The sequence below is a fragment of the Mesorhizobium sp. M0923 genome (assembly GCF_040319365.1).
GTDB lineage: Bacteria > Pseudomonadota > Alphaproteobacteria > Rhizobiales > Rhizobiaceae > Mesorhizobium.
In genome coordinates this window covers 1-113,361 of sequence record NZ_JAMYNW010000015.1, presented here as the reverse complement: position 1 = coordinate 113,361, position 113,361 = coordinate 1, and the positions used below count along the sequence as shown (strand labels likewise).

Here is a 113,361-nt window from a genome sequence, read left to right as displayed (position 1 = left end):
CGCAAGCATGCCCGGTTGTCCGAAGATGGAGCGCAGCTGCTCGTTCGATGCGCTTGTGAGCACGTCCGCGAGCAACATTGGGCGACGTGCATCTGCCTTCTCAATCGCGTCGAGTATCCAGCGAACGTCCGCGACGCTCGACCTGAGGAGCTGGCGCAGCATCGCGTTCGAGGCCTGCGACTGGCGTGCCTTCGCGGCCACGTCCCGCAAGGCGGCGACTCCGCCTTCTCGCTGCGCAGCATCCACGAGCACGCCGTTCAAAGCGACGGCCGTAAGGTCGTTGGCGTTTCTCAGCCGCTCCGCCTCGATCAGGATCGTCGGTGCGCCGGCGTTCGCCAGCAGCGCGCCGAGAACCCCTGCGTGTCGGTCGTCAACGAGCTGCGGCAAGATGAGTTTGCGTGCCTCCGCAATCTCGTCCCCGTTGGCACTGGCGATGCTCGCTACCAGTGACGGCTCGACACCGTAGTCACCTTCCAATAGCCGGACGGTCAGTTCCGGCGCCGCCAGCACCGTCCCAAGCAGGGCATCTCCCGAGAGACCACTCAGGCTACTCGCTACGCGCTCGAACGCGTCTGCCTTCGCAATGCCCGCGGCGATTCCGTTGAGGAGGAATTCGCCGCCGTCCTTTAGCAGATGGGGAATGGCCTCCACTGCCTCGATCGGATGCCGCTGCGCGAGCGCCACCGTCGAGGATCTCACAGAGCGGATCAGGGATAGGCGCCAGCGCGTCTCGCCGAGTTTCTCGATCAGTACTTGGAGAAACCGCCAGGCCTCGGATGGCGCCATAGCGGACGCCGCCGTCGTCGCAGCCCTTGCAAGGACTGGCGCGAGCTCGGTAACGAGCTCGGGCCGACGCGACATCCTGGTATTCGCGATATCGAGCAGGCCGAGCGCCGCGTGCGGCTCCGATCCCACCTTGTCGGCAAGCTCACCCCATAATAGCGACAGACGAAGCGCCTCCTCGCTTCCCTTCTCGTCTTCCGCCATCTCGCCGAACGCATCGAGCGCCGAAAGCGAGGGGTGTGGTGCCCGGAAGACCTCATCCGCGATCCTCGAGGACCACCGATGGCGCGACGGGCTTGTCCGAGTGCCATCGACGCGTCGTCCCTTCCAGTCCGAGAAGCGCGACCGCGCTTCGACGGGGGCGAACACTAGGTCGAAGCTCTTCTTGGAGATCGTCCGGGGGGAATTGCAGAAGGTCGACACGGTGAAGCGGCGGCGCATCGAGGGCCAGATCGCGGTCAGGATCCGCAGCGCGATGAGCTCGGCCGATTTGGAGCCGAACACGGCTACCGACACCGAGTGCTCAAGAAACAGCGCTTCCAGGATTTCGGCTCCGGCTGTTTCCACGGGCGGCGACGGCTTGGCGAGGCCCGGTTCGAGCGAGAGCCTCTTCATTTTTTGGGTCGGCCCGGCGGCGGTGGCCAGCGCCACCAATGCAGACGGATCCGCAACAGAGGTCCATTCTGACATCGGGATCAGAAGCGAACGGGTGCGGACGCACCCGGCCCGTGGCGCCTCCCGATCGTGCCAGGTCCTGGCGACCACATAATGCGATCCACTCGGCAGCGGATAACACGTGATGTACGGCGGAATCTTCTCGCCGGGCGCGATTGGGCCCGCGATGTCTGACAGACGATCGACGAGATCCTGATCTCGCGGAGGCAGCGTGATGGATCCGGACAGCAGCTCGTGCCCGTGATTGTATCCATGCAGCTGCTGATCGACGATCATCCGCCCACCCTCAGTCCCCGAGTGCCCACGCGAGCGGCAGCGTTACGTCAGGGTCCTCCACCACGACACCATCACGCCTGACCGCCGTGTAGCCGACCTCCGAAAGATCACGCTTCTTCAGCGAATCGCGGAACTGCTTGTTGGCAGTGCCCCGCAGGTTGCCGCCCACGATGGACATTCCGAAAATCTCGACGTCGAGACGACCTGGAGTCTTCAGCCTACCAGCGAACATCGGGAATTGTTCCTCGAGATAGCGCATAGGGCCGGCCGCTTTAGCCTCGGCGTCGAGCATGTCCCACGCCGTCACCACGATTGCTAAGCGCGGCTTCGCGCCGCCCGGCCGGTCTGCCAACGTGAGCGTGAGATAGCGGACAAGTTCGCAGAATCCCACCTGCGCGGGGAGGCCGTCCTTCTTGATGACCACCTCCTCGGATTCCTGCTCTTCCGCATCAGTCTCAACATTGCCGGCGTCGCCACCGCCACCATGCAGATGCTCGACCTGGCCCTCGGCAGGCTGCCCTTCAGGCGGTTCGACGGCAACATCCGCGTCGGCCGCCGCCGCGGCGGGAGTCGGAATCGGATTGCCGTCCTCGTCCTCGTTGTCTCCGTAGCCCTCATCTTCCTCATCGTCGTCGTCCTCGTCGCTGTGCCCCATGAGGAGGTCACGCGCGGTCACCCAATCCATCGGCTGGAGGTTCAGCTTCGAGTGCGCGCGCACGAAGAGGATCGCGGACGACGAGGCCGCGAGCGCATCCAGCCATTCCTGCGGTAGCTCGTAGGACTTGATCGCGCGCCTCCAGAGCTCGCCGGTGATGTCGGGGACCGTGATGTCCCGCTCCGGACCCGCGCCGTCATTCCCACGCGCCTTCACGACGAAGTCGCGGCGCCCATTTTCCTCCATGTTGCGCTCGGACCTCGGCGCGAACTTGCGCGCGAGCAGGTGCTGGACCGCGTCGTTCACGTACTCGATGTTCTCGGGGAGCTTCTGCGCACGCAGCCGGCCTTTCCTTGCCATGAAGGCGAGCCAAAGCCGGGCGATATAGTTCGTCTTGCCGGACGCTGGACCACCGACGAGCATGATCGAGCCCTTGTTCATGGCTTCCTCCGAAACGCCGCCAACTGCCTACCACCGTGATCGCGATCGGTCTCCGGCCAGAACTCTGGCGGGCTGGGCCGCGCCGCCAGGGAATGCGCAAATAGCTTCGGAATGCCGTGGCCAGGGTCCATCTCCTCATTCCAGGAGAAGGACGCGATGGGCACTGTGTCCACATCGAAGCCGAACCCAGCCCCGCAAGCGGCCAGACGATCGGCCTCCTCCTGCGGAAACGGCTGCTTGTCCTGCCAGGTCGGGACGACGATGATCCGCGGACGACGGTTACCAAGCAGATCCGCCAGACGCTCTATCAAGAGGGTCGCACGGTAGCGCGCGTTGGCGACCCGCCCATCCTCCGCGAACTGCCGGCCATCGACCATCAGCCAGATCACGCTGGCCGCGCCGAGGAAGTTTAGGCGGCCCTCGTCCGTGCGGTCGATCAACGCACGGGACCACTCGCCCGGAAGGTCAGGGAGCAGGATGTCGAAGAGGCGATCGTCAGCGCTCCGACGTAGCCGGAGATGGAGGAAGCCTGCCTCACGGTCATTCGATAGGGTCGTGTGGCTTGTGATCTGCTCGGGGGGATTGCCCCTGTCCCACGTCCTGCTCGCCCTCGCTATCTCCTCGAATGCGCGAAGCGTATCGCTGTCCGCATAGGAGAATCCTTCGAGCTGCCCTTGGGCGAGCATCAGGTAGGCACTGACCAGCGCCGCCGTCTTGCCCGCGCCCGCAAGGCCGACAATGCCGACGAGGCAGGTTGGCCGGTCCTCCATCATCGCATTGGCCTGCGGAATCCCGAGCGTGCGGCTTGCCGGAAAAGTGGGCAGGTCGTCATCGGGCGCTGACAGGACGGCGCCGCCCAGGCCGGTCGCGATGCTACCGTCCGCCTCGTCATCGGCCTCTTCAACCTTGGCCTCGTCCAGCGTCTCGTCCTTCGGATCATCGTCCTCGCCGTTCCGGATGACAGGACGATGAGAGCAATCCTCCGGCGGGTTGCCAACGACGCACGATCCGGTCGCGTTGAACGTGCAGTTCGAGTTCTCACAAGGCCCGCGCATCAAGCGGCTCCAGCAAAGCGGTCTTCCATCGCCACGATTGAAGCCTCGAACAATGCACGCGCGCCCCAGCCGCGAGCGTCGAGCTCGACGGCTGTGGCAGGTTGGTGCTCGTCAGCGATGAGCGAGGAGATGAGGGGAAACACTAGCGGGAAGTCGGTTGCCCAGCCATTGACATGCGGTTCGCGCAGCTTCGTCCGCCATTCGGCCAGCGACACGATCAGGGCGGCGAGCGACATACTCTCGGAAGCGCCCACCTGACGGAGGACGGCGTGACGGAGGCCATCGCCAGGCAGGCGGCACAACATGGTCGCGCCTTCGAGGCCGCTAGCGATCGCCCGTGTGAAAGGCTCCCGATCGCCAAGCGCACAATCGAGAATCTCGCTGTAATCCGCGGTGGCCCACCATAGGAAGTCGATCTCCTCGTGATCAAGCTCCTGGTTGGTCTTCAACGCTGCGATCACGGGCGCGGTCGCCTTCCTGTAGGCAGTGTTCGCGCGGCTGCCCGCCGGATCGCTGTCGGGAATCGTGAGCGTGCCGACATCGGGCACGTCCACGCGCTTACGAGCGGCCTTGGCGACTCGCCCGACCCGTGTGCGACACGCCTCGATCAGGTCCTTCCTCAGATCCTCGAGCTTGGCATGCTCGGACTGGTCCTGCAGCGTCAGCGCCGACCAGAGCGATGCTGCTAAGGCATCCGCTGTCGTCCATCCAGAGCTTTCGGCGACCGGACCCTGCACGGTAGCGAACGCCGCGACCGCTAGGCAAACTTGCGCCTGCAGTTCCTTACCCTTGAGAACGAAGGCCGCGCTTTCGTCGCTGATGGCCGTCTCGATCTGCTGGGCAAGGCCCTTGGGAAGTTCCGCGCCACCAAATCCGCCGGCAATCGCCGCGGCGAGCTCGATCGCCTTGTGCGTCGCCATGCTCGAAATCTGCGCGCGGAGCGTCTCCACCGCCTTGTTCCGGTCTTGGACATCCTCGTTGGTCGGGTCCGCCCAGATTATCTGGGCATACTTGGCCATACTGCTCATGCTTCAGAGCCCCCCTTTCCTGACTTGGCCTGGTCGAACAGCTGCTCGATCTCCTTGGCCATTCCCTGACGGACAGCGCGCCGGAACAAGCGCCTCTCCATCGCATGATCGATCCTGCCCTTGATCTGGGCGACGACGCCGAAGTCGACGAACGCTGTCAGCCGGGCGCCTTGCGAAAGCTCCTGGAAGAAGCGGAGTTGCAGATCTCGGACGTCCTGCGAAGGCTCAGCCTCAACCACCTCGATGCCTGCCTCGCCTGCTTCTCCGGTCTGAGCCGGTGCGGCTGCAGGATGCTCGTCTCCCGGCGCCTCGCTCTCGGTTGCAGCCAACGGCTCCTCGACGAGCTCCCCAACGGCCGCGGCCAGTTCCTCGTGGTCTGATGGCTTCGGCGCCCTTCGGAAGTTGGGCGATCCGAGGACCTGGCGTTCGTCCTTGCGATCCATGAACTCGTCGTCCCGCCGGAACCGAGCGACGCTTCCATCCCAGGTCCGAGGGTTGAGGGAGACCGCGAGGGCGTCGTTCTCTTCGTCCCACTCGAATGCAAGAATGTTGTATTTGTACGTGTACCTGTCGTCGACCTGGTCGGGCGCGGTGGCACCGGCAGCGAGCATCATCAGCTGACAGCCGTTCTCGACATCCACGATCTCGAGCTTTGGGAAGTGCTCGTGTCCAGAGATGAAAACGCGGGCGCGTCCCTGCAGGAATCCGCGCGCTTTTTCGGAATCTTGGAACCAATGGAGCGGATGGTGGGATAGCACAACGATCTCCTCTCCTTCTTCCATGGGTAGCGTGCGTTGCCGCGCGCCGAGGATCAGCTTGCCCTCCTCCTTCTTGCTGGAACAGATAAGGGCAGAGTTCAGCCGTACGAACCGGACGGCGCGTCCCGGGGCGAACTCGAGCCTTGCGCTGGTGGAGATTCCGCCATTGAGATCAAGCTCGCAGCGATAATCAAGGGCAAAGCCCTTGTACGCGTCGAACCGCTCATAGAGGACCTTGCAGCTGTCCTGGTTGTCGAGGTTGCGGTCGAGCCATTCGTCTCCACCTTCGCGGATCGCGAAGAGGATTGTCTCGATCATGTCCGTGATTTTGCCCCGATCAATGTCGTGGTTTCCCGGGATCATCTGAACGTCGGACCGCTCGCAACCGATCGCATCGGTGAGGTTGGCGAGCCACTGCCCCGCAAGAGCGTATTCGTCTTCATTACCGGAGTAGGCGATGTCGCCGGTCACGATCACACCATGAACCTTGCCGCCGAGCTTGCCGACCTCAGCACGCGCGTCCTCAATTAGGCGTTTCTTCGCGTCCGCGTTCTCAGCGTTGGTGCCGCCGTCCCTTTCCTGGCCGAAATGGATATCGGACAGGTGAACGAATACTGCCTTCAAGTTGTCTTTCCCCCTGGCAGAGCCGATCTAGCTCTATTTTCCCCTACAAGCCGGAACATAGTGGGTCCAAGCGGCCGATGCCAGCGGGTATGACTAAATGAATGCCTCCTCTTTCGGCGAATCTGCAGAATTGCAAGCCTGACTCTACGGCAGCTTATGGGAAGCTATAGAAACGCCTAGGAAGGCGACAGAGAAGGCGCGTTGCTGACTGGCAGTTCTGGGGCCGTGAACGGACTGGCCGCTTCTCGAGAGCAAAGCCAAGAAAGCAGACATTCGTTAGCGTTGGAAACAGACGGTAGGTTCGAATCTCGTCCGGCGCGCCAAATTGGAATGTACATCACAATCGCTGCCGCTCAGTACGCGAGCTGCTGCCCAACTGAGCGCCCTCGTCAGAGGTGCGCGGTTGTACACCCTTATCACTAACGGTAGCGTAGAGCGTCGACCAGCAGTGCAAACGCCGGGGTCGGCTGCCGACGGCTCGGATAGTAAAGGTGGTAGCCTGAAGAAGGAGGAGACCAGTCGGCGAGCACCTGCACGAGGCGGCCCTTCTTCAGATAGTCGCTCACCTGATCCTCCGGCACGTAGGCCAGCCCCAGACCTGCCAGAGCCATGTCGATCATGAGGGTGATGGTGTGAAAACCAGAGGCCCTTCAACCCGCACCTTGAGCTCTCGACCATCCTTCGCAAACGGCCATGACCACAGACCGCCCGAAGTCGGCAGCCTGAGCGCAATGCAGGCGTGACCGGCCAGATCATGTGGCAAGAGCGGCTTGGGCCGCTGCTTGAAGTATGACGGCGCGCCGACGACGACCATTCCGAAGTCGGGTCCCACGCGGACGGCGATCATGTCCTGGGCAACCTGTTCGCCCAATCTCACCCCGGCGTCGTACCGCTCCGCGACAATATCGACCAGGTTATAGTCATTGTTGATCTCAACCTGAATGTCGGGGTAGCGGGGCAATAACTTGGCCAGCGCCGGAGCCAGGATCGTAGCCGATGCGTGCTCCACTGACGTGAGGCGAATGCGACCTGCAGGCTTGTCCCGCAGAGCGGTCAGAGCGGCAAGCCCGGCCTCGATCCCGTCGAAGTGAGGTCCCAGGGTTTCGAGCAGACGCTCGCCGGCCTCGGTGGGAGCGACGCTGCGTGTCGTCCGGGTGAGCAGCCGCAGCCCAAGCCGCGCTTCAAGAGTCGTGATGGTGTGGCTCAGGGCGGGCTGCGAAATGCCCAGCTTCGCGGCGGCGCGCGTAAAGCTGCCCTCGCGGGCAACCGCCAGAAAAGCCATGAGATCGTCCACGCTTTGCCGTGCCATTTATAGACCCAGTTTATAAGACCAATACCTTTATACCACCTTATCATATGAGTTCATATGCACTAGATTGGATAGGGAAATCGGCGGCAAAAGAACCGGTTTAACTGGCAAATCGAAGTGTTTGTCAGAATATCTGGAAATATATCTCGCCACTTATTGCTGCCGCGCGTTCGCTTCTACAACAACTTCAAAAGGATAGAGCTATGGAAAGCAATAGACACGGACCGCGAGCCCTGAGCCGCCGGGACTTTCTGACGACTTCGACCCTGATCGGAGCCGCTGTGACGGTAGGGGCGACGTCGTGGCTGCTTTCGCCCCGCTCAGGCTCAGGAAGCAAACCAAGGGAGCGCGACGTCCAAGGGGACAAAGATGAAAACACGGAAACTAGGGACCCTTGAGGTCTCGGAAATCGGCGCCGGTGCGATGAGCATCAGCGCCAACTACGGTCCGCCGGCTGACATTCAGCAGGGTATCGCGGTGCTTCGTGCAGCCCACGACCGCGGCGTCACATTTTTCGATACCGCTGAGGTTTACGGCCCCTATACCAGCGAAGAGCTGGTCGGTCAGGCGCTTGCGCCCATCCGTGACCAGGTGAAGATTGCCAGCAAGTTCGGTTTTGCTATCGACGGCACCATCGGTCTGGACAGCCGCCCCGAACGCATCAAGCGCGTTGCGGAGGCGTCCCTCAAGCGTCTTAAGACCGATCGCCTTGACCTCTTCTACCAGCACCGTGTCGACCCGAACGTGCCGATCGAGGATGTAGCCGGCGCGGTCCAGGATTTGATCAAGGAAGGCAAAGTTCTTCATTTCGGTCTCTCTGAGCCGAGCGCTCGCACGATCCGCCGGGCTCATGCCGTTCAGCCGGTTTCGGCCGTGCAGACAGAATATTCGCTGATGGAGCGCAGCCCCGAGCACAATGGTGTGCTCGCCGTCTGCGAAGAGCTGGGGATCGGCTTTGTCCCATGGGGGCCGGTAGGCATGGGTTACCTGACCGGAAAGATGGACGGGAACACGAAGCTGGACCCGAAGACCGATATCCGCACCACCTTTGAGCGTTTCAGTCCCGAGAATCTTGCCGCCAATATGCCGATCGTCGAGTTCCTGCGGCAGTTCTCGGCAAAGAAGGGGGCGGCGCCGTCCCAGGTCTCCCTCGCATGGCTGCTTGCGCAAAAGCCCTTCATCGTGCCGATCCCCGGCACCCGCAACCAAGACCACCTCAACGAGAATCTGGGCGCGCTTAACGTCCAGCTGACGCCTGCCGATCTGCAGGAAATCAATACGGCACTTTCCAGGATCACCATCCATGGCGGGCGCATGAACCCGTCACAGATGGAGCTGGTGGACACATCAGTCTGAGGCTGGCGCTGACCGTGTGGTTGGCAGGGTGGCAGCCACTCGGCTTTCAAAAAACCGGTCGCCAAGGGAAGCGAAGCAAATGAGTAAAGTCTGGTTCATAACGGGCGCCGGAAGCGGCATCGGCAGAGCTACCGCCAAGGCGGCCCTGAAGGCGGGTGATCGGGTGGTGGCTTCCGGTCGCGATCTTCAAAAGCTGTAGCGCACTTTTGAGGATGTCGTCGACGACAATCTCGCCTTCGTCCAGCTCGACGTTACGAGCGAGGAACAGGCCAAAAGCGCAGTCGATGAAGCCGTTCGGAAATTTGGCCGCATCGATATTCTCGTCAACAACGCTGGGTACAGCCTCCTTGGGAATTTCGAGGAGCTGACGACCCCGGAGTTCGAGCAGCAATTCGCCACCAATTTCTGGGGCGTTGCCTATGTCATGCGCGCCGTGCTCCCCGTAATGCGCCAGCAGCGATCAGGCCACATTATCAACATCAGCTCTGTCGCCGGTGTGGTGGGCCTGAAGCACTGCAGTGCCTATGGCGCGGCCAAGTTTGCTGTTGAAGGCCTTTCGCTTTCTGTGGCGCAGGAAGTCGGCCAGTTCGGCATCAAGATAACGGTCGTCGAACCGGGCTTCTTCGCCACGGACCTGCTGAACACGCGCAATGTGAAATACGCACAGAGCACCGTTGCCGACTACGCACCGGAAGGCACGGCGGAAGCGATGTGGTCGCCTTACGATGGGAAGCAGACCGGAGACCCTGCCAAGCTCGGGGCCGCGCTCGTGGCGGTGAGCCAGATGGATAACCCGCCGCAGGTCTTCGCTGGCGGCGGCGACGCGCTCGCTTCGATCAACGCTGCGGTCGAAGCCCGTCTGAACGACATGCGCTCTCATGACGGCCTGTCTCGCTCAACTGACTTGTCCTGAAACATCAATCCGAACGGACGGACGCCTCCATGATTGCCAGACCACGCATTTCGCTAACGGCCTTAGCCGTCTCTCTCCTTGGCGCCGTGTTCGCATTCACCGCCAGCGCCCAGACCAATCGCGCGACCTTCCCAGCGGACTTTGACAAGTATGCACGCCAGAAGGCCACGGCTGATAAACGGAGACGATCACGACAATGGTTGAAACCCGGCAAATCATAACCAGCCTCGTCATCACCAATGCCGGGACGAACGTCACCGAAATTGACGCTTTCGGTCGGCACATGACGAAGGCCGCCAAAAGCGCCAGCGACGGCTTCAAGGTCATCGACACGGCGTCCAGCCAGTCCGCCGCCAAAGTCAAAGCCAACTTCGACCGCATCGTCGTCGCGCTGCCGGGCCGCTGCAATTGACGAGAAAGCCCCGCGCGGCAAGGTCGTCGAAATCTTGGCGCTCGCGTCGCCCGGAAGGCGTGTCGCCCGCCGAGCTGAACGAGCTGACCCAGTGGAAGGGTGCCCCTTGGAAATGGTTGTTCTCCAACCCGAAGGGCAACGGCTATTGCGAGAAATATTTACGCCGCAGCCTCTATAGCTTATAGTGCGACTGCAAGCACTTACAAGAGGAGGAGATTATGACACTACACGCTCTCGGCTTTGGTCTGGTTGCCCTTGCTTTTGTCGCAGGCTCTAGCGCGGTCGCTTCAGAGCGAGGAACGTCGCATTTGGTCGGCATCAGCCTGTCCTCCAGCGACTCAACTATGAAGATGTCATCACCTGTTTTGGGCACTAAACTGGCGGCCGACTTACCACACGTTCTGACTTGCAATGGCCCGGGGGATGCGGGGAGTGTTTGCACCACGGGCGGTTGCTGCAAACCGGGGGCCACTGGGGGACAGATCATCCATCGCTGCAACGCAGCGGGCACCGCGTGCGGGGCCGCTACTTGCGAGGCCACTTCCACTTGCGGCGCGCCTTGAAGTTTCCGTCACGGGGGTCGCTGGGGCTACTCGTTCGAGGTCCTGCCCGGCGAGGGCCCGCGCGGGGTCCGCTACCCGTACCTATAGCAGCGAACATGGGACCCATTTTAGGGGGGTGCTGGGGTTCCGGGGCGCGCTGGCTCAAGTATACTGATGGACTGTAGTCGCGGAGGACGCGGTTCGAGTGATTTGATCTGTAGCCGGTACGACAACCCGCCTAATCACCATGTCTTCGCCATCAGGATTGGTACCATCGGCTTCCAGTAAGCGGTGAGCTTCCTTTTCGTCTCCCTTGGTTTGCAGTTATCTGAACGGCTTATTCGGCGCCGGCAGCTTCGTCTCCAGATTGTCCAACTGCGCCAGAACACGATTAGCCATCGGTCGCCACCATCTTCTTAGGGTAGACCCCACCAGGCGGATCAGGAAGAGATGTTGCGGCCCGTGAGGTTTCTCAAGTGCGACCATACTCGCAAAGACTTGGATATCTGCCACGATTTGGGCCTTGGGGTGCTGTGCATGAATCCCGCCCCCTCGCGGTAAGCAAGCGGCGCCGGTGATGTCATTTCCGCTTTTTCTCTGTGGACTTCTCGTCACACTCCTGGTGGTTGCGACTTCCTTTTACATTATCTCTGGCTCGATCTGGACTACATTAGTCAAACAGTGGTTTGCTTGGTTCTGGCGCAGGTTGGCTACTTCGCGTCAGTGCTGTTTCTAATCTGGCGGTTAGGCCGCACCCAGCGGAGAAGCGCCACCTCCAAGGCAAAGTCTCGCTAAACCTGTAGCGGGGACGCGCCATCCGTAGTCAGAGCGTGGAGCTTGTCGCCGCGAACTGGTTGGGTAGTCGACAATGATCGCGCTCCTTTGGACGCGGTCAACCTGCACCACAACGACGCAGACATGCCAGGTTCCGCAAAATTCCATGAGGCCGGCAGCTTAGGTCTAGCCTGCGAACTGACCGATGCCATATGCGGTGATGTCCATCTGCTCCCCTTCATGCGAGTAAGCCAATCGCATGCCCGCAAATATTATGTTGCCAAGCTAATCAATCGCAACGCCCTGACGAGCACTCGCCAGGAGGGATGAAGCGGGCATATCAGTAGTAGCCTTCGTCATATTCGAGATCGGTGGGTTGCGCCGGCCAGATCGCAGTCACGCTCATCCCCGTTCGGCTCGGTGTCGCCACCGTGCTAGTCATCGCAGTCGCCAAGCTCGCGGTCGCAACAAGGCTTATCGCCATTCGAAGGACGAAACGCGGCGTGAGTTTAAACTAATTGCCCGACTGGGTTCGGTGCGCATGCGGCTTCCAAAGGCTGGCCGTATACCCGCCGCGCCCGATCTCCAAAAGGCCCCAATACGCTTCGGATGGGACCCAAAAAAGGGGGGCTCCCCTCCCCAACCCATACGTCCGGCCCACGTGGCACGACGGGACTATTGGCAGCGAACACGGGACCCATTTTAGGGGGTGCCGGGGTATCTTGTCCGGAAGACCCAAAGAGCCGTTGGGCGCATAGTCCTTAGTTAGGGACAATGTATGGGGCAATCTCCCTATAAACGGCGAATATGAAATGATTACAAAGCCTTAGAACGGAACAATGGCGGAGTGACGATCCACAATTACTCGACCGCTGAAGTCAGGCCGCGTGAGAGCCCTGACGGCAGGGGCTGGGAGTTCGTCATCGAGGACAGAACGGCAGATAGAATTAATACCTTTGGAACGCCTTTGAACCGCTCGGTTCGCGCCGCCACGGCAAACAAGCTCAAGCGGCGCTAACCGATCAAAAGCACCAATGGCGCACATGAAGGAGATGACCCCTGCATCGTTCTTTGCGGCGACAGTCGGCTCGCCAATAACGGAAAATGCCCTCTGGGATGCAAGGGGTCTACGCAGCGGCCAGTCAAGGGCATGCGCCGACAACCTCTCATCGCCACGCGATGTTGACACTACAAGCGTAGTGGCATACTTGTGCAGGGTCATCTTTCGGCACGGAGACCCGATCCCATGTTCGTTCGCACGCGTGGCTACAGCCACCAACTGATCGAGACCTATCGCCAAGGCGACAAGGTGCGGCAGCGCATCATCGCAAACCTTGGCCCCTACCGCTCCGTGGAGAAGGCGCTGCGCGCCGATCCGGTCCGCTTCGCCCATCTGCGCGACATCGGCAAGCCTGCGTCTGTTGACACTACAGGCGTAGTGGCACCCGACGTCGAGACGCTGAAGGCCGAGGTGAAGGCGCTGAAGGCCGAACTCAAAGAGCAGCAGATCAAGACACGGTCGGCGGCAAGCACACGCGATGCCTTCCTCATCCAGATCAAAAACCTTGAGGCCGCGCTAAACACGGAGCGCGATAAAACCCTCGCTCTGGGAAGCGCGCTAGCGAACGCCGCAAAAAGAACGCGTCTGTTGACACTACCAGTGTAGTGGCACCGCAGCATTGACGAACTACTGGCGCGAAAGACGCGGATGGACGCGGAGTAACGGTAACATTGGCTTGCACGCGCCCAGCGTTTGTCTGCTGGATGCGCACATCTGGCATGATCCAGTAGAGGCCAAAATCGGAGCGCTGGCTAGCGCCCTTTGGGGAAATGGAGTCGGTCGGGCCACCTTCGCAGCGGAATGAACGGAAAGCCAATCCAAGCTGAGGGCATGAACGTCTGCTTTCCCCGATGACACGCCATCCTAGTGGATAGACGGGATGACCGCATCGGGTCAAACGCGGACATCATGCCGCTTGAAGCCGAATGCCTGCTTTCGGGAAACAACGAAGGGGACCTTAACGGCGGACATGCTGAAGGGTTTCGGGTGCCGTCAGGCGTACGAAAGTCTCTCATGCAGGAACCCGCGTGCCGCACGCGGTGAGCTATGGGGATTTGTGTTTCGGGGTGTGCCAGCGCCTGGGGCGAACTTCCGCATAGGATGCGGTGGGCATGTCGTGGAAGCGGCTTCTGGGCCAGGTCGCAGAGCGTGTATTGTTGATTCCGACGGGATTGGTGTGCGTGACGACCGGCGCCACGGCAACGTGCACATAACATCCCGTTGACCGGCGTCGGCGTGGCGCGGTCGTACGAGCAACTTGGCCATGCCGGGTCATGGGGCGTTCTCCCGGTTCGGCGCTCTTGAGGCAGGCGGTGCACGAGGCTGGCACCACCGTTCGAACCTCTCGATGACGACCATGCGTCCGCCGCAGCAGGGGCAAGGCGGGCGGACGTCAGCCGGTTCTTCCGGAGTGTCGTCTTGGGGCGGCGGAGCGACGTTCAGCAGTTCGCGCGCGAGTGCGAGGCTGGCTTTGCGGGCGGAGCTGGCGAGCAGCCCATAGTGACGGATGCGGTGGAACCCACACGGCAGGACATGGAGCAGGACGCGGCGGATGAACTCGTCGGCGGCAAGCGTCATGGCGCGCTGGCGCTCGGCACCGTCGCGGCGATAGTCCTTGTAGCGGAAGGTGACTCCAGCCTCGTCGAAGGCGATCAGGCGGCGGTTCGAGATGGCGACCCGGTGAGTGTAGCGCGACAGGTAGGCGAGCACCGCTTGGGGGCCGGCGAAGGGCGGCTTGGCATAGACCACCCAGCGCTTGCTGCGAACAGGCTTCAGATGACGCAGGAAGGCCCGACGGTCGGCCAGGTGCGCCGCCGATCCGAGGAAGGCGAGCCGACCGGCGTCGTGCAGCGCGACCAGCCGGGTCAGGAACAGACGGCGGAACAGCTTGCCCAGTACTTTGACTGGGAGAAGGAAGGCCGGCCGCGACGATATCCAGCGTGACCCGTCCGGCGCGATGCCGCCGCCCGGCACGATCATGTGGACATGGGGATGGTGGGTCATTGCCGAGCCCCATGTGTGGAGCACGGCGGTGATGCCGATGCGCGCGCCGAGGTGCCTGCGATCGGCCGCGATCGTCAGCATCGTCTCCGATGCCGCCTTGAACAGCAGATCATAGACCAGCGCCTTGTTGTGGAACGCGATGACGGCGACCTCGGCGGGCAGCGTGAACACGACGTGGAAGTAGCCGACTGGCAGCAGGTCGGCTTCGCGCTCGGCGAGCCATGTACGGGCGGCCGCGCCCTGGCACCTGGGACAGTGCCGGTTGCGGCAGCTGTTGTAGGCGATCCGCCATTGGCCGCAGTCCGCGCAGGCTTCGACATGACCACCCAAAGCAGCGGTGCGGCAGTGCTCGATCGCCGACATGACCTTGAGCTGCTGCAGGCTCAGATGCCCTGCGTGGGCGACCCGGTATCCGGGGCCGGCGGCACGGAAGATATCGGCGACCTCCAGGTCCGCGCGCACCGGTTCAGCCGGGCGGCGTCTTGCTTTCCATCAGCGCCATCAGCCGGTCGAGCGGCCCTGCGACCGCGTGGATCGTCCGGGTCGAGACCTTGGTGTAGAGCGCGGTGGTATCGAGCTTGCTGTGCCCGAGCAGCACCTGGATGACGCGGATGTCGACATCCTGCTCAAGCAGGTGAGTGGCGAAGCTGTGACGCAGCGTGTGCGGGCTGACGCGCTTGCGGATGCCGGCGACTTCGGCTGCTTCCTGGACCGCGCGATGAAGTTGACGCGACGAGATCGGCGCGATGCAACTGCGCCCCGGGAACAGCCAGCCATGCGGGAGCATCACCCCGCGCCGCTTGCCTTCGCGCCACCATAGCCGCAGCAACTCCAGCAGTTGCGGCGACAGCATGGCGTTGCGGTCCCTGCGTCCCTTGCCCTGCTCGACGCGGATCAGCATGCGTGTCGAGTCGATGTCGTCGACCTTCAGATGCGCGACCTCGGACACGCGCAGACCCGCGCCATAGGCGACACCGAGCGCGGCCTTGTACTTGATGCCTGGCGCCGCCTCGAGCAGTCGCGCCGCTTCCTCGACGCTCAGTACATCGGGCAGCTTGCGTGGATATCGCGTGACCACCAGCGCGCGCGCCAGATCGCGTCGCTTCAGAGTCACCGTGAACAGGAAGCGCAGCGCCGAAACCGCACCGTTGATCGTCGCAGGGCCCACGCCGTTCTCGTGCTGATACAGCTGGAAGCGCCGGATGTCCTCGGGCGCTGCGGTGTCGGGCGCGCGGCCAAGGAAAGCGGCAAAGCGCCGGAAATGACGGACGTAATCCTGCTGTGTATGCTGTCCCAGGCCCCGCATCAGCATGTCTTGCTGCATGCGCTGGCGAAGTGGCGTGATCGGAGCGTCGGTCGACAAGGTAGCCATGGCAAGTTCCTCTCGTTGAAGGGAACTCCATGGTCGGATCGCGGCCTCTACCAGCTCAAGGCCTATGAATACCGCGCCATCTCAGAACCAGGCGACTCTCCCGCGCAGCGGGTTCGTGCATGCGGCGCATAGCTGCCAATAAGACACGTAGAGTTAAACGCCTTCGTGCTGACGTGAATGACCTGCGAGGTCGCGAGCGTTAGAAATTCGAAGCCTCCTGAATCTATCTTAAATCCGAATCTAGTGACCTAATTTGTCCAACAAGCACACGCAATTCGGGTTGAGGCGTGATCCAGAAAGTTCGAAAAGCTTCCAGGAACCCCAGCGCGCGCCCTGCCGGAACCTGGCCGAGAATGATGGCGGAGCCGGCAGCAACGAAATTGATGGCCACGCCGGAGACAATCTGGCCGCCCCAATGGTGAGCGAGGCGAAACTGTGCACCAGCGCGAACAATGACGGCGGTGAACCGCGGCCGCCCAGGCGCCGCAACCGCCAGGCAGGCGAGCAGCAACGGCCCGGAGAACACCAGTTGCTCGGCGGCGATGGTGCGGGTCGCATCCTGCACCGCCATCATGACGGCGCCCGCCGAAGCGAGTATGGCGAGTAATCGGACAGCAGGCACAGCATTCAATCCCCGAAGGGGTCAGTCGACATTCGACAAGAGACATATGGCGCGGCGCGAGCGCTGCGGCTGTACGACAGACGAAAGCGGTTCTCAATCCGAGGCGATGCCGTTCTTAATCCGTGTGAGGCGGCTTTCGCCTTCCTCCGGGCCGAAGCAGCTTTCGACATCATTGCATTCCCGGCAACTGGGCGCGCTGCACAGCGAAAAACCTTCGGCCTCGCAGAGCTTGCGGTGAAAGTATTTCTTCCACTTCATCTTTTGGGTGTTGCCGGCCGCCAGCGTCGGAAAATGCGAGGCGAGCAGGCAGCCGAGGTCGCTTCGATTAAAAAGGCCAAGGTCCTGCCAGAGGTGGTCATTTCGCATGGCACGCCGGGCGATGATCCTGGCGAAGCGGGCGCTCGTCGGGTCGCCAGGTCGGGCATGCGCCAGCAGCAGTCCATGCAGAAGTTCTTCCTCCAGATCCGGCTCGGGCTCGCTCACCTCTTCCAAGGCAAACGCGTTGATAGGAATAGCAGGGAAACAGCGGGCCAGGACATCGCGCAGCTCGGCGCGCGAAAGTCCGGTTGCCTCCGTCGCCGTCGCCTCGCCGGCCTCGATCTCCTCGAGCGCACGTGAAAGCACACAGGCAAGCACATGCTGGTCGAACCTCCTCTCCAGCTCGATCTGCGGCCATTGGCCGGTGCTGAGCCGGGCATAATGTTGGGCAAATATGGTGCGTTCTCCCGGTTTGTCATATCAACTCATGCAGAGACCCGGCCTGCCGCAACATGGGTCGGGCAGTTCTTCGGGTATACGCAGTCGCGGATCGCCTCGCGGTCGAGTAGTTCGGCAATTTTCGTCTGGTCCATCGGCTCTGTCGCAAATTCTGTGATTGGAAGAGGTGTTTCGCGAACCCCCGCCCTGCCGTTTGCGCCTCAGGGGAACACTGGCGCTGGAAATGCCCCCGCGGAGTTGGACGTGGACCGTGCTGGGACAGAGGTCGCGTGCTGTTCTTTCCAGTGCGGCCACGTGGTCGACCCCATTCAAGCCCGCCTGACTCCCGACTTGAATGACGTCCTATTCAACCCGCGCAGCCGGTGTACGGTCGAGTTCCAGCGCACGTTCAGGACAGGATCGCGCGCCTCGCGATGCAGGCAGCTCCTCCCCTTCCGCAACTTCAATGTCACCAGGCAGGATGTAACCCTCCTCATCAAGCTTGAAGATGTCCGGCGCTTGCGCCGCGCATCGCGCGTGACCCTGGCATTTGGCATTTTGGACGATGATGCGCATGGAGCTGCCTCCATTGTCTGTGCCCCGGCTCGGGGCGGACCTAGGACCAGTCCAGGATCAAATTTTCGATCCCGAACACATGGCCACCAGAGGTGATGGGTGCCGTACCCTCCTTGATCCGGAAGGCCGGGATGCGCGCCAGCCACTCCTCCAGGGCAATGACAATCTCCCGCCGGGCAAGGTGTGAGCCAAGGCAACGGTGGGGACCATAGCCAAAGGCGGCGTGGCGGTTGTCCTCGCGCTCCAAATCGATCGTGTTAGGGCATTCGAATTCCGCCGGGTCACGATTGGCAATCATCGTGGCGCAGGAAACATAGTCCCCCTTCCGGATCGGCGCGCCTTCGAAGTCGATATCTTTCCTTGCCACGCGGATCAACTGAACGGTCGGATAGACGCGCAGCAATTCTTCGGCCGCGAGCACGATCCGGTCCGGTTCGCTCCGCAGCAATTGCTGATCTTTGAGGTTGCGCGCGAGATAGGCCAAGTCAAAGCCTATAGCTGCTGCGACTGTGTCGAGCCCAGCGACGAAGACAAGCACGCCGATGCCGCGGACTTGAGTGTCGGTCAGCCGGCGGCCCTCGACCTGTGCCTGCACGATAAAGGTCATGAAATCGTCAACCGCCTCCTCGCGGCGCACGGCTGCAAGTTCGTCGATGAATGCCACGATCGTCCGGGCCGCCGCCGGGCGTTTCACATCGTTACCGTGAAGCAGATCCTTCCCCCAGCCGACAAATGTGTCGAGTCGGTCATCCGGCAGCCCCAGAAAGCGAAGGAAGATGCTCACCGCGAAAGGAAATGCAAAATCCTGCATGACGTCGCAGCTTGTGCCCGACGCGGCGATCCTTTCGATCAGCTCGACCGCCCGTTCGCGGACAGCCGGATCCAAAGCCATCACCCGCTTTGGCGAAAGCAGCGGATTGAGTAGTGAGCGAAAAACGCCATGGGCAGGCGGATCCAGCTCAAGCGGGATCATCGGCCAGTTTTCGCCAAGCGCGGACGCGAAGATGCTGCGATGGCTCGAAAACGTTTCGGCGTCCTGCAGCACCCGGCGCTGGTCACTGGCGCGAGTGATGACCCAGGTACCCCGCCCATCGCGCGTGTTGCAGGGCGAATAGAAGATCGGCGGCCCGGCATGTACGCAAGCGGCGGCTGCTTGCGGATCCCCGTTGGGCGTCGGTGACATCCCTGGTGACGTAAACAGGCTGAAGTCCCTCACCATTTCGGGCGGGACATGATCTGGAACGGGGTTGGTCGCCATTTTGCTTTCTCTACATTGGCGTTCATGGCTCGATTGAGATTGCACCGCTGTTCATAAAGTCGATTTCCAGCATGGGTACGTCTCTTGTCGGGCGCCTTCTAGATTCTGTCGCCCGATACAGCCCACCTGCACCAGCGCGGATGAGATCGGTTGCGAAGTCAATCAGAAGGAGCATCTCCGCCGCGCTGCGGTCATGAAGCAAAGCCGCCGCTTATCCCCGTTAGGGTTGAGAGGCTGGTCAATCACCGCTGAGCTCGTGACGCACTGCCGACGCCCTGCTGATCAAATTGTCAAAGCAAGTCGCGTGCCGGATAGGCGTTACCCATGGCGCTGCACCAAGCGATGCGAGCCTGCACTGGGCCCACCGCCGCTAGGTTGATGATCACCTGTCCATCATTCTTAGGACAACGTCCGACAACCGGCATCCACGTCGGTTTTGTCGAGTCCGCGACATCGGGCTGTTCGGCCTGGCTGCTGCTGCATTGCCTTCCGGTCGACGAGCGAGGAGATCGCTCGCACGGCCCGGATTGAGCAACGACGCGATCCAGCGCAAGGATCGGGTGCGGTCCGACAAGACCCGGCGGCGCTTGCGCGCGATGATCGAGATTATCAACAAGGTCGAGCCGCGCTTCGGTTCGGCGCTGATGGCGTATGCGTTGTATCGCTCGCAGCCGCTGCAAGGATTTCCGGTTAGACGGCGATGCACTCGTGCGCAGCGGTCCGGCCGACGACGAGCTTGACTGTATCGATGCGGTCAATTCCGGCGTGCACACCTGACCGTCCGTATGCGCTACGACGGCAAGCTCTATCGCACATGGACCTATATTTCCTCGCGAGCCGCTGTCGAACGTGGAGCCGAGTCCTATGGCGGCCGGTTCAATCCGAGGGCCTGTCGGCTCTACACATCCCTGTCGGTCGGACCGGGAACGCGTGGCAGACTCTCGGCCAGAAACCGCCAGTCGCTGCGCTCGCGTTCGCCTTCCTTGCGCGTGCCGAAGAACTGGATGATCATCTTGCCGTCTGCGCCAAAGGCTTCAATGGACGTGACGTGACCGTCCCTCATCGGCTTGCGCACGGCCCAGACCTCGCGGATGTGATGGGTCCTAAGATGCAGATGGAAGGTCTCGTCGAGCACATTGATCCGCGGCCCGATCTGCTTGACCGACTTGATCGGGCCGGAATGGATCTGGATGCAACCACGATTGCCGACAAAGCACATGATCGGCATCTCGTCTTCGGCCGCCTGTTGGAACAGGGCGCCAACGGCATCATTGTCGAGCAGCCAGGCGTAATCCTCGTCGGCCATACGCATCGCCTGGCAGCGGCTGAGCTTCAGTGTCTTCAACATATGGTAGAACTGATGCACGTCGCTCAGCCGGCTCCAGTGCTCGCGTAGGTCGTCGACCGTGGCGGCTTGGTCTGGACTCACTGCGTTATCGCGCGCCCCGCTCGCCTCGACCGATATGATCGGCTCCTGGTCGGAGGATACGAGCTCTGCCGCCAGATTCTGATAGGCGTGCAGGTTCGAGGCGGGCCTGAGATGTATTTTGTGCATCGCCTCGCCGGTGGCATCAAAGAATTGCAGGCTGCGGCGGATCTCGGCTCCCTCGCGCTTCTCGACGGCGAAGCCATACGCCCACGCTTTCGGGAAGATGCGCAGGTCGATCTCGTCGCCGAGCACCATGGCATGCTGGTTGCCCGTGACCACATTGTCGTAGACGCCGATCTTTTGGTGCACGGCACTTTCGTTGCGGGTGACCGCCATCACCTCGCCGACCGCTTCGAGGCCGGTCAGCAGATCATCGACGCGCGGCTCGATGCGCACCGCGCCGTGACCACAATGCGCCGCCACCAATTCGGCTTCCGAAATGCCCAATCGAGCGGCGAGATCATGCTCCCGGATTTTCGGATTGTCTTCGCACGCCCGCCGGATTTCGTCCGGCGACGGTTTCTCGCGCTGGTCCATGTCTTACCCCTGCTTCCACTTACGTGTGAGGATCAGCTGCCCTGCCGGGGAATCTCCAGCCGATAGGGCGTGCCGTAATGCTCGACCCTGATCTGCTGCTGCCCCGTGAACAAAGTGTCGCTGGACAGCGTGCGCACGTCGTCGCACCCGCGCGAAAACCGGGGGTGCGGTCGGAGCGGCGAGACCCGAGTGACACCAGCAGGCACATGCCGATGGAATCCCATCGAGCCGGTCGGCGGCCACTGGGCGGTGGTGAGCGATTGTGGGTGTTGTCGCAATCGGCCAATCGGGCATTCGGATGCCACGGGCGGCGCTGCTTTGCCAAACAAAGCGTATCTGACCCAGTCCTGACATGCATGTTGCTCCCTTGCTTCGCCCCATCGATCGCGAGGGCACCCACGACATGATTGTGGATCGGCAGTCGCTTGCCGCCTCGCCAAATGGAGCTTCAAAAACCGTGCCAATTGCGCCGAAGCAAGCTCAGAAGAAGTCTTCTGTAATGGTCATTGGTTTAATGTGAGTTCAGCCAACAACTCAGGCTCAACATCCCCCGTGGCGGACCCGACAAACCCGACAGTACGTGTCGGTTGGCCGACACCTTCGCAGCAATGGACTCACAAGAACCACCGCAGTGTCAGAGATGCCGCGCTGTGTTGAAACATTTTTTCGCTTTGGCACGGTGCATGCAACGTGATGCGCAAGCAGGTCCCGGACTGAGGAGAATGGAGCCATGATTACGCTCACCGACAACGCTGTTGCCGCCATCAAGACTGCTCTTTCCCGCGCCAGCGAGCCGGCGGAAGGCTTTCGCATCATGGTCCAGGCCGGCGGCTGCGCCGGCTTCAAATACTTAATGGGCCTGGAGAGCGTGTCGCGCGAGGGCGACGCGATCACCGAGACAGATGGGATCAAGCTGTTCGTGGACGCGGGCTCCCAACCGCATGTCGCCGGCATGACCGTCGACTTCCTCACCGGGCTCGAATCTTCCGGCTTTGTCTTCGATAACCCCAACGCGCGCGAGAAGTGCGGCTGCGGCAAGTCCTTCAGTTGATCGCCCGAAGCGCCTGTGCGGGTCCATGAAGCGATTGCCGCCGACGGACTCATTTGCGGCAGAGGAGGCTTATATGGCCGGCACAACAGATGTCCCTGTCCTCAAGAACAAGGCGAGGTCGAAGCCGATCTTGGGACCGGCAATCGCTTCAGGTAGGATGCAAAGAACGTCGCCTCCCGAAACAGTTCGGTTCCTGGTGGCACCCAAGCTGCTGGCGGCCAAATCGCGCCGCTGCGCCAAATTCGGCTTATCGATAACGTTGTCGTGTTCGGGTGTCCTTGCCTGCGGGCTGACGGCGGCGACTGCGGACTTGTCCATGTCGAGACCGATCCGGTCTACGTCAAACTCTCGGGCGTCTGCGCCGGCTGCCAGTTCGGGCCCATCATCATCAACGGCATACGCCAGAGGCTCAATGAGGCGGTCGCGCGCTCGCGTCATTCCGGTCAACTGAGGATCGCACATGAAACCTGTCTACCTCGACAACAACGCAACCACACGGGTCGATCCTGAGGTCGTGCAAGCGATGTTGCCGTTCTTTAGGGATCAATTCGGCAACCCTTCGTCGGCGCACGCTCTTGGCGCCTCAGTCAGTGCGGCGGTGAGAAAGGCGCGGAGGCAGTTGCAAGCTCTGATCGGCGCGGAGTTCGACGATGAGATCACCTTCACCTCGGGTGGGACAGAAAGCGACAATGCAGCGCTTCTTTCGGCGCTCGAGGCGGCGCCCAACCGAACCGAGATCGTGACGTCCGCGGTCGAGCATCCCGCCGTGCTGACGCTCTGCGCGCATCTTGAGAAGACCCGCCGCGTCAAGGTGCACAGGATCCCGGTGGATTGCCGTGGCCGGCTCGACCTCGACGCCTATATGGCCGCCCTCACCCCACAGGTGGCAATCGTCTCGATAATGTGGGCGAACAATGAGACTGGTGTAATCTTCCCCGTGGTCAGGCTTGCCGAGTTGGCCAAGGAAGTGGGCGCCCTTTTCCATACCGATGCTGTGCAGGCGGTCGGCAAGCTTCCGATGGACCTGAAGTCGACCGCAATCGACATGGTGTCGCTCTCCGGCCACAAGCTGCACGGGCCGAAAGGGATCGGCGCGCTTTTCGTAAAACGTGGCGTCAATTTCCACTCGCTGATCAAGGGGGGCCACCAAGAACACAACCGGCGTGCTGGCACCGAGAATACGCCCGGCATAGTCGGGCTCGGCATGGCGGCCGAACTCGCCTTGAAATTCATGGACGACGAGACCACACGGGTAAAGTCGCTCCGCGACCGTTTAGAGGACGGGATTCTCCAGCGCATCCCAAGCACCTGTGTCACTGGTGATCCCCTGGAACGGTTGCCCAACACCGCAAACATCTCCTTCGAACATGTCGAAAGTGATGGAATTCCACTCCTCCTCAGCCGCGTGGGCATCGCGTGTTCCTCCGGCTCCGCCTGCACCTCCGGCTCTCTGGAACCGAGCCATGTCCTGAGCGCGATGAAAACGCCACACGCGGCAGTCCGCTTCTCCCTGGCGCGGGACAACGGCGAAGCGGACGTCGACCGGGTGCTCGAGGTCATGCCGGCAATCGTGGAGAAGCTGCGTGGCTTTCCCAGTTCTGGGCCGGGTAAGCGAAGCTCCGAAGACGTTCAATCCGGTCTATGCCTGAGCGGCAGCAGAACAGGCTGCCGTTCATGACCCGCCATGTCTTTCTCAACGATACGACCTTGCGCGATGGCGAGCAGGCGCCCGGCGTCGCCTTTACCATGACGGAAAAGCTGGAGATCGCCGAGTCTCTTGCGGCGGCCGGCGTCACAGAGATCGAGATCGGCACGCCGGTCATGGGCGCCGACGAGATCGAAACAATTCGCGCCGCGGTCGCGCGGCGTCTCCCGGTTCGGCTCATGGCCTGGTGCCGGATGACGTCGCTGGATTTCGATGCAGCGATCGAGAGCGGCGTCCACGCCGTCAATCTATCGCTGCCTGCGTCGGACATTCAACTTGCCGCCAAGCTCGGCCTCAATAAGGCGGGAGCGCTCCAGGTCATCGAGCATATGGTCAGGCGCGCAGCCGCCGCCGGCTTCTTCGTCGCGGTGGGCTGCGAGGATGCCTCGCGGGCCAATCGGGATCATCTCGCCCGCGTCATCGAGACGGCTGCACGCGCCGGCGCAAGCCGCCTCAGGCTAGCCGACACAGTCGGCGTTCTCGACCCGTTTTCGACCTTCGAACTTGTCGCCGAGCTCGTGGCCCAGTCTCCAATCGACCTTGAATTTCATGCGCACAACGATCTCGGACTTGCTGCCGCCAACACGCTTGCCGCGATCCGCGCAGGCGCGCGCCATGCCTCCGTCACCGTCCTGGGGCTCGGCGAGCGTGCGGGCAATGCCGCGCTGGAAGAGGTGGCCGCCGCGATGGCGGTCCTCGACGGCGCGGATACCGGCATCGAGCTGACCGCATTGCCCGACCTCGCCGCCCAGGTGGCTTGGGCCGCCCGCCGGCAAACCGCGGCCATTAAACCGGTCGTCGGCGCCGATGTTTTCACGCACGAATCCGGCATTCACGTCGCAGGGTTGCTGAAGGACTCGCGTACTTATCAGGGGCTCGATCCAGCTCTCGTGGGCCGCTGCCGGCGTATCGTCATCGGCAAGCATTCCGGCGCTACTGCGATTGCCCATGTGCTGAGCGAAAGCGGTCGCGATCTCGACCCGGATCTGGCAGCCGCGATGGTGGCCCGCGTCCGGCGCGAGGCGGCCGAGACCAAATCGACCGTCACTGCAACTCAACTGGTCGAGCTCTACGATGGAATGTGCAGCGAGGCATCCCTCGCGGAGCTGTGCGGATCCAGGTCAGCCGTTCGCGAGCGCACCGACGCCACAGTTTTGCGGCCAGGGAGAATGCAATGAATTGTTCCGCTGACAGCCGCCCCATCGATGTCACCGACATCCTCGCACGACTGAAGCGCCTGTCGGCTGCGGAGGAGTTCTTTGCAGTCCTTGGCGTCTCCTATGACCCGAAGGTGCTCAATGTCTCGCGGCTCCATATCATGAAGCGCGTGGGCCAATACCTTGCCGAAGAAGATTTCTCCGGTCTGCCCGACCAGGTGATTGCCGCGCGGGTGCGCGCGACGCTCGAACGCGCTTACGACGACTTCGCGATTTCCTCGCCGCTCACGCATCGGGTCTTCAAGGTGCTCAAAGACCACGATCCGAACAAACCTGCCACGCCGGGCCGCACCTTTGTCCCGTTCGACTCCGTACTGAAGCGGTTCGGACAGGAATGACCGCGACACGGGTTGCAACGCGACAATGTCGAGAAGCCGACAAATCCAGTCCTCACCACGGCGCCCTCAGAAGCAACCAACCGAAGTTCTAGGAATAGGGGCACGCAAAACAGTTGGCACGAATGATGCGCACCAAGGAGATAACCGCCAAGCCCGTATCCGGACAGGAGCCTAGAGAAACCGCCAATGCACATCGTAATCTGCATCAAGCAGGTGCCTGACTCGGCACAGATACGGGTCCATCCGGTGACGAACACGATCATGCGCCAGGGTGTTCCGACCATCATCAACCCTTACGACCTGTTCGCCCTCGAAGAAGCCCTCAGACTGCGCGACGCCCATGGTGGCGAAGTTACCGTGCTCACTATGGGTCCGCCCATGGCAGAGGACGCGCTGCGCAAGGCGCTCGGTTACGGCGCCGACCGAGCGGTGCTCTTGACCGACCGCTATTTTGCCGGCTCCGACACGCTGGCGACCTCGTTCGCCCTTTCCCAGGCAATCGCGAAGGTTGGCGAGACGTTCGGCACGCCAGACCTCGTCTTCACCGGCAAGCAGACGATCGATGGCGACACCGCCCAGGTCGGGCCCGGCATCGCCAAGCGCCTCGCACTCCTGCAACTGACCTATGTCGCGAAGATCGCCTCTATTGACCTTGCTGCACGCGAGATCAAGGTCGAGCGCCGCTCCGAAGGCGGCACACAGATGCTGAAGAGCAGGCTCCCTTGCCTCATCACCATGCTGGAAGGCACAAACGAGATCCGCCGGGGCTCGATCCAGGACGCGCTGTGCGCCGCGCGCAGCCAGGTCTTGAAATGGAGTGCGGCCGACGCCGGCATTGAGGATCTCACCAAATGCGGCCTGCGCGGTTCACCGACGGTCGTCAAGCGCGTTTTCGCACCTCCTGCGCGGGCGGAAAAGGCGGCAAAAATCGACACCGCCGAGATGGCCTTGCGCGATCTCGCTGACGAACTCATCACGGCAATCTTCACCCGCCAGCCGGCATTGGAACATGAGCTCGCCTTCAACGGCGGCGCGTGAGAGGGCAAGGAGCAGACGATGTCGACCGCGAACCGAGAAACCCCTCGCCCTGCCGCCGGCCGTGCCGGCATAAAGAAGGAGCTGCCCGCGCATTTCAAGGACTACCGGCACATCTGGGTTTTCATCGAGCTCGAACGCGGCCAGGTCCATCCCGTATCATTCGAACTGCTCGGCGAAGGCCGCAAGTTAGCAGACAAGCTTCAGGTCCAGCTTGCAGGCGTCGTGCTTGGACCGCCGGGAGAGGCCATCGGGAACGCCGTTGCCGAAGCGTTCGCTTATGGCGCCGACCTTGTCTACATCGTCGAGGCGCCGCTGCTCGCCGACTATCGGAACGAGCCATTCACCAAGGCGATGACGGATCTGGTCGATACCCACAAACCCGAGATCCTTCTTCTCGGTGCCACCACACTCGGCAGGGATCTTGCCGGCTCCGTGGCGACGACCTTGCAGACAGGGCTCACGGCCGACTGCACCGAACTTGATGTGGATACCGACGGTTCGCTCGCCGCCACCCGTCCGACTTTCGGCGGTTCCTTGCTGTGCACGATCTATACGCTCAATTTCCGCCCCCAGATGGCGACAGTGCGACCGAGGGTCATGCCCATGCCACCGCGGGCGGATAAACCGGTCGGGCGTGTCATCCGGCACAAGCTCTCGGTAGCCGAGGACGAGATCGTTACCAAAGTCCTGGGCTTCCTGCCGGATAGTCAGTCGGCAAAGGCAAATCTTGCCTATGCCGACGTCGTGGTTGCGGGAGGCCTGGGTCTAGGCGCGGCGGAGAACCTGCAGCTGGTGAAGAACCTCGCGCGGGCAATTGGTGCCGAGCATGGCTGTTCGCGCCCGTTGGTCCAGAAGAGCTGGATGCCGGCTGATCGGCAGATCGGCCAAACTGGCAAGACCATCCGGCCGAAGCTTTACATAGCGGCTGGGATTTCCGGCGCCGTCCAGCACCGGGTTGGCGTCGAGGGGGCGGATCTCATCGTCGCCATCAACACCGACCCGAACGCGCCGATTTTCGATTTCGCTCACCTCGGGATCGTCACCGACGCGATCCGCTTCCTGCCCGCACTGACGGAAGCCTTCACCCGGCGGCTGTCGCCCCACAGTCGCGATAAGCTTGCGAGCTAAGGGATGGACATGATTGAGGAAAAATTCGACGCCATTGTTATTGGGGCCGGCATGTCCGGAAACGCAGCTGCTTACACCATGGCCAGTCACGGCCTGAAGGTGCTGCAGTTGGAGCGGGGTGAATATCCGGGCTCCAAGAATGTCCAGGGTGCCATCATGTACGCGAACATGCTGGAGAAGATCATTCCGGATTTCCGGGACGATGCGCCTCTCGAGCGGCATTTGGTTGAACAGCGGCTTTGGGTGATGGACGACACATCCCATACCGGGATTCACTATCGGTCGGACGACTTCAATGAGGCGAAGCCCAACCGCTACACGATCATCCGTGCCCAGTTCGATAAATGGTTTTCGCGTAAGGTGCGCGAGGCCGGCGCGACGGTTCTGTGCGAGACGACCGTGACGGAACTCATCCGTGACGCCAAGGACAGGGTGATCGGCGTCCGCACAGACCGGGCCGGCGGAGCCATCTACGCGGACGTGGTCGTCCTCGCAGAAGGTGTATGCGGACTGCTTGGCACGCGGGCCGGCCTGCGCGAGATGCCGAAGCCGCAAACCGTGGCGCTCGCCGTCAAGGAAATGCATTTCCTGCCCGAAGAGGTCATTGAGCAGCGGTTCGGCCTCAAAGGCGATGAAGGCTGCGTGATCGAGGCGGTGGGCACGACCTCCCGCAGCATGGCCGGGCTCGGCTTCCTCTACACCAACAAGGAGTCGATCTCACTGGGCATTGGCTGCCTCGTCTCCGATTTCGCCGCGATGGTCGAGAGCCCTTACGTCCTCCTCGACGCCTTAAAAACCCATCCTTCGATCCGGCCGCTGATCGCCGGCTCGGAAGTGAAAGAATATTCCGCGCATCTCATTCCCGAAGGCGGCTACAAGGCTATTCCGCAGCTCTTTGGCGACGGTTGGGTCGTGGTCGGCGATGCCGCGCAACTGAACAACGCCATTCACCGCGAGGGTTCGAACCTCGCCATGACCTCCGGCCGCATCGCGGCTGAGGCAATCATCGAGGTCAAGAGCCGCAACGGTCCTATGACCAAACGGAATCTCGCCATTTACAAAGCCATGCTGGACAAGTCCTTCGTGGTCAAGGACCTAAGGAAATACAAAGACATGCCGGCCTTGCTCCACACCAATTCCTGCAATTACTTCACGGCTTATCCGCGGTTGATGTCGCAAGCCGCGCAGAACTTCATGCGTGTCGACGGCACGCCGAAGATCGAGAAGGAAAAGGCGACCACGGCGGCCTTCATCAAGGCGCGCTCGCGCTGGGGGCTGGTCAGCGACGCGGTCCGCCTTGCATTGGCGTGGCGCTGAGGGGAGACGAAATGACGATCGCAGTGACGAACTCACGTGTCGAGGACAAGCTTTACCAGAACCGCTACTTGGTGGATTCCGGCCGTCCGCATATCAAAGTGCGACCGCACGAGAGGCCAAGCGCGAACTTGCTCGCGCTGACCCACGTCTGCCCCGCGAAATGTTATGAGTTGAACGACAAAGGTCAAGTGGAGATCACTGCCGACGGCTGCATGGAGTGCGGCACCTGCCGGATTTTGTGCGAGACCAGTGGCGAGATCGAGTGGAACTATCCACGCGGCGGCTTCGGAGTCCTCTTCAAATTCGGATGAGGACGCACGCACCGTATCAAGAGGGTCAATCTTGGTACACCTGAGGTCGCGACCAACGCCAAGTCTATCTTTGCTTGAATTGCCGCGCCACGAAGAGAAGCTCGTGAATACTGTGCTTTCACAATTCAGACTCAGACACAAAAGGAGGAGCACTCTGGACGACAACCGCTGAGGTGTTTCCATGGCTCACGTACCGCAAGATCGGGTCGACGAGGTAGCACCTCGGGATACCCGCCCTGAACCGCCCATCAAAAGCATGCCCCAAGCAGATATCGCGCTCAGGGGACTCTACGAGATATCGAAGGTGCTGACCGCCCCCAGCGAGCTGGAGATTACGCTCGCCAATGTCGTGAACATCCTGCCTTCGTTTCTGCAGATGCGTCACGGAGCAATCGTCGTCGTGGACGCTGAAGGAGAGCCGGAGATTGCCGCAACTGCCGGCAATACCCACGCACCTCAATCAGGCACTCGCCGCGTCATACCACAGGCCATAACAGATCAAATCGTCGCTACGGGGACGCCGCTGTTCATACCGGACGTGCGCAAGTCCCAACTATTTCAGGCTGACCTTCAAACGTCTTCGATCAGGGGAACGATCCCAATTGCCTTTATCGGTATCCCGCTAAAGGCTGATCATAAGATCCTTGGGACATTGTCGATCGACCGCGCCGGAGACGGCGCCACCGACTTTCGCGACGACGAGGACACATACTTCCTGACGATGGTCGCCAACCTTGTCGGCCGGACCATCCGTCTCCATCGCATCCTGAGTACAGATCGTCAGCGGTCTGTCCATGAGCAATGGAGACCGGAGAAATCGCCCAACGAGGGGAGGACCTACGACCCTGCCCGGCATGCGAATGTCAAAATCGACGGGATCATCGGGGAAAGCCCCGCACTCAAGCAGGTGCTCGAAACCGTCTCGGTCGTAGCAGGGACCAATTCCACCGTGCTTCTGCGGGGTGAAAGCGGCACCGGCAAGGAATTCTTTGCGCAAGCCATCCATAAGCTCTCACGTCGGAGGAAGAAGTCTTTCGTCAAATTGAACTGCGCCGCACTGTCTGAAAGCGTTCTGGAGTCAGAACTGTTTGGGCATGAAAAGGGCGCTTTCACGGGTGCTATCTCCCAGCGCGCCGGTCGTTTTGAATTGGCAAATGAGGGAACGCTGCTACTTGATGAAATCGGCGAGATTTCGCCGGCCTTTCAAGCCAAGCTGTTGCGTGTCTTGCAGGAAGGCGAGTTGGAGCGAGTCGGCGGCACCAAAACGCTACAGGTCGACGTGCGCCTCATATGCGCCACCAACAAGGACCTCGAGACGGCCGTCATAAAAGGGGAGTTCAGGGCCGACCTTTATTACCGCATCAATGTGGTGCCAATTATCCTGCCTCCGCTCAGAGAGCGACCCGGCGATATTCCACGCCTTGCGAACGCCTTCCTCAATCGATTCAACAAGGAGAACGATCGCGCACTCGCCTTCGCGCCGTCGGCGCTTGACCTGATCTCGCAATGCTACTTCCCTGGTAACGTCCGCGAGCTGGAGAACTGCGTCCAAAGGACGGCGACACTTGCGCGTTCAAGGACGATCACGCCATCCGATTTCGCCTGTAAGAAGAGCCAGTGCCTTTCCTGGCTCCTCTGGAAGCGAGCCGACCGCTCGAATGGCGGCAATACCATCGACGATCTCGCACGGGTCAACGCAGTGCCGGTCGGATTGCGGCTGCCGGCCAGTCGCATCGGTGCCTCCGCAGGCAACGTATCTCCCCTTGCGGCCGGCGATCCGAACGATCCCGCTTGTCCCCCGCGTCTGACGGAACGCGACCGGCTGATCGACGCGATGGACAAGGCCGGTTGGGTTCAGGCCAGGGCGGCTCGTATCCTCGGCCTCACGCCGCGGCAAATCGGCTACGCGCTGCGCCGGCATGGTATCGACGTGAAGAAATTCTAGACGTCGTGATGACGTCAAACGTAAGCCCGGAGTAGTCTCCCTCACACTCTGCGCGCCCAAGGCTGGTAACCTTCGCGACCCGATTTGCTTGTCCATTGTCGGAAGCCCGACAAAGGTGTGTCGGAGCAATCCGACGGAATCCGACACGAAAGCACAATTCGTGAACCAAAACCGCTCTTTGACATGGCATAGCTCTTGCGGTTCGAACTGCGACATTACCCAGCAACGGAGCCGTTCGATGTCCGCACCGGCAATTTCGCTTGAGAGCCTCAGCACGACATTCGATCACCAGTTGCTTGCCACCGTGAAAGCCGGTGGCTGCGCGTCTTCGTCCTGCGGCTCGTCGATAAAGCCGGACGACACGGATCCGGCTGTCTGGGAGAAGATCAAGGATCACCCCTGCTTTTCAGAAGAGGCGCATCACTATTTCGCGCGCATGCACGTCGCGGTCGCGCCCGGCTGCAATATCCAGTGCAACTACTGCAATCGCAAATATAACTGCGCCAACGAAAGCCGGCCTGGGGTGGTCTCCGAAAAGCTGACGCCCGACCAGGCGCTACGCAAGGTGGTCGCGGTCGCCAACGAGGTGCCGCAGCTTTCCGTGCTCGGCATCGCCGGACCTGGCGATGCCTGTTACGACTGGAAGAAGTCGAAGGCAACGTTCGAACGAGTCGGCAGGGAAATCCCAGACATCAAGTTTTGCATCTCCACGAATGGGCTCGCGCTGCCGGACCATGTCGATGAGCTTGCCGACATGAATGTCGATCACGTGACGATCACCATCAACATGGTCGACCCTGAGGTCGGTGCAAAGATCTATCCTTGGATCTTTTACGACCATCGCCGCTACTTCGGCATCGAAGCCGCCCGGATCCTGCACGAGCGGCAGATGTTGGGTCTGGAGATGCTGACCGCGCGCGGCATCCTCACCAAAATCAATTCGGTGATGATCCCCGGCGTGAACGATGAGCATCTGATCGAGGTGAATAGATGGGTCAAGGAGCGAGGCGCGTTCCTGCACAACCTCATGCCGCTGATTTCGGACCCGGCGCACGGCACGCACTACGGACTGAGCGGGCAACGCGGCCCAAACGCAATGGAGATGAAGGCTCTTCAGGACCGTGTCGAAGGCGGCGCCCAGTTGATGCGCCACTGCCGGCAGTGCCGGGCAGATGCCGTCGGCCTGCTCGGTGAGGATCGTGGCCAGGAATTCACACTCGACCGGATACCCGGCGAGGTCACCTACGATGCCAGCAATCGCAAGGCCTATCGGGAGCTGGTCGCGGAGGAGCGCCGTGATCACGTGGCGGCTAGGAGAGAAGCGATCGGATTGGTCAAGGCAGCGAGCCCCGGCAAGTCCCTTCTCTTCGCGGTGGCAACCAAGGGCGGCGGCCGCGTCAATGAACATTTCGGCCATGCGAAGGAATTCCAGGTTTACGAAGCCTCGCCGAGAGGGATCAGCTTTGTCGGGCATCGCAAGGTCGAGCAGTATTGTCTCGGCGGCTGGGGCGGAGAAGCCGCCCTGGATGGCGTCATCGCTGCGCTTGAGGGCATAGATGTCGTGCTGTGCGCCAAGATCGGAAACTGCCCGCAGGATCAGCTCGCCGACGCTGGAATCCAAGCCACCGACGCATATGCCCACGACTATATCGAGACCGCAATCAGCGCGATTTACGCGGCCGCGTCTGGGACCCCCGCACTCGCGGCGACGGCCTGAGCGCGTCTCATCCATTCGGACCAGGAGTTAAAATGGCTTTCAAGATCATCGCATCCCAATGCACCCAATGCGGCGCCTGCGAATTCGAGTGTCCCTCCGGCGCGATCAAGTTCAAAGGCGAGAGCTATGTGATCGAGCCGCAAAAGTGCACCGAGTGCGAGGGGGTCTTCGATGCGCAGCAATGTGCCTCGGTATGCCCGGTGCCGAAGACCTGCGTTCCTGCGTGACGAACATTGGGCTGCCGACATGGTCGGGGATGCCTTCGCAGGACGCCTGGAACGCCTTTGTTCACAATCTGCAGCCTCAAGAGAAATCAGGGAACGGACATGTCGCTCGGACGCGAAGAGGAGGTCGAAATCCGCAGGCCTCCACGATTCATGCCGGGAGAGCGGGTACGTGCCACTCGCCACATAAAGAATGACGGCACCTATCCTGGCAGGGAGATCGGCGAAAATCTCGTGCGGAAGGGCGACGAGGGATATGTGCGCGACATTGGCACCTTTCTCCAGCAGTTCTTCATCTATGCGGTCGAATGGATCGACCGTGGCACAGTCGTCGGCATGCGAGCGCGTGAACTGATGAGCCTCGACAAAGCCGAGGTGCCCTGCAGTGCTGATAGCAATACCAATGAAGGGACGGCCAGATGAAAGTCATGATCCGCAGGACCGATGCTGGCTTGTCGGCGTATGTCCCGAAGAAGGACCTCGAAGAGCCGATCATCAAGCTCGAGAAGGAAGAGTTGTGGGGCGGAACTGTGACGCTCAGGAACGGGTGGCGGCTCCTCCTACCCGATCTTCCACGGGATACGCGTCTGCCGATCACCGTCGAGGCAAGGAAGGTTTCCGAAGAGGACTGATGCTGCCCGTTCATAAGGTGCGTCGCGAGGAAACGAGCATGAACACGATCCTGACATCGGGCCACCTGGTCATCGTGCGGGACAGTTTTGCCGAAAAGCTGCTTGACCTGGCGAAGGAGGCGCTCGCCGCCGATCAGGTGATCCCCTATCTCGGTCCGGGTCTTCTTGGGTTCAACTGTGCGGAACCGCCTGTGCCGCATACGCCCGAGGTCGTTGCCGCGGCACTCAATGCACGGGCGCCAGCCCCTTCCAGGATCCGCACCAATATGTGGTCGGTTGCGCAGTTCATCGAACAGCGCCGGCGTCGCCGGACGCTTCAAGCTTGGATGACCGACATATTCGCAGCGCCGGTGGCGCCGACCCTCCTCCACGCCTGGCTCGCAAGGCTGCCGCTCTCCCTCATCGTCGACAGCTGGTACGACGGCGCGATGCGCACGGCTCTCGTAGAGACCGGCCGAACGGACGTCGTTGAGATACAAGGCGTCACGCGGGCGAACGAAATCGGTAACATTTGGACGAAAACCTACGATTTGTCCGGGAGGGAACTCGACCCCCGATCGGGGGCAAAGACGGTTCTCTATACACCTCACGGGAGTATTAGGCCGGCGCAAAACTTTCTCGTCGCAGATTCCGACTATGTCGAAGTCCTGACCGAAATCGATATCCAGACACCGATCCCAGACGTGGTGAAGGAAGGGCGCATCACCCGTGGATTTTTCTTCGTTGGCTGCCGCTTCAACGATCAGATGCTGCGCACCTACGCCAGGCAGATCATGAAGCGCTCCCGAGGTCCATATTGCGCGGTAATGGACGCGGAAACGCTGACCAGAAACGAAGCGCGTTTCCTTGCGGCAAGCGGAATCACGGTGATCGACATGCCAGTAAGTGAAGCCGCGGCTCGGCTTATAGGAACGCGCCCTGCTGCAGGTGGTGGACAGGATTAACAATGGCGGGCCCCTTTGATGATTGGTCCTTCGGCTTGCCTCGAAGGCGCAAAATGCAGTCGGGAATACATCCGTGAGCAGTGATGCTATCGGCAGCGCAACGAACGCTCTGAATTCGTTGACCCATGTGGAAGCGGCGCGCTGGGGCCGGGATTTGAGTACGCTGTTGCGCATCACGCGGATGAATTTGCGGCATCCCTGGCACGTCGCCTTCGCTATGGGCTCGACGATCATGGCGGCAATCCTCCAGTTGCTCATTCCCCAGCTGCTCGGCCGGGCTGTCGACCAGACCCAGACAGCCATCGGGGGCGGTGTCGCGGGGACCGCGGCAGGACAAGCGCTCTGGATTCCGGCTCTCCTGCTGCTCGCCGTCAGCGCGCTACGCGGCCTTTTCACGATGGCGCAGAACTATTTTGCCGAAGCCGTCGGGCATCATGTCGCGTACGAACTGCGGCTCGCCTACTACGACAAGATCCAGCGTCTCAGCTTTTCCTTTCACGACCGGGTCCATTCAGGCGATCTGATCACCATCGGAATGCTCGATCTCCAAGGCGTGCGGATGTATTTTTCCACCGCGCTCGTTCGCGTGGTCCTGCTCACCATGCTGATCGGGATCGGCGCCTACATGATGATCTCGACCGATCCCATGCTCGGCCTGGTCGCGCTGAGCTTCGTGCCTTTTGTCGCCTGGCGCTCATCGGCCACACAGCTTAGGCTGCGCGCCACCTGGCTCGACCTGCATGAGCGGCTTTCGGTACTAAGCCGCGTGATGGAGGAAAATCTCGCAGGCATCCGCGTGGTCCGCGCTTTTGCGGCTCAAGCCTATGAGATGCTGAAGTTCGACGGCGCTTCCAAGAACGCGCTCGACCTCGCCCACGACCGCGTTGACATCTACGTGCCCAGCACGTCGGCGATGACCTTGTCCTTCTTTTTCGCAATGGGATTGGTGCTCTGGATCGGTGGCAGCAAGCTCGTCGCTGGCGAGATCAGCGTCGGAACGGTGGCGACCTTCCTGACCTTCATGACAATCCTGCAAATGCCAGTCCGCCAGATCGGCCTCATGGTCAATGCCTTTGCCCGCGCTTCTAGCTGCGGTTCGCGGCTTTTCGGTCTCCTCGACCAGGAGATCACAATCAGGGATGCTCTCGAGGGCAGACCGCTCGAGATAAGCGACGGCACTCTGCGCTTCCACAATGTCTCGTTTGCGTACCCCAGCGCCGAAAACCGCGCCATTCTGAAGAACCTCAGCTTTGAGGCCCGTAGAGGCGAGACGATCGCGATCGTCGGTCCGCCGGGTTCGGGCAAATCGACGATAGCTCATCTGGTCCCCCGCTTTTATGACGTGACCGGTGGCGCCATCACGCTGGACGGCCAGGACATACGCAATGTCACCCTCGCGACGCTTCGCAAGGCGGTCGCCGTCGTACAGCAGGATGCATTCCTATTCACCACTACGATCGAGAACAACATCGCTTATGGCGATCCCTGGGCGAAGAGACAGCGAATCGAACGCGCTGGCGAATTCGCCCAGCTCCACAACTACATCCTCGGGCTCCCAGCGGGCTACGAGACGGTCGTGGGCGAACGCGGCGTCTCTCTCTCTGGCGGCCAGCGCCAGCGTCTCACGATTGCTCGCACCATGATGCTGCGCCCCTCCGTCGTCGTTTTCGACGACTCAACGGCCGCGATCGATGCCGGCACCGAGCAGCGCATCCGCGCGGCGATGCGGCGCTTCGCCAAGGATCGGGTGACGATCATCATCGCGCACCGGCTGAGTGCGCTTGTGCATGCCGATCAGATCCTTTTTGTCGATAACGGCGAAATCGTAGAACGCGGCACGCATCAAGAGCTTTTGGCGAAGCGGGGACGCTACAGGGCCCTTTACGATCTCCAGACGCGCCCGGGTGATGACAATATGACCCAGTATGGGGGCGCCCGCTGATGGCGCAGGGCCGCGCCGGCGAAGTCGAAGCCGAACGTGACGACGGTAGACGCCCTCCGCGCGCGGTTGTCGGCTCGCACCGCATCGAGGAGGAGATGTTCGGCCGGGCTTTCGACAAGAGCATCCTCCGGCGCATCTGGGCTTTCGTCCGTCCCTATCGGGCCAGGGTAGTCATCACGATTGCAGCAATGCTGATCTTCAGCGGGACGCAGCTTCTCATCCCGTTGATCATCCGCTACGCGCTCGACCAGGGCATGAACCCGGCAAGGACCGATCGCTCAGCCCAGCTCGCGGCCGTCGGCGCGTTCGTGTTGGCGATTTTGGTCAATTTCGCTGCCGGCTACATGCAGGAAACCGTGGTTGGGAAAGTGGCCGAAACTGTCCTGTTCGACATCCGCCGCGCCATGTTTGGCCATCTGCAGAAGGTTTCGCTCTCCTTCATGGACAAGACCGAGGTCGGACGCCTCATGTCGCGCCTGCAAGGCGACGTCAACTCCATACAGGAATTCCTCGAAACCTCGGTATATTCCGTAGGCGATGTTGCGCTTCTCTTCGGCATCGTTTTCGTAATGCTGTGGCTCGACTTCCGCCTCGGCCTCCTGACGCTCTCGGTTCTGCCGGTCCTGGTGATCGTCCGCATTGTCTGGCTGCCGCGTGCCCGCGACGCCTTCATGGCCGCACACGAGACTAATTCCGTCGTCAACGGCGCGCTGGCCGAAGCCATTCACGGCGTGCGCACCGTCCAGTCAATGGACCGCCAGCAGGTGAATTTCATCCTTTTTGACGACAAGGCCCATGCCAACCTCAGGACCCACCTGATCGCTGCCAAATATGCACTGGTCATGGTGCCTATCGTCGATGGCCTCACCGGCCTCGCCATGGCCGCCGTTATTGTGGTCGGCGGCTCGATGGTCATGAATGGCCGCATAGATGTGGGCGTATTGGTTGCCTACCTATTTTACATCCAGCGCTTCTTTGACCCGATCCGCTCACTCACCCTGCAATATTCGGTCATGCAGCGCGCCATGGCCTCAGGCAAGCGCCTGACCGATGTGCTCGACGTCAAGATCGATGTTCAGGACAAACCCAATGCCGAGGTGCTTTCGCCCGAAATGGACGGCTCGGTCGAGTTCAGGGACGTCACCTTCGGCTACAATCCGAACCGTTCGGTGCTGAAAAATGTCTCCTTCCGGGTCAATCCCGGCGAGACGGTCGCACTGGTCGGGCCGAGCGGTTCTGGCAAATCGAGCGCGATGGCCCTGGTCCACCGCTTCTATGATGTTCAGCAGGGCCAAGTGCTGGTCGGCGGACATGATGTGCGCGATCTCACCCAGGAATCGCTCGGCCGCCAGGTCGCCATGGTGCTGCAGGAGCCGTTCCTGTTCACCGGGACGGTCTTCGAGAACATTCGATACCACAAGACGGAAGCCACGCGCGACAAGGTGATCGAGGCCGCCAAGGCGGTCGGCGCCCACGACTTCATAATGAGCCTCGCCGACGGGTATGAGACCCAACTTGGCGAACGCGGCGACAACTTATCTCTCGGCCAGCGCCAGCTTATCAGTTTCGCCCGCGCCCTCGTCGCCGACGCCAAGATCCTCGTGCTCGACGAAGCTACCGCCAACATCGACAGCTACACGGAAATGCAGATTCAGAAGGCTCTGATAAAGCTGCTTGAAGGGCGCACTGGCCTCGTCATCGCCCACCGTCTTGCCACGATCCGGGGTGCCGACCGCATCATCGTGCTTCAGAATGGCCAAGTTATTGCGACTGGCAACCACGATCAGCTAATAGCCATGGGCGGCCTGTATTCCAAACTCTACAATCTCAACTACGCCTCCTTTGACGATATTCCAGAACACGATACGACCGTACAAGCCGGCTCCCAGACCTGACGTCTTGGCGGCCTTGTGGTACTGACATTGACTTCGGGCGTGCCGGCGGACACTCAGGCCGCCGCAGACGAGGAAGCAGGCAGCATTCATGCAAAGCACTCGCGCGGATCGTGAAGACCGGCTGCGAACGATTTCCTCCAGCGTCGTTATCCGACCGCGGTGCACGCCGCGACATCGGGCGAACTCGCTCCAGGTGGTGTCGCTCGGCGTAGCAAAGCCGCTCGCGAGCGCGCCCTCAACAGCGCCGTAGCGAGTGACGGCTTTGCTACCGCCGAGCCGCTGATGAAGCTGGATGCGGGAGCCGCCACCGGCGCCGCCCCGGTCGAGAAGAACCTCTTGCGGCGGGCTATGGGCAACGACTAGCGCGAGCGCGACGAGCAGATGCGTGCCGGCATCGTGACGCGCTCGGCCATCATCTCCTTAGGATCGTGCAGTCTCACACCGTGCCCAGATGCCGGCCAACGTACAAACCTGGTAATCTGTGCCGCCGGCTCGTCGTCAGTTTGGCCTCCCTCACGATTTCCCCAATCCCCACCACGTGCACGCTCGAGCAATGTGAGGGAGCGCTGTTACAACGATTTACCTTCGGATCAGACCGCGAATTTCATGGTCAGCCAAGTCGAGCCATGATTTCGGATTGAATGGTCGTCGCGGTGTATAGGGAAGCATCTAGCGGCAGATTCCCAAATGCCAGTTGACAAAGAAGGTAGTTAGCACCTGCCTCTTCCAACTGACTGAGCAGAGCTTCTCGCACAGACGCTGCTGATCCTACCACGCACAATTCACTCTCGACTGCCGCATCGAAGGTCAGCGGCAGGTTGGGTGGAGTGGGGATAGCGTTAAGCTCGTAAAGGAATTGGAAGCTCTTGAGCCATCGTTCGTAAGCAGGTGCCGCGAGCGAATAGGCATGTGTGTCACAACGCCCAACCACGACCATGCGGAGCAATCCAATAAATGGCGCTCGATTGCCCGCGCCAGTGTTGTCCTCTTGATAGGCGCGGAACGCATCAGTAGTTTTGCGAACAGAAGAGGAAGGTCCTACACACGCGATATTTGCTCCATTCGCAGCGGCCCAGGCTGCGGACTCGGGTCGATTGGCGGCGACCCATGTCGGCGGATGTGGACGCTGATGAGGTCTTAGCGTCAAAGGAACGTCATTGAGCTCAAAATGGCGGCCCTGATAGCACAGCGTGCCAACCTTCATGGCATTAACAAGTATTTCAACAAGAATTTCGCTGGCTTCCGCATAGCGGCCCGGCACCGCGTCCGCAGCAATCCCGAAGTAACCCAATTCGATCGGGAGAGCACCGCGCCCTATGCCCAGTTCGAGCCTGCCACCGCTCAACTGGTCCAGCATACAGATCTCTTCGAACGCACGCAGCGGATGATAAAGCGCAAGCAGCATCACCAAGGGTCCGAGACGCAGGCGCCGGGTGCGCTGGGCGACGCTCGATAAGAACAGATTCGGCGATGGACCTCTCCCATGGGGGGTACAGTGGTGCTCTGCGAGATGATAGGCATAGAACCCTAGCTGATCGCACGCCTCTGCTAATATCAGGCGATCTTCGTACTGCCGGGCGATATCGAGGCCGTCCTCGTCCAGATGATCGAAGATGCCGAAGGCTAGGTTTGAAGGAAAGACGTTTGTCACTCGATATTGTCCCTGATTTTAAAGAAAAATGTTGTCGTGCTTGGGTGACCAAGCAAGTCTAAAGATAGCAATGTGTGATATCGGATTAGCGTCAGCGTACCGAACGAGCAGAGCCTGACGCTCCCCTGCCCGTGGTGCTTGGTATGTTTAAGCTTCCAACTATATCGCGAGCGGCAGCAAGAAATGCATCCAATTGCTCTTTTGTGCCGATGCTGACGCGGATGCAATGTTCCAAACCATTGTCCGGAAAGTAGGCAACGAGTATCTTTTGCCTTTCTAAGGCTGCTTGCCACCATGAGCCGTCCTGTCCCGCTGGCACACGGGCTAGCAGGAAATTTGCGTGGGAGGGCGTTACGGAAAATCCAAGTTGCGACAGTGCGGCTGTCACTCGCTGTCGTTCATGTCTGATGTGCTTGTGGTTCTCTGCGTAGGCGCCGCGATGCGCAAGCACGCTGATACCAACCGCATGCCCGATCACGTTCATGTTGAAGACGTTCTGGATGTTGCGCAGCCTGCCAATAATCTCAGGGTGACCGAAACCGAAACCGACGCGAATGCCGGCGGCGGCATAGCTCTTCGAAAATGTTCTCAAGATCAGAAGGTTCGAATAACGGTTGATGAGGCGCAGCCCGTGATCGGGTGCAAAGTCGACATAGGCCTCATCAAGGACGACCAGGCGATCCGATTGTGCCACGAGGCGTTCGATATTGCTTATCGAGAGGAATGTTCCGGTCGGATTGTTTGGATTGGCCACCAGAATGAACTTGGCGTCTTTTGCCGGACCGGAAAGCAATTGCTCCATTGGCAGCGAATGAGTTTGACATCCGATCTCGAGAAACTCAGCACCATGCAACATGGCAAGTTTGCGGTTGAACGAAAACCCTGGCGATATCATCGCCACCTTGTCGCCAGGGGCGAGGAAAGCTCTGTAGATGAGTCCGAGCAGTTCAGACGACCCGTTGCCTGCGATGACCTGATCCGTGGATACCCCATAGGTATTGGACGCTGCTTCCCTCAAGCTGATGTTATCGTCGTCCGGATACAGATACTGGCGATTGAGGGCCGCCACTGCACTTTGCATTATGATTGGCGGCAACGGAAACGGGTTCTCATTCGTATTCAGCTTGACAAAACTTTCGTCCGGCGCTGGTCCATTGGACGGCAGAGCATCTAACTGTCGCGTCCCTTGCGGAAGAGACGAAAGCACAGCTTGCAGTTTTGCATCGGACATATTTTATCTCCGTTTCAGTCGCACAGGGGCATCCGTATGAGCTCGCAACGAGAGCAACATGGCGGACGGATTGACGATGGCAGCGTCGCCTTTCACAAGATGGTCGCAACGCCGGCTGCCACGGGAATTCGGCCAGGCTGTCCTCGGTCGGATCGACTTGACGCGGACGCGGATCTGCATCCCTGCGCGGGCCAAGCCGCTAAGCGGTCTCAGCTAATCCGCCTGAGTCATGCTTTCACAGACGCTTGACCTCGATGCCGTATTTCCTCAGCACGTAGCCAATCTGGCGCGGGGTCAGTCCAAGCAGGCGCGCCGCCTTTGCCTGCACCCAGCCACATCTTTCCATGGCAGCAATGACGCGCTCGGCGTCGGTGGTCCTCGCGCCCAATGAGTGGGTTGCTCCGGCAGGCGGGACTGTGGTGGCGGCCGAACGAGCGGCCGCATCCGGCGGCGTGGCCGGATTCACTGCCTCTGGGAGGATTGGCGCTGGTTGCAGCGCGGCCTTGCCCGATCTGCTCTTCCGCAGCGCCTCGGCAAAGCATTGGTCGTGGGAGCACGCAAAGTCGTTTCTCCCGATTGATCGTCCCTCCGCCAGGATCGCTGTCCGGTGCACGCAATTTTCAAGCTCGCGAATGTTGCCGGGAAATTCACATTTCATCAGTACTTCAATCGCACGCGCATCGAAGGTCAGCGTACGGCCGTTCTCATCGTTGAAATTCTTGAGAAACTCAGCTGCGAGGAGCGGAATATCGCTGCGCCTTTGGCGTAATGCCGGCACCAGCAAGGGAACCACGTTGATGCGATAATATAGGTCGGCGCGGAACTCATTCCTTGCAACCGCCTCTTCAAGGTTCCTGTTCGTGGCGGCAATCACGCGAACGTCGACCTTGATGGTCTGGTTGCTGCCGACGCGCTCAAACTCCTGCTCCTGTAGCACGCGCAGTAGCTTTGCCTGGAAGGAGGCCGAGATCTCGCCGATCTCATCCAGAAACAACGTCCCCTTGTCGGCGAGCTCAAAGCGACCCTTGCGGGAATTGAACGCGCTTGTGAAGGCACCCTTCTCATGACCGAACAATTCGGATTCCAGGACTGTCTCTGGCAGCGCTGCACAATTGAGTTTGATGAAGGGCCGCTTGGCGCGCGGCGACAACTCGTGAATTGCCTTGGCGACCAGCTCCTTCCCGGTACCGGATTCGCCTCGCAACAGAACCGTGGTCTTTGCCTTAGCTACCACTGCGATCTTCTCGAGCAGCGCGCTTAGCGCCGGACTATCGCCAATCATCCCCTTGACGTGAACCTTCTTGCGCTGCGGTGCAGAGTGCTTGACATCAGAGAATTGCGTTTGCAGCCGATCTTCCACCTCTGTCGGTCGTTCGCGGTCCCCCGCGGAGAAGCGGTGCAACTTGACTGTCTGTCCCACCATGTTGGCGATCATGGTGAGCAGCCGGACATCATAATCGAGCCGATACGTTGACCTGCTGTCCAAGGCGCGGTCGATAGTCAGCGTGCCTACGGCGTTCCCATCAACACGAATGGGAACGCCGATGAAGGACACGGGGTCGGAGGCCCCAAGCACCTCTATGTCAGCGGCAGTGAAGGCCGAATGCACCGCTATGTTCTCGGCGACGAGCGGCGTGTCCGTCGTCACAATCCGATCGATTGCCTTGCGCGGCAGACGCATCCGGGAGCGCTCATCGCTGTTCTCGTCGCAGCCGGTGACTACGGTGATGTCCAGTATGCCCTCAGCGTCGAAGAGAGCGATGATGCCGTGCCGCATCTGCACAAACGAGGGCAGGAGATCGACGACCTTGGCCAACGTGACTTCGAGCCGGGCGGGGTCGGTGAGTACTTTCGATATTTCGAAGATGCCGGTAAGCGCGTGCTCGTGCGATGGCACAAAAGGGACCGCGGTGTTCGTCTCGGACTTTGGGTAAGCCCTTTTCGCATCCGGAAGCGAAATGCGGCACTCGCTGGCATTTTGTTCTGATTTGGGAATGTTGTGGTGCATGTGATCCTCGATCTCGCGCCATGAAATGCATGCCGGCGGCATGTGCGCCCGCGACGTCGCGGGCAAGCGCGAAAATGTTCTGACGTGAACTCGTGCCACCGCCGTGTGGTCGAGTACAAAGCGGGTCGACCCCTGACGCATCGCTTGGCTCTCCCTCCACGAAGCTTGGCCACGTTCTCGGCTTGCACGGGGGCAACCACACGTTGATTTTCAAAAGACTGGAGCGAGGCGGGATAGTCAATCGAGCTTTCTTTCATTCGTGAAAGGAAACCTCGCGGCCTATGATAGAATTCATCAGTTCTAATTTTTTGTCGGCGATGTTGAACGACAGAAATACGGCGCCGGCGATGCGGTGCCTGAGCGGCTGACCGCGCCGAGTATAAATTGCCGGGCCGTGCCATTCACCAGCGCTTGCGAACCAGGGGCGGGAGCGATAATCACTGCCGACGACACTGGTCGGTCGCGGCAACCGCCATTTCCTCGATATTGATGACACAGATAAGGCGGCGGCGTCGCGTGTGAAGGCGCGAAGGTGGCGGTCGAGCGCGGCTTTCTCGGCGGTGCTCGGAACTTCTGAACCGCATCGTCGCGGTCAGCACCAGCGGCGTCAATCCCTACGTCTCGACGTCGCTTTCAAGCTGTCGCTGCAGCGGCAGCGCGGCAAAGAACACGGCAGTTCTCCGCTCTGGTGCCAGCGATGCGGCCCTTCCCAAAGTCGGCAAACCGAGGAGCCCACCACGATGTGCAGCAAAACCGCAAGCCAGAGAGATCGACCGGCAATCCGCCGGAGAACATCAAGCGCGTGCTGGACGGCGGCCTTGTCATTCCCGTCTTGTGCCACCGCATTCATCCCATCATTGGCGAGCCCAACGTCAGTTCAGGTCATGCGGATCCATTTGGCATGGGTATTGCGGCGGCGTTGGTGCAGCGTTCGACCGGAGCGCCGCGATAGGGAGAAGCCCGGGAGAAGTCACGCCACCTCGATCCGGTCAGGGAGAGAGAAACAGTGTCAGCTGCACAAGTCCGCGGCGCGAGTCCCGCGCCCCGCAAACCCTTCTATGCCAAGCTTTACGCGCAGGTGCTTGCCGCCATCGCCCTCGGCGTCGCAATTGGCTATTTCTATCCGGGAACCGGCGAGAGCCTGAAGCCGCTGGGTGATGCCTTCATCAAGCTGGTCAAGATGATCATCGCGCCTGTCATCTTCCTGACAATTGCGACCGGCATTGCCGGCATGAACGATCTTCACAAGGTCGGCCGGGTCGCCGGCAAGGCAATGGTCTATTTCCTCACCTTCTCGACGCTCGCGCTGATCGTCGGCCTGATCGTCGCCAATGTCGTCCAGCCTGGCGCCGGCCTCAACATCGATCCGGCCTCGCTCGATGTCCAGGCCGTGAATACCTATGCCGCAAAGGCCCACGAGCAGTCGGTCACCGGCTTCCTGATGAACATCATCCCGCCAACGATAGTCGGCGCCTTCGCGGAAGGCGACATCCTGCAGGTGCTGTTCTTCTCGGTTCTGTTCGGCATGGCGCTCGCGATGGCCGGAGAGACGGGCAAGCCTGTCGTTTCCTTCCTTCAGGCGCTCATCGCGCCTGTCTTCAAGCTCGTCGGCATTCTGATGAAAGCCGCGCCGATCGGCGCTTTCGGCGCAATGGCCTTCACCATCGGCAGATATGGCATCGGTTCGGTCGTCAACCTCGCGATGCTGGTCGCGACGTTCTATTTCACCGCCTTCCTCTTCGTGTTCGGGGTTCTCGGCGCGGTCTGCCGCTACAACGGCTTTTCGATCTGTTCTCTCATTCGCTACATCAAGGAAGAGCTGCTGCTTGTCCTCGCAACGTCCTCCTCGGAGGCCGCGCTCCCCTCGCTCATGCAGAAGATGGAGAAGGCGGGCGCCAGGCGTTCGGTTGTGGGTCTCGTCATCCCGGCCGGATATTCGTTCAATCTGGACGGCACGAATATCTACATGACCCTGGCGGCCCTCTTCATCGCGCAGGCGACGAACACCGATCTGTCAATCGGCGATCAGGTGCTGCTGCTGCTCGTTGCGATGCTTTCCTCCAAGGGCGCTGCAGGTGTGACAGGTGCGGGCTTCATCACCCTGGCTGCTACGCTCGCCGTAGTTCCGAGTGTTCCCGTTGCTGGGATGGCCCTGATACTCGGCATCGACCGCTTCATGTCCGAATGCCGGGCGTTGACGAATTGCGTTGGTAACGCAGTGGCATCCCTCGTCGTCGCCCGCTGGGAAGGAGAATTGGACCAAGCGCAGATGAAAGCCGCCTTCTGCGGTCATCAGCTTGCCGAGGCATCAAACAAGCTATCCTCCGCCGAGTAAGGGCGACGCACCGCGACCGGTTTCGCCAAGCTGGTCACATGACCTGAACGATCGACTCGCAGGCTCTAAACGGCGCCTCACGGACCATGTATCAGAAGCGCTAATGTGTGAGTGCAAATCATCGCCGCCCTAAGCGAATGAACCTTCCGTTATACCCGGCCGGTCTACGTCTGGAGTAGTCCAATACGCTGTCGATCATTCAGTATGCGGGCGTCTTCACTTTGCCCACCCGAAACCATTGTCGAATCGCGCTAGGTGACAGAGAGCCAGCCTGCGTCAAAAACCAATCAGAATAGGACCCATGACCAAGCGCCCCACAATTGCCGATCTCGCCCGCGAAGCCCGAGTCAGCGTAGCAACGGTCGATCGGGTTCTGAACGCCCGCCATCCGGTGCGCGAGGAGACCGCGCGGCGGGTCCACGACGCCGCCCACGCGATCGGCTATCATGCTGCCGGGCTCATCAAGCAGCGCTTGCGGCGAGACCTACCGTGCTACCGTCTGGGCTTCATCTTGAGAAAACCGGCCCAGCATTTCTACCAAGACTTTGCGCGCGAGGTCGAAGCGTCGGTCAATTTGGCCCAGTCCTTCCACGGCATTCCGCTCATCCAATTCGCCCCGTCACATATGCCGAGCGACCTAATCGCACCGCTCAAGGATTTGGGCGCACGCTGCCATGCGATCGCGATGGTGGCACCGGACCACCCAAAAATTACAGCAGCGGTTGAGGACCTCAAGGCCAAAGGCATTCCGGTTTTCTCGCTGCTTTCCGACTTCGCCGCCGGCGTGCGACAGGGCTATATCGGCCTCAACAACCGCAAGGTGGGGCGCACGGCCGCTTGGATGGTGTCCAAGGTCGCAAAACGGCCCGGCAAGGTGGCGGTGTTTGTCGGTAGCCATCGTTTCCAGGGGCACGAGCTCCGTGATGTCGGCTTTCGCTCCTATTGCCGTGAGAACGCGCCGACGTTCGAGGTGCTCGATCCGCTTGTGAACCTGGAGAAACGGCAGGTCACCTACGAGGCAACGCTTGATCTCATGCAGCGGGAACCCGAGCTCGTCGGCTTCTATGTCGCCGGGGGCGGCATGGAGGGCGCCATCTCCGCGGTCCGGGAAGAGGGTAAAAGTCGCGATCTCGTCGCGATCGTGAATGAAATCACGCCGGAATCTCGGGCGGCACTCGCTGATAACATCATCACGATGGCGGTCGCCACGCCAATGCGCCGGCTTTCCCAGGAGCTGATAACGCTGATGACGCGGGCTATCGAGACCGGCACTGCTGAAACACCAGGACAGACATTTCTGCCGTTCGACATTCATCTGCCGGAAAATATATGAAACTGATGGCCTCTATCGTAAGCGGGGAAGTTTCCTTTCATGAATGAGAGAAAGTTGATTGATGATCCCATCCACGCGGGGTAGCCGCACCCCACAGGCCTGAGCCGCGGCCCAGGATGAAGCGCCAATTGGGTGAACGGATCGGCCACGCGTTCAGGCGGAAGCGCGAGGTAAATTGCCTACATCCGCAGCGTCAATCGCGACCGGCTTCATTGCCAACATCTCGACGTTGTCGGTGCAGGGCGGTGTCGTCAAGGATGCCTCACGCCAGTAGCCGAGCGAGGCCGGCACAGTCCATTGGGATTGACCTCGTCGACCGGCATCTCCTCGCCTGGCCGCGCGTGAAAAGCCGCGGCAAGGCCGGCAAAGTTGGCATTTGAGTGGGGCTAGACATCTTCTGGGACTTCGCACGCGAAATCGGAGGCGGCAGTCAACTCAGCACCAACCCGGGCATGTGTTCTGCTCGTTCCTGGCCCTCGTACTCAGCAAGGAACTGCGCCGCTCTGCCGAGCCAAAGGCCTGACGCCCGAATGGCAACCGCTCCTACGCGATCGCGACCGCCTCCAGGAAGCCCGAGACGCTCAATAGCTTTCAAGCAAAGGCGCCAGGCGAGATGCCTCCTGCAACATCATTTCCCGCATCCACAGGCTTGCCGGATCAGTATTGTGAAGCGCGGGCCATTGGACGGCCTCCGTGAATGCGGGATGAGGAAGTGGCGGCGGAAGTCCGACAATCCGCAGGGGTGTTGTTTTTGCGAAATGCTGCGCCAGCCGTAAGGGCATGGTCCCGATGCGGTTGGTGCCTGATATGACGGGCGCGATCAGGCTAAAGCCCTGTACGACGACCTCGATACGTCTCTCGAAACCGTGCTCGAGCAAATACCACTCCTCCATGGTGGGCTGCCGGGTGTGCCTGAATTTGAGCACGACATGCCCCATCGACAAGTATCGCTCGAATGTAAGTGGCTCTGACAGCTGCTTGTTCGTGCCGCAGCCTACGCATACGAGCATATCTTCGAACAGGGCTGCGCGAGGATGTTTCGACATGAACACTTCCGGCATAATCAGAAAATCAACGTCGCCGCGCCGGAGAAGCTCCTCGGGGTCGTCGCAAATAGGCAGACATTCGAAGCGGACGGCGGGAGCTTCCCGCGCAGTACGCTCTACGATCCTCTTAAAAAGCACGAGCGTGAGGTAATCGGAAAGCATGATTCGGAAGAGACGATCCGATTGGGCTGGGTTAAAGGCGTCGGAGGAAATAATCGATAGCTGGATGTGCAGCAATGCGTCCCGGACTGCTGGGGCAAGCCCCTCCGCGCGCGGTGTCAAAATGAGCTCGCGGCCGTTCATCGTAAATAGCTCATTGCTGAAGTAGGCGCGTAACCGAGCGACGGCGGCGCTCATGGCCGGCTGGCTCAGGTTAATACTGTTGGCCGCGGCAGTGACTTTACGCTCCCTGATCAGAGCGTCCAGCACAACGAGGAGATTCAGATCCAGCCCCTTAAACCGCATATCCTGATCTATCCAGCGTGTGGATGGGCATCATCTAAACAATCAATTTTACGAATTTACGAACCATGCATTAGAGGAACGTAAATGACCGACGTCAAGCTCAAATCGACGGCGCCGCCACACGGGCGGGAACATCGAGAGAGCTCATTGGCGAGCCCCCACCGGCTGGCTCACCGTCGCTAACGACAACGGTTGAGTGCAGCCAACAACGCCGCCGCTTTGGCCGGGTAATGCGGCCCGCAAGAAACTATTTTGAAGAGAGGTCCTGAATGCGCCCTCAGGTGCAGTGGAAATTGTGCTGGGAAAACGAGTTGCAGCTCTCGGACCACGTCGAGCTCGCCCAGTTCTTTCGTAATACCTACGGGCCGACTGGGGCGTCCAACGCAGAACCGTTCGAAGGTAGTCGAAGCTGGGCCGGCGCCAGGCCTGAACTCCGCGCAATCGCCTATGATTCGAACGGTGTAGCGGCTCACATGGGCATACTGCGCCGTTTCATCAAGGTTGACGCGGTCGATCTGTTGGTGGCTGAGCTGGGCCTGTACGGGGTACGTCCGGATCTTGAGAGTCTCGGAATCGCCCATTCAATCCATGTCGTGCTTCCAATACTGCAGGAGCTTGGCGTTCCATTCGCTTTCGGAACCGTCCGGCACGCGCTGCGGAATCATGTTGAGAGGTTCGGGCGGCGATACAGCCCTTTGGCCGTCTTGTCGGGAATTCGCGTGCGCTCCACCCGACCAGAGGCGCGCCTCGACCTGCCGCCCACACGCATTGATGACGCACTCACCATTGTTCTGCCAGTTGGACGGCCGATCAGCGAATGGCCCACGGGCACGATGATCGATCGGAACGGACCAGAGCTATGAGCCGTCCCGATTGCTTGTACGAAGTGCGCCGTGAGTGCTCTGACGGCACCGGCCGTCGCAGCGTTTATCTGACGTTTGACGACGGTCCCAATCCACTTTTCACACCGGAGATTCTGGATGTGCTGGCAGAGCAGCGGGTGCCGGCCACTTTCTTCGTCATCGGCGCCTACGCCTTAGAGCACCCGGATCTAATCCAACGAATGTTTGCAGAAGGGCACGAGCTAGGGAACCACACGATGACTCATCCGGATCTGTACAAATGCGGCTTCGGCGAAGTGCAACGTGAGATCTTTGAAGCGAACGGCGCCATCATGAGGGCGTGCCCTCAGGCCTCGGTGCGCTATATTCGCGCGCCCTACGGGGCCTGGAGCGAAGAAGTCTTCACAGCGTCACAGATCGCCGGGCTGACGGCCCTCCATTGGTCCGTCGACCCTCGAGATTGGTCTCGCCCTGGGGTCGACGCGATTATCGATACCGTGCTCGCCTCTGTCCGGCCGGGCGCAATCGTACTCTTGCACGACGGATGCCCTCCCGGCGAGTTGAGCCAGGGCGCTCACGCCGGTCTGCGCGACCAGACGGTCACGGCGCTGTCCCGGCTGATTCCAGCACTTCATGAGCGCGGATTTGTAATCCGCTCACTTCCTCAACATCACTGAACAAACGAGATCCCATGACTCTTCTTGGTACAACCAGCACTGTGGCCATTTCGCTTTATGCACTGCTCTCGACTGCTTATAAGAGCATGCAGGGGATTTATGCTCTGCCGACAAACGACTCATCGGCGTTGGAGGATCTCGTCGGCTCCGATCAACTGCCCAGCGTGGATGTCATCGTCCCCTGCTTCAACGAGGATCCGCGCACGCTTTCAGAGTGCCTGGCGTCCATTGCAGACCAAGAATACGCCGGAAGACTTCGGGTCTATGTGGTTGATGACGGTTCTGGAAATCGCGAAGCCGTAGGAACTGTCCACGAAACCTACGCGCGCGACCCTAGGTTCGACATCATTTTGCTTCCCGAGAATGTTGGAAAGCGCAAGGCGCAGATCGCCGCGATACGCCGCTCATCCGGGGATTTGGTGCTTAACGTTGATTCAGACACGATACTCGCGTCCGACGTCATCACCAAGCTTGTACCGAAGATGCGAGATCCAGCGGTCGGCGCAGTCATGGGTCAGTTGATTGCCAGTAACCGGAGCGAGAGCTGGCTGACAAGGCTGATAGACATGGAGTACTGGCTGGCTTGCAACGAGGAGCGCGCGGCACAGGCTCGCTTCGGTGCCGTTATGTGCTGTTGCGGCCCATGTGCCATGTACCGCCGGTCTGCGCTCCTTTTGTTACTGGACCAGTACGAGTCGCAATTTTTTCGGGGCAAGCCAAGCGACTTCGGGGAGGATCGCCATCTCACTATCCTCATGCTGAAAGCAGGCTTTCGAACCGAGTACGTTCCGGGCGCCATCGCGGCCACAGTCGTTCCAAACAGACTCGGACCGTATCTGCGCCAACAACTCCGTTGGGCACGAAGCACATTCCGGGACACGCTGCTTGGGCTGCGCTTGCTGCCCGGCCTCAATAGCTATCTCACGTTGGACGTGGTCGGACAGAATCTCGGGCCGCTACTCCTCGCCCTATCGGTACTAACGGGCCTCGCACATTTCGCACTGACAGGCACTGTGCCTTGGTGGACAGGACTGATGATTGTGTCCATGACCATGCTCCGATGCAGCGTGGTAGCATTTCGTGCTCGACAGTTTCGATTTCTGGGCTTTTCCCTGCACACGTTCATCAACATCTTTCTCTTACTTCCCTTGAAGGCCTACGCGCTGTGTACATTGAGCAATAGCGATTGGCTGTCGCGAAGCTCTGCTGTCGCTACATCGAACACTGGGGGAAGACAGACCCCCACCCAAACTCCGATCACTGGATCAAGCAGGGCAGAATTCTCGCCGCATGCGGCTCCGCTTCGCAGGCTCAATCTTGCGCGGATTCTTCGGGATTAGCGCTGTCGAGCAACATCTGCGGCGACGAGTGATCGCTAATTACCTAGGTGGACGAGAGGTGGACGAGTTTGACCCAGAACATGAATCATCAGTTGCTCGATCGGGAATTGGCCGCAGACGATCCGTGGCGCCTCGACGGCAATCCGTTCGAGCGGGAGCGCCACACGCAAATGCTCCAGCTGGCGCTTGCCCAAGGCTCCATTACAAATGCCCTCGAAGTCGGGTGCGCTGCCGGCGCATTCACGGAAAAACTAGCTCCCAACTGCCAAGGGCTCACCGTCATCGATGTGGTGGCGCAAGCGATTGCTCGAGCACGTCAACGGATAAAGGAGCCGTCGCGCATCAACTGGATAGTCTCCGATGTTCAACAGTTTTCGACCGACGAGTTGTTTGACCTGATCGTTGTGGCGGAGGTCCTATACTACCTCGAAGACATAGCCGAGATGCGCGCGGCCGTCAAAAACCTGGTGCGGGTGCTTGCGCCAGGCGGGCATCTGATCTTCGGATCGGCAAGGGATGCTAATTGCCGTCGCTGGGGTCACGCCGCTGGTGCTGAGCCGGTCATCGCCATGCTGAACGAAACGTTGATCGAGGTAGAGCGTCTTGAGTGTCGGGGCGAGTCGGTCAACGAAGACTGCTTGCTCGTCCGTTTCCGGAACCCGCTTTCCGCTTCCTGATCAATCGAATCTATCGCCGTTAACGTGGAGACACTATGCGCATCTGTGGTACCAAGCTGACCCATGATGGGGCGATCGCCCTTGTCGAGGATGGACGGCTCGTCTTCTGCGTTGAGCAGGAAAAGCGGCACAACAATCCGCGTTATCAAACCATCGATAATCTCGACGCAATTGTCGCCGCTTTGGCGGAACAGGGGCTAAATCCTTGTGATGTCGATCAGTTCGTTATCGACGGCTGGGATGGCGAAGACGAGTCACAGTTTCAGGTCCGGCAGGCAACCAAGCAACCGCCAGCCTTGGCGTCCCTCTCGGTAAAATGAACCCATGTCCATGGTAGCGATCGATCTTACTGACGTAAGCAAAACTTATGACAAGCTCGTTGTCGACAGACTGTCGTTCCGCGTTGCGGCGGGGGAATGCTTCGGGCTCCTGGGACCGAACGGTGCGGGCAAAAGCACGATTGCGCGTATGGTCCTCGGCATGACATCGCCTGATGCGGGGAAGATTACTGTGCTCGGCGCTCCAGTGCCGGCGCGCGCGCGTTTGGCACGTATGCGCATCGGCGTGGTCCCGCAGTTCGACAATCTTGATACCGCGTTCACTGTACGCGAGAACCTGTTGGTGTTCGGGCGCTACTTCCGGATGAGCAGACGCCAGATCGAAGCGGTCATACCATCGCTGCTTGAGTTCGCCCGCCTCGAGAACAAAGCGGATGCGCGCGTCGCCGAACTGTCCGGCGGCATGAAGCGGCGCCTGACGCTCGCGCGTGCGCTGATCAATGACCCGCACTTGCTGGTGATGGACGAGCCGACCACCGGCCTCGATCCGCAGGCCCGCCACCTGATCTGGGAACGGCTGCGATCGCTGCTGGCGCGGGGCAAGACTATTCTTTTGACTACCCATTTCATGGAAGAGGCCGAGCGGCTGTGCGATCGGCTGTGCGTTATGGAGGAGGGGCGCAAGATCGCCGAAGGCCGCCCGTCCGCACTCATTGACGAGCAGATCGGCTGTGACGTGGTCGAGGTCTACGGCGGCAATCCGCATGAACTGGGTGCGCTGATCCGGCCGTACGCACAGCGCATCGAGGTGAGCGGTGAGACGCTTTTTTGCTATGCACCCGATCCGGAGCAGGTGCTGGTGCAGCTACGCGGGCGCGCGGGTCTGCGCCTTCTGCAGCGTCCCCCCAATCTCGAGGATGTGTTCTTGCGGCTAACCGGGCGCGAGATGGAGGACTGAACAATGGGCGAACGTTATGCGGCGGCCATGCCCGCCAATGCGTGGAATTGGGTCGCGGTTTGGCGCCGCAACTATCTTGGATGGAAGAAAATCGGGCTTGCATCGGTTCTCGGCAACCTCGCCGATCCGATGATCTATCTGTTCGGTCTCGGCTTTGGCATCGGAACAATGATAGGTCCTGTTGAGGGCACTTCGTACATTGCGTTTCTCGCGGCTGGCATGGTTGCCACAAGCGCGATGGCATCGGCGACTGCTGAAACGGTTTACGGGAGTTTCGGCCGCATGGACAACCAGCGCACCTGGGAAGGAATGCTATGCACTCAGCTGACGCTCGGCGATATCTTACTCGGCGAATTGGCGTGGGCAGCCACCAAGGCCCTGATGGCGGGCACAGCAATCACTATTGTTGCCACCACGCTCGGCTACACATCGTGGCCATCCATCCTCTGCTTGCTGCCAGTCATCGCTCTCAGTGGCCTCGCCTTCGCGAGTCTAGCGATGGTCGTCACGGCGCTTGCGCCCAGTTATGAATATTTCATATTTTATAATACGCTTGTTATAACACCCATGCTGTTCCTTTGCGGCGCGATGTTTCCGGTCAACCAATTGCCCGGCGCTTTTCAGGACGTCGCCTCCTTGTTGCCGCTCGCACATGCAATTGACCTCATTCGTCCGGCGATGCTTGGCCGTCCGGCCGGCAGCATGGGCCTGCATATCGGCGCGCTTTGCATATACACGGTTTTGCCGTTCTTCCTATCGGTTGCTCTATTTCGTCGTCGGCTGATGCGTTGACGCTACTCACCATTCGTAAAATTGATTCTTTGGGCGATACCCATCCACGCGTCGGATAGGTCAATACATGCGTTTTAAGGGACTCGATCTAAATCTCCTGGTTGTGCTGGACGCTTTGATCAGGGAGCGTAAAGTCACCGCCGCGGCCCGCAGTATTAACCTGAGTCAGCCGGCCATGAGCGCCGCCGTCGGTCGGTTACGCGCCTATTTCAGCGATGAGCTATTTACGATGAACGGCCGCGAACTCATTTTGACACCGCGCGCGGAGGGGCTCGCCACAGCAGTCCGGGAGGCATTGCTGCACATCCAGCTGTCGATTATTTCCTGGGACGCCTTTAACCCGGCCCGATCGGATCGTCGCTTCCGCATCATCCTTTCCGATTACCTCACGCTCGTATTTTTTAAGAAGATCGTAAAGCGTGCTGCGCGGGAAGCTCCCGCCGTCCGCTTCGAATGTCTGCTTATTTCCGACGACCCCGAGGAGCTTCTCCGGCGCGGCGACGTTGATTTTCTGATTATGCCGGAAGTGTTCATGTCGAAACATCCTCGCGCAGCCCTGTTCGAAGATATGCTCGTATGCGTAGGCTGCGGCACGAACAAGCAGCTGTCAGAGCCACTTACATTCGACCGATACTTGTCGATGGGGCAGGTTGTGCTTAAATTCGGGGACACCCGGCAGCCCTCCATCGAGGAATGGTATTTGCTCGAGAACGGTTTCGAGAGACGTATCGAGGTCGTCGTACAGGGCTTTAGCATGATCCCGCCCCTTCTATCAGGCACCAACCGCATCGGGACAATGCCCTTACGGCTGGCGCAGCATTTCGCAAAATTAACACCCCTGCGGATTGTCGAACTTCCGCCGCCACTTCCTGCCGCATTCACGGAGGCCGTCCAATGGCCTGCGCTTCACAATAATGATCCGGCAAGCCTATGGATGCGGGAAATGATGTTGCAGGAGGCATCTCGTATGATTACCCCGCCTAAGAGCACCGGACGTCTCAGTTGTCGGTCGAATTGAGAAACTGACCCCCTCGGTTATGAGAGGAGGAATGGATGGCGATTGGGATTGGGCGATTCCTGCATTGTCGAGAACGATGCAGGGAGAGCAGATCCTTCAGCATGAAGAGGTGGCAGCGATGCTGCGGCTGCATGAGCTTGGCTGGGGAATGAACCGACGGGCGAAAGAATTCGGGTGCGCGCGCAACACGGTGCCTCGGTATCTAAGCGAGGGCGGGACTGTTCCGTTTCGCAAGCCTGTGCGGCCGACCGCGTTTGACGGACTGGACCATTGGCTGCGGGAGCGCTTCTTCCCCCATGGCTCGGGCTGGATGACGATCTCGACCCGCTCCAGATGCGCCGGGAACGCCTTGCGCGGTCGCGCAGCACGTCGCGGCTCGCCTGTCGGTCTTGCGGCCTCGAGCTCGGACTCAATCGCGCCGAGCCCGGTCTGGATTTCGTCGAAGGCGAAGGCCTGCTGGTCACGTTCGAGCTTCTCGGAGCTGCGACCGAAGCGGCGCGCTCCAGCTGCTTGACGATCCCATGAAGGTCGGCGATCCGCTCCTGGGCAGGCTCGTTGAGTGTCGCCATCCGGACGATCTCGGCCTTGAGTGTTTCGCTCCGGAGTTGTTGCAGTTCGGCCTTCTCCGCCGCCATGGCGACGAACATCGCCTTGAGCGTATCGATTTCGTGGGGACGGGCCGAAGCGCTTCTCGTCATGACGCCGACAGAAGCTTATTGTGCACGGCCTGAAGCCCGCCTTTTGCGCCTGAGTCACTTCGCCACCGCCTTCCGGCCGGACGCCGTCGCCGTTCGGCTCGAACGCGTGTCCAGTCCATGCCTTCGACGAGCGCCATCAGTTTCGGCGCGGCAAGCCGATCACGCCGTTCTCCGCCAGCGGAACTTGTCCTCGTCCAGCGCTCACGGTGCGGGTATGCCGGCGTCGAGCAAACAGAGAGACGTTTGGGGCCCAACCAGGACGGCCCCGTTACGAAGTGTTGTCCTGGTCCGGTTTGAGTGTCGAATCTTCAGATCGATTGCTTGGGCGACCAGCTTCCCGGCCGCCAGCGAGCCCGCAACTGCTCAGCAGAAGGGCGAAGTGAACGTGAGTGCATCCATCTCGTAAATGTGTGTCTATCCAAGCAATCGATTTCTCTAATTATCCGATGAGGAATATGAAACGCGTCAGGCAGGGTGCATCATTAGGAGTATTTTTGATGGCAAAGATTATCGAGGGTGGCCCGGATTCCGAAACACTCCTCGGCACCGAGCTTGAAGATTGGATGGAGGGTTTCCAGGGCAATGACTGGATTGACGGTCGTGCCGGCAACGACGAGATCTCGGCTGGCCAGGGCAGTGACCGAGCCATTGGCGGCAAGGGTAACGACCGCATCTTCGGCGGAGATGGCTGGGACGATCTCTCCGGCGACAACGGCCGCTTCAACGCGCGCATCTCCGGTGAGGACAATGACAGGCTCAGCGGCGGTCCCGGCCAGGATGTCCTCTACGTGGGTGACGGCCAGGATAGGTTGACCGGGGGCACCGACAATGACACGTTCGTGTTCCAGTTCCACAATCCGGTGCCTGGGGTCGACCCGAGTGTCGGGTCGAAGCCGGACATTACCACTATCACCGATTTCAACCCGGCGGAGGACAAGTTCGCCTTCGATGCGGTGGGCCTCTACAACGACGGTTTTGGCGCGAACTTCGTCAACAACGCCAGCATACAGTCCGGCTACCCGGTGAGCAGCTTCTACAGTGGTGCGGCCTCGGGTGCGAACGGCGAACACGTCGTGGTAATCACTGGCGAATCTTTCAACTCTGCTTCTGAAGCCGCGAGTGCGATCTCCGGCGAGCACGCCGGCGACATCATTGTCTACCAAAGCAGCTACACCGACAGAGTCGCAACTCTGGCCTATGTCACCGCCGACGACAGCGCGCATGAGTTCGCCCACCTGGGCGGTGTGGTCACCGTGGCCGACCTAGGCCTGACCGCGTCGGACTTCACCTTCGTTTGATCCAGAAAACCCATACGGAACAGCGCCCCGCCCCCCTGGGCGGGCGCTTTCCGTTTCCGCTACTTGCGATGGGCCGGGGCGCCCGGGAGCAGTCGCAGCGTGTACAGCTTGACGAAGCCCTGCACGTCGCGCTGGTCGTACACCGAAATCTCCCTGAAGGCGTGGAGGCGGAAGCCTGTTCGGGCCCTTGCGGCCGGCCACGATGACGTTGCCCTTCCAAACCTTCAGCCGGACGGTGTTGTTGTTGACCCGCTCCATTAGATGCCAAACCAAACACATTCGGCGGGAGCACTGATCCTGAATCAGCGAGCGGATGCAGTCGGTTGCCGCTCGGGGAGCAATATAGGGAGCTGGGTCGCCAGATCCTCACGGAGACCTACGTGAGTAACCATTCCTTGAAGGATTCAGCTTTGAGACCTTTCCCTCTGACTTCCGCTATTTGGGGAATTCTGTTGATCAGCGGCGTGGTCAACGTGCTTGCGCTGATCTCGCCGCTGTTCATGCTTCAGGTCTACGACCGCGTTCTGGCAAGTGGCAGCGTATCGACGCTAGTGGGGCTCGTCGTGCTTGCTGCAGGGCTTTATGCGTTCCAATGCCTGCTCGACGTTTTGCGCGCCCGCGTGCTGCTGCGGATTGGCGAGCGTTTCGATGAACAGTTTTCCGGACGCGTTCACGATGCGATCGTTCGCCTTCCGCTTTTAACGCGCATGCCGGGCGACGGCTTGCAGCCGCTACGCGATCTCGACAATGTTCGCGGATTCTTAGGTGGAAACGGCCCGACAGCGTTCTTCGATCTGCCATGGATGCTGCTTTATCTTGGCATTTGCTTCCTCTTTCATTTCTGGATCGGCATGACGGCACTTATCGGGGCGATCGGTCTCACATCTCTGACACTCCTTACCAACACTCTCTCGCAAGGGCCGATACGCGATACCATTGACCACAACATGGTACGCAATGGTCTACTGGAAGCAGCGCGCCGCAATGCCGAGGTCGTGCAAGCTCTCGGTCTCGCAAAGCGGATCGCTGCCCGATGGCACAAGGCCAATGCCAAGTATCTGGCCGCCAACCGGAAAGTCGGGGACCTGGCAGGTGGGCTGGGTGGCATTTCAAAGTCGCTGCGCGTGCTGCTGCAATCGGCCATTCTTGCCGTCGGCGCGTACCTTGTCATCAGGCAGGAGACTACGGCCGGGGTCATGATTGCCAGTTCGATCACGATGGGGCGTGCGCTGGCTCCGGTCGATCTGGCCATTTCAAGCTGGAAACCCTTCCTCATGGCGCGCCAGGGTTGGGCGCGGCTGGAGGACCTCTTGGGAAAGGTTCCTGAAACCGCTCCTGTTATGCCAATGCCTGCACCTGAACGCGAACTCCGCCTCGAAGGCGTGACAATCGTTCCGCCCGGCGAAAGGAAGCCGACCGTGACCGGCCTTGCGTTTGCCGTTCAGGCGGGAAGCGCACTCGGGATCATCGGTGCATCGGGTTCGGGCAAGTCGACACTCTCGCGCGCCATCGTCGGCGCATGGGCGCCGGTCGCCGGAAAGGTTCGCATCGACAGCGCAAGCCTCGATCAATGGGACCGGGAAGCGCTAGGCCGTCATATCGGCTATTTGCCGCAAGGTGTTGAACTATTCGACGGCACCATTGCCGAAAACATCGCTCGTTTTGAAGATAATCCTGACCCTGAGGCTATTGTCACCGCGGCGAAAGCAGCGGGCACGCACGAACTGATCCTCCGATTTGAGCACGGCTACGAAACTCCGATTGGTGAGGCCGGATCGGCACTTTCCGCCGGGCAGCGCCAGCGTATCGGTCTTGCCCGTGCTCTTTATCGAGACCCTTTCCTTGTTGTGCTGGATGAACCCAATGCCAATCTCGATGCGGAAGGCGAGGCTGCGGTTGTCAAGGCGATCGCCTCCGTGCGCGAGCGCAAGGGCATTGCGGTTGTCGTTGCCCATCGGCCGAGCGCCATCCGCGCCGTGGATTTGGTGTTGGTGATGGAAGGTGGACGGCAGCGAGCATTCGGTGCGCGTGATGAGGCGCTTTCCAAAGTCCTTAAGGGGGCAGCGATGGCATCAGGCGCTGGGGTCAAGGCCATCGAGTCTACACAGGATAACGAGCGCGCTGACATGGAGGATCCCGGTGTCCGGCATTCATCAGAACAATGACGTTTCCAGGTCCATTCGCCGGCACCTGGTGGCGGGCCTGCTGGCGAGCGTGATCTTTGTGGGAGGAGCCGGAGCCTGGGCGGCCTTCACGAATCTCTCCGGCGCGGTTGTCGCGTCCGGACACTTTGTCGTCGATTCCTATGTGAAGAAGGTGCAGCACCCGACCGGCGGGGTGGTGGGAGAAATCCTGGTGAGCGAAGGTGATAAAGTAAAAGCCGGCGACATCCTCATGCGGCTCGACGCCACCCAGACGCGCGCCACTCTCGCTGTAGTCACCAAGCGGCTCGATGAGCTGGCCGCCAACCTGGCACGACTCGAAGCTGAGCGTGACGATCTGGCGGAGATCGCCTTCCCGGACTGGCTGCTCGCCCGCAGAGATGTTCCGGACGTAGCTTCGGCAGTACATGGCGAGACGCGGCTGTTCGAATTCCGCAGACAATCCCGCGACGGAAGGCAGGCGCAGCTAGCGGAACGCATCACTCAATATGAGCACGAGATCGAGGGGCTCAAGGCGCAGGCAATCGCTTGTGAGAAAAGCACCGAGATCCTCCAAAAGGAAATTGCTGCCCTGAGTGGGCTGCGCGACCAAGGCATTGTCTCGGACCAACGCTTGAACAGTCTGAAGACGCAGGTTGCCACTTTCGGCGGCGAACGCGGTGAGAAGATTGCACATCAGGCACAGACGGCAGCCCGCATAGCCGAAACGCGCCTGCAGATCCTGCAGATCGATCCGGATTTCAAGACGGAAGTCGGCCAGGAGCTCAGAGAGGTTCAGGCGCAGGTTGGGGAGTATGTTGAGCGCAAGGTGGCGGCTGAACAGGAACTGCGACGGATCGATATTGTCGCGCCGCAGTCAGGCGCCATTCAACAACTCGCAGTTCATACGGTCGGAGGAGTGATCACGCCCGCCGATCCGATTATGCTAATCGTGCCGGAAGGCGACGATCTTGCGCTTGAAGCACGAATCACCCCGAAGGACATCGACCAAATCCAGCTTGGTCACAAGGCCGTGCTGCGGATGTCAGCCTTCAATCTGAGGACCACGCCGGTATTGAACGGATATGTCAGCCGGATCGCAGCCGATCTGGCGACGGACGAAAAAAACGGCGTTTCGTATTACCTGGTGCGTCTGTCGGTTCCGCATGCGGAACTGACGAAGCTCAAGGACCTGACGCTCGTGCCCGGCATGCCGGCCGAAGCGATGATCCAGACGGGCGAGCGTACGGCGCTTTCTTATTTTGTGAAGCCGCTGTCGGACCAAATCAGTCGCGCATTCCATGAGGAATGAAAGTAACCACAGAAACATTTTGTTGGTATTCTTGTTGGTTGTTACGCATGCATGAGAGTCATAACCGTCTGAAAACACAGCCATACTTTCCTCAGTTGGATTCCGCCTCTGACTCAGATTCGTGGTTCCACGGTCATTTTGCCCTTCCAAGTCGCCGACCATTCAGTTCTTGGCCTCGAGCGCATTAAGATACCCATCATCGTACACAAAGGCTGGAAAAGAGTCCGGTGTCTTGAGCGATCCTGAGGTCTGGAGACCTAGGGTGAGCCTGCAAGCACAGGGCTAGGACATGATTGAGCGTCTGCAATATTCGGACAGGTACATAGGAAGACAGGCAGGCGTCAAAAACGCGCTTTCAACGCGCTAAACCGATGCTACGCACCCCGAGCGTCTTGCCGCCCTCGCTCCCGCCGGTAGGAATCAATCGCGAGCAGGCTGCGACGTTCATCGGCGTAAGCTCAACGACCTTTGATGAAATGGTCCAGGACGGCCGGATGCCCCAGCCACGAATGCCGAGCAAGGGGCGCATTGTTTGGGACGTCGAGGAACTTGTATTGGCCTTTCGAAAGCTCCCTCACCGCCAAATCGGAGGAGCACCAAAGCTTGACGAAGATTCGCCGCCACTAGACAATCCTTGGGATCGAAAACCACGAACATGACGGATGAGCCCGTGAAAATCGATCTTAAGGGCGTAGTGAAGGACACTGATCGCCACGGCAATGATCGGTACTATTTTCGCGCACCGGGTCGGAAGAAGGTCCGGCTCCGTGAACCGACCGGCAGCGACGAGTTCCTCGAGGAACTGCGGTGCGCGCGCGCCGAGGTCACTTATGTTCGGCCCGGCACTCTTCCCGAGATTTGCCGGCGCCTCCCCAAGCCTTCCGAGCCAGCGAAGAAAGGCACGTTGCTGTGGCTTTGCCAGGAGTATTACCGTCGGGGCGGCACGGAAATCACCCAAGACACTATGGCGCGCCGACGAGCAATTCTGGAGCGCGTATGCGAATTACCTCATCCCCTCGAAGGTGACCCGGATCCTCAGTATCCCACCAAGGGATCTCTGCCATTCGCCGGTATGAAACGGTCTCATGTTAAGGAGATCAGGGACACCAGGCTCGACGCCCTTGGCGCGGCAAACAATATCGTAAAAGCCATCAGCGCGATGTTTGAGTGGGCAAAGGACACAGAGATTCCGGGCGTCGACTCCAATCCCGCCCGCGGCATCAGACGGCTAAAGAGCGGCGACGGCTGGCACCCATGGGACGTGTCGGAGATCGTTCAATATGAGAAGCGGCATCCGCTGGGTACCGCAGCCAGACGTGCGCTCTCGATCTTCATGTTTACTGGCCTGCGGTTGTCCGACGTCGCGATCTTCGGTCGACAGCACATCACGCTCGTCTACAACGAGGAGACCGAGCAGTGGGAGAAGTGGATCAGAATTAAGCCTGGGAAGACCAGTCGTAACAAGGATGCGGTGTTGGTGGAGCTCCCGCTTCTGCCCGAACTAGAGGCGGAACTTGAGCACACGCCCTCCGACCAGATGACCTTCCTGGTCAATGAGTATGGTCGCCCGTTCTCGGAGAACGGTCTGGGCAACAAGATGCGCCAGTGGTGTGATCAAGCTGAGCTGCCGCACTGCAGTGCTCATGGAATTCGCAAGGCCGGCGCGACGATCGCCGCTGAGAACGGCGCGACGCACGAGCAGCTGAAGGCGATATATGGGTGGACTACGTACCAGCAGCCCGACCACTACATCAAGAAAGCGCGTCGCCGGAAGGTAGCGAGAGCGGCGAAATACCTGCTGGTTATCGATCGAAAAGAGAACAAAATTGTCCCACTTTCTGAGGGGGTTGAAAGAGGTGGGACAAAAATGGCCAAAAAATCCAATTAAATCAACGGCCACAAAAGCCATTGGTGGGCCCGGAGGGACTCGAACCCCCAACCAAGCGGTTATGAGCCGCCGGCTCTAACCATTGAGCTACAGGCCCCACGGCGTTGGATTAGTGTTTTTCCCTGAACCGCACAAGGCTTTCAGAGCGGCTTTCCGAGGGGGCTGGCCGAGACCGCCCAAATCAGCCCATATTGATAACCTATTGCACGTCCCCCATTGGAGCCGCTCGACACTCGGCAGTCTTGGGATCGCAGATCGAGGAGATTTCATGACCAGACGTATTTTGCCACTGGCGATTGCCGCCGCAATCGCATTTCCGGCGATCGCCGGCGCCGCCGATTCGCCGCCGCCGCGCATCGTCGTCACCGGCGAAGGCGAGGCGGCGATAGCACCCGATCTGGCTCTGCTGACGCTCAGCGTCATGCGCGAGGCCAAGACGGCGCGTGCCGCGCTCGATGCCAATAACGACGCCATGGCCGCGGTGATCGCGGCAATGAAATCGTCCGGCATCAAGGAGCGCGACCTGCAGACCGCGGGCATCCAGATCAACCCGCGCTATAACTACACCAACAAGCCCGACGGCAGCCAGGAGGCCGAACTTGTCGCCTATCAGGTGACCAACACGCTTTCGGTGCGCATCCGCGACATCGACAAGACCGGCGACATTCTCGACAAGGCGGTGTCGCTCGGCGTCAACCAGGGCGGCGGCATCTCCTTCTCCAACGACGATCCGGCGGCAGCCGTCACTGAAGCGCGCAAGAAGGCCGTCGCCAATGCCATGGCCAAGGCCAAGACGCTGGCCGAAGCGGCCGGCGTCGGCATCGGCCGGGTTCTGGAAATCACCGACCAGAATTTCGCACCGCCGCCGATGCCAATCGACGCCAAGGCTTTCGATGCGGCCGGCGCATCGGTCCCCGTGCAGGCCGGCGAGAATTCCTATACCGCGCAGGTGACGGTGACTTTCGAACTGAAGTGATCGTCGATCGCAGCGCATGAAAAACCCCGGAGGACCGATCCTCCGGGGTTTTCGAGCCGCACCTTTCCGTCCTGGCGGAAAGAGGCTCCGCTACTTTACCGGCTGAAAGACGCCGGCCGCAAAGCTTCGACGGGCTTAGCGATAGATAATCGGACAACCGCGCTCGTTGGCGAATACGATCACCACGCGGTCGCCGTACTGGCGGCCAGCGACCTTGACCGTGCGGCGGTTGATGTCGACGATGCGGGCGCGACGCAGGCCCATACGTTCGGCCTTGTCGAGGGCACGCTCCGGCGAACAGGAGCGGCGCCAGTTGCGCTCACGGCGGTGTTCGCGATAGTAACCATCATCTTCGTCGCCGGTATAGACGCCGACGCGCGGATCTTGGTTGTTGCCGAAACCGAGATAGATACTGTCTGCATGGGCTGGGATGGCAGCAAGCGTGCCAAGGCCGACAAGAGCCGAAAGAGCCGCCGTCTTGATGGTGTTGAACATTGTCTTCTCTCCTTGTTTGAGGGTTTCCACCCGTTTTCGTCGAACCGATGGGAGGAGAATGCACCCGCCTGTCTGAATTTTTTGCGAACCGGCCGTTCATCTCCGGTTCATGCGGCAGAACCGGGATAGTCTCTCGCTTCCGGAACCGGTGCTATGGACGGCGGTCCTACATAGGGTGGACCGGCATGGGCGGATAGGCAACGTCCGTTTTGCTGTCGGTTCTGGGTCCTCGATTCCGGAGTAAATCCTAAGGCTCGTCTGCAAGCATATGGTCGAAATAATCCTCCGGCTCGGCAAGCTCCGTCTCGCTGGCGCTGACCCGGCCGCGCATCGAGATGCCGGCCTCGTGCACAGTCTCGTCGCTTCCCGACACCAGCCTGTGCCACCAATAGAGATCGCGGCCCTCGGCAACCAACCGGTAAGCGCAGGTCTTGGGCAGCCAGCTGATGGTGCGCACATTCTGCGGCGTCAGCCCGACGCAATCCGGAACACGCGCCAGCCGGTTGGTATAATCGGAGCAGCGGCAGCTTCCAGCGTCGAACAGCCGGCAGCCGACGCTGGTCCAGTAGATATCTCCGGTGTCCTCGTCTTCGAGTTTGGACAGGCAGCATTTGCCACAGCCGTCGCAGAGCGATTCCCACTCGGCCGGGGTCATCGCCTCCAGCGTCTTGGTTTTCCAGAACGGCTTTTCCATCGTCGGCATGTGGACCTCGGAGGCGTCAAGGTCAAGCGCAGCAACCCATGCACCCTCGTCCGAACAATACGCCGGGACCATACGCCAAGACCATACGAATGACATGAAGTCGCCTTCAAAACGCCGGTCAATCGCCCTGTGCCACCGCTAAGACCTACAAACAGGAACCAAACATGGTTGCTGAAAGTTTGGGCAGGGATGGGACGCCACAAGGAGTGTTTATGATGAAACGCCAACCATGGATTCTGGCAGGCACGGCGCTTGGCCTGTTGATGGCGTCCGCGCCGTTAGGCGCGTTCCCGCTGCAAGGCAGCGCCGCATTCGGCCCCGCTCGGAACAGCGCAGTGCTTATCCCGGCGCAGTCGAATTGCGCCGAAGGCGAGTCGGCCGAAGCCTGTGCCCAAGGCGGGCAGGCGGAGCCGGAACAGAAGCCCGGCAAGAGGCGCGAACGGCAGGAGCGAACCGAAGCACCCGCCGAACAATCGGGCGAGTCCGAGCAAAAGCCGCGCCGGAACAAGCGCGAGCAGCAACAGACCGAATCCGCGCCCGCCGAACAACTCGCGCCCTCGGGCGGAGAGGAGCAGGGCAATCAACGCAGGAAAAAGAGGCAGCAACAGCAGATCGAAGCCGAACAGCCGGCCGAGCAGGCTGCACCCGTGAATGACGATCAGCAGATCAAGCCGCGCAGGAAGAAGCGCGACCAGCAACAGCGGGAAGCCGCACCTGCTGAACAGCCGGCCGAGCAAGCTGCGCCCGCGAGCGACGATCAGCAGCAGCTCAAGCCGCGCAGGAAGAAGCGCGACCAGCAACAGCAGGAAGCCGCACCTGCTGAACAGCCGGCCGAGCAGGCTGCGCCCGCGAACGACGTTCAGCAGCAGCTCAAGCAGCGCAGGAAGAAGCGCGACCAGCAACAGCAGGAAGCCGCACCTGCTGAACAGCCGGCCGAGCAGGTTGCCCCTGCAAACGACAACGAGCAGGGCAATCCGCGCAAGAGGAAGAATAAGCAGGACCAGCAGGCGGCGCCGGCTCTCCCACAGGCCGAGCCACTTCCAACCGACAAGCAAGCCGCTCCTGCTCAAGCCGAACAGCCCCAGGACCAGGCGAAGAAACGCGGCAAGAAGCCCGTTGGGGAAGAGCCGGTGACAGGCGAACAGCAGCCCGCAACCGGTGAGCAACCCGCCACCGGCGAACAGGCAGCACCCGCCGAGGGTGGGCCCCCTGCTTCGGGCGAAGCCGCGGCCAACCCGAACGAGGCGCCCATACTGGACAGTCAGAAGGATGTCAGGCGCAGGCACGGCAAGGACCAAGGCGGCCAAAACGCGGGTCGCCAAAATGGCGGCAAAACGGGTGGTCAGGAAGGCAACCAGCCCGTCGAGGAGAACGGCAACCAGGCGGAAGTCTCGAAACCGGCTCCGGTCGACCAGGGGCCGCCCCCGACCGACGACCGGGCAGCGCAGCAGGAGATCAAACCTGAAAAGATCGCTCCCGTGACCGAGGAAAAAGGCAAGCGCGTCGAGCGCTCAGCCGATTTCGAGGATGTTCGTCGTCGTCGGCGCCCGCAAGGCACCAATGTCCTCAGGGAATTCGGCGACCGCGTCATCCTCCAGTTCAACAACCAGACGTTCGTCGAAAGCAGCGACGCCCCGCGTATGCACCGCGGCGCCAGGAATGTCTATTATGAGGACCTGTCGGGCGATCGCACCCGGGAAATCGTGGAGCGTGACAACGGTTTCCGGATCGTCACCATCCGCAACCGCTACGGCGACGTGATCCAGCGTTCACGCATCGCGCCTGACGGACGCGAATATGTGCTGAGCTATGTCGACGAGCGGAACTATGACGATGATGCAGACTGGCGCGACCCGGGCGACGACCTGCCGCCGATGCGCCTTACCATCCCGCAAGAGGAATACATTCTGGATTCCGAAGAGGTCGAGGATCCGGACGACTACTACACCTTCCTCGAACGACCGCCGGTGGAGAAGGTCCAGCGCCTCTATTCGATCGACGAGGTCAAACGCTCGGCCCGCGTGCGCGACATTGCCCGCCGCATCGACCTCGATACGCTCAACTTCGAATTCGGTTCGGCTTCGATTTCCGACACCGAGGTCCAGAAGCTGGAGGGTGTTGCCAACGCCATGGACAAGCTGCTGAAGAAAAACCCGGCCGAGACCTTCCTGATCGAAGGCCACACGGATGCAGTCGGCAAGCCGGAAGCGAACCTTGCATTGTCCGACCGCCGCGCCGAGGCAGTCGCCGAAGCCTTGACCAATGCCTTCGGCATCCCGCCGGAGAACCTGACGACACAGGGCTATGGCGAGGAGTATCTCAAGGTAGACACGTCGGGACCCAACCGTGAGAACCGCCGCGTCGCCATCCGCCGCATCACCTCGCTGGTGGCGCCGGTGGCCAGCGCCCAATAAGCGGAATGTGAACCGCGCGATCCGATCAACCATTGAATCGCGCGGTCACCAATCTTGAAACGCGAGGTCACCAATCCCAAATTTTGGAAAGGGCGTCCCTGCCCCGTCCCGACTCCAGCGGGACACACGAGCCCCGCCGGTTCCCCTCCCCGGCGGGGTTTCGTTTTTTAGAACCTTGCAAACCGCCGCAGCCTGCCCGAAATACGGCACTCCGACAACGGAGCCCGGAATCGCCGCATGAAGCGCCTCGAACTCGCCATCGAATCGATCATTCTCGCCTCGCGCTGGCTGCTGGTCGTCTTCTATCTCGGACTGGGCGCGGCGCTTGCCATCTATGCCGTGTCCTTCGGCAAGAAGCTGTTCGAGTTCGTCTCCGTGGCCTTCACGCTCGACGACACCGATACCATCCTGAAGATCCTCGGCCTCATCGACGCCGCGCTGGTCGCCTCACTGGTGGTGATGGTGATCATCTCGGGCTACGAAAACTTCGTAAGCCGCTTCGATGAAAATGACGGCAAGGTGCATTGGCTGGGCACGATCGATGTCGGCTCGCTGAAGGTCAAGGTCGCCTCGACAATCGTCGCCATCTCCTCGATCCACCTCTTGCAGGTTTTCCTGAACTCGGTCTCCTACACGACCGACCAGCTGATGTGGCTGACCATCATTCATCTGGCCTTCGTTCTGTCGGCACTGATGCTTGCCTATATCGACCGGCTGATGGGTCTTGGCAAAGCCAAGAAAGCCGAAGGCTGAGCACGCGTCTGTGCCGGTCTTTAAGAGATACGCCTGTCAGCTAGATGCTTTCCGTCAGTAAATACCTTTGATTTTGGTATCAGTCCGCTCGAACACCTCGTCCGGCACAAAAAAGTCGCCGGCGAGCGGGCCTGTCGCGCCCGGCGCATAGGCTGAGAAATCGCTGACGCCTTCGGCGCGCAGCACTTCTTCGTCGATGTAGAAATTACCGGTTGCCCCGCGCGACGGCCTGACCAGGATGGCGTGTGCGGCATCGGCCATGATGTCGGGCGAACGGCTCATCGCCGCCACCGTCGCCCCGCCCAGGAGGTTGCGCACCGCCGCCGTGTCGATGGTCGAGATCGGCCAGAGCGAATTGACCGCAATGCCATCCCTGGCGAACTCGGCGCTCATGCCCAGCGTGCACATCGACATGCCGAACTTCGCCATCGTGTAGGCGACATGGTTCTTGAACCACTTGGCCTTCATGTCGAGCGGCGGCGCCAGATTCAAAATGTGAGGATTTTCCGCCAACCTCAAGTGTGGAATGCACATTTTGGAGACGAGAAAAGTACCGCGCGTGTTGATCTGGTGCATCAGGTCGTAGCGTTTCATGTCGGTCTCCAGCGTGCCGGTGAGTTGGATGGCGCTGGCATTGTTGATGCAGATATCGATGCCGCCGAACGTCTCCACGGTCTTGGCGACGGCTTCGGCGACCTGCGCTTCATCGCGGATGTCGCACAGCGCCGGCAGCGCCTTGCCGCCGGCCCGCTCGATCTCTTGCGCCGCTGTGTAGATCGTCCCCGGCAGCTTCGGATGCGGCTCGGCGGTCTTGGCCGCGATCGTCACATTGGCGCCGTCGCGCGCGGCGCGCAGCGCAATCGCCAGCCCGATGCCGCGTGACCCGCCAGAGATGAACAGCGTCTTTCCCTTGAGCGACATCCTCGCCCCTCCCTGTGCTACTCTCTTTTCTACCATCTTTTCTCCTTGCGATCCTTGCCTGCACCGCCGGCGGATACAAGCGCCCTTAACCCGCAGCGGTGGTGTGACGCTACGGAGGGTCGTGGATTTCGCGGGAGCGCGCGTTGAATCTGTCGGGCAAGTTGGTATATATTCTATACGAAAAGGGAGAATATATAAATGGCCTTATCGATCAAGAATATGGCGGTCGAGCAACTGGCACGTGAGCTCGCCCGCCGGCGCCAGGTATCGGTGACGGAGGCCATCCGTCAAAGCCTCGAGCGCGAGGTTGCGCGCGAGCGGCTTGTGCCGCGCGACGAGACCGGTGACCTTTTTCAACGTCTGATGGCGATTGCGGAACGAGCTGCACGAATACCGGAGCGCAAAGACGCGATGAGCGACGATGAAATTCTCGGTTATGACGAACTGGGTATCCCGACGCGATGATCATCGATTCCTCGGCGCTGGTCGCCATTTTACGCACGGAGCCGGGCTACGACCGCTTCGTTTTGGCGATCACCCAGGCTGAAAGACGTTTGCTTCCGGCACCGACACTGCTTGAAACGACAATGGTGCTCGTCGGCCGCTGGCAGGACCAGATTATCGATCGCTTCGAAACTTTTTTGCGCACCGCCTCGATCGAGACGATCCCCTTCACGGCCGACCACGCCGCGGTCGCTCGTCAGGCGTTCCTGCGCTATGGCAAGGGCCGGCATCCGGCCGCCCTCAACTTCGGCGACTGCATTGCCTATGCTGCGGCACGTATCGAAGCCATGCCGTTGCTGTTCAAGGGTGACGATTTCCGGCTGACCGACATCGAACCGGCTGTTTGATCCACGGCTAGACCAGCACCAGGCCCTGCCGCATGGCGATGGCGATCGCATCGGTGCGGTTGGCGGCACCGAGCTTCGTCAGGATCGCTGCGACGTGGAATTTCGCCGTATGCACGGAGATGTTCAGCCGCCGCGCGATGACCTTGTTGGGCGCGCCTTCGGCGAGCAGTGCCAGCACCTCGCTTTCGCGCGGCGAAAGCGTCGGCCGGACGATTTGCTCGTTACTCGGTTCCTCGTCGAACCGGTCGCTGTCATGAAAGGTAAAATCGTGCCCGTCTGACAGAGCGTGGCTGTCACGCGAAATCCGGTAGCCAGCCGCCGCCAGCCGCGCCGCAGCGGCGATCAGCACGTCGTCCGCTGCCACCGGCAGCACGGCAAACACTGTATCGGCCGGCCGCTCCCCGGCCGCTCGCGACGATAGCAGCACTCGAGGCATAGCGGCGTCGACGAGCCCGCCTTGCACCCCATGATCATCGACGATGGCGACATCCGCCGCCCAACGCCCGTCGACTTCGCCCGCCAGAAAAGGCTGCAGGTCATCGGTCGCAGCGAGAGCCGCGGACAGACTTCGCGCGCGCTCGACGTCACGGAGCACGATCAGCACCGTCAGCCGTCTGCCAGCGACCTCACCGCTTACCATCTATCCCTCAGCTCAGTGGTTTTTCACCGATGGTCAGTGAGACCTCACGGTTCTCGCCGCCGCGCACCACGCCGAGTGTCACCAAGGCACCGGCGCTGTCCGGCCCGAGCTTGCGGATCAGCTCGCGCGGGCCATGCACCGTCTCTGCGTTCCACGATACGATGATGTCGCCGAGACTGAGACCGGCGGCTTTCGCCGGGCCGCTATCGTCAAGGCTCATCACCATGGCGCCCTGTGTATCACCATTGCGGACCGGATGCAGGCCGGCACCAAGATAGCCCCTCGCCACATGACCCTTCTCGCGCAGCGTCGTGACTGCCCGCTCGATCGTTTCGTAAGGCATGACCAGCGCCCGCCGGCGTGGCCCGAACAGCAGCATGCCGATCAGTCCGCCCTTGGCGTCGAGCACAGGGCCGCCCTCGAAACGGCCGCCGGCATTGACGGCAAGGTTGATGCGCCGGTCGATCGTGCCGCCGCGCATTGAACGCCAGGCCGGGCCGACCTCGCCGACCGTGCCGAAGGTAGCGAGCGAGGTGCCGTCGCTATTGCCCGCGACGATCGCCAGATTGCCCGGCCGCACTGCATCCGCCTTCACCAGGGACGGCACGCTTGGTGCGCCGGTGGGTTTCAAAACGGCCGTGCCGGTGGACGGGTCGCGGCCGACCAGCTCGGCCTTGACGGTTTCGCCCGAAGGAAACGTCAGCTCGATCTCCTCGCCGGCCTCGACCGCCTCCTCGGCAGTGACGAAATAGTCGTCCTGCCAGTGGAAAGCGGTAGACGTGCGGTGGTGGTGCGTCGCGAAGCTGGCCGTCGCTGGAGCCGCGGCTGCGGCGATGTCGGCAATGGCGTCGGAAAATGTGCTCAGATTGAAATCGCTCATGATTTGTCTCCTGGGTTCCTCGTGACCCAGATATCGCCCGGCAGGGCGTTGGCGGATACTCGCCTGACGGCTAGTTGGGCGTTTGACTGGCCATCTGGTCAGGTCGCGGCCGGTCCGGCCGCTCCGCACATATAGGCATTGTTCATCTTGTTCCAAAAGCTACGGAGCCCCGCAGATGGCCCTGCCCGCCCAGCAATTGCAATATGACGATGCCCTTCTCGATGCCTATTCGGCGACGGTCGCCGATGCCGTCGACCGCATCGGGCCCGCCGTCTGCCGCATCGAGCGTGTCGGTGGCCCGGGCGGCCATGGCTCAGGCTTCGTCATCGCGCCGGACGGGCTGGTCGTCACCAACTTCCACGTCGTCGGCGATGCGCGCAGTGTGCGCGTGTCGATGCCGGACGGCGCCTCCAGGGAAGGCCGCGTGCTCGGCCGCGACCCCGACACCGACATTGCGCTGGTGCGCGCCGACGGCAACTTTGCCGACGTTGCGCCGCTTGGCGATTCCAAGCGTTTGAGGCGCGGCCAGATTGCAATTGCCATCGGCAACCCGCTCGGCTTCGAATGGACCGTCACCACCGGCGTCGTCTCGGCGCTCGGCCGCTCGATGCGTGCCTCCACCGGCCGGCTGATCGACGACGTCATCCAGACTGACGCCGCGCTCAACCCCGGCAATTCCGGCGGACCGCTGGTGTCCTCGGCCGGCGAGGTGATCGGCGTCAACACCGCGATGATCCACGGAGCGCAAGGCATCGCGTTCGCGGTTGCCTCCAACACCGCCAATTTCGTCATCTCGGAGATCATCCGCTTCGGCCGCGTGCGCCGCGCCTTCATCGGCGTTTCCGCCGACACCACCAACCTGCCGCGCCGCGCAGCACTCTTGTCGCAAGTGTCGAGCAGCACGGCGGTGCGCCTGCGCAGCGTCGAGAAGAACAGCCCGGCGGACAAGGCCGGCCTCAGGGAAGGCGACATTATTGTCGCCATCGACGGCCGCCCGGTCACCGGCGTCGACGATCTTGTGCGCATGCTCGACGCCGAGCGCATCGGCCGCGAGACACTGTGCACGGTGGTGCGCCGCTCCGGCATTGCCCAGGTCACGGTGATGCCGTTGGCGAGGGCAAGCTAGCTCGCTGCAGCACCCTGCGCATATTGCGCCAGGAATTCCGGGCTCGGCGGGATCGGCCTGATCACGTCGATCAGCACGCCGTTGGGATCCTTGGTGATGAAATGGCGCTGGCCGAAGGGTTCGTCGCGCAGCGTTAGCAGGATCGGCAGGCCGGCGGCGGTGATCCGCTCATAGACGGCATCCGGGTCCCTGACCTCGAAATTGATCAGCACGCCAGACGCGCGGCCCCGCCCCTCCTCCGGGATCGTCTCATGATCGCCCTGGACGATGCCGAGGTTGACGCGGCGATCTTCGGCTGAGCGCAGATGGATGTACCAGTCGGCCTCGAACAGCGGCTTGAAGCCGAAATGCGCGACATAAAAGGCTGCAGTGCCGGCAACATCGCCCGTCATCAGCACCGGATAATAGCTCGTCGTCCTCATCTTTCCTTCTCCCGGCGAACACCATACAATCTGCATGTAAATGTAACTAACATACAGGCTGAATGTATGCAACAGCGATCCGCTCGCCGCTCCAACCGTGATCGCACCGAAGCGACACGCGCCGAGCTCATCGCTGCGGCGCGAAAACTGTTCACCGAAAAATCCTATGCCGAGACCAGCACACCCGAGATCGTCGCCGCTGCCGGCGTAACGCGCGGCGCGCTTTATCATCACTTTGCAGACAAGCAGGCGCTGTTTGCCGCTGTGGTCGAACAGGAGGCGCAAGCCGTGGCGGAAGAGATCGAACGCGCGTCGCCGCCTTCGGTATTTGCCCGCGATGCGCTGATTGCCGGCTCGGATGCCTATCTGGCTGCCATGCGCGCCCCCGGCCGAACTCGGCTCTTGCTGCTTGATGGCCCCGCCGTGCTCGGCCGCGCCGCCATGGATGCGATCGACAATCGCCATGGCAACCGTTCGCTGCGTGAGGGCCTTGTTGCCGCGATGCGCTCGCACTCTATGACGAGATTGCCTGTGGAAGCACTGACCGCTTTGCTCGCCGCTGCCTTCGACCGCGCAGCGCTCGCCATTGAAGCTGGAGCATCGATCGAGGACTATCGCGCCGTTCTCATCGCGCTGATCGACGGTCTGTCTCCGGCTCCTCCTTAGGCACCTCACCCGGCTCGAATTCGTTGAAACAACCAAGCTGGCGCTTGAACTGATCGATCAGCCAGGCGGCCGCCGGTTTCGGGCTGCGATCGGCGCGGTGCATGGCATAAAGCGGCGAGCGGACTTCGCTGTAAGGCTCGAGATCGAGTTCGACGAGCCGGCCGTTCGCCAGATCATCGGCAATCAGCCATCGCGGCAGCCCGCCCCAGCCCAGCCCCTCGCGCATCAGCACGTGCTTGGTGCGCACATCCGTCAGCCGCCAAGTGCGGTAGGCGAAGACGCCATAGTCGCGCCCGCGCGTACGCTCGGACTGGTCCGAGACGACCAGTTGGATGTGTTCGCGGACATCCTCCAGCGCCACTGGTCTGGGCAGCAGCGCCAGCGGGTGATCAGGCGCTGCGGCCGGCACCAGGGAGAAGAAACCGATGCGCAGCAGATTCACGTCCGCCTCGCCCAGAAGCCCTCCGATGCCGAGATCGGCCTGTCCGCCGACAACATGATCGAGGATAAGGCCAAGCGAGCCGATATGCAGACGCAGTGTCACGGCCGGAAACTGCACCTCGAATGCCTTTAGCACCCGAACCAGCACCGGCGACGGTAGCGTCACGTCGACCGACAGCGCAACTTCCGCCTCCAATCCCTGCCGATATCCGTCGATACGCGAGCGGATGCGTTGCAGCACGCCGACCATGCGCCGCGCATCTTCCAGCGTCGCCTTGCCGACATCGGTCAGTTGCGGCTCACGCGTGCCCTCACGCTCAAACAGCTTCAGCCCAAGCTGCGCTTCGAGGTTGGCAATGGCGTAGCTGATGACCGACTGCGCGCGGTTGAGCTTACGGCCGGCAGCCGAGAAGGAACCGGTGTCGGCCACCGCAACCAGGATCTGCAGTTGGTCAAGCGTCGGGTTGGGCTGCATCTTTCAATCCACAATTTAGATGGATCATATACAAAATATACCAGTTTTTCAAATGGGTCTGCGCACACATATTTGCCGGGAGATTTTAATCCAACCTTGGAGAGTCACCATGTCCATCCTTCTTGTCACATCCAGCCCACGCGGCGCCGCCTCGCACTCGACCCGTGTCGCCAACGAACTCGCCGACAAACTGCTTGCCGCCGATCCTTCGGCCAAGCTTGTCGCCCGCGACCTCGTCGCCAACCCGCTGCCGCATATCGACCCCGACTATTCGACCGGCATCTATACGCCGGCCGAAGCGCGCACCCAGCGCCAGGCTGAGGTCGTCGGCGTTTCCGATACTGTACTGGACGAGCTGTTTGCGGCCGACACCGTCATTCTCGCCACTGGCTTCATCAACTTCAACATCTCGTCGACGCTGAAATCCTGGGTCGACCACGTCGCCCGCTCCGGTAAAACCTTTGCTTATGGCGATGCTGGCCCGAAAGGCCTCGTCACCGGCAAGAAAGTCTATATCGTGCTGGCCTCGGGCGGCATCTATTCCGAAGGTGCAGCCGTGCAGTTCGATCATGCCATTCCCTACCTGCGCAGCGTGCTCGGCTTTCTCGGCATGACCGATGTGGAGGTCATCCGCATCGAAGGAGTCGGCATGGGCGCCGATGCGGTAGCAGCAGCGCTGGCCAAGGCCTCGACCAAGGTCGACGCCATTGTGGCTGCAACCGGAAGCGCCGAGCGCGTCGCCGCCGCGGCGTAAAGCCAGCATCGTTTGAATTGAACAAGGGCAGGCGCTCGGTGCCTGCCCTTGCTGTCGTTGGCGACAACCTATTGTGGTGGGCCAACAACTGCCATTGGTTATTCCGCTTGTCTGCGCTATCGGTCGCGGATGTTCCTGTCCGTTGCCACAACGCACCGTCCGGCCACCGATCTCGGTTTCCTGCTGCACAAGCATCCCGATCGTTTGCACGAGACCGACCTCTCCTTTGGCAAAGGGTGGCTATTCTATCCCGAAGCGACCGAAGAGCGTTGCGAGGCAGCACTCCTGCTCGATGTCGACCCGATAGGGCTAGTGCGCGGCAAGGGGCGGGCGGAAGGCTTGCTGGACCAATATGTGAACGACCGGCCTTACGCGGCATCGTCTTTCCTGTCCGTGGCGCTAAACAAAATGCTGCGGACGGCGATGACCGGAATGTCAAAGGAGCGCCAGGAACTGGCTAGCGGCGAACTGCCGCTGGAGGCAGTCGTGACTCCACTGCCGATGCGCGGCGGTGAGGCTCTGGTTCGAAGCCTGTTCGAACCCTTGGGCTGGACAGTCGATCTGACGCCAATCGAGGGAATCGGGTCTGGTGCAGGCGAGTCCCGGTACGGCCATCTGAAGCTGACCGGCACGGGCCGGCTCAGCGCCTTGTTGAACCACCTCTACGTGCTGATCCCGGTGATGGACGATGCCAAGCATTATTGGGTCGGCGAAGCAGAGGTCGACAAGCTGCTGTCCAAGGGAGAGGGCTGGCTGGAAAAACATCCCGCCAAGGACCTGATAGTTCGCCGATACTTGCGCAACCGCGGTGCCTTGGCCCGCATGGCTCTGGAACGACTGGTTCCTGAAACGGCCAGGGAGACACTTTGCCGCCCGAACTGCGTGTCACACCTGAGGAAGCGCTGGAGACGCCGATCCGGCTCAACGATCTGCGCATGGAAGCTGTTGTCCGAGCCATCCAGGCAACGGGTGCAACCACGGTTGCGGACCTGGGATGCGGCGAAGGCAAGCTACTTTATCGGCTCGTGCGCGAGCGATGGGTCCATAAGCTGTTCGGGTTGGATCCAGCGGCACGCGAACTGGAATGGGCTGCAAAGCGTCTCAAGCTGAACGAGTTTGGCGGGCCGCCCGAGGGCCGGGTTACGCTGCTGCACGGATCTCTGACATACCGGGACGGCCGCTGGGCGGCAGCCGACGTCGCCGTGCTGGTCGAGGTCATCGAGCATCTCGACGAGGACAGGCTGCCTCTGGTCGAACGCATCGTTTTCGGCGAGACGGCGCCTAAATCCGTCATCGTGACCACTCCGAACGCGGACTACAACGCTCTGTTTCCCAGATTGGCCCCTGGCGCATTTCGCCATCCCGATCACCGTTTCGAATGGAGCCGGGCTCAGTTCGAAACCTGGGCGGCCAAAATCGGTGAGATCTATGGCTATGCAGCCACCTTCAGCGGTATCGGAGCCCAGGATTCTACCCTCGGCGCGCCCACGCAGATGGCGGTGTTCACCCGATGAGAGAACTGGACAAGACCGATCTCGCCATTCCTGACTTTGCCCTCGTCGTGCTGATCGGCTCGACCGGATCGGGCAAGTCGACTTTCGCGGCCAGGCATTTTCTGCCGACCGAGATCATCTCCTCGGATCAGTGCCGGGCGCTGGTCTCCGACGATGAGACCGACCAGGACGTCTCTGCAGATGCCTTCGATCTGGTGCGCGAAATAGCCGGCAAGCGGCTTAAACACCGCAGGCTGGCCGTCATCGACGCCACCAACGTGCGAGCCGCCGACCGCAAGGCCTGGATTGAGCTGGCGCGCAAGTGGCACGCTTTGCCCGTCGCCGTGGTCCTCGATCCAGGCGTCGAGGTGTGCGTCGCACGCAATGCGGTGCGAGCCGACCGGCCGGTCGGCGCCGGGGTCGCCCAGCGCATGACAACCGAGATCCGCAAGGGTCTTGGCGGCCTGCAACGCGAGGGCTTCCGCCAGGTCTGGACGCTTACCAGCGAGGCCAGCATCGACGCGGCCGAGGTGTCGCGGCAGCCGCTATGGACCGACAAGCGCGACGACCACGGCCCGTTCGATATCATTGGCGACATCCACGGCTGTTCGGATGAACTTCAGATGCTGCTCGCTCGACTGGGCTACAGCGTCGCCTGGTCTGAACATCAGGGCGACCGAACGGCCACTGTGATCCCGCCGCAGGGCCGCAAGATCGTCTTTGTCGGCGACCTCGTCGATCGCGGCCCCAACTCGCCCGACGTACTGCGCATCGCCATGAGCATGGTCGCGGCCGGGACCGCCTATTGTGTCCAGGGCAACCATGAACGCAAACTCGGCAGCTGGCTGGAAGGTCGCAAGGTCACGGTCGCCCACGGCCTCGAGCAGACGATCGACCAGTTGAACACGCAGGACCGCGGCCTGCGAGAGGCGCTGCCGGCCTTTCTCGACGGCCTGCGCAGCCACGTCTGGCTGGACGGCGGACACCTCGCCGTCGCCCACGCCGGTCTCAAGGAGGAAATGATCGGACGCGGCTCCGGCGCCGTGCGCGAGTTCGCTCTGTACGGCGAGACCACAGGCGAGACTGACGAGTTCGGGCTGCCCGTCCGCGCGGACTGGGCCGCAGCCTACCGTGGCAAGACAGCCGCAATTTATGGACATACGCCAACGCTGTCGGCCGAGTGGGTCAACAACACCCTGTGTATCGACACTGGATGCGTGTTCGGCGGCAAGCTGACGGCCTTACGCTGGCCGGAACGCGAACTAGTAGAGGTGCCGGCAATCCAGACATGGTCGGAGCCGATACGTCCGCTGGGCGGGTCCTGTCTGGGCAAATCGGCACAGGCCGACGCCGACGGCGTGCTCGATTACCAGGATGTCTCCGGTCGCCGCTGGATCGAGACCGGGCTGAGGGGCCGGATTGTGGTGGCCGAGGAGAACGCCTCGGCGGCACTGGAAGTGATGAGCCGCTTCGCGCTGTCGCCGCAATGGCTGATCTATCTGCCGCCGACCATGTCGCCGTCCGAGACCAGCAGCCAACACGGCTGGCTGGAACGTCCGGAAGATGCCTTCGCTTATTTCCGCGAACGCGACGTCGCCCAGGTCGTGTGCGAGGAAAAGCATATGGGTTCGCGGGCGGTGGTCGCGCTGTGCCGGAACGCGCAGGCGGCGCGCAGCCGCTTCGGGATCCCGGGCGACGAGACCGGCGCAATCTGGACCCGCACCGGACGTTCCTTTTTCAACGACGGCACCATGACGGAAGGCCTGCTCGCCCGTCTCCGGGTCGAGGTCGACGCGGCGGATCTGTGGACGGAATTGAACAGCGACTGGCTGCTGCTGGACACCGAGATAATGCCTTGGGCGGCAAAGGCCGGCAGCCTGATCGAAAGCCAGTATGCGCCGGTGGCGACATCCTCAGCCGCCGGTTTCAAGGTCAGCCGCGAGGCGCTAGCCCGTGCGATGGCGCGCGGCGTCGATGCGGCCGGCCTGAACGCACGCCTTGAAGACCGGGCCGCCCGTGCGGCTAAATACGCCACGGCCTGGGCGCCTTACGTGTGGCCGGTCTCCGGCGTCGACGACCTTAAGGTCGCGCCTTTCCACCTGCTCGCCAGCGAGGGACGTGTTTGGTTTGACCAGGATCATGTCTGGCACATGTCGCTCGCGGACCGTCTGGCTGCCCATGTTGGCGTGGTCACGCCGACCCGATGGCGTACGGTTGATCTGGCCGACGGCAGCGCGTGTGCGGAGGCTATTGCCTGGTGGGAGGCGCTGACTGGCTCGGGCGGCGAAGGCATGGTGGTCAAACCACGCGACTTCGTCAGCCGTGGCAAGAAGGGACTCATCCAGCCGGCGCTGAAGGTCCGCGGCCCGGAATATTTGCGCATCATCTATGGTCCCGAATATGACGCGCCGGACAATCTCATCCGCCTGCGAGAACGCGGCCTGAGCGGCAAGCGCAGCCTGGCACTCAGGGAGTTCGCGCTCGGTCACGAGGCGCTGACGCGATTTGTCGCCAAGCAGCCGCTACGCCGCGTTCACGAGTGTGTCTTCGCCGTGCTGGCGCTGGAAAGCGAGCCAATCGACCCAAGGCTGTAATAACGATCTACCCGAAGATCTTCTCGCCTTGCTCATCGACCAGCTGGATGCCCTTCTTGATCGAGATGTCGACAGCGTCATCAAGCCCGGCAAAGCGATCGGCGCGGATGAATTTGTGCTCCTTCATCACGCCGTCGATCTCCTTCGAAACCACGCCGCAGGTCTGGTACTGGCCCTCCGCCTTGTAGGGCGTGGCGCTGATCAAAAATCCCTTGTGCTCGATTTGCTTTACCGGCGCCGCTGTCTTTGGCTCAGCGGCTTCGTTGCCGCCGCCGAAAAGACGCTTCAGAAAAGACATGGGGTATCCTCCAACGGCAATCATCCTGCACCACATAGCGTGGTGCAGGATGATTTTCAGTACCGGTCCTTGGCCGAGCGGGCAAGGGCCGCAGCTGGCTTGGCACTCAGGGGTCAGTCGCGCGACAGCGCTTCCAGGGCCTCTGCGGCAGCTTCCAATATGCTGATTGCCTCGGCCTGCTTTGCTTCAGGCGCATCTACGATTTCGCCGAGCGCGGCGCGCAGCCGGTGGCGCACGGCGCGGAATTCGTCGCGCTTTTCCGAGCGGCCGCGGCCGCGCCGGCCACCGTCGCCGTCATCGTTCCAGCCGAACCACTCGCGCGCCTTCGCCATCTTGCGGCCGAAGCGCTCGAGATGGTCGAGCACGTGGTCGATCATCTCGCGATTTTCGTTGAGATGCGCCTGCCCTGCCTCGGTGATCGAAAACACCTTCTTGTTGCCTTCCGCCGCAGAAACGGCATAGCCGGCCTCTTCCAGGAAGGTCAGCGTCGGATAGACGACGCCGGGGCTCGGGCTGTAGACGCCGCTGGTGCGCTCCTCCAGCGCCTTGATGATGTCGTAGCCGTGCCGCGGCGCCTCGGCCAGCAGCGACAGCGTGATCAGCTTGAGATCGCCGTCAGCCAGCATACGCCCGGCGCGGAACATGTCGCCTGGTCCGCCGCGTCCGCCGCCGCCTCTCATGCCATGCCCGAACGGGCCGAACCCGCCGCGTCCGCCGAACTTGCCGGCCATATGCATGAAAACGCGCTCGGCGTGTTCGCCAAAACGATGATGCCCGAAATGATTGTCTTTGTGCATTGTCTGCTCCTTGAGTTATGTCTTACGATATATCTCAATTAGGTGCTCGCCACGATCGAGTCAAGATATATCTTACGATGTATCTGAAAATGCGCCAGCAGGATTGATTTCGCCGGCAAGGGCAGCTAGGAAGCGCGTGAGGGTCGAAGACCCCTCCGTAAGCGTCTGACGTGAAGCAACGCATCCACCCCGGTCGTTTCCGGGCAGTTACGCCGGAAGACCGGCGAATGGATGCCAATGCGACGGACCGGATGCTTCAGGGAAAAATCCAAATGACCATGAAAACCCCGCGCAGGAAGCTGCCTGCGCGCTATGCCGCCGTCCTCGGCCCGCTGGTGCTGTCGTTGCTGATGACGTTCATCGTGTCGTTCATCTCGACACTGAAAAGCCTTGGCTTCCAGCCCGACCTGCCGGCCACCTGGCTGACGGCTTGGGGCCTGTCCTGGATGGTGGCCTTTCCGACGCTGCTGCTGTTGCTGCCGGCGGTGCGCCGCATCGTTGGCTGGCTTTGCGAGCCCGTGGCTCGATAGCAGGCTGCGCCAAGGGCCCGAAGCAACTTACGGGTCTTTCAGTGCGAAGTGAACGGACACTATCACCAACGGCCTTTGCGGCGGTTCCAGGCATAGAGCAGATCGGCGAAGCGATCATAGGCATAGCGCGTCAACGGCAGCGTGGCGGGATTGCCAAACAGCGTCGCCAACCAGCCCTCGCCCGGCGTTATCAGCCAAACCGCAACGGCAACATCGGCGCCGACCAGCAATTTGCCACCGGCGTCGGTCGCATGCAGCCGGCGCCGGATATCCTCCAGCCCGATGCCGTAGCGGGCCAGCGCCGTCGGTTCGGCATTGATGTCGCGAAATTCGATCCGCTCCGCCTTGACCGCTTCGATCAGCCGCCGCTTCTGCCGGCTGATGCCGGCATCGCAGACCGGACAGCGCGTATTGTACCAGACGGTCAGCAGAGGCTTGGCCATGGTTCGCAACACCAGCGGAGGACGTGCGACGACTATCCAGCAAATGCCGTTGCGCCGCAACGTGACGCGACACCGCGGAATGTCCCGGCTTCGGCTAATGCACGTCGCCCCAAAAACATGTCCTCGGGCCTGGCCCGAGGGTGCGCGGCGGTTTGCCATACCGACCTGTTTAAAAAGAAGAGCGTAAAGCGCGTCGCAAGAGGCCGTTCAAGCGCGACGCGCTTCAGGCACGGCACTCAGCCGAGCGAGGTAATGATCTCGCGATAGGCATCCTCCGGGAAAGCCTTGAGTGTCCGCGTCCTGACGTTTCCGCCCGCCGCCAGCATCAGCGAGAAACGAGCTAGTACGGCATCGTCGGGGGCTTCGACCACCGCCACCATGTCGCAATCCCCCATGGTGAGATAAAATGCCTTGAAGGACCCGCCCATGTCTCCCAACAGCTTCTTGGCGGCATCGAGCCGCTTCGGCGACTCGCGCACGTTTTTGGCGCCTTGCTCCGTCCAGTTGATCAGCACGATGTAAGTTGTCATGGCACACCTCCCTCCGGGGCCACGGAGCACGGCGTCACAGCCGGGGCGGGCATCCGGGTTTGTCGCCCAGAAAATGCATCCGTCGCGGAATTATCCTCTCGTAGGGCACGACCCGCAAGAGCGGCGCGTCCAATCGTGATCGCCTGTGCCCAAACGGAAAAGGACGCCACCGGCGCCCTTTAAACTGCTTATCCGTCACCCAGACTCAGCTGTCGAGGAAGCTTCTGAGCTTGCGCGACCGGCTCGGGTGCTTGAGCTTGCGCAGCGCCTTGGCTTCGATCTGGCGGATGCGCTCGCGGGTGACCGAGAACTGCTGGCCGACCTCCTCAAGCGTGTGGTCGGTGTTCATGCCGATGCCGAAGCGCATTCTGAGCACGCGCTCTTCGCGCGGCGTCAGCGAGGCCAGCACGCGCGTCGTCGTCTCGCGCAAATTGGCCTGGATCGCCGCGTCGATCGGCAGGATCGCCATCTTGTCCTCGATGAAATCGCCGAGATGCGAATCCTCCTCGTCGCCGACCGGCGTTTCGAGCGAGATCGGCTCCTTGGCGATCTTCAGCACCTTGCGCACTTTTTCCAGCGGCATTGCGAGCTTTTCCGCCAGTTCTTCCGGCGTCGGCTCACGGCCGATCTCATGCAGCATCTGACGCGAGGTGCGTACGATCTTGTTGATCGTTTCGATCATGTGCACCGGAATGCGGATGGTGCGCGCCTGGTCGGCGATCGAACGGGTGATCGCCTGCCGGATCCACCATGTCGCGTAGGTCGAGAACTTGTAGCCGCGGCGGTATTCGAATTTGTCGACCGCCTTCATCAGGCCGATATTGCCTTCCTGGATCAGGTCGAGGAACTGCAGGCCGCGATTGGTGTATTTCTTGGCGATGGAGATGACGAGACGCAGATTGGCCTCGACCATTTCCTTCTTGGCGATCGCGGCTTCGCGCTCGCCCTTCTGCACCTGGTTGACGATCTTGCGGAATTCCTGGATCGAAATCGCCGTCTCGGTGGCGAGGTTCTGGATCTCGGCGCGCAGGTCGCGGATGGCGTCCTTCTCGTTCTTGGTGAACTCCTTCCAGCCGCGCGAGGTCAGATTGCCGATCGAACGCGTCCAGTTCGGATCGAGCTCCGAGCCCTGATATTCCTTGAGGAACTCCTCGCGGCGCACGCCATAGCTTTCGGCCAGCCGCAACAGCTTGCCCTCGTTCTGCACCAGGCGCTTGTTGATGTCGTAGAGCTGCTCGACCAGCGCCTCGATGCGCGCCGTGTTCAAGGACAGCGACTTCACCGCCTTGATCAGCTGGTCCTTCAGCTCCTTGAGCCGACGGTCCTGGCTTGGCGACAGCGTGCCGGCGGCGGCCAGCCGGTTCTCGACCTGCTGGTCCTGCAGCTTGCGCAGCTTCTTATAGGTGTCGGCAATGACGTCGAGCGTCTCCATCACCTGCGGGCGCAGTTCCGCTTCCATCGCCGCCAGCGACAGGCTCGCCTCGTCATCGTCCTCCTCGTCGTCGTCCACCAGGCCACGGGTGTCGCCGCCGACATTGGTGATGTCGTCCTCGTCCTCGCGCGAACGGCGCGGCTTTTCCTCGGTCTTGGCTTCCTCGATACGCTCGACCACCGGCGCCTGCTTGGCCTCCGGCCCGGCATAGGTCGCCTCGAGGTCGATGATCTCGCGCAGCAGGATCTTCGATTCGTTGAGCTCGTCGCGCCAGATGATGATGGCCTGGAAGGTCAGCGGACTTTCGCAGAGGCCCGCGATCATCGTCTCGCGGCCGGCCTCGATGCGCTTGGCGATCGCGATTTCGCCCTCGCGCGACAGAAGCTCCACCGAGCCCATCTCGCGCAGATACATGCGAACCGGATCGTCGGTGCGGTCGGTCGGCTCTTTTTTGGTCGTGGTGGCGGCGACGGCGGTGCCGGTCTGCTCGGCCAGCTCGTTGGCATCCTCCTCGGCGTCAGCGGCGGTATCGGCGGCTTCGGGCTCCTCGCCCTGCTCGTCGTCCTCGACCACGTTGATGCCCATGTCGGAAAGCATGGCCATCGTGTCCTCGATCTGCTCGGAGGTCACTTCCTCCGAGGGCAGCACCGAATTCAGCTCGTCCATGGTGACATAGCCGCGCTTCTTGGCGGCCTTGATCATCTTCTTGACAGCATCGTCGGAAAGGTCGAGCAGAGGGCCATCGGTCGCGGCCTCGCGTTCGGTCTCGACTTCTTCCTTTTCTTTTGTCGCCATAGTCTTTATTTTCTCCAAGCGGCTGAGTATCAAAGCCGCGTAAGCTGCCGGTCCGGTCAAATTGGATGCGCTCTTTCCAGAACGCGCTTTACCGGGCCAGTAACTGCATCTCTCGTTAAGTCCAGATTAACCCTGATATCTGTGGCAAGCTGACTGCCTGTCCAGTGATCAGTACCTTACATCGCTGCATTCCCGTCGATGCCGGGGCGGGTTAACGTTTCGAATCGACCTGATTCCGCCATTCTGCCGGAAGGTCAAGCGCCTCTCGCATGATTCGCATGAAAAAAGCGAATCAATTACCCGACTTAGAGCGCCGCACGCTTGATTCGACGCGCAAGCACGTCCTTACATTCAGTCTTCTGGAGGCTTCGATCTAAACGCGCCCAGCCCTGCCCGACGATACGCCAAACCCTTCGATCAGCGCTTCCGTTGCCTGCACATCACGAAATTGCGCCTGGATTTCGACCAGGTGCCGGTAGTTTTCGTCCGTGGGGTCGCTGGCGAGCGCTGCTTCCGCCTGCTTCAGCTCCTTATGTAAGGTGCGCGCGCTGCGCTGCAAGTGGAGGGCCTGGCTGAACGCATCGCGGGCATCGTCGAGTGCCGCCGTTTCCAGCGCCGGCCATTGCCGCGCACGTTTGATCAGCGCCACCGCACGCTGCCAGATCTCCCCGCAGCCGGCCCGCTCGATCGTCGCGATCACCGCGTCGCGGTCATTGGCCATATCATGCGCCATGGCGTCGAGGATCGCCGCATGCAGCCGCTTCAGATCGGAGTTGGCGAGATCGAGGAACTCGACATGGGCGAAATTCTCGTCGATCAGCACGGGATGGTTGACGAGGGCGGCAATGATCGTCGCCTCGCGTACCGACATGCCCTCGCCGCCGCGCTTGACCAACGCCGAGCGACCGAGGCTTTCGGTGATCGCGGTGCGCCCACCGGCATTGCCGCCGCGCGCAAACTGTCCGCCGGGTGCTGAACCCTTGCCCTGGAAACGTTCGCCGGGCCGTCCGTCCTGACGCCCCTGGCGTCCGCGCTGGGCACCGAAGAAGCTCTGCACCCGCTCGCGCATTTCCTGTTGGTAGTGATAGCGAAGGCTCTCGTCGCGGATACGGCTGGTCAGTTCGCGCAGCGTCTTTTCGAGCTCGGCTCGCCGTTCCGGCGTGTCGAAGATGCCGCCGGCCGTCTCGCGCATCCACAAGAGGTCGGCCAGCGGCCGCGCCTCGGAAAGCACGGCGCGGAACGCATCCGGTCCGTCACCCTTGACCAGATCGTCGGGATCCTTGCCCTCCGGCAGCAGGGCGAAGCGAACCGAGCGGCCCGCCTGGACCGCCGGCAGCGCCATGTCGGCGGCGCGCCATGCTGCCTTCAACCCGGCGTGGTCGCCGTCGAAGCACAGCACCGGCTCGCCGGCCATGCGCCATAGAAGTTCGAGCTGGTTTTCAGTCAATGCGGTGCCGAGCGGCGCCACCACGTTTTCGAAGCCGGCCTGCGCCAGCGCGATCACATCCATGTAGCCTTCGACGGCAATGACCGTGCCGCCCTTGGCCAGCGCCCCCTTTCCCAGCGCCCCCTTTCCCAGCACTTGGCGTGCACGAGCGAAATTGTAGAGCACGTTGCCCTTGTGGAAGAGCTCCGTATCGGGCGAGTTCATATATTTGGCCAGCGCATCCGGCGCTAGCGCCCGCCCGCCGAAGGCGATGATCTTGCCCCTGGAATCCGGGATCGGGAACATAATGCGGTCGCGGAACCAATCGTAGGAAACGGGGACGTCGTCGCCATGGCGCACCAGCCCGCACGCCTCGATGTCGGCCTTGGGGACGCCCTTGGCGGCAAGATGCTCCTTCAGCGCGTTGCGGCTGTCGGGCGCATAGCCGAGGCGGAAGGACTGCTGCGTCGCCGGTGTCAGTCCCCGGTCGCGCAGATAGGCGCGGGCCTTTGCGCCTTCCGGTCCCTGCAGCCGTTCCTGGAAGAACACCGTCGCCATCTCCATGACATCGGTCAGGCTGGCGCGTTCCTTTTCGCGCCGTTCCTCATCGGCGTCGCGAACCGGCATCGGCACGCCGGCCATGTCGGCGATCTTCTCGACGGCCTCGGGAAAGCTCATCCCGTCGAGTTCGGTCAAGAACTTGAAATGGTCGCCCGAAACCGAGCAGCCGAAACAGTGATAGCGGCCCTTCTTGTCCTCGCAATGGAAGGACGGGCTCTTCTCGCCATGGAACGGACAGCACGCCCAATAATCACCGCGCGGCGCGTTTGTCTTTTTCCTGTCCCACGCGACGCGCTGGCCGATCACCGAAGAAATCGGCACGCGGTCGCGGATCTCGTCGAGGAAAGCAGGCGGAAAGCGCATGAGGGACAGCTCGTTTGGCCTCCATATAATCACACGGGCCAAGCCCGACGACTCCTAATGCGGAACCATACCCGGTTTTCACAGGCCAAAAAGAGAAGGCGGCCTGCGGGCCGCCTTCTCGATCTAATCCGGCGCAGCGCCGGTCAGCCGTTCCGCACCTACTGCGCGGCGATAGCGCCGAAGATCAGGCCCGAGAGGTTGCTGACCAGCAGATAGTCGTTGCCGACCCGGATCCACTCCTGGCCGGGACCGGGACGGCGCAAGCCGTAGTGGCGATAGTCGCGGATCGGCTGGTGACGCTTCCAGCTGGAATATCTCTGGCCGTTGCGCCAATGGCTGCGCTTCACCACGATCTTTTTCGTCACTATGACGCGCTTGTTCACCTCGACATGCTTGTTCACGTCGACATGCCTGCCGGGCTTTTGCCAGTCGACCTGGCTATAACTCGATTGCGGTGCGTTTGGTGGGTTCAATGGTGCAGCCTGGCCCTGCAAGGCCGTTGCAGCCAGCATCGAGAAGGCAATGGCGGAAAGAACGATGCGTTTCATAGCGGGTACTCCTTGGTTGTCGATGCCTCTGGAATAGAGCCGGAAGGATGAACCGAAACTGAACGCAGAGATTACGTTTTCGTAATGATTTCCTACATTTAGCACGCCTAATTCAGCACTACCTTTAAAGCGGCTGTCCGAGCACGGACGCATGACCCTCCGTAACTCCGCGGGCAATGCAACCATTTTGCCGGCCATCCATTTCCGACACGCCCCGTCGCGGGGCAACACTCGTCCGAACCGGGCAAAATTTATTATTCGGCTAAAATAAATCGGAGTAATATCAACCTCTGCAATGTCCACGATTCGCGCCCACTTTTGCCCTCGTGACGTCACGGCGCCCGCGTCGCTGATACCGGTCGGGTTGCGGGGTCGGGCATGAGCGGCTCGGTCGTTTTGCTGCACCTTGCCGGTGCGGTCGCACTGATGCTGTTTGCCACCCGTTTGGTGAAGACCGGCGTCGAGCGCGCCTATGGCGATGTGCTGCGCCACAAACTGCGCGCCACCATGCGCAATCCCTTCATGGCGGTTCTGGCCGGCTGCGGCCTGGCGGTCGCGCTGCAAAGCTCGACCGCCGTTACCTTGCTGGTCGGCTCATTCGCCGGCTCCGGCATTGTCAGCGGCATGTCGGGCCAGCTTGCGGTGCGCGGTGCCGAGATCGGCTCGGCGCTGGTGGTCAAGCTGCTTACCTTCGATCTGTCGCTGCTGGTACCGGTCTGCCTGGTCGCCGGCACCGTCATGTTCATGGCCACCGAGCGGCGCGACTGGCGCCAGTTCGGCCGCATCCTGGTCGGCATCGGCCTGCTGCTTCTGTCGCTGGAGATGATCGGCCAGGCGTCGGAGCCGCTGCGCCAGAGCACGCTGATGCCGCTCATCGTCGATTACTTCTCCGGCGATCCGGTCACCGCCTACCTTCTGGCGGCGTTGGTCACCTGGCTGTTCCATTCCTCGATCGCCGCGGTGCTGCTTATGGTGACGCTCGCCGGCCGCGGTTTCATCCCGCCCGAACTCGGCATCGTGCTGGTGCTCGGCGTCAATCTCGGCTCTTCGATCATCGCGCCGCTTCTAACCCGCAACGCAGAACCCGGCGTTCGCATCGTGCCGATCGGCAATCTCCTGATGCGCGGCATGGGCTCTCTGATCATGCTGATCCTGTTCCTGACGTTCAAGCCGCCAGTCGCCTTCTTGGGCAGCACCGTGCCCGAGCAGATCGTCAATGCCCACATCGTCTTCAACATCCTGATCCTGATCGCCGGCCTGCCGCTGGCGCGCCTGGTCTATCGTGCCTCGGAAAAGATCGTGGCGCTGGGCACCAGGCCCCAGCCCGCCAACGCGCTCGACGTCATCGAGCTTTCGGCGCTCAACGAAAGTGCGCTCGACGTGCCGAGCCAAGCACTCGCCAATGCCACCCGCGAGGTAGTGCGGGTCTGCGAGACGGTCGAGATCATGCTGAAACGGATCATCGAACTCTATGAGAGCGCCGACGCCGACAAGATCAGTGCGCTGGCCGCGCTCGACGACCGTGTCGACAGGAAGCACGCGGCGATCAAGCTCTATCTCGCCAAGGTCACCAAGAACCCGCTGAGCGAGGACGAGGCCCTGCGTTGCCAGGAGTTGATCGGCGCCTGCGTCAAGCTGGAGCAGGTCGGCGACATCATCGTGCGCAACATGCTGGTCCATGTGAAGAAGAAATTCGAGCGCGGACTGGAGTTCACGCCGGAAGGCTGGCGCGAGCTTTGCGCCTTCCACGCCTTGGTGCTTGCCAATGCCAGGCTGGCCTTCAACGTCCTGGTGTCCCGCGATCCGGAGACCGCTCGCCAGTTGGTGCTGGAAAAGGACCGGCTGCGCGACCGCGAGAAGGAAACCAGCCAGAGCCATTTCGTGCGGCTGCGCGACGGCACCGCCAAGAGCGTCGAGACCAGCTCCATCCATCTCGACACCATTCGCGACCTCAAGCAGATCAACTCGCTGCTCGCCTCGATGGCCTATCCCGTGCTTGAGGAACGCGGCCTGCTAACCGGTTCGCGGCTGAAGGCCGGATAGATTGCGTCCACAGGCCGGTAGCTTCAGAAGCTCGCCTATGCTGTGAGCCAATGCGCAAAATTACCTTTGCGCCACCTCCTGTCTGTCGGCTAAAGATCGCCAGATCTACCGGAAGGAAAGTAGATGGACACCCATTCTCGCAGCTTCGCCAAGGCGCTTTCCTGGCGTGTCACCGGTACCATCGACACGATGATCATTTCGCTCGTCGTGACGGGAAGCATCAAGCTCGCTGCGGCCATCGGCCTGACCGAGGTCGTCACCAAGTCGCTGCTCTACTACCTTCATGAGCGGGCGTGGCTGAAAATTCCTTACGGAAGGAAGGCGGCCGCGTAGCTCTTGCCGCCGCGGCCGGCACCTGACCGGTGACAAAGAAAATCTAAAGCGGCGTCGCCAATTTCTGAATTGCCCGGTGCCCTTATCCGTGGTTTGAGGTCACCTTATCCGAGGATCGCCTTCCCGCCATGCTTCCCCTCATTGCCCTGTTCATTGCCGCCTTTGCCTTCGGCACCACCGAATTCGTCATCGCCGGCGTGCTGCCGCAGGTGGCGGATGGCCTTGGCGTCGCGATCCCGACCGCCGGCTATCTCGTTTCCGGCTATGCCGGCGGCATTGCAGTCGGCGGCCCGCTGCTGGCGCTCGCCACCAAAAGGTTCTCCCGCAAGGCCCTGCTGCTTGGACTGACTGCAGCCTTTACCATCGGCCAGGCGGCCTGCGCGCTGGCGCCCGACTTCGCCTCGATGCTGCTGTTGCGGATTGCGGTGGCCGTGGCACACGGCGCCTATTTCGGCGTTGCCATGGTGGTGGCCGTCGGCCTCGTGCGCGAAGACCAGCGCGGCATGGCGGTGGCGCTGATCCTGTCCGGCCTCACCGTATCGAATGTCATCGGCGTTCCGGCCGGCACGGCAATCGGCAACATCTGGGGATGGCGTGCGACATTCTGGGTGATGTGCGCTCTCGGCGTGGTGGCCTTCGCCGCCATCGGCGCCCTGCTGCCGCGCAAGACAGGATCGTCGAGCCCGTCCGTCAGCCTTGGCAGCGAGGTACGCGTGCTCGCACGCCAGCAGGTCTGGACCTCGCTCATCATGATGCTGATGCTGATGATCGGCCAGTTCGGCCTGTTCACCTACATCACGCCGACGCTGCTTGAGGTCACCGGCCTCGACGAGAAATGGATACCTTGGGTGCTCCTGCTCAACGGTGTCGGCGCTACAATCGGCGTCTTCGTCGGCGGGCGCCTCGCCGACTGGAAGCTGATGCCGTCGCTCATCGCAATGCTATTCCTGCAGGCGGCGATGCTCGCCTCGATCTACGCCGTCAGTCCTTACCCACTGCCGATGGTGATGGCGATCTTCGTCTGGGGCGGCCTCAACTTCGCCATCGGCACGCCGATCCAGACCCGCATCCTGACCTGGACCGCGGACGCCTCCAATCTCGCCTCGTCGCTCATTCCGTCAGGCTTCAATGTCGGCATCGCGCTCGCCGCATCGCTCGGCGCGGCGATGCTCAATGCCGGCTATGGCTATCGCAGCTTGCCGGTGGTTGGCGCGATCGCCATGCTGGTCGCGGTCGCGGTTGCGCTTGCCTCGCATGTCTGGGAATGGCGGAGCCGGGCGGCGCCGCCGCTGCCGGCTGCCGCCGAATAGGGCTACAGATCGATCCGGTAACGCAGGCTTTCCGCGCCGCCATAGGAAGCATCCTCGAAGAAACGCCCGACGAGCCCGCCGCCATTGGCCAGAACGACCTTCTGCGAGGACACATTGTGAGGCTTGCAGGTGATTTCGACGAAGGGCAGGCCAACCGCCCTCGCCTCCTCCAGCATGAGCCGCAGCGCCTCCGTCGCATAGCCGCATCCCCGTTTCCACGGCACCACCGCATAGCCGATGTGGCCGAGCACGTGCGATGGCAGCGCCGCGGTTCCGGGCTGCCAGCGCAAGCCGATCGAGCCTGAGACTTCCCCGTCCCAGATCCAGCGCCGAAATCCAGGCAGCCGCGGCACCGTCGAACCGTCCGGCAAGACGATCGGCGGTCCCTTGCCATCAGGATCGTCGAGATCGGCAAGGAAAGTCGCTGGATCCTTTTCGATAGCCGCAAGCTGCTCGCGCGTCGCGTCGAGCAGCCGCACATTGTCCGGCGACCAGCCGCGCTCGAGGGCCGCCTTGTAGGACGGCAGGTGTTCAAACGCCGGTTTGACGAGTTCGATCATGAGCGCGAGCTTTTGGCTGTCGGCCCTCAAAGGCGGGCTTGCGGCTGTAGCGACTACGACAAAACTGCCCCGCCATCGACCGTAATTCCCAAGTTTTCCGCATTGCGCCCATGTCGCGCAATGATTGCGACCGGGCGCATAAGGCTGGCTCCGCTTGGATGAGGCAAGCCGGCCAATTGCCCGCGAACGACCGTGAGATGGATCTCGAACTATCCAAGGGCGTCTGCAAGCATCTCATTCAAGCGTGCGAATGCTGCGGACTCGTCTGGCGCATGGGCCGGATTAACTTCTGTGATGGTCAGGCCGCGCCATTGCGGCAGGGCTGTCAGTTGCTTTAGCACAAAGGCGACTTGCTCCAGTTTGAGACCGTCGCAACGGCGCACATTCTCCGCAATCGGAAAATCGATAAAGGAGAGCACATCGACATCGAAGTGGATAAGCACGCAGTCAAAGCGCGCCGCCCATTCGGCCGCGCGCGCCGACGCCGCCTCGATGTCACTCAAAGCTTCCTCACGCGATATGATCTTGATCGCGTGATTTCCGATCACGGCCGCTTCGGGCGGGGTGATGTTCTCGATGCCGAAATAGAGGAGTTGCTGAGGCACGAGCATCGGGCGGGTCGGGCCGAGCCTCGCGAGCGAAGGCTCGCATCCATGGATATTGAGCAGATGGGCGACGCCGGTCCAGTCCAAGGCGCCGTCGCTCGTGTCAGGTGTGTTGAGATCGGCGTCGAAGTCAATGTAAACGAGTCCGATCCGCGCGCCGGCCGCATTCGCCCCGGCGACCGTCCCCAGTTCCACAGTACAATCGCCACCTAAAACAAGCACGTCTTCCTGCGCTGCGATCGCCGTCGCTACGTGGCTTGCGACCAACTCACAGGCGTCGCGCACTGCTTCCAGGTTCATAGCCTGCGACCGCGAAGGGTCCGGTCGCCATCGGAACGATGCAACATCGCCACGATCCCTGATGGATCTGCCTCGGTTCGTGATCGCTTCTGCGAGCCCATTTCGCCGAAAGGCCGCGGGGGCCTGTTCCTGACCCGGCGAATAGGCGCCGGCACTCGTGGCCGCACCGACAATATTCAACAAACGCGCCGCCAAATCGAAGCTCCATTTTCGCATGATCTTCTCGCAAACGTGTCCGGAGGGAGGAAGGTTCCTCCTCGACTTGAGAGGTTGCCGCCCGGCATCGGCACGAGGCCTAACAAGCAAAAAGCTCGCCGCATCGATGCCGTCGTGAGACGCCAGACGTCGAACATACAGGTTCATTCGCGCGGCCGTGGCGATGAACATGTCGGTGCGAACTGCCGTCCGCTCCGCCCGCTCCTAGCCTGGCTCCTCGCGATGGTCTCTTCGAGTCTCATGAGCACCGCTAAGGCGGGAAAAATCCCTACTGAAGCAGGCTCTTGACGATGCCGCTCGCCTTGGAGAAATCCATCTGGCCAGCATATTTCTCCTTGAGCGCCGCCATCACCTTGCCCATCTCCTTGACGCCGCTGGCACCTGTCTCGGCGATAGCGGAACGGACGGCGCTTTCCGTCTCGGCCTGGCCCAGTTGCGTCGGCAGGAAGTCGCGGATGATCGCCATCTCGTCGCGCTCCTGCGCGGCAAGTTCCGGCCGCTTGCCGTCATCGAACGCCTTGGCCGATTCCTCGCGCTGCTTCACCATCTTGGCCAGGATCTGCAGGATCTCGTCGTCGCTGGCCGGCTCCTTGCCGGCGCCGCGATTGGCGATGTCGCGATCATGAATGGCCCCCTGGATCAGCCGCAATGTCGGCAGCCGGCGCTTGTCCTGTGCCTTCATCGCGCTCTTCAGGGATTCGGCGATTTTGCCTCGCATGGTGCTTTCTCCTTCGAATGCGGCGGACAATAGCCGTGCCGAAAGCCCAAGGCAAATTCAAGTCTGTCCGGCAAATCCCTGATATTGTTCGACGAAATAAATCCAGGCACGTACGGCGCGGCATCATTGACCGCCTTGGCGCCTTCCCCTATGTACTGTGCCTTGCATGAATTGAATTCTAGTGCACGTCGCCCAAAAGTGCGTAGCGGTTTTGGGGCAACGACATGCAGCGCGCCGAGGCTGTGAGATTGCCGCTTCGCGCTTTTTGTTGCGCCGATTGAGGAGCGCAGCCTTTAGGAGTGCCGCCATGGCAACGATGACCGCCGCATCGACCCCCCCTTGGGCCACCGAGAAGCCGACCGCCCTGCTGGTGCTGGCCGACGGCACCGTCATCGAGGGCCGTGGTCTGGGCGCTTCCGGCTCCGCCGTTGCCGAGGTCTGCTTCAACACCGCGCTGACCGGCTATCAGGAGATCCTCACCGACCCCTCCTATGCCGGCCAGATCGTCACTTTCACCTTTCCGCATATCGGCAATATCGGCACCAATAACGAAGACATCGAGGATCTCAATCCGCTGGCCCGCGCCGGCGCCGTCGGCGCCGTGTTCAAGGCCGATGTCACCAACCCGTCGAATTACCGCGCCGGAACCGGTCTCGACCAGTGGCTGAAGAAGCGCGGCATCGTTGCACTTTCGGGCATCGACACGCGCGCGCTGACCGCGCTGATCCGCGAAAAGGGCATGCCCAATGCCGTTATCGCGCACGCCCCAGACGGTATCTTCGACATCGAAGACCTCAAGCGCCGCGCCGCCGCATGGTCGGGGCTTATCGGGCTTGATCTGGCCAAGGAGGTCACCTCCGGCCAATCCTCGGTCTGGCGCGAGACACCCTGGGCCTGGAACGAGGGCTTTGGCGAACAGGCCGACCCGTCGATGCACGTCGTTGCCATCGATTATGGCGTCAAGCGCAACATATTGCGCCTGCTTGCCGGCCTCGGCGCCAGGGTCACCGTGGTGCCGGCCAAGACCGGCGCCGAGGAGATCCTGGCGATGCGGCCCGATGGCATCTTTCTATCCAACGGCCCCGGCGATCCGGAAGCCACCGGCCACTACGCCGTTCCGGTCATCCAGGATCTGTTGAAGACCGATATCCCGCTGTTCGGCATCTGCCTCGGCCACCAGATGCTGGCGCTGGCGCTGGGCGGCAAGACCGCAAAAATGCATCAGGGCCACCACGGCGCTAATCATCCGGTCAAGGACCACACCACCGGCAAAGTCGAGATCGTCTCGATGAACCACGGCTTTGCCGTCGACGCCGACTCATTGCCGAGCGGCGTCGAGGAAACCCATGTCTCGCTATTCGACGGTTCGAATTGCGGCATCGCGCTCACCGGCAAGCCGGTCTTCTCGGTCCAGCATCATCCGGAAGCCTCGCCCGGCCCGCAGGATTCGCACTATCTGTTCCGCCGCTTCGTCAACCTGATCCGCGAAAAGCGTGGCGAACCGGCACTGGCCGAGCGCTGACCAAGCCGATGCATCAGCTATAACATATCGGCGGCGCGTGATCTGGACAACTTGCCTCCGGACGTCCGCGAGCAGGTCTCAGAAAGTCTGATTTCTTACGCAGTCGGCGGTCGCGGAGATACCAAGCGCCTCGTCGGCAGGGAAGGTTACAGACTTCGGATCGGTCGCTACCGAGTCATGTTTGACGAAGACCGCGCCACGATCCTTGCGGTCTATGTCGGCAAACGCGAAACGACAACCTACCCGTCGGCCATAGTAGGACAGAACACCATGAACGCCCCGCAAATCATCAAGACCCCAACCGGTGAGGAGCTGGTCGCTATCCCAAGGGGACTACGAGATCCTTTTGCGTGCCGCCGAAGAAGCTCTGGAAGACGCTGCCGATGCGGCGATCTACGACGAGCGTAAGGCCGATCTCCGAGCGGAAAAGGCACTGCCCGCGGACGTGACCATGGACATCTTGCGGGCTCCAGCCGGCTCAAGGCGCTGCGCAACCGGCGGCGGCTGACGCAAGCCGATTTGGCGGCCATGATCGGCGTCAGCCAGGGTTTTCTGTCGGACCTGGGGTCCAATCGCCGCAAACCATCGGCGCAGACAGGTGCAATGCTGGTCAAGGCGCTCGACATTCCAAGCGAATGGATTGAGCACCAGGTGATGCTACACTGGTTTGCGGCTTCTTCTCCCTTGGTTTTAGCTGATCCCGGTCATGGCGCGCCGGCGCCGGCGCGCTTCTCGATCAGTTCGGCAACCGCATCAGGATTGTCGGCCAGCACATAGTGGCTCGCATCGGGGATCTCGGCGCGCTCGACATGGCTCATGCCCTTGGCGCGGTAGCCGGCGAGGAAGGTCGGCAGCAGCGCAACAAAGGGGGACTTCTGGCCGAAGGCGATGACGAGCGGAACGGTGCTCGGCGCCGTCTGGGCGGCGTTCCATTCGGCATCGCTGGGGAAGGCGCGGTAGATCTCGAACGCGGCATGCAGTTGAGGCGCTCGATAGATGCGAAAATAGTATTTGCGTTCCTGCCTGGTGAATTTGCCGAAGTCGAGGAACCAGCCAAGCACGGCGGCCTGCCGACCGGGAACCACCTTTTCGGCGAGGCCGCCGGGCGCCTGGATGAAACCGATATGCCACGTGCCTGATATCGCCTTGTCCCAGCCGTCGATGCCGGGCATCGGAACATCGAGGATCATCGCACCGCGCAGCGTGTCGGGAAAGCGCCTGAGATAGGCATAGGTGACGATGCCGCCAAGGTCGTGACCCACCACATAGGGTTTTTCCAGATGCAGAGCGTCGGCAAGCCCATGGATCTGCGCCGCAAGATTGGCGGCTTCATAGCCGCCCCTGGCAGGCTCCGAGCGGCCTATGCCAGGCAGGTCGACGGCAACGACGGTGAAGCGTTGCGCCAGTCTCGGCATGACGGCCTGGTATTCGTTCCAATCTTCCGGAAATCCATGCACCAGGATAAGGGCTGGTCCGTGCCCGCCACGCAGGTAGTGCATGCTGCTGCCGTTCACCGCGGCTTTGGCCGAGGTGAACCCGGGCGGCACCTGACCTGCCCGTCCAGCAGGCGCCGCATGAGCCGCCACTACAACGAGCACCGCGCAGACAGCCACAGCCATGAGCGCCGCGCGATGAAGTATCCGGTTCAACATGTTGCTCTCCTCTCGTCTTCGATCCAGGCCCCGCGTTTGTTGCTTCTGACGTAAACTAGGGCGGGAGTTCGAATGGTCAGAGTTACAAAATGCGGCGCGAATGCCTCGAGGCCGGACTGCGCGATTACCGGAGTTGCGTTGTTGCCCTCATTCCTATCGCCTTTTTTCAATGAAGCCATTAAAACCGGTCGAAGAACCAGTGTGACGGGCATTTCGTTGGCCGGATCTGTCTCCACAGCCCGTCCTTGGTCAGGGCGATGCGGCCGTCATGGCTCATATCTGTGCTCCGTCTTCAGCAACGCCGGACGTGACGTTTCTGAGCGCCGCCGGCTTGGCTACTTTCGTGACGAAGACGATGAGCGCCAGCGTCAGGAAAATCGCGCCGAGCAGGTAGGGTGCGCCGCCGAAGGTCACGGGCGCGTTCGGCCCCGTGAACCAGGAAAAGATCGCCGTATAAAGCAGCGGCGTGATGATCGAGGTGATCGAGAAGATCGACGTCATCGCGCCCTGGAGTTCGCCTTGTGCCGAAGGCGGCACCTTGGCGGCGGCAAGGCTCCTGAGCGGCGGATCGGCCAACGCCTCGAGGCAGCCGACGACGATCACTGCATAGATCATCCAGCCTTGCGACGCGAATGCGTAGCCGAAGGCGCTGAGTGCCGTAAATGCCAGACCGATTACCGCCGTCTTCCACTCACCGAGCTTGGGGATCACGCGCGGCAGGACCGTCGCCATGACGATAGCCCCGCACAGGCCGAAGGCACCGAGCGAGAAGCCGATCTGTTGTTCGCTCCAGCCATAGCGATAACTGGAGACGAACGACCAGACCGCAGGATACATCATGTGCCCCAGCGTCATCAGAAAGAAGACAAGCCCGATCCAGCCGATGCCTTCGTAGTTGCGCATCTGGACGAGCGTGCCGACCGGGTTCGCGCGTTTCCACTCGAAGCGGCGACGATGCTTGCTATCAAGCGTTTCCGGCAACAGAAACAGCGCGATCAAAAAGTTTACGAAGGCAAGCCCGGCAGCGAAATAGAATGGCACGCGCGGCCCGAACGTGCCGAGCAACCCGCCCAGAACCGGCCCGATGACGAAGCCGACGCCGAAAGCGATGCCAAGCAGGCCGAAATTCTTCGCACGGTTCTCGTCGGTCGAGATATCGGCGATGAATGCCGATGTCGTGGAATAGCTGGCGCCGGAAATGCCGGCCAGCACACGCCCGATGAACAGCATCGGATAGGACCAGGCGATGGCACAGATCAGATTGTCGATGGAAAACGTCAGCACGGAGGCGAGCAGAATCGGCCGTCGTCCGAACCGGTCGCTCAACCCGCCCATCACTGGTGCGAAAATGAACTGCATCGCCGCATAGGCGAAGAACAGCCAGCCGCCCTCGATAGCCGCCTCACTGATGCCGACGCCGGTCAATTCTCTGAGATAGGCCGGCAGCACCGGCATGATGATGCCGAAGCCGATGATGTCGAGCAGCAGGGTGGTGAAAACAAGCGCAAGGCCCCGCCTGGCGGTTTTGGGGTCTATCATGATGGTATCTCCTCGGGCCGCCCGGGGCGAAGGCGAACGCACCTTATAGGCGAACACATCGCTGGGAACAATGAGGGAACGGGCAGGGTGTTTTCATCCTGACATCCCCTGACTGCTATCCAGTCTCTCGGATTCGCGAGAAAACCGTCGGCTCAGATCGGATTGTTGAACGTGTCGCAGTCCGAAAGCTTGCCGTTCTGGAAGCCTCGCGCCAGCCAGGCCTGCCGCTGCTGCGACGTGCCGTGGTTGAAGCTTTCCGGCACGACGTAGCCCTGCATCTTCTTCTGCAGCGTGTCGTCGCCGATCTGCTTTGCGGCGTTCAATGCCTCCGCCATGTCGCCCTGTTCCAAAATGCCCTTCTGGCCGGTGAAATGTGCCCAGATGCCGGCAAAGCAGTCGGCCTGCAGCTCGACCTGCACCGACATGTGGTTGGCGTCGGCCTCGCTCATATTCTGCCGCATCTGGTTGAATTTGGGCAGGATGCCGACGAGGTTCTGCACGTGATGGCCGACCTCATGCGCAATAACATAGGCCTGTGCGAAATCGCCCGAGGCACCGAACTGCTGATCGAGTTGCTGGAAGAAGGTGGTATCGAGATAGACCTTGCGATCGTTGGGACAGTAGAATGGTCCGGCCGCTGACGAGGCCGAACCGCAGGCGGAGCGAATCTGGCCGCTGAACAGGACCAGTTTTGGATCTTGATAGGTCAGGCCCTCGGACTGGAAAATACCAGTCCAGGTATCCTCGGTCTCGGCCAGCACGGTCGACACGAACTGCTTCATCTCGTCGGAGGCCGGCGCACCGGTACCGCCGCCTTGCTCGCCGCTATTGTCGGTGATCTGGCCGCCGCCGCCGGGCTGCAAGCCGCTGTTATCGAGGATCTGACTCGGGTCGAAGCCGAAATACCACCCTGCCAGGAAAATCAATCCTACGATGATGATGCCCGACATGCCGCCGCCGCCGGCGCGACCTCCGATCGGGATGCGAAACTGCCCCGGCCCGCCGCCAAGCCCGCCGCTCTGGCCGCGCTCGTCCTCGACATTGTCACTCTGACGACGGCCCTTCCAGAGCATGGCAACCCCCGTGATGCATGTTTGCAATCAACCCGCCGATGTCCTGGCCGGTTCCAACCCAGCAAACAATTATCCCAATGGTTACGCCAAGTCACAGTATTTTTCGCGCTAATAAGCAATGCCGGCTGACGCGGGTCTGCTCTGGCTTAGACGTCGCAAGGTCTGTAGCATCCACCGTGGCTGTGGAAGCGAGGGGGCGCTTGCGGATGATCGGGCGGGTTCTGTTGCTGTTTGCGGCATTGTCTTGCCTAGGCCCCGTGCCGGCCAGCGCCGTCACTCTCGATTCCAGTGTCGCAATCACCGATCCCGAGACCTTGCAGGCGCTCGAGCGCGGCGGGCTATCGATCAGCCGTCTGCTTGGGCCAGCGCTCGGACTGACACGCGACGTCGACAATCGCGGGCTGTTTTCGGTGCGCGCGCTGAGCCCGGTCCGCAACGCCGTCAAACAGCAGATCGTAGACGAACCAAGGAACAGCCCCGACTCCTATGTAACCGCTCTGGCAACTCGAAAGACATCACCCAGAAGTTCAATCCGAAATACATCGACGACGACGGTTCGACGCTGGACCTGACCGGCATCGTCAATCGCATGGATCGCGGCTATCTCGGCCACACCGAATGCGGCGAGATCAGGCTGATCTACCGCTTCCACTATTCGGTCGAGGAGAAGCCTGGGCAACGCATCTCGTCGCGCCTGCCGCTGACCCTGAGCCTGATCTTCAACGCCATACCGGCTTCGGCACAGATTCGCGCCTCGAAGGACCGTCCGCGCTCGGCTAACGGTTCCTGCGCGGACGTGGCGAAGCGCTGGCTTGTCGCCGGGCAGAAGAATCTGGAGCCGGATCAACTGGCGGCCTGGCTGCGCTCGGAAGAAGGCCCGCTTTCCAGCGCGATGTTGAATTCTTCGCAGATCATGCGGCTCGAGCTCAACATGCAGGTCGTGCGCCTATCGGCTTCGAGCCGGCGCGATTTCGGCGGCCACGCTGAGTATCTGTTGAAGATATTCAAGTGGGACCCGGCCAAAGCCATTTTCCAGGAAGCGAAAATGGAGAACCAGATCGACCGCAAGCTGGTGCTGGCCGACAGGCAAACCTTCGAAAGATGGCTGCTCACCGATCGCAACATCTATGATCTCGACCGTGGCCGCCTGGTGATCGACGAAAAATTCCTCGCGACCACCGCGGTTTCGGTGGCACCCGGCGGTATGAGCCGGTCGCAAAACAATTTGGCTTTTGGGCTGCTCGACGACGATGCTATCGACAAAGCGCTCAAGGACTATGTCGCAAAGGGCAATACGCTTCGCACCGTCAAATCGGTGGCCGGCTTCAATCTGCGCCTCAACGAGATGACCTGCACCGGCTGTCACCAGACGCACGGCATCGCCGGGTTCCATTACACCGGCGCCGACCCGGCCAGCGAACCGCGCCGCAACGCGGTGTTCGTGCCGGGCTCGGCTGTGTTTTTTGCCGACCTGCCGCGCCGCCGCGCCATTGTCGAGTCGTTCGCCGCTGGCAGACACCCGGATTTCAGCCGCGGCTTTGCCGGCCGTCCGGAGGCAAAATACGCCGAAGCGCTGAAAGGCACCGATCTCTACAATGGATGGGGCTCGATCTGCTATCGCGGCGCCGACCCAAGTTTCGTGGACTGGACCTGCGACGAAGGCCTGCGTTGCGCCGGGGTCCACGAGAGCGCCATCCATCCGGGCTTTGGTACCTGCGTCAGCGAGGCCGGCACCGCAGTCGGCGATCCGGTGGAGTTCGGCGAGATCAGGATGTCGAAATGGGGCAACGACCAATATTGCCGTCTGTCACCGGCAACCGCGAAGGCCTGCGCCATCGACCCGGCCAGGGACAGAAAACCGCCGATAAAGCTCGCCGGCTATGGCGCGGCGCGCCAGCGTTACGATAATCCCGAGCAGAAGACTGGCGGCTTTCCCGGCGGCATGCTGCGCAAGGCGACCTGCGAAAAGCTGCCCGACGAGGCAAGCTGCGGCCGCCTCGCCAAGACCGGCTTCAACGACTGCATAGGCTCCGGCAAGGACCACGAATTCTGCACCAGGGAATTCACCAAGACCGCTGGCCTGCGTGCTTGCGACAAGGCCCATCCCTGCCGCGAGGACTATATCTGCACCGCCGGTTTTGACGATCTGCCGGAAGCAAAGCCCGGCAAGGGCACTTGCATCCCACCCTATTTCATCTTCCAGTTTCGCGTCGATGGTCACCCGCGCAACTGGGTGCAGGATACGAACGAGTGAGCAGGTCAGTCGCACTGCATATCGCTTCGATCAATCAGCGGGCGGCGATTATTGCCTTGCGAAAGGCTTCGAGCGTCTCGGCGCTGACATGGTGCTCGATGCCTTCGGCGTCGATGCGCGCCGTCTCGGCGCTGACGCCGAGCGAGCGCAGGAAAGCCTCGACCGTCTGGTGGCGAATGCGGCTCTCTTCCGCAACCTTCCGCCCGGCATCGGTCAGGAACACGCCGCGATAGGGTTTCCGGGAGACCAGCCCGTCTGCGCACAGCCGCGTCAGCATTTTCGCCACCGTCGGCTGGGCGACGCCGAGCCGTGCCGCGATGTCGACCTGGCGCGCCTCGTTGCCGTCCTCGATCAGGTCGGCGATGAGCTCGACATAATCCTCGACCAGCGCGCTGCGGCGCGCTTCACGCGTCTGCCGGAACCCTTCCGAGTGGATTTCTGCGTCAGGCAGCGGCTTTTCGCGAGGAACCGGTCTTTTCTTCAGCGCCAATACGCGCTCCTCCCGGCAGTTTGAATCGGCATTGCAGTCATAACACGGAACCCTATTGGTTCTGGCCGTTTATTTCCATTCGGTGGCCGGCGCAACCGGCGTTCACTGCCGTTCCGGTCGCACCGTCAAGTGGGCACACGAAAAAGCATGAACAATGAAATATAGCATATTGCATAATGTTCAGCCGTGGCATAGATAAGGAGACAACATCGATCGTTCCAGTGGAAAGCCATCTCATGTCGGAAGCCGAAGCCACCTCAGCCCCCCGATCCATGTGGCGATTTGCCCGCCCGGAAGACGACGAGCAGCCCAGCCTTCGCGAAGTCAACGCAACGATCGCGGTGCCGCACTCGGGGATCTGGCTTCGCCGGCTGTTCGCCTTCGTGGGGCCGGGCTACATGGTTTCGGTCGGCTACATGGATCCGGGCAATTGGGCGACCGACCTCGCCGGCGGTGCCCAGTTCGGTTACACGCTGCTATTCATTATCATGTTGTCGAACCTGATGGCGATCCTGCTGCAGGCGCTCGCCGCCCGGCTCGGCATCGCCACCGGCCGTGACCTTGCGCAGGCGTGCCGCGCCTATTACCCGCGGCCGGTCAATTTCATGCTGTGGGTCGCTTGCGAACTGGCCATCATAGCGTGCGACCTGGCCGAGGTCATTGGCACGGCGATCGCCTTGCAACTGCTGTTCGGGATTCCGCTGATCGGCGGCGCCATCATCACCGCGCTCGATGCCTTCCTGCTGTTGTTGCTGATGAACAAGGGCTTCCGTTTCCTCGAGGCCTTCATCATAGCGCTTTTGATTATCATCTTCGGCTGCTTCGCCATTCAGATCTTTGCCGCCGCGCCGCCGGTCGGCTCCATCCTGCACGCCATGTTCGTGCCGTCGTCCGAGATCGTCACCAATCCGGCGATGCTTTACATTGCCATCGGCATCATCGGCGCCACGGTGATGCCGCACAATCTCTATTTGCACTCCTCGATCGTGCAGACCCGCGCCTACGAGCGCACCGATCGCGGCAAGCGCGACGCCATCAAATGGGCGACGACCGACTCGACCATCGCGCTGATACTGGCGCTGTTCGTCAATGCTTCCATCCTGATCGTGTCGGCGGTGGCGTTCCACGGCACCGGTCATCATGACGTCGCCGAGATCGGCCAGGCCTTCGAGCTGCTGTCGCCGCTACTCGGCCTCGGCATTGCTTCCATTCTGTTTGCCGTGGCGCTGCTTGCCTCCGGCCTGAACTCGACGGTGACGGCGACGCTGGCCGGCCAGATCGTGATGGAAGGCTTCTTGCGGCTGCGCATCCCGCAATGGGCGCGCCGCCTGCTGACGCGCGGCATCGCCATCATCCCGGTGGTGGTCGTCACCGCCCTCTATGGCGAGAAGGGCACCGGCCAGTTGCTGGTCTTCAGCCAGGTGATCCTGTCGATGCAGCTTCCCTTCGCGGTCGTCCCGCTGGTGCAGTTCGTCTCGGACAAGCGCAAAATGGGCAATTTCGCCATTTCCCGCGCCGTCGCCGTGCTGGCCTGGGTGGTTGCCGCCCTCATCCTGGTGCTCAACTTCAAGCTGCTCTACGATACGGTCGTCGGTCTGGGCTGAGCGTCTGCTCCAAACTGACGCAACTAAGGTCGGCAGTCATCCGCCCTTCCAGCCCTGGAAATTTGCCGGCCGCTGTCGGACAAATGTCCGTTCGCCCGTCCTTGGCTCGAAGTCCGGCCATGACGGCACGGATCAGGGAAAGGGAGCTCCAATGAGGAAGATCATCGCCGCAACATTCGTCAGCCTCGACGGCGTCATGCAAGCGCCCGGCGGCCCGCACGAGGACCCGGTCGGCGGCTTCAAGTTCGGCGGCTGGACGTTCCACTACTGGGACGATGTGATGGGCGCCGCCATGGGCGAGACGTTTTCAAAACCGTTCGCGCTGCTTCTCGGCCGCAAAACCTACGACATCTTCGCCGCCCACTGGCCTTATCAGAAGAATGACCCGATCGCCGACAGCTTCAACGCCGTCACCAAATATGTGGCGACGCACAGGCCAGATACGCTGTCCTGGCAAAACAGCCAGCCGCTCGGCAGCGACGTCGTGGCGACATTGCGCCGGATGAAGCAGGAGGACGGCCCGGACCTGCTCATTCAGGGATCGAGCGAGCTGATCCAGACCTTGCTCGCCAATGACCTGATCGACGAGATCAGCCTGCTGATTTTCCCGCTGGTGCTGGGCAAGGGCAAAAAACTGTTCGGCAGCGGCACAATACCTGCCGCCTTCAAGCTGACCCGCTCGCAGGCATCGACCACCGGTGTCATCATGGCGAGCTATGAACGCTCCGGCGAGATCAAGACCGGGTCCTTTGCCACGGAGCAGCCGTCCGAAGCCGAGATCGAGCGGCGCAAGAACTGGAAATAGAGGCTGCCGAGGCGATCAAGGACGGCTGAACACTGGCCGTCCTTTTTGCTGTTTTCTAAGCCGCCTCCCGTCGCCGTGCCAACCCATCGCGGAGGTGGCCTGCGAACGCCAGTGCAGCCGGCGCAAGGCCGTGCTTCGGCAAATGCAGATTGATCGAAAAATTCGGCAATGACGGCAGTTCCGGATCGTTGGCCAAAATATCAAGGTCGGCAGGCACGGTCGATGCCAACCAGGTGGTGACGGCCAAGTCCGAACGCACCGTCGCTGTCGTCGCGTCGATGCTGCCGTTTTCGAATACGGTGCGCCATTCCAGCCCGTGCTCGTTAAGCGCCTCCAGCACCACCGGGCGGAACGCACAGGTCTCGGCCACCATCGAAACCGGCAAGGGGCGCTTGCTGCGAGCCCCGCCGCCTTTGGCGCCGACCCAAACCAGCCGGTCGACAACAAGGCATTCGCCGGCCGACCGACCGATCGGCTCCTCGATCACCGCGAGCTCTATCGTGCCGGCCGCCAAGGCCGCAGCCAACTCCGGCGACGAAGCACAGATCAGCGAAATCTCGACCTGCGGATACGCCTCGGCATAGGCCTTGAGCACCGGCGCAAGCAAGGTGCCGACAAGGTCATACGGCACGCCAAGCCGCACCTGACCGGCAACCGCATCGCCCGCCATCTCCGCCAGGATCTCGTCATTGAGGGAAAGCAGGCGCTTGCCCTTGCCGAATAATCGCTCGCCGGATCGGGTCAACCGCAATCCACGCCGGTCGCGCTCGAACAGCCTGCAGCCGAGAACCTCTTCCAAACGCTTGATCTGCTGGCTGACGGCACCTTGCGTCAAATGCAGCGCATTCGCTGCTGCCGTCATGCTGGCCTTATCGGCAACGGTGACGAAGGTTCGGATCAAGGCGGTATCGAGATTGCGAGCCATCTGACTATTATGCTTCTTAATAGCGACCATCGCAAACATTGCATTTACTGATGAGCCAAAAGACCTACCGTGCAGGCTTCAAAGGAAGCAGCATGCTTGAAACCGTCCTTCCCCTCGTGCTGTTCGCGCTGGTCTCAACCTCAACGCCCGGCATGGCCACGACCTTGTCGACGGCGTCCGGCGCGCAGTTCGGCTTTCGCCGCTCTATACCGCTGATGGCCGGAAGTGCGGCCGGCCTGGCCACGGTGGCTGCGGCAGGTGCTGCCGGGCTCGCCGGTCTGCTGGCCGCCGCCCCTTCTTTGCAACTGGCAATGAAAATAGCCGGCACCCTCTATCTGGTATGGCTTGCCCTCAAGATCGGCCGCAGCGGCCCGCCCAATCTGAACGTGACCATGGCAAAGCCGAACAGCTTTTTGGGCGGCGCCGGCCTGCAATGGATGAACCCAAAGGGCTGGGCCATGGGGCTGGGAGCGGCGGCATCTTTTGCCGCGCTCGCCAGCGGGCCACTGCAGCTCGCCTTGCTGCTCGGCACGGTCTTCGGCCTTGCCGCGGCGCTATCGCTGGCGGCGTGGTGCGTGGCGGGCACGCTGCTCGCCCGGTTGCTGCGAACCGAGCGGCAGTGGCGCATCCTCAACGCCGTGCTTGGCTTGCTGCTGGCCGCCTCGATCATTCCGATGTGGCGGACAGCGTAAGACCAGTTATTTCAGGCAGCGTAGCGTGCCGCCGGCTTGCCGGCCAGCAGGCTACCGAAGAAGCCTTGTCGGACGCCAAGAAAGGCATCCACCCCGGCAACGTCGGCAAGACCCGGTGCCGTGAACGCTTCACCCTTGGCCAGGCCGGCAAGCGCGGCATCGACCAGATCGTCCGCAGTCATGACAATCTCTTGGGGCACATTGGCAATATCGCTTCCGGCGACTTCCCAGAACTCGGTCCGCGTGGCCCCCGGCAGCACGACCTGTACGGCTACACTGCTGTCGGCGACTTCCCGCTGCAGGGCCTCGGTGAAGTTGACGACATAGGCCTTGGTGCCGCTATAGATGCCGCCGAACGAGGTGTCGAAGGCCAGCACCGAGGCGATGTTGACGATGGCGCCGCGGTTGCGCGCCAATAGTCCCTGCAGCACCGCGCGCGTCAGCCGGGTCAGCGCCACCACATTGACCTTGATCATGCGCTCGGCGACATCGGCGTCGGCCGTTGCCACCACCTGCGCGCCGCCAAGGCCGGCATTGTTGACCAGCAGCGTCACGCTGTCGTCGGTTGATATCGCCTGTTCGACCCGTCGCAGATCGGCGTCGTCGGCCAGGTCGGCGCTGATGACGCTGACCTTGATGCCATACGCGTAGCGGAGCCTCTCCGCCAATTCCTCCAGCCGGTCGGCGCGCCGCGCCACCAGCACCAGATCATCCCCTTGGCCGGCGAGCCGGTCGGCATAGACCGCCCCGATGCCGGAAGAGGCGCCGGTGACGACCGCCGTGCCTTTGTCCTGATTGCTCATTGTCTTGTTCCTTCTGGTTCGATCCCAAATGCCGGTGCCGCAGCGCAACACCCTTGCTTCGACTGGCAGATCGATTAATGGCATATGCCACTATCGATACGTAGGCATATGCCACCATCTTGTCAATCCGCGGAGCAAGGACTATTTCTGGTTTGCATCGAGGGTCCCTTCCGGTCCCCTCATCGGAAATCCGCCAATGTCCCAAACCACCCTGCCCGGCCTGGTGTTTTGCAACAACGCCATGCTACGCCGCGCAACGCGGAAACTCGGCCAGTTCTATGACGATGTGCTCGCGCCCTCCGGCATTAAGGCCACGCAGCAGGGCCTGCTCTATCAAATCCACGTCGGCAATGAACCGACCATGGGTGCCATTGCCGCAGCCCTCGTCATGGACCTGTCGGCCCTCGGTCATACGCTGAAGCCGCTGATCCGGGACGGTTATGTCGAGGCCTTCGCCGACCCTGCCGACCGCCGCATCAGGCGCGTCAGGCTGACACCGCAGGGCTGGACCAAGCTCGAAGAAGCTCTGAAGCTGTGGCAAGTCGCCCAGCAGCGCTTCGAGGAGATGTTTGGAAAAGAGCAGGCGGCAAGCCTGCGAGCGGCGCTGGACGAAATCGCCGCGTTGGATTTTGACGCAGCGCCGGCCGCGAGTTGAATTATCGGCGGCCGGCAGCCAAGCTTTGCTAACAAGCCTTATTCGGCCGGCATCGCCACCGGACGTGCGGCCAGGTGTCCCGCCAGCATCACGCCCAAACCAATGATCGGGAATGCCGCCGCGACCACGCCGAGGTCGGCCGGTGCGCCATAGCGCAGCACCGCGGCGCCGACCACGGCCCCCAGTGCGACGCCGAGATAGAGCGCCGAAGCGTTCAGCGACAGCACGATGGGCGCGGCATCGGGCGCCAGCTTGATGATGCGGCTGGCCTGCGCCGGTGGGAACGCCCAGCCGACGATACCCCACGGCACCATCATGGCCATCAGTGCCGGCCCGGCGATCTCGCGCGGCAGGAATGTCGGGATCAGCGAAAACGTGACCAGCATGGCAGCACTCAGCGCCAGCGACCAGCAGACGGTGCGCGTCGCGCCGAAACGGTCGGCGGCCTGCCCACCGCCGATATTGCCGATGACCGCGCCGACGCCGAAGGCGAGCAGCATTCCAGGTAGCGCGATCGGGCTCAGGCCGCCGCCTTCGATGGCGAGCGGCGCGACAAAGGCAAAGACAGTGAAGGCGCCGATCAGTGCCAGGATCGTCGTCACCAGGATGGGCATGACGCCGGGGCGAAGTGCCGCTGCCAATCGCATCCGGAGCGGCAGCCTGGTGCCGACGATGCCGCGCGGCAGCCGGTACCACAGGATCGCGCCGGCGAGCGCGCCAAGGCCGGCAATGGCAAAGAAGGTGCCGCGCCAGCCGGCAACCGTCGCAACAAGCGCGCCAAGCGGCGCGCCGACCGCCACCGCAACCGTGGTGCCGCCGACGACCACGGCAATGGCGCGGGCGCGGTGATGATCGTCGACAAGCGCAACGGCCGTTCCCTGCGCGGTCGCCGCGAACAGGCCTGACGACAGCGCCATGACGATGCGCGCGATCAACAGCAATTCGAAGGAGGAACTCAGCGCCGCGGCGACGTTGCCCAACACGAAGAACACCAGCGTCCACAGGATGACGCGGCGCCGGTCCCATTCGCCAGTCAGCGTTGCCAGGATCGGCGTGCCGATCGCATAGGCGAGCGCAAACGCCGTGATCAGCGTGCCGGCGAGCGGAACGGAGATGGCCGCATCCTTTGCAATGTCGGGCAAAAGGCTGGAGATGACGAAACCTTCGGTCGAAATCGTGAACGATCCGAGCGCAAGCCAGATGAGGCGCTTATCCATGGCAATTTCCTTAGTTCAAAGGTTATTGAACAATTGGACATAACAGGGCATGATGTCAATGAGCTTGTGCAGACTAATCGAACCCTACTGACAGCCCTGTGTCAGGACAGGCCCGAATACTACCAGAACCGCGAAGGATCAGATGCGTTGAAATCGGCCCCGAATGTGCTTAATTCCTGGTCATGACCTTGCCCCATCCCACCGCCGACCAGATCAGCCTGCCGAACGTGCTTGCCGTGCTCGGCGACCCGACGCGACTGGCCATCGTGCGCTATCTCGCGAGCAAGGAGGGCGTGCCGCTGAATTGCAGCCGGTTCCTCGACCTCTGCTCGAAGACCAATCTGAGCTACCATTTGGCCAAGCTGCGTGAGGCCGGCGTTACCCGCACCGAGGCGGTTGGCACCAGCCGGCTGATCACGCTGCGCCGTGACGATCTCGACCGCCGCTTCCCGGGTCTGCTCGACAGCGTCATTGCCGCGGCCGGCGACGACGCATCGTTGCCGGCGGTCGGCGGCCACGAGATCGAGGTCCGCGCCTAGAGCGACCCCGAAACTGGGTTTCGCTCTCGCCCGCTTCGCGACGACGAGCAAAATAGCTTCACCTGCTCTCCAGCCATTAACGGAGCCTGCCATGCGCATTGCCGTCCTCGCCGACATCCACGGCAATGTCCTGGCGCTCGACGCCGTGCTCGACGATCTGCGGCGACGCGGCGGCGCCGACCTCATTGTCAATCTCGGCGATTGCGTTTCCGGCCCGCTCTGGCCGCGCGAGACCATGGAGCGGCTCGAGGCGCTCGACCTGCCGACGGTGCGCGGCAACCACGACCGCCGCGTTGCCTACGACACCGCCGACGAGACCATGTGGCCTTCCGACCGCTACGCGCATGAACGGCTGGCGGCAGCCCAGCGCGAGGCGCTGTTCGCGCTGCCCGTCACGCTGGAGGTGGCGCCTGGCGTGCTCGCCTTCCATGCCCGGCCCGACCACGATGAAAAATACCTGGCTGACGCGATAGTCGACGGCCGGCTGGTGCGCGCCCCACTGGCCGCCATCGAACGGCGACTCGGCGCGATCGATCCCGCCTGCCGCATCATGCTTTGCGGTCACAGCCACCGCAGCGAGCTGGTCCGCATTCCCGGCGGTCCGGTCATTTTCAATCCAGGCAGCATCGGCTGCCCGGCCTATCACGACGACACGCCGCCGGCGCATGTCTCCCAACAAGGCTCGCCGCACGCCCGCTATGGCATCGTCGACCTGCATCCCGATCGCTTCGAGGCCATCGCCGTCGATTACGACCATGAGGCGGCAGCGCGTCAGGCCGATCAGGCGGGACGGCCGGAATGGGCTCACGCGCTACGCACCGGCTTCATGCCGGGTTGACCGCGTTCATACCGGGCCGAACGAGGAACAGGCTGAGCTTGCCCATGCCAGGCTGAACGGATGACCGCCTTCGAGCGGCAGGCAAGCAGCCTCAATGGCCGCGACCGGTCCAATCTTCACTTGTCGGACGCGGATCGCTTCGATCGCCTGGCAGGACGTCGGGTGCTGGCCGCCGAAGTCTTGGTCACTGAAGTCTTGGGCGATGAAGCCTTTGGCCGTGAGGTCTTGGGCGCCAGTTGCGTTGGGTTGAAAGTCTGTGCGGGGGCCGATTCGGATCCGGCCCGAATGTCGGCGTCGCGCACCTGCTGGCCAAAGTTCAGGCCAGTCAGTTCTTCAATCTCGGCCACCGTCGAAAGGAACTCCGATACCCTGGCAATTTCAAGCGGGTCGTCGAATGCCTCGGCACGCCCACCGAACGCTTCGGGCATCACTTCCAAAACCGGCTTCTGGTCCGCCAGCAGCGCGATGGCGCGCAGGCCAGCTTGATCGGACCACAGCGCGATCTTCCAGAATTTCAGCGGAACATGGCTGTTGAAGCGGTAAGGAGGATCGTCCTCGCGGAACACTGGGCCGGCGAACACCGTGACACGGCCTCGCGTCGTATAGGCGTTGCGCAGCACATAGGTTTCCACCGCGCGCCATCTCAGTTTCCCCTTGGAGCCGGGATGGTCAAGCGAGCTTCCCTGATTGAAGAAGCCGACTTGCGGCGCAGCATTGGGATAGAAAAACGTGTCCCGCTCTGCCGCGACCGCCTCCTGATCCACTCCCCATGCAGGGTCGCCGCGAAGCGTAATATGGCCCTTCTGGAACATTCGAGCTATTCGTTCCTTGGATTTTAGGACGGGAAATCCAGGCACATTCTGGCTCGAATAGAATTCTTGGGTCATCTGCTCGCCAGGGTCGATGCGACGGTCGGGCCGGAAAGCGTCGCTGGCTTCCGCACCGGAAATCGACTCCACTCCCAACTCGACAAGCGACGGATTGTCGATGACGGTCTTGTCGTCACGATTGACCGCCTTGGTGCGAGATCCATCGATATTGCAAGCGGTGACGAAGGCAAGCCTGCGATCGGCGTTCATCAAGATCGAAAAATGATGATAGCGCAATTCGTGTGGATCCTCGCCCGGTTTGGCAAGAAGGTTCTTGGCCAACCGGTAGGGTGAATTGGCAACCGTCGGCATTGGCAGGACAAAGCCCGGTATGAAGCCGGGTTCATACCCTCCGCGATCGTCGAAATCCTCTGTTTTCCAAGCCGCTGCCTCGGCGATTGCTAACTTTGCGGGTTCGCTTGCCGGGCCTTCGTCGCTTCGTCTCGCATCGCCTCCGTCGCGGTCGATCAAGGGCGCCCGGACATTTATCTCGACGGGAAAAGTCCAGGTGACCGAGCCATCGGCGTTGTGTCTCGTCGCCGGTGGATTGTCATCCGGTTCCGGCCGCTGCACCGGCTTGTCCAGCACATCTTCGCGAATGTCGGCGTTCAGCCGAACTGTCTCGTCCATCATGCGCGGCGTGCCGGCCCAAATCGCCAGAGCTTGCGAAACCGCCGATGCCGAGGAGCCCGGCAGCCTGGACTTTCTAGCGCCCAGATCGTCAACGATGGCGCTGATCCTTATGCCTTCGTTGATCTCGCGCGTCAGCGCATAGCCACCTATGCCCGTCACCTCGTGGAATGGCCCTGCCCAATGGTGCAGGGCAATTGGCTCCCATTCATTGTTGAAAACCGGTGAACCGGACGAACCCTGTTCGGTATCGGCAACATAGTGCAGCACTTGAACCGTTTCGTCGCGGGCCACCAGCCGGTTTTCACGCAGCACCAGTTCCTTGAAGCGGCCATCGGGGTGCTGAACGATGTTGGCGATTTCGCCAAGCATATGCTTGTCGCGCGCGTCCGACAGCGAGATAAAACCGAACTCCCCCAGTTCCTTTGGGCCGGAACGCCGCTCGCCGACCCCGATCAGCGTATAGTCCAGACCCTCTATGCTATCGGTCACGAAACAGGATTCAGGATCGAGCAGGAACGTCGTCGGCGTGCGCACGGCATTCGCACCGTCCTGCTCATAATCGAACTGGACCTGGAAGCGCCGGGAATCTGCCGGCGACGAAATCACATGGTTGTTTGTGAGGAACAGCCTTGGCCCGACCAGGAAACCCGATCCTTGTGGATTGCCGTTGAGAAAGGCAACGCGGCCGACCGCATCGGCCACACGGCGCCCACGCTCCAGAAATGCGACACCGATGAAATCGAGCGTTGGGCCGAGAATTGCCTCCGGTCCTGGCTGTTTGGCGGCGGCCTTTCTCTCCCCGGCAGACCTCATGTCGATTGCTGCCGATATCATCTCCGCTTCGGTGCGGCTGAGCGACGCTTTTACCTGCAACCTGTCGAGTCGCCTGGAGAGGGTCTGTTCGGCGGCCAGCGGATTGCCGTTGGCGATGTGACCAAGTGAAGCCTCAATTTCCGCGCGCGTTTTCTTGATACGCTGGCGAACTATGTTTTCCACTTGCGCGAATATTTCAAGGTCGACCATCTTTCCCTCCCAAACCTTACTTGAGAGAGTGCATATTTACATGAAATGTGCAATATTTTGCCGGCTTTCAGCTCACGGAAGTGGCCTGCTCCGCGATTCAACACGCGGCACCTTACTCATTTTCGGGGCTTACACAGCGCCGCCTCGTCGCCTATAAAAACCGGCTGGCGTGCGATGGCGTTTCCGTGCCTGGCCGCGCCTTCGGCAATGCAACCTACCGCCCATGGCAGATGATTAGGCGCACAGTAACACTCCCGACGACGCTGCTTGCGGTGATTGCCGCTCCGCTGATGCTGGCGGGCCCGCCGGCCAGTGCCCAGGAGCCGGAGCCCATCATCTCGATTGTGACTGGTCTCGCTCCGGGTGATCTCCTGAACGTGCGCGCCACGGCATCGGCGATGGGCAAGATCGAGGCGCGGCTGCCGATTGGTTCGAGCTTGAAAAATCTCGGCTGCGGCGACGTCAGCGGCCATCGGTGGTGCAAGGTTGAAGACATTGACGACCCCAAGCTGAGCGGATGGGCGCCCGCGCGCTACCTCGACCCTATCAATCCCCAGCAAGTGACACCCCAGGCGGCGGCCAATACGGAGAGCCCTGCCTCTCAACCGCTGCCCGATCTGACAACGCGCCTCGGCGCGACCGCTCCCGAAACGGAGCTGAACTCCGCTGACGCAATCGGCAGGGTGGCGATCGAGGATGCTTACCGCCTGGCCCTGGCCGCTGGAAACCCCTCGACCGGACAGGTTGATGGATCGGCGCCCGCGGCAATGGGTCCCGTCCAAAATTTCGGCGCGGCCAACGCGGCGCCTCCGCCCGACGCACAGACCGTTGCGCGGCTTCAGCCGCCGGGGACACCGGTCCCTGGTGCTGGCAACGCCATCCCTTGCGCGCGCTATCTCGGCCAGCCGATGACCAACTGCAAGGCGGCGGTCGTGCGCACCGGCGACAAGACCGACGTGACCGTGACATGGCCCGATGGCGGCACGCGCATCATCAGCTTCAAGGCCGGCAAGCCGGCCGGCTCAAACGGGCCCGGCGAATTCCGCTTCACGCGCGAAGGCAGCCTGAACATGATCCGCATCGGTGCTTCCGAGCGGTTCGAGATCACGGATCAGTTGGCTGGGTTAGGGAATAAGGCAGTAGGGCAGTAGGGCAGTATGTTTAAAAGGGCGCTCGAACCTCTGCCTACTCCCCTACTCCCCTACTCCCCTACTCCCCTACTCCCCTACTCCCCTACTCCCCTACTCCCCTACTCCCCTACTCCCCTAC

At 61.5% G+C, this 113,361-nt stretch carries 108 protein-coding genes, 1 tRNA gene and 6 pseudogenes (1 of these 115 only partly in view); 68 read left to right on the top strand and 47 right to left on the bottom strand.

The window, feature by feature from the left end; translation table 11 throughout:
* From NKH89_RS23830 to NKH89_RS23805, 6 genes and pseudogenes are all read right to left on the bottom strand, one after another.
* Positions 1-1,734, bottom strand: partial view of a GAP1-N1 domain-containing protein gene (locus NKH89_RS23830; RefSeq protein ID WP_352910193.1) — the 5' portion only. The gene continues 882 nt to the left of window position 1, outside the view; 1,734 of the gene's 2,616 nt are visible here — the first part of the coding sequence; its start codon is at positions 1,732-1,734; its stop codon lies off the left edge, out of view.
* A 10-nt stretch (positions 1,735-1,744) separates the two neighbouring features.
* Positions 1,745-2,830 (bottom strand): TRAFAC clade GTPase domain-containing protein, encoded by a 1,086-nt coding sequence (locus tag NKH89_RS23825; protein ID WP_352910190.1) that lies wholly within the window; start codon positions 2,828-2,830, stop codon positions 1,745-1,747.
* Positions 2,827-3,885 (bottom strand): TRAFAC clade GTPase domain-containing protein, encoded by a 1,059-nt coding sequence (locus tag NKH89_RS23820; RefSeq protein WP_352910187.1) that lies wholly within the window; start codon positions 3,883-3,885, stop codon positions 2,827-2,829. The genes NKH89_RS23825 and NKH89_RS23820 overlap by 4 nt, the downstream gene beginning before the upstream one ends.
* Positions 3,885-4,913: a GTPase-associated system all-helical protein GASH gene (locus NKH89_RS23815; RefSeq protein WP_352910185.1), complete on the bottom strand. Its 1,029-nt coding sequence runs from the start codon at positions 4,911-4,913 to the stop codon at positions 3,885-3,887. The genes NKH89_RS23820 and NKH89_RS23815 overlap by 1 nt, the downstream gene beginning before the upstream one ends.
* Positions 4,910-6,295, bottom strand: a complete 1,386-nt coding sequence (locus NKH89_RS23810) for a metallophosphoesterase (protein WP_352910182.1) — start codon at positions 6,293-6,295, stop codon at positions 4,910-4,912. The genes NKH89_RS23815 and NKH89_RS23810 overlap by 4 nt, the downstream gene beginning before the upstream one ends.
* A gap of 419 nt (positions 6,296-6,714) precedes the next feature.
* A pseudogene (locus NKH89_RS23805) lies at positions 6,715-7,604 on the bottom strand (LysR family transcriptional regulator).
* A gap of 203 nt (positions 7,605-7,807) precedes the next feature.
* On the opposite strand from NKH89_RS23805, the gene NKH89_RS23800 reads away from it, so the two are divergent.
* The 6 genes and pseudogenes from NKH89_RS23800 to NKH89_RS23775 all read left to right on the top strand — a co-directional run bounded on the left by NKH89_RS23800 (position 7,808) and on the right by NKH89_RS23775 (position 13,267).
* Complete coding sequence (locus tag NKH89_RS23800; protein WP_352910179.1) at positions 7,808-8,002, top strand: twin-arginine translocation signal domain-containing protein; 195 nt, start codon at positions 7,808-7,810, stop codon at positions 8,000-8,002.
* Positions 7,974-8,960, top strand: coding sequence for an aldo/keto reductase (locus NKH89_RS23795; RefSeq protein WP_352910176.1), 987 nt, complete (start codon positions 7,974-7,976; stop codon positions 8,958-8,960). Before NKH89_RS23800 ends, NKH89_RS23795 begins: the two co-directional genes overlap by 29 nt.
* A gap of 79 nt (positions 8,961-9,039) precedes the next feature.
* Positions 9,040-9,873 (top strand): annotated as a pseudogene (locus tag NKH89_RS23790) (SDR family oxidoreductase).
* Between the two features lie 196 nt (positions 9,874-10,069).
* On the top strand, positions 10,070-10,285 hold the full coding sequence (locus NKH89_RS23785; RefSeq protein WP_352910173.1) for a hypothetical protein: 216 nt from the start codon (positions 10,070-10,072) through the stop codon (positions 10,283-10,285).
* A gap of 1,223 nt (positions 10,286-11,508) precedes the next feature.
* A complete protein-coding gene (locus NKH89_RS23780) occupies positions 11,509-11,622 on the top strand; it encodes an exopolysaccharide production repressor protein (protein ID WP_352910170.1) in 114 nt (37 codons plus the stop codon).
* Positions 11,623-12,847: 1,225 nt separating this feature from the next.
* On the top strand, positions 12,848-13,267 hold the full coding sequence (locus NKH89_RS23775) for an IS1634 family transposase N-terminal domain-related protein (protein WP_352910168.1): 420 nt from the start codon (positions 12,848-12,850) through the stop codon (positions 13,265-13,267).
* A gap of 666 nt (positions 13,268-13,933) precedes the next feature.
* Here the strand turns inward: NKH89_RS23775 and NKH89_RS23770 are convergent.
* From NKH89_RS23770 to NKH89_RS23745, 6 genes and pseudogenes are all read right to left on the bottom strand, one after another.
* Positions 13,934-15,127, bottom strand: coding sequence for an IS91 family transposase (locus NKH89_RS23770; RefSeq protein WP_502896930.1), 1,194 nt, complete (start codon positions 15,125-15,127; stop codon positions 13,934-13,936).
* Between the two features lie 4 nt (positions 15,128-15,131).
* Entirely contained in the window at positions 15,132-15,977 is an 846-nt protein-coding gene (locus NKH89_RS23765; protein ID WP_352910165.1) for a tyrosine-type recombinase/integrase, read from the bottom strand.
* 403 nt (positions 15,978-16,380) lie between these two features.
* Positions 16,381-16,487: pseudogene (locus NKH89_RS35855) on the bottom strand (ABC transporter permease); the annotation flags it as partial.
* A gap of 265 nt (positions 16,488-16,752) precedes the next feature.
* Entirely contained in the window at positions 16,753-17,373 is a 621-nt protein-coding gene (locus tag NKH89_RS23755) for a nitrogen fixation protein NifQ (RefSeq protein ID WP_502896934.1), read from the bottom strand.
* 345 nt (positions 17,374-17,718) lie between these two features.
* Positions 17,719-17,931, bottom strand: coding sequence for a ferredoxin (locus tag NKH89_RS23750; protein WP_352910162.1), 213 nt, complete (start codon positions 17,929-17,931; stop codon positions 17,719-17,721).
* A 40-nt stretch (positions 17,932-17,971) separates the two neighbouring features.
* Complete coding sequence (locus tag NKH89_RS23745; protein ID WP_352910159.1) at positions 17,972-19,189, bottom strand: cytochrome P450; 1,218 nt, start codon at positions 19,187-19,189, stop codon at positions 17,972-17,974.
* Between the two features lie 436 nt (positions 19,190-19,625).
* On the opposite strand from NKH89_RS23745, the pseudogene NKH89_RS23740 reads away from it, so the two are divergent.
* Positions 19,626-19,966: pseudogene (locus NKH89_RS23740) on the top strand (hypothetical protein).
* A 121-nt stretch (positions 19,967-20,087) separates the two neighbouring features.
* Here the strand turns inward: NKH89_RS23740 and NKH89_RS23735 are convergent.
* Together NKH89_RS23735 and hemP are read right to left on the bottom strand one after the other, a co-directional pair.
* The gene (locus tag NKH89_RS23735) at positions 20,088-21,155 is read right to left on the bottom strand and encodes a hemin-degrading factor (RefSeq protein ID WP_352910157.1); all 1,068 of its coding nucleotides are present in this window, start codon (positions 21,153-21,155) and stop codon (positions 20,088-20,090) included.
* Between the two features lie 32 nt (positions 21,156-21,187).
* A complete protein-coding gene (gene hemP, locus NKH89_RS23730) occupies positions 21,188-21,292 on the bottom strand; it encodes a hemin uptake protein HemP (protein ID WP_352494969.1) in 105 nt (34 codons plus the stop codon).
* A 593-nt stretch (positions 21,293-21,885) separates the two neighbouring features.
* On the opposite strand from hemP, the gene NKH89_RS23725 reads away from it, so the two are divergent.
* From NKH89_RS23725 to NKH89_RS23640, 18 genes are all read left to right on the top strand, one after another.
* The gene (locus NKH89_RS23725) at positions 21,886-22,206 is read left to right on the top strand and encodes a HesB/IscA family protein (protein ID WP_023678237.1); all 321 of its coding nucleotides are present in this window, start codon (positions 21,886-21,888) and stop codon (positions 22,204-22,206) included.
* A gap of 264 nt (positions 22,207-22,470) precedes the next feature.
* A complete protein-coding gene (locus tag NKH89_RS23720) occupies positions 22,471-22,716 on the top strand; it encodes a NifU family protein (protein WP_352910153.1) in 246 nt (81 codons plus the stop codon).
* Entirely contained in the window at positions 22,667-23,884 is a 1,218-nt protein-coding gene (gene nifS, locus NKH89_RS23715) for a cysteine desulfurase NifS (protein ID WP_352910150.1), read from the top strand. The genes NKH89_RS23720 and nifS overlap by 50 nt, the downstream gene beginning before the upstream one ends.
* The gene (gene nifV, locus NKH89_RS23710; RefSeq protein WP_352910147.1) at positions 23,881-25,089 is read left to right on the top strand and encodes a homocitrate synthase; all 1,209 of its coding nucleotides are present in this window, start codon (positions 23,881-23,883) and stop codon (positions 25,087-25,089) included. Before nifS ends, nifV begins: the two co-directional genes overlap by 4 nt.
* Positions 25,086-25,466, top strand: coding sequence for a nitrogenase stabilizing/protective protein NifW (gene nifW, locus NKH89_RS23705; RefSeq protein ID WP_352910144.1), 381 nt, complete (start codon positions 25,086-25,088; stop codon positions 25,464-25,466). Before nifV ends, nifW begins: the two co-directional genes overlap by 4 nt.
* A gap of 186 nt (positions 25,467-25,652) precedes the next feature.
* Entirely contained in the window at positions 25,653-26,504 is an 852-nt protein-coding gene (locus NKH89_RS23700) for an electron transfer flavoprotein subunit beta/FixA family protein (protein ID WP_352910142.1), read from the top strand.
* An 18-nt stretch (positions 26,505-26,522) separates the two neighbouring features.
* Positions 26,523-27,632, top strand: a complete 1,110-nt coding sequence (locus NKH89_RS23695; RefSeq protein WP_352808565.1) for an electron transfer flavoprotein subunit alpha/FixB family protein — start codon at positions 26,523-26,525, stop codon at positions 27,630-27,632.
* 9 nt (positions 27,633-27,641) lie between these two features.
* Entirely contained in the window at positions 27,642-28,949 is a 1,308-nt protein-coding gene (locus NKH89_RS23690; protein WP_352910289.1) for an FAD-binding protein, read from the top strand.
* A gap of 11 nt (positions 28,950-28,960) precedes the next feature.
* Entirely contained in the window at positions 28,961-29,260 is a 300-nt protein-coding gene (locus NKH89_RS23685) for a ferredoxin family protein (protein ID WP_352910139.1), read from the top strand.
* Between the two features lie 181 nt (positions 29,261-29,441).
* Positions 29,442-31,205 carry a nif-specific transcriptional activator NifA gene (nifA, locus tag NKH89_RS23680; RefSeq protein WP_352910137.1) on the top strand — a complete coding sequence of 588 codons (1,764 nt, stop codon included), beginning with the start codon at positions 29,442-29,444 and terminating at the stop codon, positions 31,203-31,205.
* A 238-nt stretch (positions 31,206-31,443) separates the two neighbouring features.
* Positions 31,444-32,922, top strand: coding sequence for a nitrogenase cofactor biosynthesis protein NifB (nifB, locus tag NKH89_RS23675; RefSeq protein ID WP_352910135.1), 1,479 nt, complete (start codon positions 31,444-31,446; stop codon positions 32,920-32,922).
* Positions 32,923-32,954: 32 nt separating this feature from the next.
* Positions 32,955-33,149, top strand: coding sequence for a 4Fe-4S dicluster domain-containing protein (locus NKH89_RS35850; protein WP_023678248.1), 195 nt, complete (start codon positions 32,955-32,957; stop codon positions 33,147-33,149).
* A 99-nt stretch (positions 33,150-33,248) separates the two neighbouring features.
* On the top strand, positions 33,249-33,569 hold the full coding sequence (locus tag NKH89_RS23665) for a nitrogen fixation protein NifZ (protein ID WP_352450751.1): 321 nt from the start codon (positions 33,249-33,251) through the stop codon (positions 33,567-33,569).
* Positions 33,566-33,778 carry a putative nitrogen fixation protein NifT gene (nifT, locus tag NKH89_RS23660; RefSeq protein ID WP_023678250.1) on the top strand — a complete coding sequence of 71 codons (213 nt, stop codon included), beginning with the start codon at positions 33,566-33,568 and terminating at the stop codon, positions 33,776-33,778. Before NKH89_RS23665 ends, nifT begins: the two co-directional genes overlap by 4 nt.
* Positions 33,779-33,816: 38 nt before the next feature.
* The gene (locus tag NKH89_RS23655) at positions 33,817-34,722 is read left to right on the top strand and encodes an SIR2 family NAD-dependent protein deacylase (protein ID WP_352910133.1); all 906 of its coding nucleotides are present in this window, start codon (positions 33,817-33,819) and stop codon (positions 34,720-34,722) included.
* Between the two features lie 73 nt (positions 34,723-34,795).
* On the top strand, positions 34,796-36,664 hold the full coding sequence (locus NKH89_RS23650; RefSeq protein WP_352910130.1) for an ABC transporter ATP-binding protein: 1,869 nt from the start codon (positions 34,796-34,798) through the stop codon (positions 36,662-36,664).
* Entirely contained in the window at positions 36,664-38,559 is a 1,896-nt protein-coding gene (locus tag NKH89_RS23645) for an ABC transporter ATP-binding protein (protein WP_352910128.1), read from the top strand. Before NKH89_RS23650 ends, NKH89_RS23645 begins: the two co-directional genes overlap by 1 nt.
* Positions 38,560-38,718: 159 nt before the next feature.
* Positions 38,719-38,922 (top strand): hypothetical protein, encoded by a 204-nt coding sequence (locus NKH89_RS23640; RefSeq protein WP_352457028.1) that lies wholly within the window; start codon positions 38,719-38,721, stop codon positions 38,920-38,922.
* A 247-nt stretch (positions 38,923-39,169) separates the two neighbouring features.
* Here NKH89_RS23640 and NKH89_RS23635 read toward each other — a convergent pair whose 3' ends face one another.
* The 4 genes from NKH89_RS23635 to NKH89_RS23620 all read right to left on the bottom strand — a co-directional run bounded on the left by NKH89_RS23635 (position 39,170) and on the right by NKH89_RS23620 (position 43,918).
* A complete protein-coding gene (locus tag NKH89_RS23635) occupies positions 39,170-40,210 on the bottom strand; it encodes an LLM class flavin-dependent oxidoreductase (protein ID WP_352910125.1) in 1,041 nt (346 codons plus the stop codon).
* A gap of 91 nt (positions 40,211-40,301) precedes the next feature.
* Positions 40,302-41,441, bottom strand: coding sequence for a histidinol-phosphate transaminase (hisC, locus tag NKH89_RS23630; protein ID WP_352720350.1), 1,140 nt, complete (start codon positions 41,439-41,441; stop codon positions 40,302-40,304).
* A gap of 235 nt (positions 41,442-41,676) precedes the next feature.
* Complete coding sequence (gene nifA / locus NKH89_RS23625) at positions 41,677-43,449, bottom strand: nif-specific transcriptional activator NifA (RefSeq protein ID WP_352815966.1); 1,773 nt, start codon at positions 43,447-43,449, stop codon at positions 41,677-41,679.
* 253 nt (positions 43,450-43,702) lie between these two features.
* Positions 43,703-43,918, bottom strand: a complete 216-nt coding sequence (locus NKH89_RS23620) for a hypothetical protein (protein ID WP_352591362.1) — start codon at positions 43,916-43,918, stop codon at positions 43,703-43,705.
* A gap of 273 nt (positions 43,919-44,191) precedes the next feature.
* On the opposite strand from NKH89_RS23620, the gene NKH89_RS23615 reads away from it, so the two are divergent.
* The 3 genes from NKH89_RS23615 to NKH89_RS23605 all read left to right on the top strand — a co-directional run bounded on the left by NKH89_RS23615 (position 44,192) and on the right by NKH89_RS23605 (position 47,117).
* Positions 44,192-44,401 carry a hypothetical protein gene (locus NKH89_RS23615; protein WP_352720348.1) on the top strand — a complete coding sequence of 70 codons (210 nt, stop codon included), beginning with the start codon at positions 44,192-44,194 and terminating at the stop codon, positions 44,399-44,401.
* Positions 44,402-44,455: 54 nt separating this feature from the next.
* Positions 44,456-45,784, top strand: a complete 1,329-nt coding sequence (locus NKH89_RS23610) for a dicarboxylate/amino acid:cation symporter (RefSeq protein WP_352747623.1) — start codon at positions 44,456-44,458, stop codon at positions 45,782-45,784.
* Between the two features lie 301 nt (positions 45,785-46,085).
* Positions 46,086-47,117 (top strand): LacI family DNA-binding transcriptional regulator, encoded by a 1,032-nt coding sequence (locus NKH89_RS23605; RefSeq protein WP_023678260.1) that lies wholly within the window; start codon positions 46,086-46,088, stop codon positions 47,115-47,117.
* Between the two features lie 581 nt (positions 47,118-47,698).
* On the opposite strand, the gene NKH89_RS23600 is transcribed toward NKH89_RS23605, so the two are convergent.
* The gene (locus NKH89_RS23600) at positions 47,699-48,628 is read right to left on the bottom strand and encodes a LysR family transcriptional regulator (RefSeq protein WP_352506788.1); all 930 of its coding nucleotides are present in this window, start codon (positions 48,626-48,628) and stop codon (positions 47,699-47,701) included.
* A 269-nt stretch (positions 48,629-48,897) separates the two neighbouring features.
* Here NKH89_RS23600 and NKH89_RS23595 point away from each other — a divergent pair, with 269 nt between their 5' ends.
* The 9 genes and pseudogenes from NKH89_RS23595 to NKH89_RS23555 all read left to right on the top strand — a co-directional run.
* Positions 48,898-49,491 carry a NodA family N-acyltransferase gene (locus tag NKH89_RS23595; RefSeq protein ID WP_352483781.1) on the top strand — a complete coding sequence of 198 codons (594 nt, stop codon included), beginning with the start codon at positions 48,898-48,900 and terminating at the stop codon, positions 49,489-49,491.
* On the top strand, positions 49,488-50,147 hold the full coding sequence (gene nodB / locus NKH89_RS23590; protein ID WP_352457035.1) for a chitooligosaccharide deacetylase NodB: 660 nt from the start codon (positions 49,488-49,490) through the stop codon (positions 50,145-50,147). The genes NKH89_RS23595 and nodB overlap by 4 nt, the downstream gene beginning before the upstream one ends.
* A gap of 14 nt (positions 50,148-50,161) precedes the next feature.
* Positions 50,162-51,487 (top strand): chitooligosaccharide synthase NodC, encoded by a 1,326-nt coding sequence (gene nodC, locus NKH89_RS23585; RefSeq protein WP_352683291.1) that lies wholly within the window; start codon positions 50,162-50,164, stop codon positions 51,485-51,487.
* Between the two features lie 80 nt (positions 51,488-51,567).
* The gene (gene nodS, locus NKH89_RS23580) at positions 51,568-52,164 is read left to right on the top strand and encodes a nodulation methyltransferase NodS (protein WP_031194123.1); all 597 of its coding nucleotides are present in this window, start codon (positions 51,568-51,570) and stop codon (positions 52,162-52,164) included.
* A 35-nt stretch (positions 52,165-52,199) separates the two neighbouring features.
* The gene (locus NKH89_RS23575) at positions 52,200-52,484 is read left to right on the top strand and encodes a carbamoyltransferase N-terminal domain-containing protein (RefSeq protein ID WP_352910120.1); all 285 of its coding nucleotides are present in this window, start codon (positions 52,200-52,202) and stop codon (positions 52,482-52,484) included.
* Between the two features lie 4 nt (positions 52,485-52,488).
* Complete coding sequence (gene nodI / locus NKH89_RS23570; protein ID WP_023719311.1) at positions 52,489-53,400, top strand: nodulation factor ABC transporter ATP-binding protein NodI; 912 nt, start codon at positions 52,489-52,491, stop codon at positions 53,398-53,400.
* A 3-nt stretch (positions 53,401-53,403) separates the two neighbouring features.
* Positions 53,404-54,192 (top strand): ABC transporter permease, encoded by a 789-nt coding sequence (locus NKH89_RS23565; protein WP_352450738.1) that lies wholly within the window; start codon positions 53,404-53,406, stop codon positions 54,190-54,192.
* A 67-nt stretch (positions 54,193-54,259) separates the two neighbouring features.
* A complete protein-coding gene (locus NKH89_RS23560; RefSeq protein WP_352548199.1) occupies positions 54,260-55,210 on the top strand; it encodes a LysR family transcriptional regulator in 951 nt (316 codons plus the stop codon).
* Positions 55,211-55,241: 31 nt separating this feature from the next.
* A pseudogene (locus NKH89_RS23555) lies at positions 55,242-55,508 on the top strand (hypothetical protein); the annotation flags it as partial.
* 77 nt (positions 55,509-55,585) lie between these two features.
* Here the strand turns inward: NKH89_RS23555 and NKH89_RS23550 are convergent.
* A pseudogene (locus NKH89_RS23550) lies at positions 55,586-55,966 on the bottom strand (transposase domain-containing protein); the annotation flags it as partial.
* A 439-nt stretch (positions 55,967-56,405) separates the two neighbouring features.
* Here NKH89_RS23550 and NKH89_RS23545 point away from each other — a divergent pair.
* The 4 genes from NKH89_RS23545 to NKH89_RS23530 all read left to right on the top strand — a co-directional run bounded on the left by NKH89_RS23545 (position 56,406) and on the right by NKH89_RS23530 (position 62,547).
* Entirely contained in the window at positions 56,406-57,206 is an 801-nt protein-coding gene (locus NKH89_RS23545; RefSeq protein ID WP_352548198.1) for a M10 family metallopeptidase C-terminal domain-containing protein, read from the top strand.
* Positions 57,207-57,601: 395 nt separating this feature from the next.
* Positions 57,602-59,371, top strand: coding sequence for a type I secretion system permease/ATPase (locus NKH89_RS23540; protein WP_352910286.1), 1,770 nt, complete (start codon positions 57,602-57,604; stop codon positions 59,369-59,371).
* Positions 59,346-60,659 carry an HlyD family type I secretion periplasmic adaptor subunit gene (locus tag NKH89_RS23535; protein ID WP_352548197.1) on the top strand — a complete coding sequence of 438 codons (1,314 nt, stop codon included), beginning with the start codon at positions 59,346-59,348 and terminating at the stop codon, positions 60,657-60,659. Before NKH89_RS23540 ends, NKH89_RS23535 begins: the two co-directional genes overlap by 26 nt.
* Before the next feature lie 670 nt (positions 60,660-61,329).
* Complete coding sequence (locus NKH89_RS23530) at positions 61,330-62,547, top strand: tyrosine-type recombinase/integrase (protein ID WP_352457555.1); 1,218 nt, start codon at positions 61,330-61,332, stop codon at positions 62,545-62,547.
* 21 nt (positions 62,548-62,568) lie between these two features.
* Here the strand turns inward: NKH89_RS23530 and NKH89_RS23525 are convergent.
* Positions 62,569-62,644: transfer RNA gene (locus NKH89_RS23525), tRNA-Ile, on the bottom strand.
* A 171-nt stretch (positions 62,645-62,815) separates the two neighbouring features.
* Here NKH89_RS23525 and NKH89_RS23520 point away from each other — a divergent pair.
* Positions 62,816-63,523 carry an SIMPL domain-containing protein gene (locus tag NKH89_RS23520; RefSeq protein WP_352494952.1) on the top strand — a complete coding sequence of 236 codons (708 nt, stop codon included), beginning with the start codon at positions 62,816-62,818 and terminating at the stop codon, positions 63,521-63,523.
* 135 nt (positions 63,524-63,658) lie between these two features.
* Here NKH89_RS23520 and NKH89_RS23515 read toward each other — a convergent pair whose 3' ends face one another.
* The 3 genes from NKH89_RS23515 to NKH89_RS23505 all read right to left on the bottom strand — a co-directional run bounded on the left by NKH89_RS23515 (position 63,659) and on the right by NKH89_RS23505 (position 65,887).
* Positions 63,659-64,018, bottom strand: coding sequence for a hypothetical protein (locus tag NKH89_RS23515; protein ID WP_023719320.1), 360 nt, complete (start codon positions 64,016-64,018; stop codon positions 63,659-63,661).
* 247 nt (positions 64,019-64,265) lie between these two features.
* Positions 64,266-64,712, bottom strand: coding sequence for a YcgN family cysteine cluster protein (locus NKH89_RS23510; RefSeq protein WP_023719321.1), 447 nt, complete (start codon positions 64,710-64,712; stop codon positions 64,266-64,268).
* 287 nt (positions 64,713-64,999) lie between these two features.
* Positions 65,000-65,887 carry a hypothetical protein gene (locus NKH89_RS23505; protein ID WP_352494951.1) on the bottom strand — a complete coding sequence of 296 codons (888 nt, stop codon included), beginning with the start codon at positions 65,885-65,887 and terminating at the stop codon, positions 65,000-65,002.
* Between NKH89_RS23505 and NKH89_RS23500 the strand changes: the two genes are divergently transcribed.
* A complete protein-coding gene (locus NKH89_RS23500) occupies positions 65,852-67,135 on the top strand; it encodes an OmpA family protein (protein WP_348633220.1) in 1,284 nt (427 codons plus the stop codon). The two genes, NKH89_RS23505 and NKH89_RS23500, sit on opposite strands and share 36 nt — an antisense overlap.
* A gap of 237 nt (positions 67,136-67,372) precedes the next feature.
* Positions 67,373-67,888, top strand: coding sequence for a TIGR00645 family protein (locus NKH89_RS23495; RefSeq protein ID WP_023719323.1), 516 nt, complete (start codon positions 67,373-67,375; stop codon positions 67,886-67,888).
* Between the two features lie 54 nt (positions 67,889-67,942).
* On the opposite strand, the gene NKH89_RS23490 is transcribed toward NKH89_RS23495, so the two are convergent.
* On the bottom strand, positions 67,943-68,809 hold the full coding sequence (locus NKH89_RS23490; RefSeq protein ID WP_352494950.1) for an SDR family oxidoreductase: 867 nt from the start codon (positions 68,807-68,809) through the stop codon (positions 67,943-67,945).
* Positions 68,810-69,007: 198 nt separating this feature from the next.
* Between NKH89_RS23490 and NKH89_RS23485 the strand changes: the two genes are divergently transcribed.
* Entirely contained in the window at positions 69,008-69,274 is a 267-nt protein-coding gene (locus NKH89_RS23485; protein WP_023719325.1) for a type II toxin-antitoxin system VapB family antitoxin, read from the top strand.
* Positions 69,271-69,660, top strand: a complete 390-nt coding sequence (locus tag NKH89_RS23480) for a type II toxin-antitoxin system VapC family toxin (protein ID WP_023719326.1) — start codon at positions 69,271-69,273, stop codon at positions 69,658-69,660. The genes NKH89_RS23485 and NKH89_RS23480 overlap by 4 nt, the downstream gene beginning before the upstream one ends.
* A gap of 7 nt (positions 69,661-69,667) precedes the next feature.
* On the opposite strand, the gene NKH89_RS23475 is transcribed toward NKH89_RS23480, so the two are convergent.
* Both NKH89_RS23475 and NKH89_RS23470 read right to left on the bottom strand, forming a co-directional pair.
* The gene (locus NKH89_RS23475) at positions 69,668-70,300 is read right to left on the bottom strand and encodes a helix-turn-helix transcriptional regulator (protein WP_023719327.1); all 633 of its coding nucleotides are present in this window, start codon (positions 70,298-70,300) and stop codon (positions 69,668-69,670) included.
* A gap of 7 nt (positions 70,301-70,307) precedes the next feature.
* Positions 70,308-71,180 carry a S1C family serine protease gene (locus tag NKH89_RS23470; protein ID WP_352591324.1) on the bottom strand — a complete coding sequence of 291 codons (873 nt, stop codon included), beginning with the start codon at positions 71,178-71,180 and terminating at the stop codon, positions 70,308-70,310.
* Between the two features lie 175 nt (positions 71,181-71,355).
* On the opposite strand from NKH89_RS23470, the gene NKH89_RS23465 reads away from it, so the two are divergent.
* On the top strand, positions 71,356-72,306 hold the full coding sequence (locus tag NKH89_RS23465; RefSeq protein WP_352494948.1) for a S1C family serine protease: 951 nt from the start codon (positions 71,356-71,358) through the stop codon (positions 72,304-72,306).
* Here NKH89_RS23465 and NKH89_RS23460 read toward each other — a convergent pair.
* On the bottom strand, positions 72,303-72,728 hold the full coding sequence (locus NKH89_RS23460) for a VOC family protein (protein ID WP_352483190.1): 426 nt from the start codon (positions 72,726-72,728) through the stop codon (positions 72,303-72,305). The two genes, NKH89_RS23465 and NKH89_RS23460, sit on opposite strands and share 4 nt — an antisense overlap.
* Before the next feature lie 66 nt (positions 72,729-72,794).
* Here NKH89_RS23460 and NKH89_RS23455 point away from each other — a divergent pair, with 66 nt between their 5' ends.
* A complete protein-coding gene (locus tag NKH89_RS23455; protein WP_352910112.1) occupies positions 72,795-73,394 on the top strand; it encodes a TetR/AcrR family transcriptional regulator in 600 nt (199 codons plus the stop codon).
* On the opposite strand, the gene NKH89_RS23450 is transcribed toward NKH89_RS23455, so the two are convergent.
* A complete protein-coding gene (locus tag NKH89_RS23450; RefSeq protein WP_352639934.1) occupies positions 73,354-74,310 on the bottom strand; it encodes a LysR family transcriptional regulator in 957 nt (318 codons plus the stop codon). The two genes, NKH89_RS23455 and NKH89_RS23450, sit on opposite strands and share 41 nt — an antisense overlap.
* Positions 74,311-74,419: 109 nt before the next feature.
* Between NKH89_RS23450 and NKH89_RS23445 the strand changes: the two genes are divergently transcribed.
* The 4 genes from NKH89_RS23445 to NKH89_RS23430 are packed head-to-tail and all read left to right on the top strand — an operon-like array spanning position 74,420 to position 79,151.
* A complete protein-coding gene (locus NKH89_RS23445; protein WP_023719333.1) occupies positions 74,420-75,064 on the top strand; it encodes an FMN-dependent NADH-azoreductase in 645 nt (214 codons plus the stop codon).
* Between the two features lie 48 nt (positions 75,065-75,112).
* Positions 75,113-76,174: a 3' terminal RNA ribose 2'-O-methyltransferase Hen1 gene (locus NKH89_RS23440; protein WP_352910109.1), complete on the top strand. Its 1,062-nt coding sequence runs from the start codon at positions 75,113-75,115 to the stop codon at positions 76,172-76,174.
* Positions 76,090-76,578, top strand: a complete 489-nt coding sequence (locus NKH89_RS23435) for a hypothetical protein (RefSeq protein WP_352910107.1) — start codon at positions 76,090-76,092, stop codon at positions 76,576-76,578. The genes NKH89_RS23440 and NKH89_RS23435 overlap by 85 nt, the downstream gene beginning before the upstream one ends.
* Positions 76,575-79,151, top strand: a complete 2,577-nt coding sequence (locus tag NKH89_RS23430; RefSeq protein ID WP_352910104.1) for a polynucleotide kinase-phosphatase — start codon at positions 76,575-76,577, stop codon at positions 79,149-79,151. Before NKH89_RS23435 ends, NKH89_RS23430 begins: the two co-directional genes overlap by 4 nt.
* A gap of 7 nt (positions 79,152-79,158) precedes the next feature.
* Here NKH89_RS23430 and NKH89_RS23425 read toward each other — a convergent pair whose 3' ends face one another.
* Together NKH89_RS23425 and NKH89_RS23420 are read right to left on the bottom strand one after the other, a co-directional pair.
* The gene (locus tag NKH89_RS23425; RefSeq protein WP_023719334.1) at positions 79,159-79,449 is read right to left on the bottom strand and encodes an HlyU family transcriptional regulator; all 291 of its coding nucleotides are present in this window, start codon (positions 79,447-79,449) and stop codon (positions 79,159-79,161) included.
* A 113-nt stretch (positions 79,450-79,562) separates the two neighbouring features.
* Complete coding sequence (locus NKH89_RS23420) at positions 79,563-80,246, bottom strand: PadR family transcriptional regulator (protein WP_023719335.1); 684 nt, start codon at positions 80,244-80,246, stop codon at positions 79,563-79,565.
* Positions 80,247-80,518: 272 nt separating this feature from the next.
* On the opposite strand from NKH89_RS23420, the gene NKH89_RS23415 reads away from it, so the two are divergent.
* The gene (locus NKH89_RS23415) at positions 80,519-80,776 is read left to right on the top strand and encodes a DUF2798 domain-containing protein (protein WP_023719336.1); all 258 of its coding nucleotides are present in this window, start codon (positions 80,519-80,521) and stop codon (positions 80,774-80,776) included.
* Between the two features lie 62 nt (positions 80,777-80,838).
* Here NKH89_RS23415 and NKH89_RS23410 read toward each other — a convergent pair whose 3' ends face one another.
* From NKH89_RS23410 to NKH89_RS23390, 5 genes are all read right to left on the bottom strand, one after another.
* Entirely contained in the window at positions 80,839-81,219 is a 381-nt protein-coding gene (locus tag NKH89_RS23410; protein WP_352910102.1) for a thiol-disulfide oxidoreductase DCC family protein, read from the bottom strand.
* Between the two features lie 236 nt (positions 81,220-81,455).
* On the bottom strand, positions 81,456-81,749 hold the full coding sequence (locus NKH89_RS23405) for a GYD domain-containing protein (protein ID WP_023719338.1): 294 nt from the start codon (positions 81,747-81,749) through the stop codon (positions 81,456-81,458).
* A 205-nt stretch (positions 81,750-81,954) separates the two neighbouring features.
* The gene (gene rpoD / locus NKH89_RS23400) at positions 81,955-83,976 is read right to left on the bottom strand and encodes an RNA polymerase sigma factor RpoD (RefSeq protein ID WP_023719339.1); all 2,022 of its coding nucleotides are present in this window, start codon (positions 83,974-83,976) and stop codon (positions 81,955-81,957) included.
* 373 nt (positions 83,977-84,349) lie between these two features.
* A complete protein-coding gene (gene dnaG / locus NKH89_RS23395) occupies positions 84,350-86,326 on the bottom strand; it encodes a DNA primase (RefSeq protein WP_352494942.1) in 1,977 nt (658 codons plus the stop codon).
* Positions 86,327-86,484: 158 nt separating this feature from the next.
* Entirely contained in the window at positions 86,485-86,874 is a 390-nt protein-coding gene (locus tag NKH89_RS23390; protein ID WP_352910099.1) for an RcnB family protein, read from the bottom strand.
* A 378-nt stretch (positions 86,875-87,252) separates the two neighbouring features.
* Between NKH89_RS23390 and NKH89_RS23385 the strand changes: the two genes are divergently transcribed.
* The 3 genes from NKH89_RS23385 (at position 87,253) to NKH89_RS23375 (ending at position 90,560) form a co-directional block, all read left to right on the top strand.
* Positions 87,253-88,917, top strand: coding sequence for a Na/Pi cotransporter family protein (locus tag NKH89_RS23385; protein WP_023719342.1), 1,665 nt, complete (start codon positions 87,253-87,255; stop codon positions 88,915-88,917).
* A gap of 123 nt (positions 88,918-89,040) precedes the next feature.
* A complete protein-coding gene (locus NKH89_RS23380) occupies positions 89,041-89,250 on the top strand; it encodes a DUF2061 domain-containing protein (protein ID WP_023678301.1) in 210 nt (69 codons plus the stop codon).
* A gap of 128 nt (positions 89,251-89,378) precedes the next feature.
* Positions 89,379-90,560 (top strand): MFS transporter, encoded by a 1,182-nt coding sequence (locus NKH89_RS23375; RefSeq protein WP_023719343.1) that lies wholly within the window; start codon positions 89,379-89,381, stop codon positions 90,558-90,560.
* 2 nt (positions 90,561-90,562) lie between these two features.
* Here NKH89_RS23375 and NKH89_RS23370 read toward each other — a convergent pair whose 3' ends face one another.
* The 3 genes from NKH89_RS23370 to NKH89_RS23360 form a co-directional block, all read right to left on the bottom strand.
* Positions 90,563-91,120 (bottom strand): GNAT family N-acetyltransferase, encoded by a 558-nt coding sequence (locus tag NKH89_RS23370; RefSeq protein ID WP_352790870.1) that lies wholly within the window; start codon positions 91,118-91,120, stop codon positions 90,563-90,565.
* 209 nt (positions 91,121-91,329) lie between these two features.
* A complete protein-coding gene (locus NKH89_RS23365) occupies positions 91,330-92,412 on the bottom strand; it encodes an arginase family protein (RefSeq protein ID WP_352592386.1) in 1,083 nt (360 codons plus the stop codon).
* Positions 92,413-92,509: 97 nt separating this feature from the next.
* Positions 92,510-92,959, bottom strand: a complete 450-nt coding sequence (locus tag NKH89_RS23360) for a GatB/YqeY domain-containing protein (protein ID WP_352910095.1) — start codon at positions 92,957-92,959, stop codon at positions 92,510-92,512.
* 307 nt (positions 92,960-93,266) lie between these two features.
* Between NKH89_RS23360 and carA the strand changes: the two genes are divergently transcribed.
* The 3 genes from carA to NKH89_RS23345 all read left to right on the top strand — a co-directional run bounded on the left by carA (position 93,267) and on the right by NKH89_RS23345 (position 95,258).
* On the top strand, positions 93,267-94,481 hold the full coding sequence (gene carA / locus NKH89_RS23355) for a glutamine-hydrolyzing carbamoyl-phosphate synthase small subunit (protein WP_084642696.1): 1,215 nt from the start codon (positions 93,267-93,269) through the stop codon (positions 94,479-94,481).
* A 346-nt stretch (positions 94,482-94,827) separates the two neighbouring features.
* Positions 94,828-94,989: a hypothetical protein gene (locus tag NKH89_RS23350; RefSeq protein WP_023719348.1), complete on the top strand. Its 162-nt coding sequence runs from the start codon at positions 94,828-94,830 to the stop codon at positions 94,987-94,989.
* A 20-nt stretch (positions 94,990-95,009) separates the two neighbouring features.
* The gene (locus tag NKH89_RS23345) at positions 95,010-95,258 is read left to right on the top strand and encodes a helix-turn-helix domain-containing protein (RefSeq protein ID WP_352592392.1); all 249 of its coding nucleotides are present in this window, start codon (positions 95,010-95,012) and stop codon (positions 95,256-95,258) included.
* On the opposite strand, the gene NKH89_RS23340 is transcribed toward NKH89_RS23345, so the two are convergent.
* The 3 genes from NKH89_RS23340 to ypfJ form a co-directional block, all read right to left on the bottom strand.
* A complete protein-coding gene (locus NKH89_RS23340) occupies positions 95,186-96,133 on the bottom strand; it encodes an alpha/beta fold hydrolase (protein ID WP_352592395.1) in 948 nt (315 codons plus the stop codon). The genes NKH89_RS23345 and NKH89_RS23340 overlap by 73 nt on opposite strands.
* 273 nt (positions 96,134-96,406) lie before the next feature.
* The gene (locus NKH89_RS23335; protein ID WP_023719350.1) at positions 96,407-97,672 is read right to left on the bottom strand and encodes a TCR/Tet family MFS transporter; all 1,266 of its coding nucleotides are present in this window, start codon (positions 97,670-97,672) and stop codon (positions 96,407-96,409) included.
* Positions 97,673-97,824: 152 nt separating this feature from the next.
* On the bottom strand, positions 97,825-98,745 hold the full coding sequence (gene ypfJ / locus NKH89_RS23330) for a KPN_02809 family neutral zinc metallopeptidase (protein WP_023719351.1): 921 nt from the start codon (positions 98,743-98,745) through the stop codon (positions 97,825-97,827).
* Between the two features lie 206 nt (positions 98,746-98,951).
* Between ypfJ and NKH89_RS23325 the strand changes: the two genes are divergently transcribed.
* A complete protein-coding gene (locus NKH89_RS23325; RefSeq protein ID WP_352910091.1) occupies positions 98,952-99,317 on the top strand; it encodes a hypothetical protein in 366 nt (121 codons plus the stop codon).
* A gap of 17 nt (positions 99,318-99,334) precedes the next feature.
* Positions 99,335-100,999: a hypothetical protein gene (locus NKH89_RS23320; protein WP_352910088.1), complete on the top strand. Its 1,665-nt coding sequence runs from the start codon at positions 99,335-99,337 to the stop codon at positions 100,997-100,999.
* Positions 101,000-101,033: 34 nt separating this feature from the next.
* On the opposite strand, the gene mntR is transcribed toward NKH89_RS23320, so the two are convergent.
* On the bottom strand, positions 101,034-101,489 hold the full coding sequence (gene mntR, locus NKH89_RS23315) for a manganese-binding transcriptional regulator MntR (RefSeq protein ID WP_023678308.1): 456 nt from the start codon (positions 101,487-101,489) through the stop codon (positions 101,034-101,036).
* A 236-nt stretch (positions 101,490-101,725) separates the two neighbouring features.
* Here mntR and NKH89_RS23310 point away from each other — a divergent pair, with 236 nt between their 5' ends.
* Both NKH89_RS23310 and NKH89_RS23305 read left to right on the top strand, forming a co-directional pair.
* Positions 101,726-103,093, top strand: coding sequence for an Nramp family divalent metal transporter (locus tag NKH89_RS23310; RefSeq protein WP_352483177.1), 1,368 nt, complete (start codon positions 101,726-101,728; stop codon positions 103,091-103,093).
* A 151-nt stretch (positions 103,094-103,244) separates the two neighbouring features.
* Positions 103,245-103,898 carry a dihydrofolate reductase family protein gene (locus NKH89_RS23305; protein WP_352494935.1) on the top strand — a complete coding sequence of 218 codons (654 nt, stop codon included), beginning with the start codon at positions 103,245-103,247 and terminating at the stop codon, positions 103,896-103,898.
* 55 nt (positions 103,899-103,953) lie between these two features.
* Here NKH89_RS23305 and NKH89_RS23300 read toward each other — a convergent pair whose 3' ends face one another.
* Entirely contained in the window at positions 103,954-104,823 is an 870-nt protein-coding gene (locus NKH89_RS23300; protein ID WP_023719355.1) for a LysR family transcriptional regulator, read from the bottom strand.
* A 92-nt stretch (positions 104,824-104,915) separates the two neighbouring features.
* Here NKH89_RS23300 and NKH89_RS23295 point away from each other — a divergent pair, with 92 nt between their 5' ends.
* On the top strand, positions 104,916-105,515 hold the full coding sequence (locus NKH89_RS23295; RefSeq protein WP_352494934.1) for a LysE family translocator: 600 nt from the start codon (positions 104,916-104,918) through the stop codon (positions 105,513-105,515).
* 11 nt (positions 105,516-105,526) lie between these two features.
* On the opposite strand, the gene NKH89_RS23290 is transcribed toward NKH89_RS23295, so the two are convergent.
* Positions 105,527-106,318 carry an SDR family NAD(P)-dependent oxidoreductase gene (locus NKH89_RS23290; RefSeq protein ID WP_352910085.1) on the bottom strand — a complete coding sequence of 264 codons (792 nt, stop codon included), beginning with the start codon at positions 106,316-106,318 and terminating at the stop codon, positions 105,527-105,529.
* Positions 106,319-106,514: 196 nt separating this feature from the next.
* On the opposite strand from NKH89_RS23290, the gene NKH89_RS23285 reads away from it, so the two are divergent.
* On the top strand, positions 106,515-106,973 hold the full coding sequence (locus NKH89_RS23285) for a MarR family winged helix-turn-helix transcriptional regulator (RefSeq protein ID WP_352516007.1): 459 nt from the start codon (positions 106,515-106,517) through the stop codon (positions 106,971-106,973).
* A gap of 38 nt (positions 106,974-107,011) precedes the next feature.
* On the opposite strand, the gene NKH89_RS23280 is transcribed toward NKH89_RS23285, so the two are convergent.
* Positions 107,012-108,190 (bottom strand): MFS transporter, encoded by a 1,179-nt coding sequence (locus NKH89_RS23280; protein ID WP_023719359.1) that lies wholly within the window; start codon positions 108,188-108,190, stop codon positions 107,012-107,014.
* Between the two features lie 182 nt (positions 108,191-108,372).
* Here NKH89_RS23280 and NKH89_RS23275 point away from each other — a divergent pair, with 182 nt between their 5' ends.
* A complete protein-coding gene (locus tag NKH89_RS23275) occupies positions 108,373-108,729 on the top strand; it encodes an ArsR/SmtB family transcription factor (protein ID WP_023719360.1) in 357 nt (118 codons plus the stop codon).
* Between the two features lie 91 nt (positions 108,730-108,820).
* A complete protein-coding gene (locus tag NKH89_RS23270; protein ID WP_352494931.1) occupies positions 108,821-109,567 on the top strand; it encodes a metallophosphoesterase family protein in 747 nt (248 codons plus the stop codon).
* Positions 109,568-109,683: 116 nt separating this feature from the next.
* Here NKH89_RS23270 and NKH89_RS23265 read toward each other — a convergent pair whose 3' ends face one another.
* A complete protein-coding gene (locus NKH89_RS23265; RefSeq protein ID WP_352494930.1) occupies positions 109,684-112,092 on the bottom strand; it encodes a DNA/RNA non-specific endonuclease in 2,409 nt (802 codons plus the stop codon).
* Positions 112,093-112,139: 47 nt separating this feature from the next.
* Here NKH89_RS23265 and NKH89_RS23260 point away from each other — a divergent pair, with 47 nt between their 5' ends.
* Positions 112,140-113,243 (top strand): SH3 domain-containing protein, encoded by a 1,104-nt coding sequence (locus tag NKH89_RS23260; RefSeq protein WP_352494929.1) that lies wholly within the window; start codon positions 112,140-112,142, stop codon positions 113,241-113,243.
* The last annotated feature ends 118 nt before the right edge of the window (positions 113,244-113,361 follow it).

Coding starts and splice junctions, on each gene's coding strand:
- NKH89_RS23825 (WP_352910190.1), bottom strand. CDS start 2,830: ATGAACAAGGGCTCGATCATGCTCGTCGGTGGTCCAGCGTCCGGCAAG.
- NKH89_RS23820 (WP_352910187.1), bottom strand. CDS start 3,885: ATGCGCGGGCCTTGTGAGAACTCGAACTGCACGTTCAACGCGACCGGA.
- NKH89_RS23815 (WP_352910185.1), bottom strand. CDS start 4,913: ATGAGCAGTATGGCCAAGTATGCCCAGATAATCTGGGCGGACCCGACC.
- NKH89_RS23800 (WP_352910179.1), top strand. CDS start 7,808: ATGGAAAGCAATAGACACGGACCGCGAGCCCTGAGCCGCCGGGACTTT.
- NKH89_RS23795 (WP_352910176.1), top strand. CDS start 7,974: ATGAAAACACGGAAACTAGGGACCCTTGAGGTCTCGGAAATCGGCGCC.
- NKH89_RS23785 (WP_352910173.1), top strand. CDS start 10,070: ATGGTTGAAACCCGGCAAATCATAACCAGCCTCGTCATCACCAATGCC.
- NKH89_RS23775 (WP_352910168.1), top strand. CDS start 12,848: ATGTTCGTTCGCACGCGTGGCTACAGCCACCAACTGATCGAGACCTAT.
- NKH89_RS23765 (WP_352910165.1), bottom strand. CDS start 15,977: ATGCTGATGCGGGGCCTGGGACAGCATACACAGCAGGATTACGTCCGT.
- NKH89_RS23750 (WP_352910162.1), bottom strand. CDS start 17,931: ATGCGCATCATCGTCCAAAATGCCAAATGCCAGGGTCACGCGCGATGC.
- NKH89_RS23745 (WP_352910159.1), bottom strand. CDS start 19,189: ATGGCGACCAACCCCGTTCCAGATCATGTCCCGCCCGAAATGGTGAGG.
- NKH89_RS23735 (WP_352910157.1), bottom strand. CDS start 21,155: ATGGACCAGCGCGAGAAACCGTCGCCGGACGAAATCCGGCGGGCGTGC.
- NKH89_RS23725 (WP_023678237.1), top strand. CDS start 21,886: ATGATTACGCTCACCGACAACGCTGTTGCCGCCATCAAGACTGCTCTT.
- nifS (WP_352910150.1), top strand. CDS start 22,667: ATGAAACCTGTCTACCTCGACAACAACGCAACCACACGGGTCGATCCT.
- nifV (WP_352910147.1), top strand. CDS start 23,881: ATGACCCGCCATGTCTTTCTCAACGATACGACCTTGCGCGATGGCGAG.
- nifW (WP_352910144.1), top strand. CDS start 25,086: ATGAATTGTTCCGCTGACAGCCGCCCCATCGATGTCACCGACATCCTC.
- NKH89_RS23700 (WP_352910142.1), top strand. CDS start 25,653: ATGCACATCGTAATCTGCATCAAGCAGGTGCCTGACTCGGCACAGATA.
- NKH89_RS23695 (WP_352808565.1), top strand. CDS start 26,523: ATGTCGACCGCGAACCGAGAAACCCCTCGCCCTGCCGCCGGCCGTGCC.
- NKH89_RS23690 (WP_352910289.1), top strand. CDS start 27,642: ATGATTGAGGAAAAATTCGACGCCATTGTTATTGGGGCCGGCATGTCC.
- NKH89_RS23685 (WP_352910139.1), top strand. CDS start 28,961: ATGACGATCGCAGTGACGAACTCACGTGTCGAGGACAAGCTTTACCAG.
- nifA (WP_352910137.1), top strand. CDS start 29,442: ATGGCTCACGTACCGCAAGATCGGGTCGACGAGGTAGCACCTCGGGAT.
- nifB (WP_352910135.1), top strand. CDS start 31,444: ATGTCCGCACCGGCAATTTCGCTTGAGAGCCTCAGCACGACATTCGAT.
- NKH89_RS35850 (WP_023678248.1), top strand. CDS start 32,955: ATGGCTTTCAAGATCATCGCATCCCAATGCACCCAATGCGGCGCCTGC.
- NKH89_RS23665 (WP_352450751.1), top strand. CDS start 33,249: ATGTCGCTCGGACGCGAAGAGGAGGTCGAAATCCGCAGGCCTCCACGA.
- nifT (WP_023678250.1), top strand. CDS start 33,566: ATGAAAGTCATGATCCGCAGGACCGATGCTGGCTTGTCGGCGTATGTC.
- NKH89_RS23655 (WP_352910133.1), top strand. CDS start 33,817: ATGAACACGATCCTGACATCGGGCCACCTGGTCATCGTGCGGGACAGT.
- NKH89_RS23645 (WP_352910128.1), top strand. CDS start 36,664: ATGGCGCAGGGCCGCGCCGGCGAAGTCGAAGCCGAACGTGACGACGGT.
- hisC (WP_352720350.1), bottom strand. CDS start 41,441: ATGTCCGATGCAAAACTGCAAGCTGTGCTTTCGTCTCTTCCGCAAGGG.
- nifA (WP_352815966.1), bottom strand. CDS start 43,449: ATGCACCACAACATTCCCAAATCAGAACAAAATGCCAGCGAGTGCCGC.
- NKH89_RS23605 (WP_023678260.1), top strand. CDS start 46,086: ATGACCAAGCGCCCCACAATTGCCGATCTCGCCCGCGAAGCCCGAGTC.
- NKH89_RS23600 (WP_352506788.1), bottom strand. CDS start 48,628: ATGCGGTTTAAGGGGCTGGATCTGAATCTCCTCGTTGTGCTGGACGCT.
- NKH89_RS23595 (WP_352483781.1), top strand. CDS start 48,898: ATGCGCCCTCAGGTGCAGTGGAAATTGTGCTGGGAAAACGAGTTGCAG.
- nodB (WP_352457035.1), top strand. CDS start 49,488: ATGAGCCGTCCCGATTGCTTGTACGAAGTGCGCCGTGAGTGCTCTGAC.
- nodC (WP_352683291.1), top strand. CDS start 50,162: ATGACTCTTCTTGGTACAACCAGCACTGTGGCCATTTCGCTTTATGCA.
- nodS (WP_031194123.1), top strand. CDS start 51,568: ATGAATCATCAGTTGCTCGATCGGGAATTGGCCGCAGACGATCCGTGG.
- NKH89_RS23575 (WP_352910120.1), top strand. CDS start 52,200: ATGCGCATCTGTGGTACCAAGCTGACCCATGATGGGGCGATCGCCCTT.
- nodI (WP_023719311.1), top strand. CDS start 52,489: ATGTCCATGGTAGCGATCGATCTTACTGACGTAAGCAAAACTTATGAC.
- NKH89_RS23565 (WP_352450738.1), top strand. CDS start 53,404: ATGGGCGAACGTTATGCGGCGGCCATGCCCGCCAATGCGTGGAATTGG.
- NKH89_RS23560 (WP_352548199.1), top strand. CDS start 54,260: ATGCGTTTTAAGGGACTCGATCTAAATCTCCTGGTTGTGCTGGACGCT.
- NKH89_RS23545 (WP_352548198.1), top strand. CDS start 56,406: ATGGCAAAGATTATCGAGGGTGGCCCGGATTCCGAAACACTCCTCGGC.
- NKH89_RS23520 (WP_352494952.1), top strand. CDS start 62,816: ATGACCAGACGTATTTTGCCACTGGCGATTGCCGCCGCAATCGCATTT.
- NKH89_RS23515 (WP_023719320.1), bottom strand. CDS start 64,018: ATGTTCAACACCATCAAGACGGCGGCTCTTTCGGCTCTTGTCGGCCTT.
- NKH89_RS23510 (WP_023719321.1), bottom strand. CDS start 64,712: ATGGAAAAGCCGTTCTGGAAAACCAAGACGCTGGAGGCGATGACCCCG.
- NKH89_RS23495 (WP_023719323.1), top strand. CDS start 67,373: ATGAAGCGCCTCGAACTCGCCATCGAATCGATCATTCTCGCCTCGCGC.
- NKH89_RS23490 (WP_352494950.1), bottom strand. CDS start 68,809: ATGTCGCTCAAGGGAAAGACGCTGTTCATCTCTGGCGGGTCACGCGGC.
- NKH89_RS23485 (WP_023719325.1), top strand. CDS start 69,008: ATGGCCTTATCGATCAAGAATATGGCGGTCGAGCAACTGGCACGTGAG.
- NKH89_RS23480 (WP_023719326.1), top strand. CDS start 69,271: ATGATCATCGATTCCTCGGCGCTGGTCGCCATTTTACGCACGGAGCCG.
- NKH89_RS23475 (WP_023719327.1), bottom strand. CDS start 70,300: ATGGTAAGCGGTGAGGTCGCTGGCAGACGGCTGACGGTGCTGATCGTG.
- NKH89_RS23470 (WP_352591324.1), bottom strand. CDS start 71,180: ATGAGCGATTTCAATCTGAGCACATTTTCCGACGCCATTGCCGACATC.
- NKH89_RS23465 (WP_352494948.1), top strand. CDS start 71,356: ATGGCCCTGCCCGCCCAGCAATTGCAATATGACGATGCCCTTCTCGAT.
- NKH89_RS23460 (WP_352483190.1), bottom strand. CDS start 72,728: ATGAGGACGACGAGCTATTATCCGGTGCTGATGACGGGCGATGTTGCC.
- NKH89_RS23455 (WP_352910112.1), top strand. CDS start 72,795: ATGCAACAGCGATCCGCTCGCCGCTCCAACCGTGATCGCACCGAAGCG.
- NKH89_RS23450 (WP_352639934.1), bottom strand. CDS start 74,310: ATGCAGCCCAACCCGACGCTTGACCAACTGCAGATCCTGGTTGCGGTG.
- NKH89_RS23445 (WP_023719333.1), top strand. CDS start 74,420: ATGTCCATCCTTCTTGTCACATCCAGCCCACGCGGCGCCGCCTCGCAC.
- NKH89_RS23430 (WP_352910104.1), top strand. CDS start 76,575: ATGAGAGAACTGGACAAGACCGATCTCGCCATTCCTGACTTTGCCCTC.
- NKH89_RS23425 (WP_023719334.1), bottom strand. CDS start 79,449: ATGTCTTTTCTGAAGCGTCTTTTCGGCGGCGGCAACGAAGCCGCTGAG.
- NKH89_RS23420 (WP_023719335.1), bottom strand. CDS start 80,246: ATGCACAAAGACAATCATTTCGGGCATCATCGTTTTGGCGAACACGCC.
- NKH89_RS23415 (WP_023719336.1), top strand. CDS start 80,519: ATGACCATGAAAACCCCGCGCAGGAAGCTGCCTGCGCGCTATGCCGCC.
- NKH89_RS23410 (WP_352910102.1), bottom strand. CDS start 81,219: ATGGCCAAGCCTCTGCTGACCGTCTGGTACAATACGCGCTGTCCGGTC.
- NKH89_RS23405 (WP_023719338.1), bottom strand. CDS start 81,749: ATGACAACTTACATCGTGCTGATCAACTGGACGGAGCAAGGCGCCAAA.
- rpoD (WP_023719339.1), bottom strand. CDS start 83,976: ATGGCGACAAAAGAAAAGGAAGAAGTCGAGACCGAACGCGAGGCCGCG.
- dnaG (WP_352494942.1), bottom strand. CDS start 86,326: ATGCGCTTTCCGCCTGCTTTCCTCGACGAGATCCGCGACCGCGTGCCG.
- NKH89_RS23390 (WP_352910099.1), bottom strand. CDS start 86,874: ATGAAACGCATCGTTCTTTCCGCCATTGCCTTCTCGATGCTGGCTGCA.
- NKH89_RS23385 (WP_023719342.1), top strand. CDS start 87,253: ATGAGCGGCTCGGTCGTTTTGCTGCACCTTGCCGGTGCGGTCGCACTG.
- NKH89_RS23380 (WP_023678301.1), top strand. CDS start 89,041: ATGGACACCCATTCTCGCAGCTTCGCCAAGGCGCTTTCCTGGCGTGTC.
- NKH89_RS23375 (WP_023719343.1), top strand. CDS start 89,379: ATGCTTCCCCTCATTGCCCTGTTCATTGCCGCCTTTGCCTTCGGCACC.
- NKH89_RS23370 (WP_352790870.1), bottom strand. CDS start 91,120: ATGATCGAACTCGTCAAACCGGCGTTTGAACACCTGCCGTCCTACAAG.
- NKH89_RS23365 (WP_352592386.1), bottom strand. CDS start 92,412: ATGTTCATCGCCACGGCCGCGCGAATGAACCTGTATGTTCGACGTCTG.
- NKH89_RS23360 (WP_352910095.1), bottom strand. CDS start 92,959: ATGCGAGGCAAAATCGCCGAATCCCTGAAGAGCGCGATGAAGGCACAG.
- carA (WP_084642696.1), top strand. CDS start 93,267: ATGGCAACGATGACCGCCGCATCGACCCCCCCTTGGGCCACCGAGAAG.
- NKH89_RS23345 (WP_352592392.1), top strand. CDS start 95,010: ATGATCGGCGTCAGCCAGGGTTTTCTGTCGGACCTGGGGTCCAATCGC.
- NKH89_RS23340 (WP_352592395.1), bottom strand. CDS start 96,133: ATGTTGAACCGGATACTTCATCGCGCGGCGCTCATGGCTGTGGCTGTC.
- NKH89_RS23335 (WP_023719350.1), bottom strand. CDS start 97,672: ATGATAGACCCCAAAACCGCCAGGCGGGGCCTTGCGCTTGTTTTCACC.
- ypfJ (WP_023719351.1), bottom strand. CDS start 98,745: ATGCTCTGGAAGGGCCGTCGTCAGAGTGACAATGTCGAGGACGAGCGC.
- NKH89_RS23325 (WP_352910091.1), top strand. CDS start 98,952: ATGATCGGGCGGGTTCTGTTGCTGTTTGCGGCATTGTCTTGCCTAGGC.
- NKH89_RS23320 (WP_352910088.1), top strand. CDS start 99,335: ATGGATCGCGGCTATCTCGGCCACACCGAATGCGGCGAGATCAGGCTG.
- NKH89_RS23310 (WP_352483177.1), top strand. CDS start 101,726: ATGTCGGAAGCCGAAGCCACCTCAGCCCCCCGATCCATGTGGCGATTT.
- NKH89_RS23305 (WP_352494935.1), top strand. CDS start 103,245: ATGAGGAAGATCATCGCCGCAACATTCGTCAGCCTCGACGGCGTCATG.
- NKH89_RS23300 (WP_023719355.1), bottom strand. CDS start 104,823: ATGGCTCGCAATCTCGATACCGCCTTGATCCGAACCTTCGTCACCGTT.
- NKH89_RS23295 (WP_352494934.1), top strand. CDS start 104,916: ATGCTTGAAACCGTCCTTCCCCTCGTGCTGTTCGCGCTGGTCTCAACC.
- NKH89_RS23290 (WP_352910085.1), bottom strand. CDS start 106,318: ATGAGCAATCAGGACAAAGGCACGGCGGTCGTCACCGGCGCCTCTTCC.
- NKH89_RS23285 (WP_352516007.1), top strand. CDS start 106,515: ATGTCCCAAACCACCCTGCCCGGCCTGGTGTTTTGCAACAACGCCATG.
- NKH89_RS23280 (WP_023719359.1), bottom strand. CDS start 108,190: ATGGATAAGCGCCTCATCTGGCTTGCGCTCGGATCGTTCACGATTTCG.
- NKH89_RS23275 (WP_023719360.1), top strand. CDS start 108,373: ATGACCTTGCCCCATCCCACCGCCGACCAGATCAGCCTGCCGAACGTG.
- NKH89_RS23270 (WP_352494931.1), top strand. CDS start 108,821: ATGCGCATTGCCGTCCTCGCCGACATCCACGGCAATGTCCTGGCGCTC.
- NKH89_RS23265 (WP_352494930.1), bottom strand. CDS start 112,092: ATGGTCGACCTTGAAATATTCGCGCAAGTGGAAAACATAGTTCGCCAG.